The organism is Levilactobacillus lanxiensis, from assembly GCF_016861655.1.
In the GTDB taxonomy this organism is placed as follows: domain Bacteria; phylum Bacillota; class Bacilli; order Lactobacillales; family Lactobacillaceae; genus Levilactobacillus; species Levilactobacillus lanxiensis.
This window is the reverse complement of sequence record NZ_BOLN01000001.1, coordinates 1-115,343: the sequence shown is the minus strand read 5'-3', so window position 1 is coordinate 115,343 and position 115,343 is coordinate 1. Positions and strand designations below refer to the sequence as shown.

Sequence of the window (115,343 nt, the reverse complement as noted above, 5' to 3'; positions counted from 1 at the left end):
TATCAGCGAGGTTACTTCACCAGGCCGACGGTATTAAGAATCAGGTAAATGTTTAAGATAATGAGGATGACCGCGATGATCCAACCGAGGATTCGGCTCCAGGTCCGGTTGGCGAATTCACCCATCAGCTTCTTGCTACTAGTGAACATGACTAGTGGAATCATGGCAAATGGTAACGCGATACTCAGGAAGACTTGCGACAGCGTCAGGAGATTTTCAATCTTCGCTTCGTTACCATGGTAGATAATGGCGAAGATGATTACTGGCGTTACGGAAAGTAACCGGGTGATCAACCGTTGTGCCCAAAGTGGCATCTTTAAGTTGATGAACCCCTCCATGATGATCTGCCCGGCCAGCGTCCCGGTAATGGTTGAGCTTTGCCCGGAAGATAACAGGGCTAAAGCGAACAGCATACTCAGGATTGGACTGGCGATGGCCCCAACAATTTGACTGTCGGACAAGGCGTTGAACAAGTCAACGAATCGACCGAGGTCACTGTTGGTACCAAAGAAGAGGGCGGCACCCAAAATCAGCAACAAACTGTTGACCACGAAGGCCAGCGTCAATTGGATGTTGGAATCAATCGTGGTGAACTTGATGGCTTGGGCCACACTCTTACGGTCCTTACGATCAAAGCTCCGGGTTTGTGAAATTGAGGAACCCAGGTACAAATCATGGGGCATCACCGTCGCACCGACAATCCCTAAGGACAGGTACAACATCCCATGGTTGGTGATGATGCTGCTAGAAGGCAGGTAACCCTCTAACACTTGGCTCATATGGGGTTGGGCGAGGATAACTTCGTACAGGAAGACGAAGAGAATCACGGCAACCAAGGTCGCCACAATGGCTTCAATCTTCCGGAACCCTAACTTCATCAGGACCAACAGGACCAGAACGTCCATGGCGGTGATGATGATCCCGACAATCAGCGGGAAGCCGAATAACAGCTTCAACGCAATCGCGGACCCAATAATTTCGGCGATATCAGTCGCCATAATAGCTAATTCAGTGACAATCCACAGGAAGAATCCAGTTCGCTTACCGGTATGTTCCCGGGTCAGCTGGGCCAAATCCTTTCCCGTGACAATCCCCAGTCGGGCCGACATGGCTTGTAACAGCATGGCGACTAAACTGGAAAGTAAAACCACGGCAAGTAACGTGTACTTGTACTGGGCACCACCGGCGATCGACGTGATCCAGTTCCCGGGGTCCATATACCCCACGGCAATTAAGGCCCCAGGGCCGGTGTAGGCCATCAGGGTTCGCCAGAAGCCCGCATTTTGCGGGACTTCAACGGTCCCATTAACTTCATCCAGGCTCTTTTGGTTGCCCCCGGTTGACTGAATCATATGGTGCTTCTTCTCGTCGGTTTCATGATTATTCATAAAATCCCTCTTTTCTATTGGCTTAGAAATTCAGGTAGTCGATTGACTTCTGCCTTTCCTGGTGAACGCGAGTCAGCGTCAGCGTGGCGTAAATGGTGCGAATAATGGCAAAATTAACGAAGCTAACTCTTGTGACGCGCTTCAATTCCATTCGTAAGTATAGGCCATTTAGCCGTAATGTCAACCGTGTTGGGATTAATTTTTGGTGGGCCAAAAAAGTTTTTATATGTTTGTAACTATAGTTTTTATATTAACTACGGGTGGGGGACTCCGGGCAAAAAGGAACGTGGTGACGGTTTCATGGTTGGCCCGCCTTGCCGTGTGAAAAAACCGATAAGTCGGTGGCCTGGTGGCTGTTCAGTGATAACTAGAGGAAGCGACTAATTACAGGATTAGAATGGGCTAAAATTTTAAGCCGAAAAATATTTTTTGATTGCATGGTTGGGTCCCATCATTAATGAGAACACTGGTGACTCAAAGGGCAACTGAAACGGTTCGTTACGTTAGATTTAAAACAAAGTATAGATAACCTAGTTTCCAAAACCAGATGATTGCGTTATAATCTTAGTTATTATCGAAGAGCGAAACTAGGAGAAACGAGGTAACCGTCATGCAACCAGAAAAAATTGCCATTTTAGTCGATTCCTGTTCGGATGTGCCGGCTGAAGTGTTAGCCGCCGCTGACATGGCATTGATGCCAATGAACGTGGTCTTCCGTGACCGGGTCTACGAAGACCGGTTAACCATTACCCCAACTGAATTTTATCGACGCCAGGCGACCGAGAAAGCGACCACGGCGAGTCCGACTGGTAAACGAATCTTGGACGCACTGGAGCGCATTCAGGCGTCCGGCTACACGCACGTGATTGCCGTCTGCATTTCTGCTGCCCTCTCCGGGACTTTTCAGGAGACCCAGCTGTTAGCGGAAGATTCGCCGTTGACGGTTCACGTGATCAACACCCGCAGTGTCGGCATCGGCAGTGGTTTTTCGGCCATCTACGCGGCTCAGTTACGGGACCAGGGATTAGCGTTTGCCGACATCATTAAGGAAGTTGAACGCGTAACGGCGCAGACGAAGGTCTTCTTTTATGTGCCCAGTCTGAAATACCTGCAAGCCGGGGGCCGTATTGGTAAGGTGGCCGGCATGGCCGGAACCCTCTTAAACGTGAAACCAATTATTTCCTGTGATCCAGAGGGCATCTACTACCCGATTGCCAAGGTACGGGGCGCCAAACGGACGATTGGCAAACTATTAGACTTGGTCGATGGTGCCATTGGTGATGCCACCAAGGTCAACGTGGCTGTATGTGATGGGGCCGACCCGGACCTGCGACAACAGGTCTTGGACCAGTTGAAGGCGGCTCATCCGAACGTCACCGATTGGTATGCCGGGGATGTCTCACCGGCGTTGGGCGTGCATACGGGACCGGGCCTCATCGGCGTCGGCGTCCAGGTCTTGGACTAACGTGGGTACTCCCATTCGCCTCCGGGTCGGTGAAAACTGAGCCGGGACGCTGTGGGCGCACGCCCGGAGCCAAAAGACGGTCTCCTGGCTTACTTTGAGCCGAAGACCACGTCTCAAAGATAGCAGTTGTCTAAGCGGTAAACCGCTAAGGCAACTCCCACGGCTGAGCTCATTTTCACCGACCCTGCGGCTGACACTGGTTAAACCCGCGTGTAGTCCAGGTGGGTTTTAACTAATGGTGATCGATATGGTCAAACAGTGGAGAGAACCTCAGCTAAGACCATCGACACAGCTGGGCGCCTTGATCCGCCTCTGGTCACTGATACTGTCCACGCTGGCTCATTTTCACCGACCCTGCGGCTGACACAGGTTAAGCCCGCGTGTAGTCCAAGTGGATTTTAACTGTGGTGGGTGATACCGAGCTAGGCTTCGCGCTAATTGAGCTGGTCTTGTATCGTGTCATTGCTGGATTTAATCGGCGTAAAGGTTAGCCGTAATATTTGAACTAGACACGCTATCAAACAATTTTTAAGAACCAAGAAGTATTCGGAAATTACCAACAAATTCGGCTAGAAACTTAGTCATCCTTACAATCTAAACGCGCAAAATTTTCCCACTAAAAAAGCCACGATTCGCGTCGTGGCTTGAGGGGGGATACGAGCAGGGTTAGATACTTTGGGGGAGTGCTAAGTGCTGCTCGTAAAAGAGTATTAAGAATTTGGTACGACTCCGTTAGCAACAGTCTTTGTTACTAACTTGATTGTAGTGTAACCCCTAATCAAATTAGGTGCAATTGATTGGTTTCATAAATTTACTAATAATGGCGTTGGCTGTCAATCGTTGGTAAACTTAATGGCTGTTTCCAGCTGATAAGACTAGTGCTCATAAATAAATCAATGCGGCAACATCCCGGTATGACAGCGATGCGGCCGCGTTTTTAGGCTGCCCGGCGATTAACATTTAAGGCAGTACTGACAACTGACAGTTTAGACGTATAATAGGAAACAAGCGTTGGATTGATCGATTGTTGACGACACATTTGCTTGGTTGGGCCAGGTCACTTGGTAAACCGGTGCTGGTCACCGATTAGCAAACACCGACGTAGACCAATTATGGATTCAGTTATCAGTAGATTAAGGAAAAATGGGAAAATAAAGACTTATCACCCGTTAATCATTTATAATGGTTTTATTAATGAAAACAATAGCTAATAAGGACTTTAATGGGTTCGATGGTGAAGCGTCCCGTCACCTAATTAGAAAACCGCAACAACTTTATGGGAGATTGGCCATCTAGGCCAAAGCGTGGCGACAATTCAAAGTAAATTCACTTATCGTTTAAATAAGGTGAATGACGGCAGCTTGTCGGCCACGACGGAGGGAGACGTAGGATGAGTTTAGTAGCGTTGATTTGGGAGATCATTTGGCACCCGTTGACCGTGTTGGTGCCCCTGACGAACCAATTAGGGACGGGCATCTATCCGGTCTTATTCTTTTTAATCTTTTTGGAATCAGGCATGTTGATTTTTTCCTTCATCCCGGGACAATCCTTATTGTTCATGGTGGGGTCGATTGCGGCTAATCCGCATTCGCAGTTAAATATTTGGCTGCTGGTCCTCATGTTCACGATGGCAGCGACGGCCGGCTCGGCGGTCAAGTACGTGACAACCTTGAAGTGGGGCGAGCATCAGGAAAAACTGATTAAGCGCCTGCCAGAAGACAAAGTCAAACAGGCCACGGCAGTCTTCACCCGTAACGAGGATCAAACGCTGCTGATTGGCCGGTTCATCCCCTTCGTTGGGTTATTTGTACCGATCATTGCGGGTACCACGGACATGAAATGGCGCCAGTTCCGTCTCTATAACTTGGCGGGCAGTTTCATCTGGGTCTTCAGCTGTTCGGCGGTCGGCTACTTCTTCGGCAACACACCGTTCATCCGCCAGAACTTCACGTGGCTATTCATCGGTCTCCTGGCGATTCCGTTCTTAGTACGCCAAGGCTGGCAGTATTACCGCGAAGTACGGACGGCGAAGACCAGCCGCTAGGTTTAATAGTAAAACAAATATTAATAGGATGTAAAAGAGGCCCCTTACGTAAAAAATACGTGAGGGGTCTTGTTGTTTAGGTAGTAGGAATAGTTGAGAATGCCCAAATGAAACGGGCTAAGCTAGTCTAAGCCGTAGGGTTGATGAAAATGGGCGGGCTAGGTAGATGTTAGTGACCAGAGGCGGATCAAGGTGACCAGCTGTGTCGATGGTCTTAGCTGAGGTTTTTCACTCAGCTTAGAGCATGGGACGATCTTTGAGACCGCTCTTTGGCTCAAAGTCGAGGTGGAAGCCTGTTCTTCAGGCTGGAACCGACCCCACAGCAGGGCACCTTGAATCCGCCGCCGGGAACGGCCAACTACCACGTCACGGCTCAATTTTCACCGGCCCGGAGGCGCAAGACAAAGCACAGCCCAGAGAAATTTGGGCATAGAAAGGGCCCTGAGCAACATGCGGATTACTCAGGGCCTCTATTTAGGAATCTGTTAATAAATCACTTGTTTTGGGGGGAGTGCATCTATAGACAGTGATTCCTATCATCTATCACAGTGCTTAAGGTCAGAACGTATCACGAACCAACTACGGGTATAATACCGAGTCTCGTCATTATTCGCAAGCGAATTGTAACTGTTCGAAAAAAATGGTTAGAAAGTCTATGGGCTAAGCGACTTAACGATAACTGACGGGAAATGCCGAGACAAAACCAGGCCAGGCCCCATAAGGATTGCGTTGCTAACGGTTGCGGACAATGGATTGCCAATCGTCAAAATAAATGAAAATCGCTTGCGGAGTAGACGGGTTACGGTATCGACGGTAGGTCTAAAAATCCACAAATGAGGCAAACCGCGGACTACCGGCATTTGTAAGCCTGTTCGTTATTTTGACGCTATTCTTTTTACGCTTTTTACTTATTGAATAATAAATTAACCGCGAATTTTTTTCGTGCAAAACGCACATGCTTTCACCATTTTAATGAAAGTGTGAGGAAAATGCCTGATTTACCGGGTTTTCCGAGACGAAGTCATTTATCTTTCGCTAACTTTCAAGTAGACTAGCTTTAGAATCGTTTTTCATGTAGGAGGGTAAACATGAAAGTCATCATTGTTGGTAGTACACACGCTGGAACTAATGCAGCGCTACAAATTTTGCGTGATCATCCGGACACAGATGTGACCATTTACGAACGGCATACGAACGTCTCTTTCCTTTCATGTGGGATCTCATTATTCCTTGATGGGCAAGTCAAGCATCTTGAGGACATGTTCTATTCTTCACCTGAACAACTTGCGGAAGCCGGGGCAAAGGTTTTGACCCGACACAACGTGATTAAGATCGACGCAGCAACGAAGTCGGTCGAAGTTGTTGATATGGAGTCTGGGGATGTGACCACAGACACTTACGACAAGCTAATCATGGCAACGGGGTCAACCGTAACGGTACCACCTATTTTTGGTATCGATGAAGATAAGGTCATGCTTTGCAAGAATTATGAACAAGCAGTTGCGATTAACGAAGCTGCTAAGGGTGTTAAACGGATTGCAATCGTTGGTGCCGGTTATATCGGAACCGAATTAGCTGAAAGTTATGCGCGGACTGGCCACGAAGTTCAGCTGTTACAATCACGAGACATCATCTTGAACCACTACGTCGACAAGGGTTTGTCTGACCATATCGTCAGCATCCTTGAAGACAAAGGGGTTAACGTGTTATTGAATCGGCGGGTGACCTCATTTACAGGGAACGATGACGGCGAATTAGTTATCGAAACCACGAACGGGGACTTCACCGCTGACTTAGCCGTTGTCTGCACGGGCTTTGTGCCCAATACAGAATTGTTGCGGGGCCAAGTCGACATGGATCGGCACGGCGCCATCATCATCAACGACTACGTGCAATCATCTGATCCTGACATCTTTGCTTGTGGGGACGCCAGTGTGGTTAACTTTAACCCAACTGGTAAGCCAGCTTACACGTCACTGGCAACGAACGCGGTCCGGCAAGGGATGTTAGCCGGGATCAACATCTTCGGCAACATTCAAAAGTACACGGGTACGCAAGCCACTTCCGCGATGCAAATCTTTGGCCGGACGTTGGCTTCAACCGGATTGACCATTGACCACGCGTTGAACGCGGGATTTGATGCTGATATGGTGACGTTCGAAGGCACTTGGCGGCCAACGTACATGCCATCAACGGATGACCTGACCATCAACTTGGTCTACAACCGGCAAAACCGGCGGATCTTAGGGGCACAATTCTTCAGCAAACATGAAGTGGCCCAATCCGCTAACGCCATTTCGATTGCGATTCAAAACCGTAACACGATTGACGATTTGGCCTTTGTAGACATGCTGTTCAATCCCAACTTTGACGACCCATTCAACTACTTGAACTTGGTCGCCCAACAGGCTGTGGAAAAGGAAACCAAGCGTGGGAACAACCATCCCCGTTTGACGGCCGGCATGGACGAGGATCCAGAACTGACGAAAGATTAACGAATTGGTAAATGAGACGTGGTGCCTACGGGTGTCACGCCTTTTTGTCTGCGCTAAAAACAAAAAGCTGGCGTCATCATACCCCTTGGGGTATACTGATGACACTGATTAAGAAACCGAGGAGGATGAATGAACATGCAAGCAATTACAAGCAAGGATTTTGAACACATTGGTGATGACACCGCGGTCACGGTCGTGGACTTTTGGGCTGACTGGTGTGGGCCATGTAAAATGCAGACGCCCGTTCTGGAAAGCTTAGACGAAGCGTACGGTGATCAAGTGAAGTTTGCGTCCCTCGATGTCGACCAGAACCAAGAATTGGCGCAGTCTCTGGGCATCATGAGTATTCCATCTTTGGTCATCTTCAAGAACGGCATGCCAACGGAAAAGGTTGTGGGCTTTCATCCCAAGGCCGCACTCAAGAAGTACATCGACGAAAAATTAACTGAGGTGAGCGCTTAATGGTCCAAACAACGTCCAGTCAATTAAAGAATCGGCTTCGGCGGGCGGATGGCCAGTTGCAAGGCATCCTGAAGATGGTTGACGACGGTCGGGAATGTCAGGATATTCTGACCCAACTTGCCGCCGTTCGTTCCGGCGTGGAACGCATGATCGGGGTCGTCGTCGCTGAAAACGTCAAGCAGTGCATCGCGGATGACCAGCTCAGCGAAGACCAGCAGCGCGACTTACAAACGGCGCTCGACCTGGTTGTTAAAACACACTAAATAAATCGTTGTCAGCGCCTCCGGACTGGTGAAAATGGGCCGTGACGCTGTGGGCGCCGTTCCCGGCGGCAGCTTCAAGGTGCCCTGCTGTGGGGCACGCTTCCAGCCTGAGGGGCGGTCTTCCAGCTCGGCTTGAAACCTCGCTGAAAATCGCGAGTTTCCAAGGCCGTCCCGTGCTCTAGGCCGGCAAAAAACGCCGGCCAAGACCACCGACACAGCTGGTCACCTTGATCTGCCTCTGGTCACTCACACTGGCCTAGTCAGCCCATTTTCACCAGCCCTGCGGCTGACGTGGGTTTACCCAATGACAATGTCGTCGTTATTTGACAGTGATTGTCGCTGAATTGACAATTGGTTTGTAATTTGTAATTTGTAATTTGTAATTTGTAATTTGTAATGCGGATAGATCTGGCTGATTGATATAATGCTTCAAATTTTCTCGGTCAATTCGTACCAACCAAACTAGTTTCACTAGAAGTCGCCTTGATGGCGGCTTTTTTGGTACAATGGAAAGATACTTTTGGAGGAGGCCAGCAAATGGCTAACGTGTTTGCAATTATTGTTTTTGCCTTTCTTGGGGGCAGTGGGCGTTACCTGGTGGGGCAAGCGTTGCCCGCGGCAGCCGGATTTCCCTGGGCGACGATTTTGATCAACTTGATTGGGAGTGGGCTGTTGGCTTGGCTGTCACATGCCAAACGCCTGACGGCTCGGTGGCCGGAAGCCGTGACCGTGGGCTTAGGTGTCGGTGGCGTCGGGGCGTTTACGACCTTCTCAACGTTTAGTGTCGACGCCGTGCGTTTGGTGAGTGAACAACGGTGGCTAGCGGCCATCAGTTACGTGCTGATCACCGTTATTGGTGGGATGATTTGCAGCGCTCTGGGTGTTTGGATTGCCCGGCACTGGTGGTCGTTTCACTTGGAGGAAAAGTGATGGCCGCGGTGGCTGGCCTGGGCGCGACCGTGGGGGCTCTGGGCCGCTACGGAATGACGCGATTGGTGCAGTCCTATCATGGCAATCGGTGGCCGCTCGCCACGTTGTTGATCAACTGGTTGGGGTGCCTACTGCTAGGCTTTTTAACCGGTTGGCAGGCAACTAATTTGACCGCAATTTTATTGGGAACCGGCGTCCTGGGTGGCTTTACGACCTATTCAACGTTTAGCCACGAGGTCGTTATGCTGGCGGACCAACGCCGGTATGGCGCCATGACGCTGTATCTCCTACTCAGTGTCGTCGGTGGCCTGATATTGGCTGCCGGTGGTAGTTGGCTTGGCTGGCTCTTTCGCTAGGCCGCGATAAATCAGTGGTATTCCGGGGAAAACTTCCCTATCATGGGGGATATTGAGTGAAACGAGAGGAGTGGCAATCTTGGCAGAACGCTTATCGATTGCGGAACAAAATCAAGCATTACGCGAGCAACTTTCGCCAGAAAATCAGGCTTACTGGGATGACCTAGTGGCGGCCTTGCGGCAACAGCCCAAGTTCGCTAACGAGGATACCCTCCAGCGAAAATTACGGGAAGTCTTGCCCAATTTATTAGTGGCGCAGTCAAAAGAGCAATCCGCCCAAGACTTTTTTGGAGCGGACCCGCAGATCGTCGCGGCGCAAGTGGGAGCGGCTTCGACGAAACCCGCGTGGTTGACCTGGGACTTGCTGGTGCCCGTTTTAATCTTTATCTTAGGGGTAGTTTTACCCGCAGCGATTCTACCAGCCGTGCCGTTACAGGGGTTACTGATCACGGTACAATTTGGCATCTTCGTGATTGCCATGATACTCGGTGTATGGTTGGCCGGGCGGGTGACCTCGCAAATGCAGCTAGTCGGCTGGTTGGTCATCGTTGTGGCGCTGTTTCTCGCGACGTGGCTGGCCGCACGAGTCGTCCCAGCGCGAGGGCTCATCTACCTGACCCGGGTTGGTGGTAGTGTGTTCCTGCTGGTCTTCGCCCTGGCCGTCACCGGACTGACCTGGTGGCATCACCGGCGGCACGCGGATTCCTGGTTCCCCGCAATTCTGGGGAGCTTGTGGATCACGACGCTGCTGGGCTTACTGGCGCGGTTCCCGTTGACCTCCGGGTTGATGGTGACGTCCGCGGGTAACCTGTTGATTGCGCTGGGGACGGTGCTGGCGGATGCTAGTATCCTAATCATCGGCTGGCACATCTGGCAACTCCGCCAAAATAAATCAGAGTAGTTGGCTAAAAATAACCGCCTCCGGCTTCCAGGGATTCCACCTGCTGTGGGGCCCGCCTCCAGCCAAAAGGCGGTCTTCCGGCTCGCTTTGAAGCCTGGCAGGACCAGCCAGGCTCCAAAGTCGTCCCATGGTGTAAGTTACCTCAAAAACGGTAACTAACGCCATCGACACAGCTGGCTCCATCCCTGGCTTCCTGCGGCTACGATTGATTTTTACCAAACTTCTGGTTTAAACCCGAGTAGGCTGTGTGGTGTCCAACTGAACTTAGTTGTGAATGGCTAATCAATTATGTAGCTAGCGCCATCGACACAGCGGGGAACCTTGACCCGCTTCTGGTCGCTCTTGGTTGTCTCTGATTTAGTTAGTCGGTTGTTTACCATTAGATATATCTCTTTAAAAATTAAATGTAAATAAAGTAAATGCAGACCGACAATTCCGTGAGAATTGCCAGTCTGCATTTTTTATTTGCCTTTAAGGACCTTTAAAACCCCATCGGGTCCAACGCGTCCGTTTGAAACGTGCTGGTGGTGGCTAAGCCTAATGCTTGGCGAAGACCCGTTGAGACCTTGGTGATTTCACTTTGTGGTGCGATTTGGTAATCGATGCCGTTGATAGTGGCTGGTTGGCCCTGGAGCGTTTGGGATTCGATATGGCGGCTGGCGTGGCCGTCCTTGGTACGTAGCCACATCAGGTCGTCGAAGGTCAGATTCGTTTGCAGATTGCTGTTGAGCGACTTCAAAACTGTTTGGTAGCGCAGAACCGAGCTCAAGCTGGCTTCCTTTAACACCAGTGCCTTGATGATTTGACGTTGGCGGGCTTGGCGACCGTAATCGCCGAGTGGGTCCTGGTCGCGCATCCTTGAGTAGGCCAGGGCGCTGGCGCCGTTTAGATGAATCTTAACGCCCTTGGTGACGTTGGCCTGTTGATAGTGGAAGGTCAGCAGCGGATCAATCGTAACGCCGCCAACCGCGTTGATCATTTTCTCCAGGCCACCCATGTTCAGGAGCACATAGTAGTGGATGGGGATGTTGACCAGGTGCTCCACGGTCTGAATCGTGGTTTTGGCGCCGTAGAGTGGGTAGGCCGCGTTGATCTTTTCCTCGTCGTTTTGACTACCATAAATATTGACCAGTGTGTCCCGGGGAATGCTGGTCAGCTTGGCCGTCTGTTTCTGCGGATTAATCGTCGCGACAATCATGGTGTCAGTCCGGCCAACCTGCGTCCGCCCAAGTGCGCCGGTATCGGTACCCAACAGGAGAATGGCAAACGGCTTGCCACTGGTAATGGTGGTATCGCTGGGCTTGCCCACGGCGTGATAGGTTGCTGAAAAGGTTTGTTGAGCCGTGTGCCAAGCGTGCCACCCGTAAAGTCCACCGCCCACCAGGAAGAGCGCGAGCAGGGTCAAAATGATGTGGCGTCCGCGGTGACGCCGACTGGTAAAATGCCGTCCCCGTGACGGCAATGGTGCGTTTTGCATGATGACTCCTCCCCCTTATACGCTGACAAGTATAGTCATTTACGTGGCAAATGGCGGCGACCTTTACCTAATTAGGTAGTCTCTTAACCAAATCTTACCTGGCGGGTTAGTCTTTTTTGCAGCGCCGCAGGGTGGGTGAAAATGGGAGCGGAACGCTGTGGGCGCACGGCTGGAGCCAAAGGACGGTCTCCAGCCTTACTTTGGGCCGCTGAGAAACGCGTCTCAAAGATAGCAATTTCCTAAGCGGTAAAACCGCTAAGGAAATTCCCACGGCTGGCCCCATTTTCACCCACCCTGCGGCTCACATAGACTTAGCCCGCTGGAAAAATTGAGTGGTGGCTGTCAGATTGTGCAGGTATTACAGAACTAGATGACTGTCGTTTAACTCGCAAGTAGGACAATTATGTTCTAATGAATCCTATCTAAATGTAGCCAAGTTACTGGCAGACCAGCGTTTACAAAAATGGTTATAATTCCCTAAAATAAATTAGTGGCCGGTAGCGGTTACTTTGGTGTACAGTAAAGGAAGTATCGTTAACAAGTTTCGTGTGGGTTAAGCCACTGTTAGCCGCAGGTATGGTGAAAATGGCCAACTAGGTTGCGGTTAGTGACCAGGGCACCTTGAATCTGCCGTCGGGAACGGACTTCACCGTGTTCCGGCCCATTTTCACCATGCCGGAGGCAAGTATCAACGCAGTCTACCCCACACCAAACTGGTTATTAACATATATAATGAAAAGGGAGTTGGCAAATAATGGCAAAAGTTGAAAGTTTTACTTTGGATCACACAGCTGTTAAAGCACCTTACGTTCGGTTGATTACTCGGGAAACAGGGACCAAGGGCGACGTCATTTCTAACTTTGATTTACGATTAGTTCAACCTAACGAAAACGCAATTCCAACGGCCGGGTTACATACGATTGAACATTTACTGGCGGGTTACCTGCGTGATGAAATGTCTGGCGTCATTGATTGCTCACCATTTGGTTGCCGGACCGGGTTCCATTTGATCACCTGGGGCGAACAATCCACTGAAGAAGTTGCCAAGGCTTTAAAGGCTGCGCTGCACCGGATTGCCTTTGATACGGAATGGAAAGACGTCCAAGGCACTGACAAATACAGCTGTGGGAACTACCGCGACCACAGTTTGTTCTCCGCTAAGGAATGGAGCAAGGATATCCTGGACAAAGGGATTTCTAAGGATCCTTTCAAGCGCGAAGTCATCTAGATTAAGTTAAACGCAAACCCCAAAGGAATCTGGCAGGCTGCCGGGTTCCTTTTAGTTTGTCCTAGCCAGTTAGTAATGTTGAATGCATCACATTAGCAGAATCTTTGTTTGCCAGGAATGCTTGCGATATAATTAATATAATGAACGCTTTGGGGATTGGTTACACTGGCGTTGTCAGTGTCTCCGGGCTGGTGAAAATGAGTCGGAACGCTGTGGGCGAACGGTTGGCGCCAAAGAGCGGTCGCCAACCTTACTTTGAGCCGCAAAAAGATGCGTCTCAAAGATATCAGTTGCCTAAGTGGTTAGCACCACTAAGGCAACTCCCACGGCTAAACTCATTTTCACCAGCCCTGCGACAAGACTTGAATGATAACCAAACAGATTATGAGATATTAATTATTTGGCAGTTGTTCGCAATCATGTCGCGGTGTTTTGCATGAACTGATTTGGTAGGCAATTATTCAGTGGACAAAGTTTGGATTCAAACAGTGTGAAGGTTTGTAAAACGAAAAAATGTTGAGGGGATTTGATCATGAAGAAGCTACATTGGGGTTTAACGGTATTGGTGGCCGTCAGCTTGGGGCTGGGCGGCAGTACGACCGCACAGGCCTACGGGACGTATCACCAGAAGTCATCCGCTTTAAGCGTGGGGCGGATGCGGCACGTGAACAATTCTCGCGTGCACTACGTTAAAGCACCCAAAAATTATCAGCACGCCAAGAATACGCATGGCATCAACACTATCAAACGGAGTCGGGGGACGGCAATCACTTTTAAAACGAAATATTTGTTGCCGCTACCCGGTTACCACAATCAGGCCTGGGGCAATCCGCAGGGTCTGACCACCAACGGCCGTTATCTCTACGTTTTGTACTGTCCCACGGCTTGGCACAATCGTGGGCGCATCGTGCGTTACGATATGAAGAAGCTGAATAAATTAGGCCTGACGCCGCAACAATTACAGACGGCCTACACCAGCAATGCCAAGGCGCAACTTGCCAGTCATGCGGCTGTCAAGGTTGGGAAGCCCTTTGAAACGGGACATGGTCAGTCGTTAGCGTATAACTGGAAAAATCATCATCTTTATATGTGGTGTGACAAGGAGAAGTCGGCGGCCACACCCGTCAATCAGTACGGGTACATCAAACAGATCAAGGCCAACACCTTGACGCCGCGGTATCAAATTCGGTTCCGCCTGAAGCACAAGCGGTTTGCGGTGCCGGGTGGCCACGTGTTAACGTTTGATAAGAAGGGCCGGGCCTACTTCTGGAGTCGACCAACGACGCATCAGGCCTACATTTATCAGGGGAGTATCTCGAAGCATCACGTGAAATTCCGACTGACGCGGCAGATTTTGAAACATGGTCCGGGGACCCACGTGCAGAGTATGGGGTACAATCCACACACCAACCGGGTCTACCTGGTGGCCGACGATTCAATCGCTAGCGTGCCCGTCAGCAAGCTCTCCGGCAAGGGTCATCTGACCAAGAATAACGTGCGCTGGACCAAGTTCTCATCCAAACGGGAATTTGAAGGCCTGACGTTTACCAAGGGCGGTCACGCCTACCTGTTGACCAATCACAATCCGGAAATTCTGCGGGGCAACCGGGTCAGTTGGTAAGTTTAGCAAGTTGAAAAAATCCTTATCTCCGCTAGTTGGCGGTCGGTGCAGTATACTGGCTGAAAACATTGAGGGGTGAGGGATTATGCGAAGAATTCATTTACTCGGGGCGTTAATCCTCAGTTTGGGATTGATGGGGATGGCGGTTCCCGCACAAGCAGACACGTTGGTGAAGCAGTCGGTCGCGGCCCTGGCCACACCGAAAAATTTGACGTCGTTAGATGATGCGCAGGTGCATTTCGTCACGGTACCCACGGCCTACGCCAATGCCACCAATCCACATGGGGTGAACACGATTGCCAGCAATCAGGGCAGCGCGGTCACCTTTACCACGAAATACCTGTTGCCGATTCCGGGGTACCAACACCAGGCGTGGGGCGACCCGCAGAGTTCCGCCGTGGTCGGGCAATACCTCTACGTCGTTTACTGTCCTACGGCTTGGCAGAATCGTGGCCGCATCGTGCGGTTTGATATGTCCGCTTTGGCCCAACTGAATGCGACACCGCGGCAGATCCAAATGGTCTACACGACTGCTGCCAATCATTCCGCCCAGGAACAGCAGATTCGGGCGGCCATTAAGGTGGGCCCGGCATTTGCGACCGGGCACGGCCAATCCCTGGCCTACGACTGGGCCACGCAGAAGTTTTACATGTGGTGCGACAAGGAGTCGGCACCGCGGGTCAATCTCAGTAAGTACGGCGTACTCCAACAGATCAGTGCCAGCACGTTGGCACCGGTCCACAAGATTCAGTTTCGGCTAAAGTCAAAGACACTCAACGTTCCTGGTGGTCACGTCTTGGCCTTTGACCAGGCCGGCCACGCCTACTTCTGGACGCGCCCCGACCCCGTGAACGTTTATCTTTATCAGGGAACGATTCAAAATAATCGCGTACATTTCCAATTGACCAAGCAGATTCTGGAACATGGTCCGGGCACCTGCGTGCAAAGCATGGCGTACAACCCGCACAACGACCGGTTATATCTGGTGGCTGACGATTCAATCGCCAGTTTGCCGGTTTCCAAGCTGGGCCAGTTGACCAGCGATGACGTGACCTGGACGGGCTTTGACTCGACCCGGGAGTTCGAGGGGCTGACCTTTGGGGATGACGGCCAGGCCTACCTGATGAGTAACCACAACCCAGAAATATTAACCAGTAATTCTTTAAATTGGTAATGATTAGCCAAAATGGCGCCGGTCCGATGGGACTGAGCGCCATTTTTAGTGGGGAAATTGAGACTACGTTTTTTGCGGTTCCAGGTGTATCCTTATGGGGTGGTGGTTGAACCAATTGTTGGTGAAATTACCAACGTACATAATAAATGGGAGATGTTGGGCATGAAGAAATTGTTGATCAGCTTGATGATCGTTTTGGCCGCAGTTGTTGGCGGCAGTGCGGTGATGTCGGGGACGACGGCGCAGGCAGCTAAAACCAAATTTACGCACTTGAAAGCTACTCCTAAAAAGATGCGTGGAACTTGGTACCATAAGGATGCTAAGCGCGGTATGTTTAAGATTGTCATTAAGAAGCATTCGTTCAGATACAAATATGACGATCAGAATTCTTTAATCAAAAAGTTAGATGTGACGAAGGATTATCAAAAAGGGAAACTTGCTTTGTATGGATTTGATAGTAAGACGACCCCAAGTGGTGGAACAGTTCTTTTTAATTATACAAAGAAGATTAACGGGAAGAAGCGGCACGTCTTAGTTGAACTTCCTCAAGGCTCTGGTATAAATCCAGACGTTTTTACGAAGACTAAGCCTAAGCGAACTTATACTGTTTCTCAGAAAGTATTGAACAAGCGCCCTGATCCAATTACTCAGTAGGAAGGTCGTTAATGATGAAGAAATTTGTAATTAGTTTTGTTATTGTATTGGCAACGCTGGTTGGTGGCAGTGCCCTTAATGCAGGCACCACCACTGTGCAAGCAGCCACTAAGTATCGGACGGTAAAGGTGACGCCCAAAAAGATGCGGGGAACCTGGTACCACTACATGGGCAAGAAGGATGGCATGTACAAAATGGTTATCAAGAAGCATCAGGTCAGCTGGGGCTTTGGTAAGCTATACAAATTGCCGAGCTTGACGATTACTAAGACGATGCAAAAGGGTAAGCGTAGCATGTACAATTTCAATAGTAAAACGCATCCCGGCGACACAGGTAGTTACTTTACCATGACTATGAAGATTCGTGGCAAGAAGCGGACTGTGATTGCCTCACCCCAACAGGATCCCAGCTTGAAGCCGATGGTCTTTACGCACTTCAAAACGAAACACCAGTATTTTGCCCCACTGTCGATTCAAAAGCATTTAGCGTTCTAAGTTATTTCATAAAGAGAATTCGCCAATAAGTGACGGATTCTTTTTATTTCACAAAAAGTACGCGCCTTGCGAAAATAAGTGGACACCCAAGCCCCAGAATAGTTTAGACTGTAGGTAAGCAAAAATTTTAGGAGAAGGGAGGCTGGACGACATGGCAAAAGATGATTGGCAGGCGATTTACCAAGACTTGGCAGAATTAATTGGTGAGGAGAATACGCTTAAAGTCTTTAAGGATTTTCGGGGAAGCACGGTCAACTTCCCAATGCGGTTGATGCGGCGCGAGGCCTTGCAGGAGCGCATTCAGGGGGACTATTCAGCTGGCGCTTCGGTGCATGAGTTGAGTGCCCAGTACCAGTTAGCTGAGCGCACCGTGCGCAAATACCTCCAACACGAAAATAAAAACGACGGTATTTGACGTGCAACTATACAATCAATCCAGCAAATAACTGTGTATGCTATTATAGGTGTCGAAGCTATTACTATCTGCCACAAAAATTTGCTAACCTTTGTTTAAGAATCTTTAAACAACTGGGAAGGCTTGAAAAAACTATGGATATTGATACAGATGCGCTGCAAGGCGTTTATAAAAAGCTCGATGAACTGCTGGGAACCGACGAAATGCTCAAATTTTACCAGGAATTTCGTGGGACTCAGTTGAACCTGCCAATGAAGCTGTACGACCGGAATGGGACAGTTGCGGCTATCCAAGAAAAGTATCCGCAGATGTCGGAGAAACAACTCGCCGATAAGTATGGTTATTCACAGCGGTGGGTCAAGCGGGTCATCAGCGAGAGCAAGAACTAGTACATACAGAAGTGATAGGGAACAACGATAGTGCTGAGACTTGGACGACGAGTGTCGGCACTGTTTGGCAAACGGACGAAAAGATAGGGGAGCTAATCATGCAAACGAAAGCGAAGTTACTCGGCCTCGCCTTAGTGGCGGTTGTACTTGTAAGCGGTTGCCGTGCGAAATCTACCACGCAACAGAAACTAGCCGATCAGCCACAACCATCAAAACTGACGACGTTGCTGCAGCCAGTGCGAAAGAGTTCGGCGGAGGATACGGGAACCCGAACTAATCAGCAGGTGACTTACTCACGATTCACGTATCACCAGAACCATTGGCAGTGGGCGCTGACGACTAACAAACGCACCGTGATCAAAGGTATCATCACCGGCGTCAAGTCACAGGACGGCCTTAAAAAGTTAACGGTTAAGCTGCCAAAGAAGCAGACGGCCACGGTCACCTTTAGTTGGGGGGATGACGCCAAGCAGGCCTATAATCTGAAGAGTACATCACCAAAGTTCAACCGTAATTTTATCGTGGGTGATAACGGTAAGGGATGGACGGCGGGAGTCCCCGCAGAATTAAAGGGCACCTGGCAAACGGATCTGTATGCCGCCAAACGCTATCACCCGGGTGGCCTCGTTGACCCAGCGGGGGCCTATGAATCGTCGAGTGACGCGTTTATGCGGACGACCTTCTACGTGAATGCGGACAGTTTAGATGGCCACAATGATACCTATAATCAGCATAAGGAATTAGTTTCTGGCGGTTCCGGTTGGGGCGTTAATCAAGATGTGTCCTATAAGAAGCTGGCGCATAACAATTATTGGGTGAAATCGTATGGTATTGGCAACAAAACGGCCTTAAACATTTATCGCGTGCAGCTGACAAACGACCGGCTGAAGTTAATCGGGGTGTTTGGTAATATCCCAGCGATGACCCAGCTGACGGCCACGCAGGCCAAGGCCGACCGGCCATATGGCGCTGCGGCTGCCCAAAAGGGAGATGTCAGGACGGCAAGTTCTAGTGAGAGTTCCGCCACGACCAGCACTAGCAGTAGTTCGGCCGCGACCAGTGCGGTGGACACGCATAACTTAACGACGGATCAGGTCAACCAGTGGGTCTGGTTACACTTGAAGCAGGACTATGCGGGCAAGCACATCACCATTCAGGACATGTTCTTCACGCAAACAACGAATGATGATGGCACGTTGACGATTCGGGTCAAGGAAAATCACAGCACGGAGAACATGAAGAAACAAGGAGTCACGGATATTGTGGACCCAACCGTGGGGTGGTACGGCATCAATTCGAAAGGTGAATTGACCGACAACACGACGGGTGACAATAAAGTTATCGCCACGGAATATGGCAAATAAATCGCGCGGACTCACACGAAATTTGGCGGGCCGGCCTTGGAGGAATGAATAAGGATGACAGGAAAAAGATGGCTTAGATTCAGCATTGTGGGTGCCCTAGCGTTAGGGTTGTTGGGGTCCACGGTAACAGCCCAGGCAACGACGGTCTCACACGAAAAGGCGGCCATTAAGAAGGTCATCAAACGAGACATGGCACCGGTTCATGGCCGATGGTCGGTCCAGGTCACGCGCTTGGGTCAGCGGCCGCTAAGCGTGACCACGGGCAATCACCAGGTCCAGGCGCAGCGGTCGGCCAGTACCATTAAGGTCTACGTGATGCTGACGATTTTCAAACGGGCCCAGGATCACCATTTGAAATTGACCAAGACGGTGAAGACTAATTTGAAACGGATGATTTATAATTCCGATAACACGGCCACCAATGCCTTGATTCATCGGCTAGGTGGGTTCAAATTGGTAAACAAGACCGCCAAGCAGTATGGCTTTAAGCACACGCATCTAAAGCGGTATATGATGGATACGCGGGCCATCAGTCGTGGACATGATAATTACACATCGGTGCATGATTTGACCAGGTTCTTAACGTTAGTCTCGCAACATAAGTTGTTAGGGAAAACCCGGGACAAGCAAATGATGAACCTGTTACATCATTGCAAGAATCATAGCAAGCTCCCCAAGTTGGTGACGCACGCCGCCGTGTACAACAAGACGGGCGAGTTCCCAGCCAAGGGCGTCCAGAACGATGCGAGCCTCTTTAAGACGTCTCACGGCACCTACACGGTCGTGGTGATGGCGCAACAGGGCAATCAGTATCAGCAGTATCACGCCATGAATCGGTTGGGCAGAGACACGGTTACCTATTTGAATCAACATCATTAATGAATTAGGTCGGGAGTGAAAACTCTCGGCTTTTTTGGTGGTCGTATAAATGCTGTTATACAAGGATTGCTGTGCTTTCATTATTGTAAAATTTGTATGTAAATGTTGTGTAAATAGGCTATACGCCGGGGACTTTATCCGTTAACATTGGGGTAATCATTGGTGAGGGGGTGCAATCATTCCCCTGGGAAAAGCAACCCGGCAGGTCCTTCGGCCGGAACCGGGTTTGCTGAGCGCTCAGGGGATGACCAGCAACTGATGACGTGTGAGGGCCTGACAATGATTGTCAGACGAACGTGGTGCCAGAACTGAGTGACTTAGACCAGCAGCAATGAACCTGGGGAGGGACATTATGGACGCAACGAGTTACGCGTTTTTCCGGAAGAAGTTAAAGCACTACATGAAGCGAGTGACCAATAATCAAGAACCTTTGATGATTACCCGTAAGAACAAGCATAACGTCGTACTGATTTCCGTGGAAGAGTACAGTAATCTGCTGGAAAATCAGTTTATTTTGAGTCACCTAGAAAGCCGCGCTTGGTTACAGGCGACCGCTGAGCAAAAGGAAGCTGCCGCCGTCGTGAGCCAGGAAATGGTGACGGAACCGGCTGAAGTCGAACCGTCATAGGACAAGAACGCCCTCTTCACCAAGTTAGCTGTGAAGAGGGCGTTCTTGTCTTAACGGAGGAAAGTGGAAATGGGGGATGAATATGACCGCCAAAATCGTGTATTTGGAACAGACTGTTCCGGATAATACTACCACGCAAGAACACAATCTATTTATGTTAGACTATCCCGTTTATCAGGTCGAAGCCAATGGCCAATTAACGCCGGTGTTGAGCACATGGGGCAAGGTGCTCTCCATCATGATTGACAAGAAAGACCGGTTTAAAATTTTCTTCACATCGGGACGGACCTTTGTCCTAGGGAGCAAAAAAATTATGGCTTACGATACGGATGCGGATGGCTTGGATTCGGTGTCGCGGATTCACAGCCACGGCTACCAGTTTGCCTCGGAACACCCCACGCTAGTTGCCCAGTCCAGCGCGCAATTGCGCTCGGTCTTTCCCAACATTCGGGTGTTGCAGGAGATTCCACGCGAATACGTCGTCATTGACTGCGAGTTTGGAATTCTCTTTCGGACGCAACGAACGGGCGACCACATCGCCATGGATCGAACGACCATTGATGGCGAGAAGGCCGGGATCTTTCAGCTGGCCGCGTTGGGGTACCGGGGAAATCAGCCCCTGGATATTTATTTCAATCGCTATTTTGACCAGCCTGCCTTTGCTGCGGAAATGAAACTGCGCGGCCTCAAGGAGACAGGGACCTCTTTGGCGGACTATGAGCAGCAGGCCCGGCCGCTGACTGTATTGAAGGACTTTATCCAACAGGTCTTACGGCGGCAGTTACCGCTTGTTTTCTGGGACCAGGGCAATGATCTGCGCTTGCTTCGCCACACGCTGGCGGTGAATCTGCCGTACTTGGCAGAAGAGGACCGGGCGGCATTAATGGCGCCACTCTGCGTGTTTGACGGGAGCCTGTACACCAATCAGGTCATTAACCGTAGCAATCATCAAAAGGATACCCACCATTTCTTACCGTTAAATGGGATTGCGGGCCTGCTGAATATCTTCAACCCCAAGCAACACAATGCCCTATGGGACGCGCAGACCACTCATTTTGTGATCGATGAGTTGGCCCGTATCAAACAGGCTGATCCGGTGGTTATCCAGGAACCGCGGCCGTTAGCACCACCCATTTTGCAATTGCCAACGGTGGTTTCCGTGCCCATCGCTACCCAGCCAGCCGCCCAACCAGCAGCGACGACCTTACAACAGTTGCGAGCAGCGGGGCAGACCTATCGCGAAATTGCCGACCGCTTCGGCCTCAGCACCAGTACGGTATGGCGGGCGGTGAAACGGCGCGACGGGGTTCATTAACTAAAAAGCCGGCTGGAAATGACTTCCAACCGGCTGCGGGCTAACGCCCAATTCTATTCATGTATTGCTTACCCTTGTATTGATACGAGTAATCGTGGGCAATCTTTTTCTTGGTATAGACCTTGAAGTCAAACATGTTTTTGTAGGATTTCATAACTCGCTGGCCCTTAACCCGTTGCTTTGAAAGCCAAAAGTTACCTAGGCGTTGATAGTCAAACTTAAGCTTTCCGTTAAAGACGTAGTTGGTGCCACCGTAGCCCTTAATTCCGTCACCAGCGTCTTGGCCCTTCTTATACTTCTTAATGTACAGCTGGTGCCAACTCTTTTTCTGCGGGGTATATCGTAACTGGTTGTTCCAGTTGAAGGCATGCTTGGTGATTTTGATTTTTAGCCATTTGTGCTTGCCTTGGTATTGATACCAGGTTCCCCGTAGTTCAGTGGGGGTCGACGAATGGCCTTGGTACTTGGCGTTGGCGGTTACAGTGCCCGTTGCGCCCAGTAGTAGACCGCCCGTAAGTAGAGCCAAGGTCGTTAATTGTTTATGTAAATGCAAATTGCTCATCTCCGTTAATTATTTTGTGCATCTCGAGTATAACCCTGCTAAGAACTGATTAGTAGAGTTAGTTAGATGATGGCAGGTAGTCAGTATTCCTTTAACATTAATTAATTTATAAGGTCTGGAACGTTAATTTTTACGAAAAGGCCGTATAATGAAAACAGTTCAAGGGATAAGGGGATCGATGAATGATGGGAAGATGGCAACCGTTACGGGGATTGTGGCGGATTAATCAGCGAATGGAACAGTGGCGAGCCATGCGGGCAATTAAAGAGGCGTTGCGAGTAGCGTACCCCTTTATTTTAGTGATGACTTTAGTGGACGTTGTCTGTCAAAGCTTTTTAGCCTCCAGTGGTTTTTTTTACCAAATTTATCATATTGGGAGTTGGCTGCCTGGAATTGACCTGTGGCAGCAGTTCTTTCAGGCGTTAAGTCTGGTTGTTAACGGCGTGGTGGCGGTCATTGTGGCCTTTACAACCGGCCATTATTTGGCACGCACCTATCGTGGGGATGCCCTAGCAGTTGGTGTGATGAGTGCGCTAGCCTTTCTGGCGCTCAACGTGAATTACGATATGCTGGGGATGCCTAATTCCGAGAGTGATGGCATGTCGCTATTTGTTGAGAATAATTTAGGACCGCAAGGCATTTTCTTGGCCATTGTGGTTGGCCTGGCAGTGGGGTGGCTAGGAAGTCATTTAATGGCAAGCCTAACAAATTGGCAGCAACGGCATCCCCGTTTCGGACAGATGTCGTGGGCCAGTCGCGTGGCGTGGCCCACCGTTTTCGTTCTGATTTTAATGGTGGCGTTGGGCTATGGCTTCAGCTGGTTCACGGATGGCGGCATGAATGATCTGGTCTACCAGGCCCTCAGTGCGGCCGTGGTGAACCCTGGCCACCGGGGATTTGTGATTTTAGGTGTCACGACGTTGAGTAATGTTTTATGGTGGTTGGGACTCATTGGACCGATTTCATTGGCTGGAAACAGCTCGGTGACCTCCCTGCAAAATCTGGCCTACGCCGTTCAGCATGGGTCTGGTTGGGGCGCCCCGAATGCCGTGACGCTACATACCTTGGGGGATGCCTACGCCAACTTTGGGGGTGCCGGTATGACGTTGGCCCTATTGATTGCGATTGGTTTGGTCTCCAAGCAGGCCAGTTACCGGCGAGTGGCGAGCCAGACATTTTTACCGAATCTGGTTAACCTGAACGAACCCACGCTGTTGGGATTACCCGTCTTGTACAATCCAATCCTGTTGATTCCATTTCTAGTAGCGCCCGCAGTGAACATTGTGTTGGCCTGGTTTGCCATTACCTGGAAACTAGTCCCACCGATTGTTTACCCGGTGCCACGGACGACGCCGGGACCACTGATTGCCTTTCTGGGTACCGGGGGCGACTGGCGCGCCTTACTACTTAGCCTGGTGTGTTTAACTATTTCGGTCTTGATCTATGTCCCATTTGTTCGGCTACTGAATCATGAAGGGGGCGAGGACCATGCGGCATAGTTGGTGGCGATGGCTTCTCGGGGTGATTGTCGTCCTAGGAATCTTTCTCCCTAGTGTCGGTTGGATGCAGCAGCGCATCACCCAATATAAAACAAACTATAAAACGCCCTTGAACCCGACGATCATGGTGCCAGGGTCGAGTGCCAGTCAAAATCGCTTTGATACGTTGATTACGCAGTTGCGTAAAGAAACCAAGGCTAGTCATAGCGTGTTAAAGGTCAAAGTGGCCGAAAACGGCCAAATTTCCTATACCGGGTCGATTCGGCAGGGGGATAATCAACCGTTTATTGTAATAGCCTTTGAAAATAATCGTGACGGCTATGAAAATATCAATAAGCAGGCCAAGTGGTTATCACTGGCGATTAAAGACTTGGTGAAAACTTACCACTTCAATCATTTTTCGGCGCTGGGTCATTCTAATGGTGGGTTGATCCTCAGCCTATTTCTAGAGAAGGATTTCCCGCAGATCAAGCACGTGGCCATTGATAAACTGATGACCATCGCGACACCGTATAACATGGAGTCCGATAGTACAACGACCCGAACGGCCATTCTCAAAGAGTTGGTCGCGGGCCGGAGTAAACTACCCAAGAAACTGACCGTGTACTCCGTAGCCGGAACGGAGAATTACTCCAGCGATGGCACGGTGCCAGCGAACAGCGTCAACCAGGGGAAGTACGTCTTCCAAAATCAGGTGGCGCACTACACCCAAATTACCGTTACCGGGGACGATACGACCCATTCGGACCTGCCGCAAAACAAGCAGATTGTCTTATTGATTCGGCAATATCTCTTGAAAGAAAACTTGCCGGCAAAAGATCGCTATCAACGGCCCAACAAGAACCAGCAGCGTTCCATTACCGGAGAGACCGGTCTGCCTTGAAGGTTTGGTATAATGGAAAAAAACGGTGGGGGTCTTCTCGGTGAATTTTCGACAACTAGAATATTTTTTGGCGGTGGCCAATGCCGGCCAGATTACGGCAGCGGCCCAACAGCTTCATATGGCTCAGCCACCATTGAGTTATCAGTTAAAACAGTTAGAGACGGAGATGGGCGTGACCCTCTTGAACCGCTCCGCTAGTGGGACAACGTTAACGCCCGCGGGGCAACTCTTGCGAGATTATGCGCAACAACTGGTCGATCTCAGGGACCGGGCAGACAGCCAGGTGCGGTCACTAGGACAAGGGTTAGCGGGCGTGTTGTCGGTCGGCGTGATTTCGTCGTCGATTGGGGCAACGCCGAACGCCAAGCTTCGTACCCTCACGCGTCATTACCCTAAGGTTCAGATTCGCTTGTTTGAGGACAACACGTATGGCCTGATTGATCGGTTAGAAAAACATCTAATTGATGTGGCCATCGTGCGGACGCCCTTTACGGCACCGGGATTAGCCAGCAAGGACCTAGCTACGGAGTCGATGGTGGCCGTGGTGCCCAAGAAGTATGACCACTTTCCGGCGGCTACGTTAAAGGTCGAGGACCTAGCGACCGTTCCCTTGATTATTTATCGTCGGTTCGAGCATCTGTTCCAAGCCACTTTCGCTGAAAAGCAAATGGCGCCATTCATTGCCTGTACCTGCGATGATGCGCGGACGGCGGTTCAATGGGCCGAGTCCCGGATGGGCGTGGCGGTCGTGCCACAGTCGGTGGCGGAACAGACGAGTGGTCTGCAAACCAGTGTCCGGCAGATTCGGTATCAACCGTGGCGCACCACCCTGAAGTTGGTTTGGCCGGAACAAATCACGCCTAGCCCGCTCCTTCAGCGGTTTATCGACAGCTACTGAGGCTAAAGTTGCGGTTGCAAGCGGCGTTCTAACATATGTTAAATACAAAATAAAAGAAGTTGCCATATGATTTTTGTATGGCAATTTCTTTTGCTTATGAAAGCGATTGTAAGCCTGAACGTTTCCCATTAGTTAAGGGTGGAAATTGGCTGAAAAACATTGGGGTTAAGAAAAACATTATATTTGATGATGCACAATTTCGAATAGACTATTTTATAAACGCTGGTACCAAGCTGATTTTTAATGTGAAATATTTAACAAATATGCGACGAATTATTCCCTGGCAAACTTGCCGCCATCCCCGCAAAGGTTGATAATCGGTTAAGTAAATTGATGAAGGAGGCATTAGTCACTTATGATTCATACAGCCATTATTATGTTGGCCGTGGGTATCTTCGCCGGAATCGCCGGGGCCATTTTAGGTATCGGTGGTGGGATGATTATCACGCCAATCTTAACCCTTGGGATGGGGTTAAACATTAAATACGCGATTGGGGCTAGTATCATTGCCGTTATCGCCACTAGTTCAGGATCAACCATCGCTTACCTGCGCGATAACGTATTAAACCTGCGGGTCGCTATGTTTTTGGAAATTGCGACGACCATTGGGGCCATCGTGGGGGCCTTGTTAACCGGGGTCTTAGATCCCAAATACTTGTACCTGTTATTTGGATGCCTGCTCGTTTTCTCTGGGTGGAACATGTACCGCAAGTTGCGGCGCGGGTCCGAAGTCTTACAACGGGTCGAACCGGATAAAATTGCGGCGAAGTTGAAATTAAACGGGACTTACTTTGATAAGGCCGAAATGAAAGATATTGATTACCAGGTTGAAAACGTGCCAGCCGGTTTTTCCGTGATGTTTGGGGCCGGGGTCGCTAGTGGGTTGCTGGGCATTGGGTCCGGCGCCTTCAAGGTGATGGCATTGGATACCTTTATGAAGATGCCACTGAAACCTTCCAGTTCAACGTCCAACTTGATGATGGGGGTTACGGCAGCAGCGAGTGCCACGGTGTACTTCTTTAACGGCGCGATTTTACCAGGGATTGCCGTTCCCATGGCCTTAGGTATCTTGGGTGGTGCTGTGATTGGCTCACGGATCATGCAAGTTCTGCCAGCGCGGTGGATTCGTATTGTCTTTATTCCAATTATCTTGTACATTGGATTCCAAATGTTATTTAAAGGATTGGGGGTTCACTTCTAATGGCACAAAAACCAGCAACGACCGCCAGAGAAATGGCACAGGTCGAAACCATTATTGGGCGAATTCTTCAGGTTGGGGTTATTTTCTCCGCCATTGTCATGTTGATTGGCTTAGCTTTATTCCTGATTACCGGTTACTCCGGCTACGAAGGGGATTTCGTGCCCCGGCAAATGGGGATGATTCTGGCCGGAACGTGGCAATTAAAGCCCTACGCCATCATGATGCTTGGGGTATACTGCCTGATTTTAACGCCCGTCTTGCGGGTCGTCGTTTCCATCTACGCTTTTTATAAAGAAAAGGATCACCTGTACGTGGCCATCACCACGTTAGTGTTAATTATTTTACTCATCGCATTAGCGATTGGGGTTAAAGGATAAGCCACAGAATAGAAGAATGTGTGAAGCTCGAGGGGCGACTCTCGGGCTTTTTTTGCGGGAAAATGGGTTAGCAAAATCAAGTGACAGTTGGCTCGGTTATGCTAAACTAAAAGGTAAGTAGATTTTCAGAAACGAGAGGCGACTCACCGTGGGAACACGCAAGACCGAGCAATGGCGGCAAAATTTAGCTGTCTTATGGTTAGGGACATTTATTGCTGGCATGGGATTCAGTGAAATCATGCCATTTATTTCGTTATACGTCGATGATTTGGGGACGTTTACGAAGGGCCAGCTGACCATGTATAGTGGGCTGACCTACGCGGCAACCTTCTTTGTGATTGCCGTGGTGTCACCATTATGGGGCAAACTGGCGGATCGGAAAGGCCGGAAACTCATGCTGCTACGGTCCTCGTTGGGGATGGCCGCTGTCATTGGCTTGATGGGGTTTGTGACCAACGTTTGGCAGTTGATTGGCCTGCGCTTTTTACAAGGTTTCTTTGCGGGGTACATTCCCAATGCCAGTGCGCTGATTGCGTCGGAAACGCCGAAGGAGAAGAGCGGCAACGCCCTGGGCATCCTGACGACCGGTTATGTGAGCGGTAATTTGATTGGCCCAGTGTTGGGTGGTATCCTGGCCCAAGTGTTTTCGATTCGCTGGACGTTTATCCTAACCGGGATTTTCCTGATTATCGTGTTCTTCCTGAGCGCAACGCTGGTCCACGAACACTTTACGCCCATCAGTAAGGCACGTCAGGCCCAGGCCGGTTTTTTCCTGAAACAGGTGAAGAATCCGACCCTCATCGTGGTGTTATTGATTTCGACCATGTTTATTCAAATGGGCAATAATTCGATTACCCCAATCATTAGTCTGTATGTCCGGCAGTTGATGCATCACACCGGCCCCATCACGCTGGTTGCCGGAATCATCGCGGCCTTGCCAGGGATTTCAACGCTATTGGCGGCTCCAAAACTGGGTGAATATGGCGACCGGCACGGCACACAGCGCGTGTTGGTGTTCGGCTACGTCTTCGCCGTCCTGATGTATTTCCCCCAAGGCTTTGTGACCAGCGTTTGGCTACTCGGCATTTTCCGGTTCATGATTGGCATCTCGGACGGCGCTCTGTTCCCGGCTGTGCAGACGATGTTGACGAAGAATGCGCCACAATCCTTGACCGGGACGGTCTTTAGCTGGAACCAATCCTTCCAGGCCCTCGGCAGTATGCTGGGCGCCATGTTGGGTGGGGTGGTCGCCAACTGGTTCAATTACAACGGCGTCTTTATGTTTACCGCCTTGACGCTGCTATTAAATTTCTTATTACTAGCGTGGCTGGTGCCCGAAATGCGGCAATGGCACAAGCGGCCCGCTAAAAGGAGCATAAATTAATGGCTAACGAGAACTTACCCGCGCAGTTTCCCAACGACCCGACTTCACTAAAGGCCATCGATCAGTTTCGCGCGTTGATGTTAAATTATCGGAGTGCGGTCCAGGTGGTTGAAACCAAGATTCACTACCTCGACCAGGAATATCAAATTCAAAATGGCCACACACTGGTCGACAGCCTGCAGTCACGCATCAAGTCGCCGGAGAGTATTATCGAAAAGGTGCAGCGCAAACACTTGGCACTGAACCTGCAGACGCTACCGGACCAGATGCATGACATTGCTGGCATCCGCGTCATTGTGCGCTTCGAGGATGATATTTTGTCCATGGAACGGCGCCTGGAGAAACAACCGGATATTAAAATTTTAAAGCGCAAGGATTACGTTTCAAAGCCGAAACCCAACGGCTACCGGAGCCTGCACCTGATTTTAGCGGTGCCCGTCTTTTTGGCGGCTGGCGTTCAGGAGGTCACGGTCGAGGTCCAGATTCGCACGATTGCCATGAATTTCTGGGCCTCGCTCGAGCATGAATTAAGTTATAAAAAGAACGTGCACCACCAAGATGAGCTGCGGCGTGAGTTGATTGCCAAGGCCGAGCTGGTGCATCAATTGGACCAGGACATGAATGGCATTAAGAATCAGATCCGTGCAGAAGAAAATATTTAGTATGGTTTTTAAGCGTGGTCGACAGCCAGTCGGACGCGCTTTTTTACGTCAGAGAGCGTTGCATTTACCTGCTAAAGTAACCGCTTTCGTGATAAACTAAACCTATGAAGGGAGCGGATCATATGTTACGAAATAAAGTGATGACTGTTTTAGCTGTTAGCGCCTTGGGACTGGGGTTTGAAGGCCTCATCCAGGCACCACAACCGGCAGCCGCTAAGCAGAGCGTTTACCAGAAGATTCCCAAGCGTTACCGGGGAACTTGGAAGCTCAAACATTCGACCGGTCGCGTGAAAAAGGGCAGTCAGCTGAAGATTAAGGCACGGGTCTTTAAGAGTGATTTCGGTACATACAAGGACAAACAACTGGGTGTTCACATTGGTAAGAAGGTTGGCAAGAAGTATGTGTCCGTCTTCCAAATCGCTAATGGGAAGCAGGTTGGCGAGTACAACGTTTTGCGCCGGACGCACTATAAGAACCAGGTCGCACTGAAGTGGACGTTCAACACCTCAACCGCCTACTACGTCAAAGCCAAGTAACGGGTTAAAACCGAGCCTAGTCGTGGTGGTTTTCGTTCCCGGTGGCAGATTCAAAGTGCCCGGCTATGGGGTCGGTTACAGCCGAAGGGCGGGCTTCCACCTCAACTTTGAGCCAGAGTGCGGTCTCAAAGGTTGCCCCGTGGGCTAGGCTGGAACAAAACTCCAGCCAAGACCACCGACACAGCCGGTCACTTTGATCTGCCTCTGGTCACTAACAACGACCTAGTTGGGTCCAGTTTTCCCAGCTCCGTGGCTGACACGGGTTTGACCCGTTGCTCGGTTAGGTCTTGAGGTGGTTGGTGCTGGCCGGGACGTTCACGCCGTTTGTGTCCTAATAGTGGAACGCGTACCTGCTCCAACGTGCCATTGTTCTCAGCACGTCACGCCAAGTTTCTTTGTTAAGTTACCTTGCCAATCGGTTTCCTAGTGCCCAAGCTCTGCTCATCTAGTGATACGCTAAATGGTGAGGGGAGTGGATAGCTATGCTGAAACAATTATTCATGACGACAATTGCTGCGACCACTTTGGGCTTGGGGGCCACCATGTTGACGGCGCCTCAGCCGGCCGCTGCGCAGAGCATTTATCAGTCGGTGCCACAGGCTTATCGGGGAACTTGGAAATTAAAGCATGCCACTTGGTCAGCGAAAAAGAATCTCAAATTAAAAATTACCGCGCGCTCGTTTAAGAGCCAGTTCGGGTCTTACGCGGGCAAGGAACTGGGTGTCTATCAAGGCAAGCACAGCATCTCGGTCTTTAAGATCGCCGGGGGCATGCAGGTGGGGGCGTACAACAACTTGCAACGCACGCACTACCAGCAACAGCCCGCCCTGAAGTGGTCGTTTAACGGCCAATCGATGACCTATGTTCGGGCACGGTAAATCAGTTGATACTTAGAACGACAAAGCGCCTGGGATAAATTCCCAGGCGCTTTTACGGCGTACTTATATATGGCTGAAACGTGCGCCAAGAGGCAGCCAGTTCCGCTTAAAACTGATAACCAAATAATCCCAAACCAGGATTATCCGGGTATCAGCCTTAATGCTCGCCGGCTAAGCGCCTCTTGTCCCACTCTTTTCGTAACAAAAAAGCCTCAGCATCAGCCAAGGCTCCGTTTATCGATCAAGCTTAACGTGACTTTTTATCACTGGAAGCTTGGTTATCACGGCTAAGTAGCGTGATTCCGTTGACCGCAATCACAGCGACTACTGCCATCCAGATCCCAATTTTCATGGGTTCCCAAGTCATTTGTTCCAACGTACCACCGATGTAACCCATAACTTCGCCGAAGATAACGGACCAAAAGATCACGACTAAATTAGATTCAAGCCACTTCACACGTGTCACCTCACAATCGTTATTAGTTTACCACGATTAGTCCTTCAACGGGTAATTAAGTTTGCGCTCGCAGGTAATTTTATTCCCAATTGACTGTGTGGCCTAACAGAGCGTGGTCGTCTGTGTTGCGATTGGTGGCGTTTTCTAGTATACTGTATGAAATATGAATTAGAGATGGTTGAAGCGATTGCTTTCAAGAACAGCGTCCTCCTTGGGTTGGGGGGACCGTTTTGAGGCGGTCGCTTTTTTCGTGCGAGGGAGGAAACTTGTGGAACTATTAAAAGACTTAACGTTAATCTTATTGGCAACAACCGTGGTGGGACACTACTGTACCCGTATCGGGATTCCGGCCGTCATCGGCCAACTGTTAGTGGGGGTCCTAGTGGGACCGGCCATGTTGGGCTGGATCTCACTCAGCCACTCACTGGAAGGCTTTGCGGAAATCGGGGTCATCATCCTGATGTTCATCGCCGGACTCGAAAGTGATTTACAACTGTTGAAACGCTACCTGAAACCCAGCGTGTTGGTCGCCCTCATGGGGGTCCTGATTCCCGTGTTGGGGACGTACGCCGTGGGGATGTTTTACAACCTGGGCGTCACGGAAAGTTTATTCATCAGTGTGATTTTCGCCGCGACCTCCGTTTCAATTTCCGTGGAAGTCTTAAAGGAAATGAACGCGTTAAATAGCCGCGAGGGGACCACGATTCTGGGGGCCGCCGTGGTTGATGACGTGCTGGCCGTTGTGATTTTAAGTGTGTTGGTCAGCACGACCGGAACCGCCGTTGGTGAGAGCGCCGCGCAGTCTAGCAGCCTCTTACTAACCACGATTGAACAGGTGATTTACTTTGCGGCCATTTACTTTGTGGTCCGCTGGTTAGCGCCTTACATGGCTAAAATTGGTGAACGCCTGTTGATTCCAATGGGCCCAACACTGATGGCCATCATCCTGTGTTTCGGGATGGCTTACGTAGCCGAACTCGTTGGCTTAAGCGACGTGGTCGGGGCCTTCTTTGCCGGTATCGCTATTTCCCAAACGACGGCGCGCTCCACGGTCGACCGGCACATTGAGCCAGTTGGCTACGCATTGTTCATCCCCGTATTCTTTGTCAGCATTGGGCTGAACATGGACTTTAATGGGTTGGGCAAACAGATTGGGTTCATCCTAGTCCTGACGGCCGTGGCCGTTCTGTCCAAGTTGATTGGTGCCGGGAGTGGGGCCAAAATGGCCGGCTTCTCCTGGGGCAGTTCCGCCGCAGTGGGCGCCGGGATGGTCTCTCGGGGTGAAATGGCTTTAATCATCGCACAAATCGGGTACGCGGCTAAGCTGATGTCACCCGTTCGGTACTCAGCAATCGTGGCGGCCATCATTATCGCGACGCTGTTGGCACCGTTCCTGTTGCGGTGGACGATGGACCGCGTGCACCATGGGGAAGTCGACCGCTCCAAAGTCCGCCCGTCCGAATAAAACGAGCTTTTGTTGGCGCCTCCGGGCTGGTGAAAATGGGCCGTGACGCTGTGGGCGCACGTCTGGAGCCGAAGGGCGGTCTCCAGACTTACTTTGAGCCGAAAACCACGTCTCAAAGATAGCAGTTGTCTAAGCGGGGAACCCGCTAAGGCAACTCCCACGGCTGAGCCCATTTTCACCAGCCCTGCGGCTGACACTGGTTTGATTCGTGATCGGCTGTAGTCGGCTTTCGTGTGTCTAACAAACATTGTTTGGCGACGCGACACTTAATCAATAAAATACAATGCAATCGAATGAGTCAACCCTCAAACAAATTTGGTGGTTGGCTCATTTTTTGTTTCCATTTTTCACCATTTCCCGTCGTTAGGGAATTGCCTACTTGTCGGGGACGGAAAATGTGATACACTGCAATTGTAAGAGCTTTCACTACAGATTGGAGTGCCCGTCATGTTTCAGACCATTCTGACGGCCGTGATGTTATATACCGCCACCGCCGTTGACCTGCTTGTCATCCTCTTGATTTATTTTGCCCATGTCAAAGATAAACGCCAGTACCTGGATATTTACCTGGGCCAGTACCTGGGATCCGTGGCGTTGATTTTGATGAGCCTCTTTTTTGCTTTCGTACTGCACTATGTGCCCGAAAAATGGTTGTTGGGCTTATTGGGATTGATTCCCATCTACTTTGGGATTCGAGTCTGGTTTGTTGAAGACTCCGGGGAGGCCAAAGCGAAGGAACGCCTGCACAGCAAGGGCCTCAGTAAGTTGACCGAGACCGTGGCCATTGTGACCATCGGAAGTTGTGGGGCGGACAACCTCGGACTGTTCGTGCCGTACTTTGTGACGCTGACCCGCCAACAGCTCATCGTGACGCTGATTGTTTTCCTGATCATGATCTACTTGCTGGTGTTCACGGCGCAGAAAATCTCCTGCCTGCCAGGGGTCGGCGAGTTCATCGAGCGCTACAATCGTTGGGTCATTTCGGCCATCTATATTGGCCTAGGACTTTTTATCATTTTAGAAAATGGCACGATTCCGCAGTTACTTAAATTTTTGTAAACGAAAAGCTGGCACTAACCTGTGAAGGGTTAACGTCAGCTTATTTTGGTTAGAAATGATGTTGATTTGCTAAATCTTCTTCGCGCTTCTTCAGGGGCCGTTGCCATTCCACCGTGAACCACAGGAGGATGAAGACGACGAAGCTGGCCAAACTAATGGTCATGCCCAACTTCAGTCCTGGCGTGGTGTAGTGTAGGACAACGTGATTCTTGCCCGGCTTGAGCGGCACGCCAATCATCCCCGGATAGTTGTGGCGCACGGGAAGCAGCGATTGCGCATGCATGGCCGATTGGATGGCGACCGGCTTGCCGTTAACCGTGGCTGACCAGCCCGGTGTTTTTGGAATTGCGACGTAGAGCAGATTTCGGTCCGTGGTGCCCGTGACGTCCCCGGATAACCAGGAAACGCCACTGTTGGCGCGTAGCTTGAACCGTTGTTGCTTTAAGCTATCGACCAGTTTGACGAATTTGCGCTCGTTCATGGAAGCAAACTGGTTGGTGTAGCCGGCCAGTGGTTCCTGGGTGATGTAACTGATTTTCAGTACGTCACCCTTGGTGAACCAGCCCAATTTTGCCAAATAGCGGTAGCCATCGGCCTTGATCATGGGTCTGACGGAACGGCCATTGACCGCCAGACTCGAGTAGATAATCGCATTGGCCGGTGAGTAGCCGTGCAACAGGCCGGTCGCGTTGACTCGCACCTTAAACGTTTGGACGAAACGTTGGCTCGGCATATCCGTTGAACCAGCAACCCGTTTCAGGTCGTCCTCGTGGGCGCGGTGAGTCGTGACGCTCAAGACCTTCACGGGCGCCAACGTATTCTTAGGGGCGTCTAAGGCCGCCAGGATACGTTGCTGGTTGATCAGCGCCGCTTGGTCGTCCAACTGGAGTTTACCAAATTTCTGGGGCACCGCGAAGCCGAAACCGGCGTACGTGTCCAGCAATGAGACGGGGTCTTGGTACTTGGCATTCAGCCGGTACTTAACGCCCATCAGCGTGTCGGTCAGGCTGGTATAGCCCTGCGAACTAATCCGCCGCACGTTGGGACTGAAGTAGCCAAGGTCGTGTTGGAAGACCCGGGACTGCTCATCCAGCGTGGAGCTGTAGTAACTGACGCCAGGATAATTGAACATGATGGCATCGTTGTAGTGGTTGTAAACGCCGCTGTAGGCCCGGCCAATTTGGGAATGGCTGAAGTCGATGCGGTGCAGGTTGGGTTTCGATTTGGCAGCCGTCACTCGGTTGAGGTTGGCGGCGTCCTTTTGATAGTATTTTTCAAACTTAGGCTGAGATCCCCATTCCATGCCCTGAGTGGCCATTAGGAAGGTGCCGCCCAGTTCAAACAAAATCAAGACGCCCATTAAGCCTAGGCGAATCGGGCGCCACTCGGTGATGAAGAGCAGCATCGTGTTGAGCAACAACAGGCCCAGTGCCGGCCACAGTAGGTGAAAGGCCGGTTGACTCATGACGTACAGGTCGTGATTGTAGCTGGGCAGCAAGTGGTCCCAAACGGTCGGAATCACCTGGGCACTCAGAAAGCCGATGACCAGTAGACCCGCGGCCCAGACCAGAGCGAGGACCTTCTGTGGGTCGTTCATCGACTGGGACGGGTGCGTTTGCCAAGCTCGGTAGGCCGTTGTCAATGCCAGGAATGTAAAGAAGTAAACGTTCCGGTATGGAAAGCCAGCGGGTTGTTGGAACATGTGCCAGGTGGTGTTTAATACCGTGACGAATAGGCCCAGTCCCATGACAATTAAGAGCCACATCGTTCGCTTCTTTTCCACCGCGTGAATCTGGGGGGAGACGAAGTAGACGATGAGCAGGAGAAACATCAGTGTGCCCATGAATAACGACGGTGCGTGGTATAAATGGGACGCGTAGGTGCTGGTTCCCGGCGCAAACTGGGCGAGCACTTCCGGTCCAAACATCGGCGTGGGCAGGTAATTATTGATGAAGAAATTACTCTTCCCGGTCAGCAGCATCCCCATCGCTGTTGGAATCAGGACAATCATCGACATCCCACCGGCAACCAAGGAACCAATCGTAAATTGGCGAATGGCGGGCCAGTGCATGTGCCAAACGTCCTTGAATGGCGTGGCGTTGGGTTGATGTTCAATGATTAAGTAGATAAAGTACATAACTGAAAACAGGCAAGTCATATAACCCATATAGTAATTACTAATAATGGTGGCGGTCAGGCTAACCGTGTACAGGCCATAGCGGTGCAGACTGACGATACGGTGCAGGCCCAGGGCCACCAGTGGCAACCAAATCAGGGCGTCCAGCCACATCATGTCATAGAAGTACATGCTAACGAACCCGCACAGGCTAAAGGCCGTGGTGAACAGTAACATGGACCAGCCGCTCTTCAAAAAGGCGTGCCGGATGAAAACAGCCATGGTCAGGCCAATCGTACTAATTTTTAAAATAATGATCCAGGTCATCGCCACCGGCAATTTGGTCGCCGAGAAGAGAAAGACCAGGAGATTGAACGGACTGATGACGTAGTAGGTCAGGAGGGGAATAATGCCGCTCCCAGACCCAAGTGAAAAGGAAAAGAGGTGAAACTGCCCGTGCAGGACGGTCGACCGTAGATTTTCTAGAATGGGGATGTACTGGGTCCCGATATCGCTAAATAATAAGTTTCGTGGGCCAAACGGTGTAATCTGTAAACGCCAAAAGATTAAACACAGAATGGCGAATGGAATTAGAAATGCTCCCCCATACACCCAGCGGCTAACTCTTAGGGCCGCTAGGGTGTGCCGTTGTTGCTTCATGAATACCCCTCCGTTATTGATTCTGGTTAAAATTCGTGTTGCCCGCGCCTCCGGGCTGGTGAAAACTGGGCTGCGTTGTGTCCGTTCCCGGCGGCGGATTCAAAGTGCCCTGCTGTGGGGCCGGTTCCAGCCTGAGAAGCGGGCTTCCACCTCAACTTTGAGCCTGAGGTGCGGTCTCAAAGGTTGTCCCATGCTCTAAGCTGAGTGAGAAACCTCAGCTAAGACCATCGACACAGCTGGTCACTTTGATCCGCCTCTGGTCACTCCCACACCTGGCCCATTTTCCCCAGCCCTGCGGCTGACACGGAATTTAACCCGCATCAACTGTCGTGGACGGTCTGCTGTTATTATTTCATGGTGCGTTTTTTGTTTGCCTGTACTGGTGATTGACTAACCCTCTTAGCCAGTAATTGTGACCCCACTCAAAAGTCAGCGGGGGCCAAACCAACCAGTACCAAATATGTCTGACTATAATAGAATACCATGCAGACTCTTTGGTTAAAAGTCTACCGCAAAAATGGGGAAGCTCTGCCGGTGACGTACCAAACTTCGTAAAAACTTAGCGTTTAGTTAGGGGAACGACTTAAGCTCGTGGTCAGCACCGGGATTTGTTGGCGATTTGGGGTGGCTAGAATGGGCGAATGCGTAAGGGGATTTCGCCAAGTCAAATAGGCATAGCCCGATAACTTAAGGTTACGTTATTGTTAATGGTGTAGGGTATAAGCTTAACTGCCCTGATCGGAAGCGATAGGGTCGGGTAACCACTCCGGATACGCAACCAGTTGTGGTAAAATTTAGCTGATTGACTACTTGAATTTAGTAGCCAATATAATTGGATTATTGCTGAGTAAAGTGAACTGTAAATTAAATGGTTGTCGGTACGAGACGAATATTTCAGGTGCTTATTAAGCGCTAATATATTTTGAAAGCACGCCGTTAGTGATCAGCTGTGTCAACCGGCACACTGGCATGTACACTGAAATAACAGTTGTGGTTGGTCCGTGTCAAATCCGTGTGAGCCGCAGGGCTGGTGGAAATGAGCCAGTCGTGGCAGTGACCAGAGGTGAGCCAAGGTGACCGGCTGTGTCGATGGCCTTAGCTGAGCGATTTTTCTCAGCTTAGCCCATGGGACGACCTTTGAGACCGCTTTGTGGCTCAAAGTCGAGGTGGAAGCCCGCCCTTCGGCTGGAACCGGCCCCACAGCAGGGCGCCTTGAGCTCACCGCCGGGAACGGACGCGACGAGGCTCATTTTCACCAGCCCGGAGGCGCGGACAACGACCAATTTAAAATGAATCAAACCAAATTACTAGGAGGAATGCCCGTTGAGTACTACTGCGAAGGTATTAGTTGTCGAAGATGAAAAGGAATTATCCGCGGACATTGTCGAATTAATTTCGCCAATTTGTGAAACCGAAACCGCCTTTGATGGCGAACAGGGAGAGTTTTTAGCCAGCCAGGATGTCTTTGATGCCATCATTTTGGACCTGATGCTCCCTGGTGAAAGTGGGCTGGACCTGCTTTTACACATCCGAAATAAGGGTATCAAGACCCCCGTACTGATTTTGACCGCTAAGGATACGATTGCCGATAAGTTGCGGGGCTTCAATGATGGGGCCGATGACTATGTCACCAAGCCATTCCACCGAGAGGAATTACTTGCCCGCATGAAGGCCCTATTGAAGCGGACAGGCCATCTGAATAGCTCGGATGTGATTACGCTCGGCCAGTTGGCAATCAACACCAGCAAGCATCTAGCCACCTTTAACGGGGACCCCTTGACGTTGAAGGGTCGCGAATTTGATTTGCTGGCCTATTTGGTGGCCAATCCGGGGACAATTATCACCAAGGAACAAATTTTCAACCGGCTGTGGGGCTTTGACTCCGAGACCAGTCTGTCCGTGGTCGAAGTTTATATGAGTAACCTGCGTAAAGAGCTGAAGAATGCCGGCAGTGACCTGTCGTTGCGGACCATCCGGAATGCGGGGTACATCGTGGAGGCCCCAGATGAGCAATAAAGTTAATCGCGCCCAGCAGTGGCGGCTCTTTTGGAGCAGTTTCATCGGTTTTACCCTGATTTTCGTGTTGCTGGGCGTCATTGTGTTCGTGCTGTTTCGGCGAACGATTCTGACCACGACGGATCAGACACTGCGCGTCGAACGCAGTGCCCGGCTGGCGGGACCGCCACAACAGAAGACGGCACAACCCTTTCAAAAGGATAAACAGGACGCCCAACAGGCCCTGCACCGAACCGCCATTCATCCGTTCATGACCACGACGGTGGTTTTTAACACGAATGGCAAGATCTTAAACAAAACGCAGTTGGGCTCGCGCTACGAGACGCTGAAAAATGTGGTCCTGGACACCTCACAACAGGGCCAACTCCATTCGATTGTCATCAACGGCAAGTATAATTTTCGAACGTTACTGGTGAAGGTGCCGCAGAGTAATACGGACAAGACGGTGGCGGGCAGATACCTACTCATCATGGAAAATATTGACCCGCAAAAGGCCGCCATGCATACGTTTACCAAGGTCATGTTGATCACCATGGGGGTCTTCTGGCTGTTGTCGATCTTGATGAGCATGTGGATGTCACGCTTGACCATGCGGCCGATTCTCCGGTCGTGGGGCCGGCAGACCGAGTTCGTGGGTAATGCCGCGCACGAGTTGCGGACGCCACTGACCATCATCCAAAATAAGCTGGAACTCCTCCTGACGAAACCGAACGATAAAATTATTGATCAGGCGGAAAATATTGCGATTGCCAGTAGTGAAAGTCAGCGACTTCAGAAGCTGACCCAGGATCTGTTGGCGCTAGCGCGGTCGGATTCCAATACGTTACAAACGAACTTTGAAGCGACCCACGTTGCCCAGTTTTTGGACCGGACCGTGGAACCGTACACGGAAATCGCTGCCAGTCAAGGGAAAAAGTTGGTCATGGAACCCGTGGCCGATTTCAAGGCCACGCTGGATCAGAACTTAATCCATCAATTGATGAATATCCTGATTGATAACGCCATGAAGTATTCGCCTAAGGGCAGTACCATCACGGTGACAGCCAAGTTGGTCAACCGTAAATGGCAACTGATTGTCGCCGACCAAGGTATCGGCATTCAGTTGGCAGACCGCAAACGAATCTTTGACCGGTTTTACCGCGTTGACACGTCCCGGAGTCGCCAAACCGGTGGCAATGGCCTAGGCTTGTCGATTGCCCAGTGGATTGTTAGCCTGCATCACGGCACCATTGCGGTCAGGGATAACCAGCCGCACGGGAGTCAATTTGTGGCCACGTTGCCGCTCAATCCAGAAAACGGCCTGACCAGTCGGCACGAAAAGAAACCCAAGAAAAAGTAAGGCGACTTAACCAAGTGGTCGTCAATCAGGTTCCAGCTAGTTGTCTGCGGCTGGAACCTTTTGTTTGCCCTGGGCAATGCGTAACCATTTCAACCCGGAAAAAGTTTCAATGGCGCCGGTTCTATGGTAAGGTTGTTTCATCAAGACCGCTGGCTTGGTGGTGTTTGGTCGTTGTCATTGCCTCCGGGCCGGTGAAAATGGGCCGTGACGCTGTGGGCATGTAATGGCGTTCCCGACGGTGGGTTCAAAACGCCCTGCTATGGGGTCGGTTCCAGCCTGAGAAACGGGCTTCCACCTCAACTTTGCGCCTGAAAAGCGGTCGCAAAGGTTGTCCCGTGGGCTAGGCTGGAACAAAACTCCAGCCAAGGCCACCGACACAGCCGGGCATTTTGCCCCACCTCTGGTCACTCATACTGTCCTCGCTGGCGCATTTTCACCGGCCGGTGGACAGTGTAATCTGCAAGCAAGCGTTTTTTCACCCAAATCATTGGCGTCATGGACATGATGGACCAATACGGTTGATGGACTAGTCAATCAATATACTTAAAATTATTAAAAATAAACATAACGTCAAAGCAGTTTGATTCGGTATCGTGATTATTGTTCGCTAGTGTCAAATGAGTACACTAATGTCAGTGACCAGAGGCGAATCAAGATGGTCAGCTGTGTCGGTGGTCTTAGCTGAGTGATTTCCTCAGCTTAGAGCACGGGACGACCTTGGAAACTCGCGGGTTTTAGCGAGGTTTCAAGGCGAGGCCCCAGACCGCTTCTCAGGCTGGGGGCGGGCCCCACAGCAGGGCATCTTGAATTCGCCGTCGGGAACGAAATTGGTGTTCTCATTTAGACGGTTCGAATCAAACGATGAATAAGGAGTATGTCAAAAAGATGTTAACTATCCGCGATATTGCCGCGAAGGCCGGGGTCTCAGTGTCGACCGCCTCACGGGCTTTAAATAATAATCCGCGTATTAGTCAGGCGACCCGGGAACGCATCCAGGCGCTGGCCGAGGCGGAGGGGTATTTACCAAATTATAATGCGAAAAATTTAACGGCGGGGGAAGCCAATGCCGTGGGGGTGGTCTTTCCGACCGCGGATCACAGCCATCCCGAGAACCCGTTCTACATTGACCTGTTACGGGGGATCAACGGGCAGCTCACGCAACGACATTACGTGTTGTCCGTGGCCATCAGTAAGACGTCCGCAGACTTGTTGGAGAACGTCAAATCGATGGTCGTTCAAGGGAAAATCAAGCGGTTTGTCCTGATGTATGCGCACCACGATGATCCGATTGCGGCCTTCCTGCGTCAGCACCATTTGCGGTTCGTGACGATCGGTCAGCCGGATGACAACGCCAACGACTACTTCGTGGACAACGATAATCTACAGGCCGGGATTGGCGGGGCCACCTACCTGTTGAACCAGCTAGAGGTTAAGCATCCCGTCTTCGTGGAGTCGGCGCACGACTGGGCCTATGAACAACAACGGCGTCAGGGATACGAACGTGTCGCCGCCAGTTTCAACGTGGAGCCGTTGACCTGCAAGTTAGGCGAGGTCAATCGGGCCCGCTTGTTCATTAAGCAACATCCAGAAATTGATGGGATCATGGCGACCGATGACTTTAACGCGATTGAATTTTATCGTTTGGTTCGCGAACAGTCCAGCATCCGTAATTTTCCGGTGGTCAGCTTCAACCACTCGCTACCAACGGGTTTGACGGATGCAGATTTGCATTCGGTGAACTTGTTCCCGGAAAAAATGGGTTCGGCAACCGTGGCTTTGCTGTTTAGTGACCGGGAACCGTTAGACACACCGACCCCTGGACAGATCAGAATTCCGTACGAAATTAAATAGATTGTGAGGGCCTGCACGACTGGCGATAAATCCAGTCGGCAGGCCTTTTTTAATTGTCAGCGGTATAAAAGCGCTTTAAAAAAGTTCCAAAAAAAGTTGCGCAAACGGTTGCATTAATTTCAATCCGGTGCAATAATGATTCATGTAATCGTTTTCAGCAATTATTTAAAAATGAGATTTTAGGAGGTTTTCACATGTCAGATGTTGCTTCTGAAAAGGCACCAACAGCTGAAGCCAAGCCCAAAAGTGGCCTGCCTAAACTGCCTGCCAGCACAATTTGGATGATCAACTTTGGTTTCTTGGGGGTTCAAACGGCCTTCACGTTACAAAGTTCCCAAATGAGTCGGATTTTCCAAACCATTGGGGCCGATCCTAACAGTTTAGGGTGGTTCTTCATCTTGCCACCATTGGCCGGCTTGATTGTGCAACCGATTGTCGGGTACTATTCCGACAGAACTTGGGCACCAAAGTGGGGCGGCCGCCGGTTACCTTACCTGTTACTTGGGACGATTGTCGCGGTCATTGTCATGTGCCTGTTGCCTAACTCAGGGAGTATGGGCTTCGGGTACGCGTCACTAGCTGCCTTACTGTTCGGTGCCATTACCGTGGCCTTCCTGGACTTGTCTTCTAACGTTGCCATGCAACCGTTCAAGATGATGGTCGGGGACATGGTCAACGATGACCAGAAGAGTTACGCTTACGGGATTCAAAGTTTCTTATCCAACACGGGTGCCGTTTTAGCCGCCATCCTGCCATTCCTGTTCGCCGCAATTGGGATTGCCAACACCGCTTCTAAAGGGGTTGTGCCCGCAACGGTTAAGGTTGCCTTCTATGTTGGGGCTGTCCTGTTGGTTATCACGAGTTTATTCACAATTTTCCGGGTTCACGAATATGATCCAGATACTTATGCAAAATACCATGGCATTACCAAGGAAGATAACGCTGAAGGTGGGAACTGGTGGACGTTACTGAAGTCTGCGCCTAAGGTCTTCTGGACCGTTACCTTAGTTCAATTCTTCTGCTGGGTTGCCTTCCAATACCTGTGGACTTACTCCGCCGGTGCTATCGCTGCCAACGTTTGGCACACGACGAACGCCGCATCCGCTGGCTACCAGGCTGCTGGTAACTGGTACGGGGTCTTAGCCGCCGTTCAATCTATCGCCGCTGTGGTTTGGTCATACGTTTTGGCTAAGTTACCAAACAACGTGCACAAATTGGGTTACGCCGGGAGCTTAGGTTTAGGGGCCCTTGGGTTTATCTCCGTCTTCTTCCTGCACAACCAATACGCTTTGATCGTGTCATTTATCTTAGTTGGGATTGCTTGGGCTGCGATGAACACTTACCCATTGACTATGGTTACCAACGCCTTGTCCGGTGCCCACATGGGGACTTACCTGGGGTTGTTCAACGGATCAATTTGCTTGCCACAAATCGTTGCTTCCTTAGCTAGTTTCGCCTTGTTCCCACTGCTCGGTGGTGCCCAAGCCAACATGTTCTTGTTAGCTGGTATCATCATGGCTATCGGTGCTATCTCCGTCGGCGCCATCAAGGAAACTTACAAGGCTTAAACGGATGTTTAATTCGCCTTACCGGGTGAGAAAAATGAGACTGGAACGCTGTGGGCAGGACGCCCGAAGCCGAAGGGCGGTCTTCGGGCTCGCTTTGAGCCTCTTAGACCGAGTCTCAAAGTCGCCATTTACTGAGCAGTGCGCTCAGTAAATCCCCCGGCTGAGCTCATTTTTCTCACCCTCACGGCTAACATCGGTTTAAACCGGTCAATTCTTTTCTTTGACTGATTGCTTCAAGTTGATTGACGTTAGCTTGTATGATGTCATTGTGATACTGGTTTGTCTTATCGATTACCTGTTGATCAATAGTAGGTTACCGCAATGTTTAAACCAGTATTAGCCGCAGGGGGCCTGTAAATGGGTCCAGCCGTGGGAATCTTCTTAGTGGCTTTGCCGCTTAGAAGATTGATATCTTTGAGACGCTGTGGCGGCTCAAAGTAAGCACGGAGACCGCTCCTTGGCTCCGGGCGTTCGCCCACAGCGTTCCGATCCCATTTACAGGGTCCCGGAGGCGGAACTATTTATAACATTGTAAATAAACTGGTCAAAGGAACTTTGGCTGGGGCGGCCTGAGGGTTTAACCATTTTGGCTGAGCGCTTGGGTCGTTTTTCATTAAACAAAAATAACACACTTAAAAAAGGAGACATGTTTACCATGAAACGTATTTTTGAGGTACAACCTTGGAACGTCATTACCCATACTTTTGACCCCCAAGACAAGCGTCTTCAAGAATCCATGACTAGCTTAGGTAACGGCTACATGGGGATGCGGGGCGACTTTGAAGAAGGTTACTCTGGCGACTCTTTGCAAGGCATTTACTTAGGTGGTGTCTGGTATCCAGACAAGACCCGGGTCGGTTGGTGGAAGAACGGTTATCCCAAGTACTTTGGTAAAGTGGTCAATGCCGTTAACTTTATCAAATTACCCATCGAAATCAATGGTCAAGCCGTTGATTTAGCCAAGGATAAGTTTAGCGACTTCACCTTGGACCTCAACCTGCAACAGGGTGTCTTGAACCGGTCATTCACGGTTGAACGCGGGGACGTCAAGGTTGCCTTGACCTTCCAACGCTTCCTGAGTGTGTCCCAACAAGAACTCTCCGTTCAAAAGGTCACGGTCAAGAACTTGAGCGACGCCAGCGTTGACGTCACCATCAAGCCAAGCATCGATGCCGATGTTAAGAACGAAGAAGCCAACTACGACGAACGCTTCTGGGACGTCTTAGCCGCAGAACAAGGCCAAGACAGCGGTAGCGTGGTTGCCAAGACGACGCCTAACCCATTTGGCACCCCACAATTCACTTCTGGGATGGAAATGCGGACCGTGACGGATCTTAAGAACGTCGCCGTTACCCAACCGAACGACAAAGAAGTGGTCAACGCCTACACCGGGAGTTTAGCACCACAAGCAACGACTGAATTGGAAAAGCGGGTTATCGTGGTGACTTCCCGTGACTACGACAGCCAAGAAAAATTAACGGCCGCGATGCATGAACTTAGCGACAAGGTTGCCAAGTCTTCCTATGAAGAGTTGTTCGACGCCCACACCAGCATCTGGGGCAAGCGTTGGGAAAAGTCCGACGTTGTCATCAACGGCGACGATGAATCGCAACAGGGGATCCGTTTCAACCTGTTCCAGCTGTTCTCCACTTACTATGGTGAAGATTCTCGCTTGAACATTGGGCCTAAAGGGTTCACGGGTGAGAAATATGGTGGTGCCACTTACTGGGATACTGAAGCCTTCGCCGTTCCCGTTTACCTGGGAATCACGAACCCCGAAGTGACCCGCAACCTGTTGATGTACCGTTACAAGCAATTGGACGGTGCCTACATCAACGCCAAGGAACAAGGCTTAGACGGTGCCCTCTTCCCAATGGTGACGTTCGACGGGATCGAATGCCATAACGAATGGGAAATCACCTTCGAAGAAATTCACCGGAACGGTGACATTGCCTTCGCCATTTACAACTACACGCGTTACACCGGCGATACCAGCTACGTCCTGCATGAAGGGGCCAAGGTCTTGACCGAAATTTCTAAGTTCTGGGCCGACCGGGTACACTTTAGCAAGCGTAACAACAAGTACATGATTCATGGGGTCACGGGTCCTGACGAATACGAAAATAACGTTGACAACAACTGGTACACCAACATTTTGGCCCAGTGGACGTTGAAGTACACGTTGGAAATCTTGGGCAAGGTTGACAAGGAAACGGCTAAGAAGCTGAACATTTCTGCCGACCAAAAGGCCAAGTGGCAAGATATTGTTGACCGGATGTACCTGCCTTACGACAAGGACTTGAACATCTTCGTCCAACACGATGGCTTCCTGGACAAGGACATCGAACCCGTCAGTGCTATTCCAGACGGGCAACGCCCAATCAACCAAAACTGGTCGTGGGACAAGATCTTGCGTTCACCTTACATCAAGCAAGGGGACGTGCTCCAAGGTATCTGGGACTTCATCGACGACTTTACGCCGGAACAAAAGAAGTCAAACTTTGATTTCTACGAACCACTGACGGTTCACGAATCAAGTCTGTCTCCCGCAATTCACTCCGTCTTAGCCGCTGACTTGCACTACGAAGACAAGGCCGTTGAATTGTACAACCGGACGGCACGTTTGGACCTGGACAACTACAACAACGATACGGTCGATGGCTTACACATCACGGCCATGACCGGTGGTTGGATTGCCGTGGTTCAAGGATTCGCTGGCATGCGGGTTCGCGATGGCCAATTACACTTTGCGCCATTCCTGCCTAAGCAATGGAAGAGCTACAGCTTCCGTCAAGTCTTCCGTGGTCGTCTGATCGAAGTCAGCGTTCACGCTGATGGTCCACACTTCAAGCTGATCAGTGGGGAACCATTGACGATTGACGTGGCTGGCGAAAAGGTCAACTTAAGCGCCGCAGTCACTGAGTAAAAATGTGTGTGTACGATTTTCGTTCCCGACGGCGGGCTCAAGCGGCCCTGCTGTGGGGTCGGTTCCAGCCTGAGAAGCGGGCTTCCACCTCAACTTTGAGCCGAAGTGCGGTCTCAAAGGTTGTCCCATGGGCTAAGCTGAGTGAGAAACCTCAGCTAAGTCCATCGACACAGCTGGGCGGCTTGGCCCGCCTCTGGTCACTGACGTGGTTCGCACCCATTTTTATCAAGCTGATGGCTGAACAGTTCTAGCCAGCGCCTCCGGCATGGTGCAAATGAGACCGGTTCGCTGTGGGCGCCCGTCTGGAGCCAAAAGGCGGTCTCCAGACTTACTTTGAGCCTCCTAACCCGAGTCTCAAAGGTAGCAGTTTTCTAAGCGGTAAACCGCTAAGAAAACTCCCACGGCTGAGCTCATTTTCACCATACCTGCGGCTGACACTGGTTTAGCCCACAGACAGTCGTTTTTATCAGATTTGATTGAACGTTAATTACACAAATGTAGTCAAAAGGCAGCGCTCACGTTAATGGTGGGCGCTGCTTTTGCTGTCGATTGAGGTTAGGGAGTTCATCGTGCATCCCCATGTGTTGGGCTAACGCCTCGAAGATATCGCTAGGTATAATTTACGCAAATTTCAATCCGATTCAAGGGGATGATGGCGGTGAAAAAGCAAGACTTCATCATCGACGATAACTTTAAACGACTACGAAACTATTGGCTGGCTTACGCACTGGGGTTGGTTACTTACCTGCTGGGACTTTTGGTTGATTGTCGCTTGGTATTCGGCCAATTTGTGCCGGTGTGGGATGGTGTTTCCTGGTACCTGACGTTTAACCTGGTGGGGCTCTTTCCGGTGATCTGCATTGTCGGTGAAAAAGTGATTGTGCGCCATTACCGACGCAGGGTGCCACAGGTTGGTGATGCCTCGGCCGCACTTCAGAATCAACATATCTATGTGCACATGGGTGGGCCGTTCTTGATGGGTGGGTCCGTGCGTGTTAAACGGCCGACCAGTCACACTGGTGATTTTGACGTTTTGGTTCGCCGGTTGATTGATTTCTTGGGCGTTGTGTTGGCGCCACTAGTTTTAGTCGGGTTGCTGGGGATGCTTGGCTGGCAAAAGTTGATGAGTCGTTAAAAATAGCTCCTCACCGTAAGTGGTGGGAGCTATTTTAGTGACGGCTTTAACGAATTGCCCGTACCAGTTCATCAGTCAAAAAATGGGCTAACTGTTGAATCGTTTGATCCGCTGTGGTCAGGGTCATGATGGAGGTGTCGGTGCGAATAAAGTTGGTTGGCAGGGGCATTAGGTTGTAGCGGCCCGCGGGCAGGTGGCGTTCGGCCAGCTTGCGGGTCGTGATGGTTGTGGCATTGGTCATGTTGAAGACGGTTTTCAGGGCGCTGGCCGGCGTCGGCAAGAAGAGTTGGTTGCGGGGGTGAATGCCGACGCGCTTGAAGAGGTTATCCACGTAGGCTTGAAATTCGGAATGGCCAGAAAGCCCAACGTAGCGGCACTCCGCCATTCTGGTCAGCGTGTCGTCCTCCAAGGGCAGATAAAGCGTGCTGGGATCGAATGGCTGACAGGAGTCGGCAATCGGCAGATAGAAAACGGGCGAGGGGAGGTCGGTGATCTCAATGTCCGCGGCGTTCCAGCGTTGACCAATGGTAATATCGATAGCGCCCTCGGCCAAGTCGCTGGCCACATGGCGGGTCTGCGATTGGGCGAGTTCAATGTTGGCTTGAGGATGGGCATCCAGGTAACGCGTGATGGCGTCGATAATGTCCTCAGTCAGAAAGGGATTCCCGTTGCTGATGCGGATGGGGCGAGATTGCTGGGCCTTGAGGTTTTCAATGCCTGTGTTTAGACTGTCCTCAGCACTGGCGATTTTTTTCAAACTAGCGAGAATAAAAACGCCAAACTTGGTGAGTTCGATGGGCTTGTCACGGCGGTTGATCAGGACAACGCCGAACTTGGTTTCTTCGTCCTTTAAAATGCGGCTCACGTAGGGTTGACTCAGGTAAAGTCGGTCGGCAATTTCTGAGATAGTGGCGGAAAATTCGACGGATTGTAGAATGCTTAACAAGGTTCGTTGACGATTCATGGGATAAGGCTCCTTTGGTCATAGGTTATTACACTTTGGTTATATTTTAAAAATGAATCCGTATTGGTCAAACACGTTCTTTGCTAATATAATAGCACTTGTGAATAGACTTACAAATTAAAAATAATCAAAAATCACCCAGGAGGTAATAGTCATGACCAATCGAATTTGCGATATTTTAGGAATTGAGAAACCCATTATTCAGGGACCACTACTGTGGTTGACGGATGCTAAATTGGTGGCCGCCGTTAGTAATGCCGGTGGCTTAGGAATGCTGGGGTTCAACGCGGGCCAAACCACGGGCACCAAGTCCTTAGATGAGACGATTGAGCGGATGCGTACAGAAATCCACAAGACCAAGGCATTGACGGACAAGCCTTTTGGGTTGAACTTTGGACCCACCGGCGATCCTAAGACCGATACCTTTACGCGGCCAACGCTAGAGCTGATCTATGCCGAAAAGATTCCGGTCGTGGCCTACGTGGGGCCAATCGTCCCAACGCTGTTCAAGGAATTACACGAACACGGGGTCAAAATCGTCTACCGGTACATCACACCGTCCGTTGAGAACGCTCAAGAAGCCGAAGCCAATGGTGCCGACGTCATTGTAGCCACTGGGTTTGACGAAGGGGGGACCGTCCCCGAAAGAACGGTGGGGACCCTGTCCATCGTGCCGTTATTAGCCGATGCGGTTGATCATACCCCAATCATGGCCGCTGGGGGCATTACGGATGCCCGGACGGCGAAGGCTGCCTTTGCTCTCGGTGCGGAAGGTGTGTACTGTGGCACGGCCTTTCTGATGAGTCAAGAATCGCGGATGGCCGAGAACATCAAACAACAAGGTGTTACGACTAATGCCGATGACATGTTAATGTACCGGTCAGAGCCAGCTTACTACCGGTCCTTGCCGGGCGAACTGCCCAATCATTTGATGGAGATGAACCAAGCTGGCGCAACCGGTCAGGAAATCTTCAAGGCCTCTAATGCGTATGATGGTATGCGCCAGGGGATGCTGGTCGGTGACCTGAGTAAGGGGTACGCCTCATTTGGTTTAGGGATTTCTAACATCCATGCGATTGATGCCGTGCAAACGATCGTTGACCGAATCAGCGCAGGAATTCCTGCATAGAAAGTAAAAAGGAGCCGTGACGATTGGGTCACAGCTCCTTTGTCATATAGTGTGTTAAAAGTCATTCGGCATATTTTCCTGTTGCTGTTCCTTGGCCTTGACCATGGGCGCATCTTCTTGCCAGTAGGCCAGCCATTCACCGTGCGTGGTCAGGCTTTCCAAGTCGAGTTGGTCCTTAACCAAAAAGTCTTGTTCGAGCCGCTCTTTGAAAGTCGTGAGGAGGTGTTGCATGGTCGCGAGGTTTGCGTTCAGGTCGTCGCTACCCAGGTTAGCGATGTCCGCTTCAAATTCCGTGCGGATAGCGGTTTCAATTTTACGAAGTTGGCGTTCTTTGTCGCGGGCTAGTTTCGGTTGGTTGTGGACGTCAAACGCCATGGCGGGACTCACGCCAACGAATTGTGCGCTGATTTTAGGTAAGTCGAGGCCGTAGGGAACCTGATCCTCATCCCGGTTGCCATAAACGGTAAAGTCGCGAATGACCGTTAAGATTTCTGTCATGTGATTTTCTCCTTTTTAGGAACAATGTTATCTCAAGTTTACGGCATGGAAAAACCCACGTCAAACGGAGCCGCGGGCAGCGTTTGACGTGGGTTGGATTTTGAAATTTTGTTCAGTCTTAGTAATGGACTGTGCCGTTGACCGGGAAACGGCTTTAGGTCTTTTGACCGGTTCTACACGGTTCTGTCCTGGTCCTGGCGGCCTCTGAAACGTGCTACGCGGGGCAGGCCCCTGCGCTTAACTTTGGTTCGGCAATGGGCTGTATCGTTGACCGGGAAACGGTGTTAGATCGTTTGACTGGTTCTACGCCTGTCTATCCCGAGTCTGGCGGCCTCTGAAACGTGCTCCGCAAGGCAACTCCCTCCGCTTAACCCCATTAAGCACCGGACCGGGTCCCCCGGTCGGGCACTTAATGACGTTAATGCTCAGGAGTTAACCGCCTTGCTCCGCACTCTGTCTACCAGCTAGCCTTCCGGACCCCGGGAATCTGTCCCTGATGGGCTAATTGGCGGAAGTTTAACCGGGATAACCCGAACTTGCGCATGTAGGCGTGTGGCCGGCCGTCGAGGTGGTCTCGGTGATGCATCCGGGTTGGGGAGGCATCCCGCGGTAACAGGGCGAGTGCTTCGTAATCGCCCGCTGCCTTTAATTCAGCGCGGCGTTCCGCGTACTTTTCAACGGTTTTTGCAATCCGTTTTGCTTTTGCAATCTTTGACTTCTTTGCCATGAATAGATGTCGCTCCTTTATAAATAGTAATGATTACGTTTTACTAACTTATCATAGCGGCCATTTAATTGTCAAACGAAGCGACTCGAAAATTCCTAGTAGGCGCAATCACTTAACGTTGCTAAAAAAATCTGACCACCCACATAAAGTGGAAAGTCAGATTTTTTTTCAACTATTTTTAGAAAAACACACGCAGAAAAACTTTCTGCTAATACTCACGATAGGCTAAGCCAATCACTACAAGTAAGCACGTGATGGTGAGTTAAACCTGTGTCAGCACAGGCTTGGTGAAAATGCGCCAGCACGGTAAGTGTCAGTGACCAGAGGTGGGCCAAGGCGACCAGCTGTGTCGATGGTCTTAGCTGAGGTTTTTTCTCAGCTTAGAGCATGGGACGACCTTTGAGACCGCACTTCGGCTCAAAGTCGAGGTGGAAGCCCGTTTCTCAGGCTGGAACCGACCCCATAGCAGGGCGTTTTGAACCCACCGCCGGGAACGGAAAGTTACCGCATGCGTCAGCGTACTTTTCACCAGGTCTGTGGCGAGGGCAACGACCGTTTAGCCCACCAAAATCAAAGGCTTAGTAAGTGATGTCGTAGATGATTTCGTCGCGCTTGGTCTCGCCTGGCGCCAGCTTAACGTCCCCAAATTCAGGGAAGTTCTGGGAGTCGGGAAGTCCTTGTGCTTCCAACGCAACGCCCATGTAAGGCTGGCCAGCACCAGTCGTCAACTTCATGTCGGACGTGAAGGAGTTCGCGGTGAAGACCACGAGACCGTTACGCTTGGACTTGATGGTGACGGCCCGGTTGGATTGCGGATCGGATAATTTAGCGACCATGTCATCGGCGCCCGGAACCACGTGGTACACGTCATCGAAGCCCTTTTCGGGGATGTCTTGGAGTCCACGGATGGCCTTGCCTAAGTTTTGACCGTCGGCGAAGTCGTAAGGGGTGCCAGCGTTAGCGACCATCTTCCCGGTTGGTAATTTTTCGCCGTCAAGATCGAGGTGTTCTTGGCTGTTGATCTGCAACGTTTGCCCAGAAATCAACTGGTCATCGCCGACGTTAAAGTAGACGTGCAGCGTTGGATTGAAGAGGGTGAGTGCCGTGCTAGTGGCTTCGAAGGCCAGGGTCACCCGGTCGTGGTTGTCCAGACTGTAGATCATTTTAGCGGTCAGGTCACCAGGGAAGGAGTCGTCGGTGCTCTTGAAGGTGTGGGTCAAAATGATTCGTGCCTTGTCGGGGTCCGTGGTGTCCAGGTTACCGGCCCAGTTGACCGTGTTGAAGCCGTGGGGACCACCATGCAGGGTATTCTTTCCTTCATTAGGATCAACGTGAACGGTTTGACCGTCTAAGTCGAAAGTTCCCCGGGTAATCCGGCCAGCAGTTCGGCCAATGCCCATGCAAACGTAGAACGGATTGTCTAGGTAATCGGCCATCTTGTGGTAAGATAGCACCAGATTCTTATCACCCTTGGCAGTCGGCACCATTAACTGGTGCAACGTGGCTCCCCAGCTCAGGATGGCAAGCTTCACACCATTGTCATTTTCAATGGTGTATTCAGTGACGGCTTCATTTTGGTAAGTATCCCAGTGGTTCGTAGCAGTTTGCATAGCAAGTCCTCGATTTCTATTTGTCTAAAGCGGTTTCATTTAAGTCTATCATATATTTTTGTCCGGACAATTGTCAAATGAATTTCTAACAAAAACCAATAATTGGTGCGGTTAATCACAAGGCTGTCGTGAAGCAACGTTTGTTTGACCAAGATAGGCCATAACTTATGCGGATGAATTTCCACGTAAAAATGTTAACGGTGACAAATGTTTTATGAACGAAATTTCACTTGTGTACAATTGAGAGAACTGGCATAATGGATTAGTTTAAGGAGGGTTGCGGTATGTGGCGTAAATTACGTTGGTTGCCAATGGTTTTGGGTGCAAGTTGGTTGGGGTTTCACTGGGCAAGTCGGCAGACGACCCCGGCAGAGCCCCTGCGACGACGGCGACCACGGTTCACTTACACGACAACGCCGACACTCTTTATTCCTGGTTGGGGTGGCAACGCGTGGACCTATAATGGGTTATTGCGGTGGCTGGCTCGAGCCGGATTTGGTCACAAAGTGTTAACGGTGCGCGTCGACCGTCACGGGGAGTTACATGTCACTGGAAAGTGGACCGGCCAAGCCGATAATCCACTGATTCAAGTGATATTTGACCATACGTTTACGGCCGACTATCAACAGCAGATTAGCTGGATCACCGCGATTTTGCGGTATTTAAAAAGCCACGACCACGTGCAAGCCTATAATCTCGTGGCTCACTCGTGGGGTGGCAGTGCTGCAGTTAATAGTTTGTTATTGTACGGTGCGGCGGGGGATGTTCCCCGGCTGAACCGGTTAGTCCTCTTGGGATCTCCTGTTGACGAACATGATGCGGATCACCCCGTTGATGCCACTTTTCAGCGGCTACGGGCCACGCCAGTCGACTGGTCGGCTCTGGGGACGGGAATGATTCACAATGTCTACGGCACGCTTTCTGGCCGACTCACGGATGGGTCCGTACCGGTGTCTCAGATTACCCCACTGCGCCCGCTACTAGCGGACAGTGCGCTTGGGTATCAAGAACACCACGTTCCCGGCGTTGGGCACGGCCGGCTACACAGCTCACCACGGATGTGGCGGCTGATTGCCCGGCTACTGTGGGCAGACGAATGAGACAGGCTACCAGCAACTAACCGTTTGAATGGTTTAGTTACTTTTAAACTTCGTCGGCTAAAATGGCCTCAATGACGTCTAGTACGCCATCGTGATCATTGTCGGCTGGGGTAATTAAGTTGGCGACCTGTTTCACGGAATCGGTTCCGTTTTGCATCGCGACGCCAAGACCCACGTGAGCCAGCATCTCCCGGTCGTTATCGTTGTCCCCAAAAGCAGCGATTTCACTGGGGTCGATGTGCCACGTCTTGGCGAGTTCGGTCAGGCCAATGGCCTTGTTCATGTGGGCGGCGACGATGTCGATACTGCCGAAGCCACTGGCCATGGCGTTGATCTGTCCCGGGAACCGGGCGTTGAGCTTAGCGGCCAGTTGCTGGATGGATTCGTTGGGCCACTCACCGTTGATTTTGTAAATGGTGTCGTGGACCTGCGTCAGGTCGGGCACGCGAACCACGTTATTGAAGAAGTATGCCTGAGATTTTGCATCCGTGGGCTGGTCCGTCTGGTTAATGTAGGTGCCATGGGCACCGGACAGGCGGAGTACCTGTGGCCGCAGCGTTACGTCGGCGAGAATGGCAGTTACGACTTGTTTGACGACCGTGGCATCGACCGGTGTTTCTAACAAGGTCTGGCCCTGGTTAACAATCAGGCTACCATTCTCCGCAACGAATGTTTGGACGCGGGGCGTGGGGGCAAACACTTTCTCTAAATGGCCTAAGTGGTTCCCACTGGCCACGACAAAGTGGATGCCAGCGGCCGTCAGGCGCGTGAGTTGTTGGTCAAAGCGGGTGTGATTGTATTGCCGTTGTGAATTCAGGAAAGTCCCGTCAACGTCGGTGGCAATCAGTTTAATACGTGTCATGTTGGTCTCCTTCATGTGTTTAAGAATTTCTAATGTTAATGATAAAGACTTCCGGTTAGGAATTCAATGGTGTATGTTAACGAGAGAATGAAAATAACGGTTCTAATTACTAGTGTTTTTAATCAATATGTTATAAACTATTAATAAATCGGTAACATAAAGACTGAAAATAAGGGTTATAATAAATGGTTAGCGGGTCAGATAGTAGAAGCCACGCTAACGCAATGCAGAAAGGAAGAAAGATTAATGACGCAAACGAACGATTTAAACCAATCCTTGGAATGGTTCTCACAACTCCAAAAGATCATGCGGCCAGTAACCACGATTAAAACGGAGGATATCACGATTTCGTTGGAACAATTTAACTTGTTGCACGCCATCACTGACCAAAAGGAAGAATTCACGCCAACCAAATTTGCTGGGCAAATTGGCGTTTCCAAGTCAATGATCTCCGGTCAAATCTCTCGGTTACTGCGCGCTGGTTTAATCGAAAGCATCGCCTCACAAGTTGACCGTCGTCAACACAACTTAAAGTTGACGCCAGATGGTGTAAAAGTTTATACCCAAGTTCGCGGTCAAGTTGTCGAACGCCTCAACGGCTTGCACGATGACATTTCACAATTAATGTAGTCAGCCGCGAAAACGAGACCGTTTCTGGATTGACCAGGCGGGGTTCGTTGGCGAAATGTAAACAAAGTACGTTAATTTTCATGTAAAAAATAAGTCCCCTTTACGACTGGAATCTTTCAATCGTGTGACATTTTGGTTAAGATGGCCCAACGCTTTCTTGTCTTAGCTATAATGGAACATGTAGAAAGAATTTGGAACTGGAGGGGATTTTTTGAATTTGAGGAAAAAGCTCGGCCTATTGGTTACGGTTGCCGCGGGAGCAACATTAGTAGGTCTAAGCTCGGTCAATGTCTTACCGAGTCTGAGCGCGAACGAGTCAGTTGCCTACGCAGCGACAACGATTAATGCAAAGCACCAGGGGATGGTTGCGGACGCCAAGACGGCGAACAATGACGCTTTGCAGAACATGATCGACAAGTGGAGTGGGAGTGTCACCATCCATGTGCCAAAGGGGACTTACCTCTTTGACGCCGGGAACATTAAGTTACATTCGAACATCACGTTTAAGTTTGATAAGGGTGCCGTTTTCCGGATTACTGAAGGCAACCGGGTGAACTTTGTTTATCCTAGTCCGGAAGCCGGTTACGATGGCGGTATCAGCAACGTGACTTGGCAAGGCGCTACGTTCCAAGGCGATAACACGTCTGCCGGACAAAGTGTCTTCACCCAAAGTATCCATCACGCTACGAACGTTAACTTTGACAAGTGTGTTTTTGACAACGCCGAATCACCGACTGGCCACTACATCGATATCGATGGGAGCCACAACGTCAATATTACGAATTCCGTTTTCACCGGATTCAACGGCTCACAAGATTTCAAGGAAGCCATTCAAGTGGACTACTCCAACAAGAAGGCGATGTCTTACAAGAACAAGGGCGACCAATACGATAACTTACCTAGTTATGACGTGACGGTCGACAACAACCAGTTCTTGCCAGTTTCCAAGAAGTCCGGGCAAGTGTCTTCATACGCGCCTAACCCAATCGGTGAACACGCCATCTATGGCCATGGGAAGGCGGGCATCATTCATGACGTCCACTTCACCAATAACACGGTCGTTGATCCTAAGCCACTGATGGACGATGGCGTTGCCACGATTCACTTTAAGGGCATTTCTAACCTGTGGATCACCGGTAACAAATTTATCAACCAACACGTGTTAGGTTCTGGGAACTACATTTACCTGTTGAACTCCGAACCCGATTACACGATGACCAACCTGAACATCACGGACAACACGTTTACCAACGTTAACCCTACCAAGCAGTACGTTTACTTGGATAGCACGTCCGATGATAACCCGATGACGGACGTCACCATCACCGGGAACAATGCCATCACCCAGAAATTGGGTGCCACGTTTGTGAAGGGAAACTTCCCATTGACTAGCGCTGGTATTGACATCCATGACAACAAGATTACCAAGGGTAGTGTGGTCGACACCAATGTGACCTCGCAACAGACCATCACCGACACGACGGTCAACAAGCCATCTGGTTCCAACTCAACTAGCAAGCCCAACAAAGACAAGCAAAAGCTGAAGAAGCGTAAGCAAACTAACAAGAGTGAAAAGTATGTGGGCGGGTTAGACACCCAACACGCTGAGCTCAAAGCCAACTTCGCGACTTACTCCCTGTACAACCATATTCGCGGTCACAAGAACTGGAATATCATGAAGTACAACTGGAAGAAGCAAAAGAAGATGCGCGTTTACGTGGATATGCGGGCCACGGCCGATACCGGCGACTGGTACCGCATCCGCTTCAGCAAGAAGTCCACGACCAAGTACTGGATTCGCAAGGGTGCCTTGCAATTCGATACCTTCTCAAACGAAGAATACAGTCGAGACTTAACGCTGATGAAGATTTACCCGGTTTACACGCTGCCATTTAACGATCCGATGTTAGCCAAGCAAAAGGGAACCACGGCAGACATCTCCGAGCGGCGGGTGACGATTACCCACCGAGTTAAGCGGACCGATTCTGACGGCAAGGTCACGACTTATTACCAAATGAGTAATGGGTTGTGGACGCGTGCCCTAGCCTTCGATCTCGATTCATAAACCATTTTCCTCGCCTTACCGGACGGCAAAAATGGGGCGGAACGCTGTGGGCAGGACGCCCAGAGCCAAAGAGCGGTCTCTGTGCTCGCTTTGAACCGCTGAGTAACGCGTTTCAAAGACGCCATTAAAGAAGCGACGGCAGGTGCCGTCGCTTTTTTAATCCCACGGCTGACCCCATTTTTGCCGTCCTCTCGGCTGAGACTGGTTTAACCATGTCTTTGTTCGTGTGATGATTTTGTAAATAGTTTTACGAGGTCCAACCTGTGTATTTGCGGGTTGGGCCTTTTTTGTGCAATAACAGCATGCAGAGATGCAAGCAACTCTACTGGTCGGAAATAGTGTTATCGGCCGTGGGGTTTTGCTACGATTGTTGCGGTGCTTGTGAATTGTCCGAATCTTTGGGAAATTTCTCTTGCGCCTAATAAAATGTGTTCAGTGATTCGGCTGGCACATCGTGGAGGATATCATAGATGACAAGATTACATAAGCAATTACTGCATGCTGGTCTGGCCTTGATGACGGTAGCAACGGTTGGGGCCGCAATCCCTGGAGCGACGGCTAATGCCGCAACACGGACAGTGCCTCAGTCCTTGAGAAATACCTGGTTTGCTTGGGGAAAAGGCGATGGCGGTGCGAATAGAGTTAAGATTACAGCCAAGACTTATACCAACACTCTTGGGGTGTATCAACATGGTAAATGGCGTGTGAATAGCGAGAAGCATACGCTGAAACTAGGCAAGAAGTTAAAAAAGAATAAGACCTTTACGTTGAGCAAAAAGGCGGACAGGAATGGTTACCGGACGCTGACGACCTTGGATCAGTATAATAAATATGTAATGAAGGTTAAACGCGTTAAAGTTCACAACAAAACCAAGTTAAAAATGATCACCAAATTTTCTGACAACTCTAAGCGAACGGACATGTTCTTCCCGGTGACTAAGAAAATCGTCAACACGTATATGGATTAGGACAAGTTAACTTGAGATAGTTGCGGGCGTTTTTTTGTTTGAGGTACGAAATGTAGAGTTACATGCATTATTCCAGGTCAGGAATAGTATTATCGACCGTTTTAGTTTGCTAGGCTTTACACGGTGTTTGTGAAGCGCTTCAATGACAGAATGTGACGTAAACACCGAATAAAGATGTGTCCGCTGAGTGTAGATGCATCATGGAGGATTGAAAATGACAAGATTACATAAGCAGTTGTTGCGCGCTGGTCTGGCGTTGGTGACACTGGCTAGCGTGGGATTAGCTGGGACAACGGCTAACGCAGCGACCAAGCTGGGCAATTCTGTGCCGAAGTCCTTGTGGGGAACCTGGTACGAGTTGAACAGCCAGTCGGGAATCATGCGGGTCAAGCTGACAGCCAAGACCTACAGTATTTCCAAGGGGTTCTTTATTAAAGGAAAATGGACGCCTAACTGGAACGGTGGCAAGACTTATCGACTAGGGAAAAAGGTCAGGGACCAAAAGACATTCACGATTTCGGCCAAGAATAATAAAAAGGGTTACCGCACGATTACGGCACGCCACAACAGTTATTCCTACGTGAAGTCCCAGTACAAGCGGATGACCTCTAGGTATTCAAAACAGATTGTTTTGGATCATAGAGAGATGACCTATACCAATAAACGACGGCCGACAGTGGGGGATGCATATCCGTCAGAATTGGCGCAATATGCCAATCCGGCCAAGCATTTTTACGATGAGTTTGGCATTGGTAGTCTGAAGTAGGAGAGGTGAAAGAAATGAAACGTGGCGTATTGATTAGCGTTAGTTTGTTGTTGGGGGCTCTCGGGTTAGGGATGAGTCTGCCAACATCTGCGAATGCTGCAACGACAATTCCGAAAAGTATGCAGGGAACCTGGTTCTATTTTAGTGGTGATGAAGATCCAGGACTCACGCGGGTTGTTCTGAAGGACAAGACTTACGATATAGCTTTTGGGACGTTTAGTCATGGAAAATTTGTTAAAAAGTGGAATAACAAGCAACCTTTGAAGCTGGCTAACCAATTGACGGTTAATAAGACGTTTACAACCAGTAAGCAAGGTAAGAAACTGATACTGAAGACTAAGATGGCAGATTGGGGACTGATTACATACACCTATTCGATGAAGAAGGGGCATCTTTATCAGCATTGGGAGAAGTATGACGGTGGCTTCAAGAACGCTTACTCAAGCGCTACATTTAAGTATAGTAAGTTGGCTCATCCAGATAAGTATTTAAGTGACGTGTACAAAAAAGGATTAGATCCTCGGGTGTAACACGTAGGGCTTAATAAATTGACTAAAGGAGTAATAATATGAAAAAATCAGTATCAAGAATGGCACTTGCCCTGTCATTATTAGGACTGGGGATTGTTGGTGCAACCGGCGTTTCGACAACGACGGCCCATGCTGCTAAGTTGTCAGCTGTCCCTAAAAATTTACGGGGAAGCTGGGGCACGTTAGGTGAAGATTTTTATATGGTGACTTTCACTAAGAATAGTTTTTCGTTCTCCGACGTCACACAAACCAAGAGTAAAAATTGGGTGATGCAGAAATCAACTGATTTTTACCAACACTTGAAGCTGGGTAAGAAGGTTAAGGTGAATAAGACATTTACAATCAGTAAGAAGAATAAACATGGTTATGTATATGTTCACTCAAAAAGTAAGGGTGATAGTTTTACCAATAAGTATTACTTTAAAGTCAAAGGTAAGACGTTGAAGTGGAGCAATTATCCGAATGGCAAAAGGGCTGAAGAGTATACGAAATTGCCGACGATGGCTAGTCGGAAGGCATTCTTCGGGAGCATCTAGACAACAACTGTGCAGTTTTTGTGTGGATGATATATTTTTTGATAATACGAGGAGAATGTTGAAATGAAAAAATTAGTGAAATTAGGCGTTACAGCGTTAGTTGCTGTGAGCTTTGGCGGATTGACAGTTACGACGGCGGATGCAGCGACCTGGCATAAGGGGTTGCCCAAGATTGTTCGGAACAAGATGTACCGGACTAAGTTTGATATGACTTATCCAAATGATCCGCAATACACTTGGTACAAAGGGACTAAATCGACGTTAATGGAGCATGCTACGCAAAGTGGTGCACCATATAAACCTTCTAAAACAAAGTATAAAAAGGTTGGTAAGACTTACATCATTCATGGTTATGACAAGCTCAGTACTGCTAGAAACAAAATGTCTGGCAAATCCGGAAAGGTCTACGGTTACATTCGAGTCCGCAAATTAAGCAATAAGAAAATCAAGATTGCTGACGGTAAGAAAACTACTAAGTATGAGGGAAAGTATGTCACAATGCAGCGCTTTTACCACTTTCCCCGGGTAAATGGTCGGGTCCAAAAGTAGGGTATAAATGTAAGTCAATTTGTGCCGTTTTAGCGCAAGTGATATATTTAACGGGGTGAATGGTTGTGATCTGACGCCGACTAACCAGAAGTGTTATGGCACAGGTGACAAGTCAATTTGCCTCGTTTTCGTACATAGGTAATTTTTGAAAATAAGCCGCGCGTACGCGTACAGAAGAGGAGAAATAACAAGATGAACAAGTTTATTAAGGCGGGAGTATCTGCCCTGGTTGTCGCTGTCAGTGTTGGTGGGTCAGCGATAACCGGAGAGGCTGCGACTTGGCATAAAGGCTTACCGACATTTATTCAGAACAAAAAGTTCAAGAGTAAGATCAAGGGTCATACAGGCGTGTGGTCTAAGGCTACTAAAACTACAGTGTTCATGAAACATACCCAGGGTGATCCAACGCCAGCCATCAGTCATACTAAGTATAAGAAAATGGGAAAGGTCTATTTGATCAAAGGTAAGTATCACGATTCCCGCATGGGAAAAGGCATGAACACTTACTATTACCGGGTTCAAAAGCTCACTAGTAAAAAAATAAAAATGGCCAATGGTAAGACTGGCAAGCTGACTACGATGACAAGATTTAAGCATGCACCTAAGAATAGTCAGACTTGGTGGTAGTGGAATGCATGAAATGGGTCATTATCTTTTAGCATACTCAGTTGAAGCGGACATAGGGAGCTAATGAATAAGATGAAAAGAAGAATTTTATGGCTAAGTTTGCTGGTGGCACTTGCCGTCGTAGGTGCTGGGTGTGGCAGACAAGCTAACTCTAAGACGGGTCACAAGGACAGTCAGTCAACCAAGGTTGCCGACAGGACTGGCAATAAGCAAGCCACCGCGACTAAAGCGGAAACGCCTAAACCCTCAGCGTTGACGACGTTGTTGTCTCCACTGATGGGGAAGAATGCTGAAGATCCGAGTACCCAATCGCACAATGAATTGACGTATTCTCAGTTCTATTATCAACATAACAATTGGTACTGGCGGTTATCTTCTAAGGCACAGAAAACAATTGTTGGCGGAAAGATTACAACCCTAAGTGGGGATTCTAGTGAGTATAAGTTGACCGGCAAGCAGACCAACGGGGATAAGTTTACCGTGAAGTTAACGTGGTATTCTTCAAATCAATCTTATTGGCTCAAATCCAGCACGCCCAAGTTTAATCGGGCGTACGTGGTTGGCGACACCAATGGGTCCTGGACGACCGGGGCACCGACAGCGCTAATTGGGACCTGGTCGACACATATTTATAAGCCGGCGCCAAGCAAGTACGATGATGCCGAAACACTAAAGAAGGCGCCTTACAGTCGAACCCGTTTCTTTATCAGTGATCAAGGAATCGATGGCCAAAAGGATAGCTTCACGCCGAAGTATACCGTTTATGATACGGGAAATGGTTGGGGGGCCAACGATGCGACCACCTACAAACAACTTAGCGACAATACTTATTTGTTGCGTACAACTTCAAGCGGACGACTTTTCAATGTCTACAAGGTCACACTTAAAAATAAACAACTGACCGTGGCGGGGGGCGAGAGCGACCTAGCCAATCTGAACAAGGTTTCTAGCAAACCGGGGCAGGCCTTTGGTTTCGACAACAGCTCGGCACTACATTTAACCTCGAAGCAACTGGATAACTGGATTAATCGGCACTTGTCGGACTTCAATCGGGACTCGCATCAAGTCAAGCAGGCTTCATTTATGGCAGATACGGACAAGAAGGGGCGGGTGACCGTCGATGTCTACGATTATGGCCGTAACATCCCGGTTGCTCCGCGGGTTGGTCGGTTCCGGGTCACCGCAATGGGGGTCTTAGAAGGCCAAGAAGCTGGTGATACGATTTGGTGGCCAGTTTCTGATGATCCAACCAATTAACATTTCTGAAGTGGTGTCACCAGGCAAAGGGGTTAAGGGCTGAGGCATAGACAAAATCACCGACACTAGCGAGTCGGAAGACGTTCTGCGGTAACTATTAACACCCCAGTTTGCGCCGTTTTAGCGTAAGTGATATATTTAACGAGGTGAACGGTTGTGAATTGACAGTAATTTCAATTCGACCGATTACCTCGTTTTGTACATAGGATTTTAAAATGAATTTTCAGGAGGAAAACAAGATGAAAAAGTTTTATTTAGCTTTAACCATTCTGGCCGTTGCGACGGTCGGTCTAAGTGCCACAACCACGCCGGCTGCGGCCAAGACTGGCGTCAAGGTAATCAGTACCAAGAAGGTCAAGAAGACCGCCTACCATGCCACGAAGGGGACCATTTACAAGACCAATAAGCTGACCAAGGTTGCCCACCACGCCAAGAACTACAAATACACGACGTTGTACGTGACCAAGCAGAGCACGGTTCGCAAGGCTAATCACAAGAAGGCCGTCTACAGTTACATCACCACGAAGAAGGCCCGCGGCTGGATTTTGCGGAGCTATTTAAAGAAGGGGGTTGCGCCTAAGAAGTCGACTAAGACGATCCAGACGACGACCACCACGACTACGACGAAGAAGAACGACGACTCGACCACGACGCAGACCACGGCGTCTACGTTTAACGCCCAAGCGGCCAACGCTGATTTCTTAGCCATGGTCAACAAGGAACGGGCTAAGACTGGCGCCGCACCACTGACGATTGCGACTAAGCTGACGAATTTGGCTAACCAACGGGCCGCTGACTGTGCGAAATTAGGCGATATTACCCACTACGATAGTGCGGGTAACACGGTCTACCTTGAAGAAGGGCCTAAATTTGGTATCGACTTCAACGAGGGCCTGAGCTCTGAATGCCTGTACATGGCCGATGAGGGCTTTGTGGGCGACTACCAGAAGGCTGGTACCAATGCCGCCGACCAGTACCTCTACCACGATGCTGAGTCCAACTGGGGTCACCGGGACAACCTGATCAACCCTGAAGCCAAGACGATTGGGATTGGCTGGAAGATTTCTAACGGCACGATTTACAACGCTGTCGACCAACAAGGATAGTAAATATAAATGCAGCCCACCGGAGAATACAAATTTTTCGGTGGGTTGTTAAGTTTTCCTTCAAACTTGATTCACATCAATGACACCGTTTTCCTGAAAATGGTACACTGTTTCCAAGTTCTAGCGAGCATCTTCAAACAATCTTCACCTTTCCACCGTAAAACGGTTGCATTCCCCTGATAGAGTGTATTGTAAGCCCATGAAAAGTGGACGAACAGGCTAGCCAATCGTGAGAATCTGAAGAAATTGTTAAAAGGTGGCCTAGACCGAGTAAAATGGGTTTCATCATTCCAGATTGTGGTGTACAATGAGAAGCATAATTAGCACTCAAACAAAAGAGTGCTAATCCAAGTACCTCATCGAAGATAATCAATTGGAGGGCGATTCTATGATCAAAATGTACTTTCACGCTAAAACGACTGCGGTAACTAAAGCCATGAAATGGTTGGCGAACCACGATGCCATCTTTACCGCTCGTGACATTAAAAAACAACCTTTAACCAAGGATGAAATTCTTTACATGCTTTCTTTAACTGAAGAAGGCACCGACGACCTGATCTCAACGCGTTCTAAGGCTTACAAGGCCTTGCCTGCGTCCGTACAAGACATGGGGATGAACGAACTCGTTGATCTCTTGCAAAAGAATCCGGGGATTTTAAAGAACCCGATTGTCGTCGATCAGAACAAGTTAGCCACTGGCTTCGACCTGGAAACCATCCGGGAATTCGTGCCAGCCGCTTACCGTAAGAAGGAACTGGCCAGTTTCTTCAAGATTTTAAACGGCGGGAACAACAATACCGCTCTGGCTTAACACCAGCATAATAGAAGAGTAGATGACCGAGCACCGACACAATTTTGTGGCGGTGCTTTTTCTGTTGGTCACTGATTTTCGCTCCCGGCGGCAATCTTCGCTCCCACTGCTGTGGGAAACGCCTGCGGCCTGGGGAGCGGTCCTCCGGCTCGCCTTGAAACCTCGCCAGAACCGCGAGTTTCCAAGGTCGTCCCATGGTGTCGGCTGGGAAAGACCCCAGCCAACGCCATCGACACAGCTGCGTCCGCGAAGTTGCCTCTGGTCGCTGACAACGGCTAGACCAGAAAAGCACTGCCACAGCTTGTGTGGTGGTCGAACTTTACTCATCGATAGTCCGATTGCGCAAAAAAAGACCGCGACTTCTCACGGTCATCATCGATTGTGTTTAATCTTAGCTCAAACTAGCCGGCCGGGAATATCCCACCGTATGCCACCACGAAACGTTGGTAGCTTCGTTGACCACGCCGCGGAGTTGGGCGTCGATCATCTTGTTGCCACCCTTGTAGATACCGACGTGGCTGATGTTGTTCTTGCTAGTGCCGAAGAAAATCAGGTCGCCGGCCTTGGCGTTGGCGGCGCTCACGTGGGTGTAGGTGTCGTACTGGGATTGGGCCGTCCGGGGCAGCGTCTGGCCAATGGCCTTATTGTAGACATACTTGGTAAAGCCGGAACAGTCAAATGAGCTGGGGCCATTAGCGCCGTACACGTAAGGCTTACCCAGCAGGGACTTAGCCTCACTGTAAATGGCGCTGTACGTGCCGTTACCGGTCGTGGCGGTGCTGGTGTGGGCGTAGCTCTTCTTCTGCAGGTAACCGTGCCAGATCCAGCCGGAAGCGGTCTTCTTGCCGTTGGTGACGTAGTAGTACAGGTACTTCACGCCGTCCTTCTTGACGATATAGCGCTTCTTAGTGGCGTGCCACGTGGTGTTGGGGTAGTTCTTTAAGTAGTGCGTTTTCTGCCCAAATTTCATATCGCTGGCACTGCCACTTAGGTTGTAGGTCCAACCGGTCGCGCTCTTGCGCGTGTAGGCGGTGTCGGTCATATTGCTGGTGCTGACGATGGTGTTGGTGCTATTGGCCTGCGCGGTGGTTTGGTGCAGTGCGGGCACTAAGGCAGCGGCGAAGGCCACGGCCAAACTAACTTTTTTAAGTGTTTTCATCATTTTAATCCCTCATATGTAAGATATTTGTGGTGCTTGCTACTCCTTCTAAGATAACGTATGGCTGTAACAAATTGATTACGGGGTGACATCATTGCGGTTACCATTGTGTGTATGTCAGTAATGTAACAAGGGTTGGATGACTTGGGTAAAATGACGAGACTAGTTGTCATCAGGCTCTAATTGTTCAAAAAGTTCATGGAAACTAGTCACCAAAAAGTCGACCTAAGCTGTGCCGGGACGGCGGTTAGTTGCGGTAACAAACTTTGACAGAATTCACATCAAATTCTCATATTAAGCAGTTAATCTGTAACCGTTAACATTTCAGTATCTACAATCCTTACAGATTGTGTTAGACTATCCGTAGCGCTTATTAATTCCATTACATATTAAGAGGAGGGTGTTATTTTATGAATGGCTTTATTGGTGAGTTTTTTGGAACCCTGGTTTTGATTCTTTTGGGTGTTGGGACCATGGCTAGTGTTAACTTGAACAAGTCCTACGCTAAAGGGTCAAACTGGACCTACGTGTGTGTGGCCTGGGGTATGGCCGTGACAATGGGGGTCTATGTTGCCGGGTTACTCGGTTCACAAGGCCACTTGAACCCAGCCGTTACCATTGGGTTCGCGCTGTTTGGTTACTTCCCATGGGCGGACGTTGTGCCTTACCTGTTGGGTCAATTCTTGGGGGCCTTCGTCGGGGCCGCGTTAGTTGCAATTCAATATTATCCTCATTTTAAAGATTCTCCTGACGAAGCCAGCGGTAACCACGTGGGAATCTTCTCCACGAAGCCCGCTATCAAGAACCCACTGTACAACTTTCTCTCTGAAACAATCGCCACTTGGGCCTTCGTCTTCGTTCTCTTGAACTTAGGGAACTTCACGGCCGGCTTGAAGCCGTTCGTCGTTGGTCTGGTTATCATGGTTGTCGGGATGGGCTTAGGTTCCACGACTGGGTTCGCTTTGAACCCTGCCCGTGACTGGGGTCCTCGTCTGGCTTACACCATCTTACCAATCCCTCACAAGGGAACGGCTGAATGGAGCTACGCTTGGGTACCAATGTGTGGCCCACTGGTTGGTGGGATCTTAGCTGCCGGCCTGCAATACTGGATTACTTATTAACCATTTTTCGGTCGAAATCGACTGGTTAGTCGTTGGTTTGGTCACTTGCTTTTCAAAGGCGTGACCAAGTCCGTCCGAAATAAGATTCATTGCTTAAATGCAACGCTTAACAACTAATGGATTAAGGCTTTAAAGCGCTAAAAAGAGGCGACCGGGAATTCCCTGGTCGTCTCTTTTTGTGCTGTCATGACAGAAATTGCTGGAGGTTTTGATAAACGTTGGCTTCCAACTCGGCCGGCGCCATGCCCCGTAGATTGGCAATGATGCGCAGACTCTGCTTGAGAATCATGGGGTAGTCCGTCACCGTGACCGGGCGGTGCTGGGCCCATGTCACGGCGGCCAGACCGTCCGTTTCAACCAGGAGACGGTTGAGGGGAATGGTCTTGGCCAACTGGGTGACGGCCGGATCGGTCAGAACATCGGGGCCAATCGTGAAGTAACAATCGAGTCGGATATAATCTGCTTGATACTCGGGTGAGGCGTACCAGTGAACCAGGTAGCGGTTGGGGTATTTCTGAATATTGGTCAAGACGGCGCGCTCACAGCCCTTGGTGTGGAGCACGACCGGTTTGCGGTGGTCGTGGGCGAACCGGAGCTGGGCCTCGAAAATACGCGCCTGCTCCAGCAGATTCACGTCCGTCCAAACGCTGTCCATGCCAATTTCGCCAATGATGTTGGTGGCTTCCAGGTAGGGCGTGACCTCGGACCAGCGCAGTTCGGTGGCCTGCCAGGGATGAATGCCAAAGCTCAATGGCTGATGGCCGTCGATGAGCTGACGATTGGTTTCCCATTCGGTGGGTGACTAACAATTGATCAAGGCTAAAATGTGTTCGTCGCGTTGGAGTGCGGCGAGTTCAGAACTGCCATCCAGATGACAATGCGCATCACATAACATGGTGGAGGCCCCCCTCGAGATTTGTTGCATTGAGTGTAGCACGTTCTGGTGGCACCACCTACTGGGAGGGGTTGGTTGGCACGGTATTTTGTAAAAGGGGCCAGTTAGGGCCCTCTCGGTAGGATTGGTCAATAGCCTTTCTTTCTACACAATTTAAAATTTGTAACATAACAATTTTCACGAAAAAACGGCCAGACTTTGTGAAAAGGTTAAACCGTATTACTTGCTATGGTGACCGTGACGTAGGCAATTAAATCACAATTTTATCTTGTGTGTAAATTAGTCGAATTGACGAATACCACTGTTAAACGTTTTGCCCATTTAGTAGATTTTAAGGGGCGAAGTGGCTATAATTATATTTGTAAAGAGCATAGACCGTTTTGCATCAAAAACGGGTGGATCAACAACTACTCATGCGGCGAGTGAACTACGATAACATGTTTTTAGAGGGGACTGTTATTTATGTTTAATACCAAAGAACACTATAAGATGTATAAAAAAGGGAAAACCTGGATTTTTGCCAGCATCGTCACAGCCACGTTAGCCTTGGGGGCTTTCGGCGGTCAGACGGCCCATGCGGATACTAGCGAAGCCGCCACGATCGATGAAGAGACAGCGACCCAGGAATCGGTGAAACCAGCGAAACAGGTGACACTCGGTCAGCAGCAACACTCACAGACGCCGGCCGATACGACGGTTAAGGAAGCCACTGGAACTACCAATGAGACAACAACGTCGAGTGATGGAACGAAAGATCCAGTGACGGTGCCAGCTAAGGAGACAGAAACAACGCCGGCTACGGATAAAACCAACGATTCAGATGGCGACACGGCGGACAAAAACGGGGACGCTGATTTACCAGCAGCGCCAACGCCAGGCACAGACAAAGCGGGCGCGACGGACGACAGTAAGGTGACCGAAAAACCTGCCGCAGACGCACCAATCGACCAGACCAATAATGAGGTCGCGTCGACAACTGACGAGCAATCAGTGCCGCCAGTTAATACGGTTAAAAAGGTCAATCCACGGTTGCGGTCAATGGCTGCGCCAACACCAACGCCAGCTGTGACGGCAGCACAACCCGTCGCTGAGGCTGAGGAGTCGATTGATCAGTGGATGCCGAATAAGACATTACAAAACTTCATTCTGAAGCAGTTGAATGCAGGTGGGTATGGGAAAACTTGGAATAGCGTTGATGATATCACCAAGGCAGATATGCTGAACTTTACACGTTTAGATTTCCAAAGTGTTTCGACCTATATTGATGGAAAAACGGAGTTCTCTTTGGAAGGACTTCAGTATGCAACTAATTTAACGAATTTAGATTTATTAAATAGTCTGGATTTGTCACCTGCATCAATGCGTGGAGACATTGTAGATATCACACCGCTGGCAAGCCTTGTTAATTTGCAACGGTTACAACTTAGCAGTCAACGAGTGTCTGACATTACACCTTTAGCAGGGCTGAAGAAGATAACAGATTTGAACCTTAGCAATGATTGTATTGCAGACTTTTCGTCTTTAAACAGTGCCCAGTACACTAAGTATTTAGGGGTTTCGGGACAGTTTGTTCTGCGGCCAGTTGTTTATATTCCAGTAACCGGTCTGTACTCAATGGAAAATCTGGTTAAGGCCCCTCAAGGTCAAAGCTTTACGTATGCTGGTTCTGCCAGTAAAGGCATACCAATTACCCCTGCGACTTCGCCTAATGGAAAAGTTGGACTCTTTTATAGTGGCGGATCTAGTACGCTTACGGGAAACCAGATTGATTTTCGAGTAGTTCAAAATCAAATTATGCCTGGTCCAACGGTCAGCCCCTATGAAGGGTATACAGTTCTTCAAAATCCCTATACTTTCTATCTGATTTCGGTCTATCTTGATGATAGTGGTAATGAGGTTGCTGATGTATTTACCCCATATGTTGTCGCCAACTATGCCGAAGACGTAACGGTCAATTACGTTGATGAGTCTGGCCAGAAATTGGCTGACCCGGAAACCTTAACCGGGCTAATTGGTGAAGGCTACACGGCACCAACGAAGGAATTTGCCGGCTATGAACTGACTGAAACGCCAGCCAACGCGACCGGGACCTTCTCCGACACGGCCCAGACGGTGACCTTCGTTTACAAGGAAGCTACATCATCCGTGACCGTACATTACCAAGATGAAGCCGGGACGACGATTCAAGCCGACACGGTGGCTTCTGGTCAGGTGGGGACGACTTATGACATTGCCCATCCTGACATCACCGGGTACACCTACAAGGAAACGCAGGGGGATGCCCAAGGGACCTACACGGATACGCCGACTGAGGTGACCTTCGTGTACACCAAGAACGCTGGGACCGTCACACCACCAGTTGTCACACCAGACCAAACGATCACGGTCACCGTTCACTATCAAACGGCGGACGGCACCACGGTCGCACCGGATGAGCTGGTAACTGGGAAGGCCGGCGACACCTACACGACCAGTCCAGCGGCTAACGTGCCGGATGGGTACAAGCTAGTGACTACGCCAGCCAATGCCAGCGGGACATTAGGCGACAGCGACTTCTCCGTGACTTACGTTTACGAAGAGACTGGCGGAGATGGCGACAAGGTCACGCCGGATACGGACAAGCCAACGACCAAGCCGACGAAACCAGGAACCAAGCCTGCCACTAAGCCAGCTGCGACGCAGAAGACGCCGGCTAAGAAGACTCAGGCCGGTGGTCAAGCAGATGCCTTGACTAGCAAACGTGGTGGCAAGACCATCGCGACTGTGGCCAAGGGTGGCGCCGCCGCTAAGGTAGACTTAACTGCCAAGGCGGGCACGCAAGCAGATCACCCGGCGATTTCAAAATCAGCTGCGGCCGACCTGCCACAAACCAACAGTAGTGAACAGACCTCACCATTCTGGGGTGTCGCACTGTTAGTGGCGGTCTTAGGCGTATTTGGATTTAAGCTCAAGCGCAAAGAACAATAAGCAGAATGACGGAACGGACTGAGCGGAAATGCTTGGTTCGTTTTTTGTTACAGCTTTCTGATGATGTACCCATGAAAAACAAACTAATTTATTGATGGCTAGCTAGTAGATTGTTTATTTAGAAGTCAAGCTTGATGGTAGTTTCAGTCGCTTACATTTTAATAATAACTTTGTAGCATGTCATAAACGGTTTTTGGGGTGTGGACATTCTATGAGTTAATCAATATAATGACCAATAGGGAGAGAATTAATTGAGATGCTAAATTAATAGGTGAGTGTGAAGCGTGCGGACAAGTACTTAGGGAGTGAGTATGATGTTGAAACAGTGCGGTGGATCAGAACATTATAAGATGTACAAGAAGGGGAAAACTTGGATTTTTGCGGGGATCCTAACTAGCTTCTTCTTGGTCACGACGGTGGGAACCGAGACGGCTCATGCGGATACGGCTGATAACGATGCGGTACAAAATGATACTCAGCAGGTCGTGCAACAGCCGGCCACCCAAGAACAACAGGTTACACTGAAGACGGCGGTGGTTCAGAAAGACGAGACGGTTCCGCCCGTTGCGGATGAACCCGAAGAGAACGTGACGCCGGACGCTGAAAAGTCTGCGACTGATGCGGCAGAAAAGCAGACGCCAGCGGAACCGGAAACCACGCCGCCCGTTGTCGAAGAGTCACAAGACAACCAGCATACAGGCGAACCAGCCGCAGAGCCAGCACCGGTGGGGGATCCTGAGGTGTCTTCGGCCAACAAGGTCACCGCAGTCCAAGACGAGACAAACGACGTTAAACCGGTAACCGAAGTGATGCCGCCAAAGGCCAAAGTTAATCCACGCTTGCGGTCGATGCCAGTGCCACAAGCCGTGACGGCGGCTCCCGTTACTGCAGCCGTGCAGGCGGACCAGTCGATTGATGAGTGGATGCCGAATAAACGCCTTCAGGGTATGGTTTTATGGACGTTAAATAATAGTAAGCTTGGGAAGACATGGGCTGATGCGAGTGAGATTACAAAAGATGACATGTTATTGCTGACAACATTGTCTACGGATAATGGACAATTCTCTGAAAATTGGACGTCAACTTATATTGATGGAAAAACTTCATTTTCTTTGGAGGGTCTGCAGTATGCCACGAACTTGACCTCACTCGATTTAATTAATAATTTAAATCTTGGAGAAGGTTGGTATAACGGGGATATTACGGATATCACTCCGCTCAGTGCCTTATTTAAGCTGACGTATTTACAATTAACTAGTAACCGGATTACTGATATATCGCCGATTGCGGGGCTGAAGAACATTATTGAATTGGAGATTCCGTACAACTATATCTCTGATTTATCTTCGTTGAATGCGGCTCAATATACTAAGCGGTTCACTTTCAACAACCAACTGATTATAAATGATCCAGTTGTAGTTGACGGGGAATCACGAACATATACGACCCCGATTGTGGTTAAATTGCCACAAAACTATCAGTCGACGTTGACACCTAAAATCGGTTATGGGTGGGCTTACCACACCACGACAGAAGTTTATAACTTTTTGCCAGCTGGTATAGATACTGTTGTTGGCGGGAATATCGTTTACTCAGAAATTCCTGATCAGGTTATGCCGGGTTCAACCGCTGTTCGATTTGACGGGTTCACAACGTATCAACTCCCTTACTCTTACTATTTGAGTCAGTCTTACTTTGAGGGAAATAACGGAAATGGGGCATTGGACTTTTCTGTTTATACGCCATATACCATTGCTGCTAAAGCACAAGCAATTACCATTCACTATCAGGATACGGAGGGAAAAGAGATTGCGCCGGTTAAGGTATTGCCGGATGGCATGGTTGGTGATCCTTATACAACGGAGCCTTGGGCCATTAAGGACTACACTTTGAAGACAACGCCAGAGAATGCAACGGGAACCTATGGTGATACGGCGATTGACGTCACTTACGTTTATACCAAAAACGCTGGCACGGTCACGCCTCCAGATGTTACACCGCCAGTTGTCACGCCAGACCAAACAATCATGGTCACCGTTCACTATCAAACGGCGGATGGGACCACGGTCGCACCGGATGTACTGGTAACCGGGAAGGCCGGCGACACCTACACGACTAGTCCAGCGGCGAACGTTTTGGATGGGTACGAGTTGGTCACAACACCAGCCAATGCTAGTGGGACACTGGGGGACAGTGACTTCACTGTGACCTACGTTTATGCTAAGTCGGGTGGGGATGCCGATAAAGTCACGCCGGATACGGATAAGCCAACGACCAAGCCGACTAAACCAACCGCTAAGCCAGCTGGTAAAAAAGCGGCGGCTGCTAAGAAAGCGACAAATGGTGGTCAGGCCGCTCAGCTTGTTAGTGGTAAAAAGGTTGCGACTGTGGCCAAGGGTGGCGCGGCCGCTAAGGTGGACTTAACCGCCAAGACGGGCACACAGGCAGATCAGCCAGTAGTGACGAAATCAGCCGCTGCTGACTTGCCACAGACCAACAGTCGTGAACAAACCTCACCATTCTGGGGTGTTGCACTGTTAGTGGCGGTCTTAGGTGTATTCGGATTCAAATTCAAACGTAAAGAACAATAGGCACGTAATCAAACAGACAGTCATGGCTCGGCAAAGATACTTGTCGAGCCATGACTGTCTGTTTTGGCGTTTATTTAGTCTGATCAAACTTTTTAGCCTGTTCACTCCAGGCTTCTAACTGCGTATAGACCAGTTCAACATCGTTGGCAGGGACGTCGCCCAGAACCTGGTCCCAAAGCGACTGTTTGAGCTGACGAATCGTCTTACAAGCGGCCTTTCCCTTAGGCGTGATGCGAATCCAAGTGATTCGGCGGTCGCTGTCATCGGGGGTTCTGGTGATGTAGCTGGCGTGTTCAAGTCGGGTCAATTCGCGGCTCACTAGGCCCTTATTGATGGCAAGCTCGGTCGTAATTTGTTTAGCCGTGACGCCATCGTGCTCATTGATGAAGAGCAGAAAATTGGCGTTGCTGGCATTGATCTCGGGTAGCGTCAGTTCGTGATTCATGGCAATCTGAAAGCGACGGTGGAGTGCGCCGATAAACTTGCCAATCTTGGTGATATCCAAAACAACGGCCTCCTTTTTGTTTAGTATAGCATAACATATAGTTGACAAATAAACTAAATTCGGTTATTCTTTAATAGTTGATTTATCAACTATGGGAGGATTTTAAATGACTTTGAAACAGCGCTTGATTTTTTCTTTCTTGATGTGCACGGGGATGGCTAGCAGCATGAGTTGGCTAGGCATGGCAAAAAATATGGGGATCAATGCCAACATGTGGCGGGTGTTTGGACTGTCTGTCGGACCGACGATTCTATTTGCGTTTGTCCTCAATGTGTTGGTCGTCAGTAATCTGAGTACGTTGCTAGTCAAAATAGGGACGCGGCCGCTGGTCAATGCGTCTGCCATTCAGCTAAGGGCCGGCACGATTCGTAGCTGGACGATGCTGCTGGTGATGTGTTTTACCATGAGTACCCGCGCGCTCTTGATGAACGGAACACTGGCCCACATGACGGTGACGCAGTTTGTCCTGAGCTTCTTTAGTACCTTGACGATGGCCTATTTTGTCCGTGATCTCTTGATTATGCCGGCGATTCAACGACTGATGACACGGAAGCAGCGGGTTTAGGGTAGGGATTGTTGAATTTAAAATGAAATTTTTGACGCAAAAATGTCCTATCTTCCGGAATAATACCGTGAGAGGGGCATTTTTCAATCTGCTAAGGGTCGAGAGTGCGCAAACAGACTTGAACCATTGTCCTGTCTGGTTTCAGGATAAAAATTTTAATAAAGTATTGTTGTCATGACCTTCTTAAAGAACGATGAATTTTGGCTTGGTAACCAGGGCTACATCTGCTAAAGTTAAGGACATAACGGGAGGTAGAAGATGAAAATTTCAGTGAAACAATTATGGGTGTTGGGAATTGTGGTTGGGTCGATGATGTCGGGGACGACCGCTACAGCTGCTACTTTGCTCATGGGGGCACATTATTCTCAGCAACGCGCGAATTCAGTTAAATTAGTGTGGCGGCGGAGTATGGCCCGCAAGGCTTATCATCCAACGGGGGCTGCGGGCGCGCGTTACTCCAAACACCTGGGGATTCGCTACCAGGCGACATTAGATACGTTGACCCACCATACGTTTTTCACCGATGCGCATGAGAAGGTTCGGGTGAAAGCAACTGGGAAATCGCGCATCTATTATCACGTTAAGACTTCTGACGGCTTGTTTGGCGGCTGGGTCTGGCGCGGTTATTTGAAAGCCGGTGTCACACCTGGATTGGGCAATGCTGGGCAGACACCGATTCTGAAGGGGAAGCTTGATTTGACCAGTGCTAAAAGCACCGCGAAGTTTGATCGGGACGTTGTTGCTTACGAGCAGAAGTTGCGACCGAATTTTAAATTTAAAGCCAAGGCAAACCAGCTTTCTCAGTTAGAAGCTCAAAATTACTTGAATCGGGATGCAAATAGCTTGGCGGCTATTCAGAAGATTGATGTAGGAACGTCACATATGAATGGGAGCATGGCCTACATAACCATTAGTGATTTTAATCAACGATTAAGTCGTGGGACGAGTTACACCAGTCAGGTTAAAAACATGGCAGAATTTTTTGATGATTTACTGTCCAGTTGGCAAGCATCACCTCAGGTAGGCATTGGTTTTTACACGCTACCAGACAATCAATTGACCGGGAAAACACCGACAGATTACCGAGCGTTTTACGCGGTGAGCTATGAGGATGATAACGAGTAGGCAGTGGCCCTAGCCGGGATGGCTGTATTAAATTGGTTTCAATTTATAAATAAAGTACGCAATCACGTTAAGACGAGCTGAATGATATTTGGCTCGTTTTTTATTTGGAATTGAATTAAACCGGTAATGATTATTGCTAAAGTAAGACTAGAATATAAAATTAGTTATTAAGAAGAAAGGTTTCACATATTTACTTGATTGCTATGTGGATATTTCATATAATGATTTTGTGAGATGGCCGTTATAGCCTGCTTACAAGTTGGATAAGAGAGTAGGGACTGAATAGGGGGAGTTTATATGGACAAAGTTATTAGAAAATATAAAATAATGTATAATGCGGATAAAAGATGGCTAGTGATGACCACGGTCGCGGTCTCGTTGGTGTGGGGAATCTTGGATAGTCAGCCGGTATCTGCGGATGTTGTGCCCGATGCTGGTGCTAATCAGGAAAATGTTATGGCGGACTCTAACCAGGAGACAATTTTAAATCAGCAGAAGACGCAAACGTTGACTGTCACTGAAAAAGATCCGGCAACGGATGAAGCTGATAAACAAGCTACCAAAGACGGTGAAGGTTTTGTGCAGACACCTGTTGCAGATCCGCAAACACCATCAAACTCAGAAACGATTAAAGATTCAAATCGCGTAGATTCGGATGGGATAAGGAGTACTGACACTTCATCGCAGGAAAAGACTGACTCAGTGGATGAAAATAAAGTGACTGAGAAGCCCACAGCAGTAGCATCGGTGAATCAATCTGACAGACAAGCCACGCTACCAGATGATTCAAACCCTGTGGTAGTAAACAAGGGACCTGAGATCCAGAAATTAAATCCAAAGTTGCGGTCAATCCCGTCAACACAAACATCTGCTGTAACGGTGGTCCAACCGGTTGCTGAGACTGAGGAGTCGATTGACGAGTGGATGCCAAATACTAAATTGCAGGCAGAAATATTAAAGACACTGAATAATATTTCACCCAATGGCAAAAGATGGAAAAATGTTAGAGATATTACGCAATCGGACATGTTGTATCTAACCAGTTTGAATGGCAGTGGAACAACATGGATTGATGGGCACACACCCTATTCTTTGGAAGGCCTTCAATACGCAACTAATCTTACAAGCATTGTATTTAATGGGTTAGCCCAAGCACAAGATGCATTGTCACCCATCTACTCTGGAATTGAAGATATTTCACCATTGAAAAATTTAACAAAATTACAGACGGTTTGGCTTGAATGTAATTCAATCTCTGATGTGACGCCACTTGCAAATTTAAAGAATGTTACTAGCCTGCAATTGGAGTTCAACAAAATTTCGGATTTTTCATCACTAAATCCAAATCAGTATACATATTTCAACTACGAATCACAGTTTATCACGTTGCCTAAAATCTACGTTTCAAGCGCAACGAGAACTGCTGAAATGCCATTTAGGGCTTATCTTCCTGGCGGACAGTTGGCGCCGCTGATTCAAGGAGGAGGAGCAACGCTTGTTCCTGCCGAGTATATAACGCCCTCGACTGAAAAGTTTTGGTTGTGTGGACGTGGTGGTGTTGCAACAGAGAAAGATGGCGGGCTAGTTTATACCAATTTGAAGAACAATGGACTCTATCCCTTTTCCAAGTATAGTGGTGCACAGGTGGTGCCCAATCAGCTGCTATTTTACATGGTTGGAACGTATGCTTACCCTGCTAGCACTAGTGAGCCGTTTATTGTGGTGGTACAGCCGTACGAAATTAGTGATAGCTTAGTGTCAGTCACGGTTAGATATTTGGATGAGCAGCGCAAGCCACTTAGGCCGAATAATATAGTTAATGGAGTGATTGGGAAAAAATTTAGCTTTGACGCACCAAATATTGCTGGTTATGAGACACCGTCGACAATCACAGGAATCTTTTCTCCTACGCCCAAACCAATCGATTTCATTTATAAAAAGGCTACGATGACAACCGTGGCCGTGTACTACAAGGATGAGTCTGGAAATCCAATTCACGACAACATAGAAATTTCTGGTCAAATTGGAAAAGCTTACAATATAGATTACCTTGATATTGACGGATATACTTACAAAGAAACGCAAGGGGATGCTCAAGGGATTTTCACGGACAAGCCAACTAAGGTTACCTTCGTGTATAACAAGAACACTGGGACTGTTACCCCACCAGTCGTTACGCCTGAGCAAAAAATTACAGTCACTGTTCATTATCAAACAGCGGATGGTACCATGGTTGCACCGGACGTAACTGTCACGGGTAAGGTGGGGGATACCTATACGACTAGTCCCGCCGTAAAGGTAGCAGATGGGTATCAATTATCTGTGACGCCAGCTAATGCCAGTGGTACATTGGGTAACAAGGACTTTGCGGTCACCTATATTTACGAGAAGACTGGTGGAACTGGAGATAAAATTACACCAGATACAGACAGGCCAACGACGCAACTGAATAAACCAGCGATTACGCCATCCGTTGACAAACAGATACCGGCGAAGAAACCTCAAACGGGTGACCAGACAGATACTTTAACTGGCAGTCATGGTAATCAGGCAGTTACCACAGCGGTGTTCAAGGCTGGTAAGCAGACAGACCAGCCAAATATTTCGAAGACAGTGACGGGTAGTTTGCCGCAGACCAATGATGACGAGCAAAGTTCACAGTCTTGGGGTATTGCGCTGTTAGTTATGGTCTTGGGACTATTTGGATTAAAGTTGAAGCATAAAGAGCAATAATCAAAGCATTACAACCCAAAAGGGCGCCAACGAAACCATTGGCGCCCTTTAACATACTCGAAAAATAGATGTGGGTCGAACTAATTCAAGTGACGAACTACACTATTAATGTTTTATCCTATGCTGGCTTTTCAAGCGATAACCGGTTATACTAGGGGTGGTTAAGGATGACCAACTACCACACTAATTATCGATTTCGTTACACCACTGTTGCTACCGGCAATGATGCCGACAAATTGAGGAGGATTAATGTGCTTAAACGGGATGAATCAACACACCGGGTGAAGATGTATAAGAAGGGGCGCACGTGGGTGTTTGCCGGCGTTTTAACGGCAGCGCTTGCGTTTGCGGCGCCAGAGAGTGTCCAAGCGGATACCACTGGTGAAACACCTTCCCCAGCCAAAGCAGAGACGACGACCACGACGAACGCCCATCAGGATCAAGAAGTGACGCTCACGACACCAGACGTTGACGGTCATCCAACCATGACAGAAACAGAGACGGTTACTAATGTTGAAAATGAAAGCGGTACCATAAACGATTCGGTAACAGCAGGCGACCTCGAAACTGAAGCCGAAGACAAGACGACCACCACGCCAGAGAAACCAGCGACGGATGTCACGACAGAAGATCCACAGACTGCCGAGCCTATCGCGGCCGACACCGTACCGGAAACGGCCGTGCCTATTTCAGAAACGGCCAAGCCCAAGACCCACAAGCAGACCGGCGCAACGACCGAGTTGAAGGCCGTGAAATTGGTCAAGGCCGAGGTTGCCAAGCCGGCCACGGTGAAGCTGGCGCATCAGCAGCGGGCAACCGCTATCAGCGAGTGGATGCCCAACACCACACTCCAACAGGCCGTTTTGAAAAATCTGAAATCTCAGAACCCAGGTCAGAGTTGGAACAGCGTCGATGACATTACTCAGGCAGACATGGCGCTGTTGAAGACCCTGTCAATCCAGAGTGGGGCCGGCACCTATATCGATGGCAAGACTGAGTTCTCACTGGTTGGCTTGGAATATGCGACAAACCTCACGTCGTTAAGCATGGGGGCTGGAAATTTCAACACGGCCCCGGGGGCCTACTATGGTGACATCGCTGATGTGACGCCGTTAGCGGGGTTGACTAAGCTCGAAAAGCTGGACCTGCAACACAACCGAATCACCGATGTGACACCACTAGCCAATTTGACAAACCTTAAAGAACTCCTGCTGTCGTACAACCGTATCCATGATTTCTCACCGTTAAAGGGCATCAACTATAATAGTTTTCATGCGGGCTCACAAATGGTGATTTTGGACCCCGTTAAGGTGAGTGCCACGGACCTGAGTGCCCACCTGAAGATTCAATTTATCACGATTGATGGCGACCTGATTCAGCTGGAGCAGGTGGCGGTCCGAATCGCCGACCCCGTCTTCTACTACAACGGCGCCTTTACCTACCGTTTCTACTTCACCGGTGGGGTTGGGGTCAGTGACGGTCAGGGCGGACTGAACTATACGGAGCTGAAGCCACAGATTCCGGGCATCACGGAGTATCCGACCGTGACAGTCGATCCACAGGAAAATAACTACTTTCTGACGGGCCGGGCGGATGGCTCGGACTCGTATGGCAGTTACCTGTTCGTGGTTGCCCAGGGCTACGATATCGCGGAGGACGCGGCGCCCGTGGTCGTTCAGCATCATGACGAGCAGGGCAACGCCATCGCCAAGGATGTGACGCTGCCAACGGGGATGGTCGGGGAAGACTACACGACCACGCCACTAGACATTCCGGGCTACAAGTTGAAAACGACGCCGGAAAACGCCACCGGTCAGTACGGTAGCGAGGCCATTAAGGTCACCTACGTGTATGAAAAGGATGGCGGCGGTACCGTGACTCCACCGGTCGTGACGCCGGCTGCGGATGTCACGATGACCATTTACTATCAGCTGGCGGATGGCACCAACATCGCCGCTAGCCAGACGATTAGCGGGAAGCCAGGCACCACGTATTCGACGAGTGCCTTAGATGTGACCGGCTATCGGCTGGTGACCACGCCAGGAAATGCCAGCGGGACCTTTGGCGACGCAGATGGCACTATCACCTACGTTTATGAAAAGCTAGAAACTGGCGGTGGTGGGGACCTTATCACCGATGGGAATGATGGTGACGACGGGGACTTGGCGACTGGCGATGGGGATGATGATCAGAAACCAAGCGTTTCCGTGACGACGGCCCAGGATGAAGGCGGCGCGGGGGCAACGGTCAGCGGTCAGCCAGTTCAGTTGGCTAATAGCGCGACTGCCACGCCACAGAAGTCCGCAGCCCCAGCGACAACCCTGCCACAGACCAACGACCAAGCAACCTCAGCCTGGTGGGGCGTGGCGTTACTAGCCGCGACGACTATTGGTGGCTGGCTAGGTTTTCGTCGGAAAAGTGAATAAGTGAGTGGATGAAAGCCTTGATGTCTAGGACGTTGAGGCTTTTTACTGTCAAAATGTAAACGCGGGTAAAGACAATCGTTATATTATAAATAATTAATATTATAGTAGATTTTCACCGACCACTCCACTATAATAATTGTTAACGAAATGGTGGGCAGGTCCCACTATTAACATAATTATTTTCGGTGACACGGCACTAGTTGACGAACTTTAGGGGGAAGACAATTGGGGAAACGACGAAGAAAAAATTGGCAGAAGTATGGGTTATGGACGGCAGCAACGTTGGCCGGACTCGGCTGGCAGCTGACCACGGGGACGGTCGCTGAGGCAGATGAGGTGGCCGATACCGCGCCGGTGGCAGAGTCGGTGGTGACGGCGGAGACGAAGGAAGAATCGAAGCCGACGAGTCTAGAATTAGAACCGGGAGCGTCCAACGCTGAATCTAGACCAGAGGATGAGACTGCAGTGGAGCCAGGAACTGTTGCAGATCCGGGGACAGTAGCGCCGTTGGCTTTAAGCGGTGACGGCGTCGTTTTATCTCAGCCCGGCAAGCATAAGTTAAGGCGGGTTAAGGCCAATAAACCAGTTGATGACCAACAGTCCACGACCGCAGTGGTTGCGGCGACACCGGTGTCAGAAGTCGTGAGTGAGAAAACTGATGCGTTACCCAAACAACCTAAGCGCACGGAAGCAGCGATTGATCAGTGGATGCCAAATAAGACGCTACAGACGGCCGTTTTGACGGAGCTACGGCGTGAGCCACAGGCAGACCATAAAACCTGGACGGCCGAGAATGAGATTACGCAACAGGATATGTTGCGTCTAGATGCCCTAAGCATTACAGGTAATGCGGAATCAAGCGGAATTAGTACATATATTGATGGGCACACAGAATTCTCTCTCAAGGGCATCGAATATGCCAAGAATTTGGAACACATTGCCTTAGGCGGAGGATTGGCGAATAATAGCCCCTATCAAGTGTTTGGGGATGTCGTGGACCTCTCACCACTAGCTGGCTTGACACACTTGCGGTCAGCCATTCTCGATAACAATCGAATCAAAGATATTTCACCGTTGAAAAATCTGAATAACCTGGAACAACTCTATTTAACCTTTAATCAAATCTCGGATTTCCGGCCGCTCAATGGCAAAGACTTTTGGCAATTAACGATTACGGAACAGTATATTACGTTGCCTACGATTAAAGTCGACCCAGAAAAACGGACGGCCCATATGTTGGCCCCCTACTATCTGCCCAGCGGAGATTTCCCCGGCTTGTATAGTCCTGGGGAATGGGTTGAACAAATTATGGATTTTCATATTGATGAGAATAACCATAATGATTATTATTTCAATCGCTATATCTATCACAATATTCCCAATGATGATGTTTTGCTGGGGGGAGATATTGACGAGAACGATTGGGGAAATCTGACCTACGTTAATATTCCGGACCAGAAGCCAGGGGATGCGGAGCCTTTAGAGGAGCACCAAATACAGCTTCCCAATTATTACTACTTGGTGGCGATGGCAGATGTGGAGCCGGGGGATGTGGTTTCCGATGACTCAGACGTCGAATGGTACGTGATTCAGCCCTACACCACAGCTAAACAGGCGGGAAAAATTACCGTTCATTACCAAGATGAAGGAGGAAACTCTCTGGAGAAGGATCATGAACTTCCAATGGGGTATGTCGATGACGCCTACCGCACAACCCCGCTAAAAATAAAGGACTATACGCTTAGTAAAACGCCGGAGAATGCCCAAGGTGTCTATATAGAAACGCCCATCGAAATTACTTATGTTTATCGGAAGAATGCAACGGAAAAACCTAGTGTCACGCCTCCAGTTGTCACACCTCCTGTCGTGACACCCCCGACTGTGACGCCGCCAACTGATGGGGGAACGACTCCAACCACGAAGCCCACGCCCGGTCAGCAACCAGATCAGGTGGATACTGGGAGTAAGCCGGATCAGGTAAAGCCGGTACCAGTTAGTGTTGCCGGCAGTGCGGCTGACCAAGTGGATGGAGAAACGACCAATCAGGCGATGACACCGGCTAAGCCACATCCCAGCAAATTGCCACCCGTCATGCCAACGACAGCGCAGTCCAAGGGCAACACACTGTTACCGCAGACGGATGGGCAAAGTGCCTACCAGCTTCTGGGTGTGATTGGCCTGCTGATTGCCTTTTGGGGATTGGCGTATCGTGGAAAAGATTAAAGAATTAGGGAACTTATATGACCAAAGCCAAAGAACACTGCCGAGTAGGGGTGTTCTTTTTGCGTAAAGTAAAGAAAAATAACGAATATAGGGTGCACTAAAATTATTTAAAATGACGATTCTGGACTTAAACGACAGACAGCTGATTTTGTCCCTAAAAGCCGTGTATAACCGGGCATGAAAGTGTTAGATAATTTTTAATGCAAGATAGGTAAAACCATTGACGAAACGGGGATTCATCATTATCAAAATTAATTGTTTTGATGAAAACACGGTTCAAGTGTGATTAGTTTTATCGCCTGACAATTAAGCTTGATTTTGTTGTGAATCGGACTACAATGTAGATATAGAAAAGGCTATCCACTTTTACTGAAATGTTACAATTAAATCAATGACTAGGGCGAACGCAACAACACAAATCAATGAGGAGGAAGTTATCATGCGGAACTTAAAGAGTGAATCAAAGGAACACTACAAGAGCTACAAGGCAGGCAAACACTGGGTCTTCGCTTGCATCACGGTTATGAGTCTCGGCTTGGGTCTGGTGGGGGCCAACGAAACGGCACAAGCTGATACCAATAACGCGAGTGAACCAGAAACAAGCGTGGTCAAACCAGCAGCTGATGAGCAAAATCCAGCAGTCGGCGACACAGTTGACACTCCGGTAGCTAACAGCGATTCAGGTTCTTTAGACAAAGGCGATGGTTCTGCAAACGGTGCGGGTGCGGTCGATACCGATAAGGATATTAACAAAGACATCAACAATGACGATAGCAAAAATGCCAATGTCGAAGATGCTAACAAACCTGTTGACCAAGATAAGGATGTTCCAAATAATGTAGCTGGTGACAAGCAAGATGATTCTAGTAAGGATATCCAAAACCAAGGGCAACCAGAAAACCAGCAGCAACTCCAAAACTCAGTAGAACCTGAAAATAAAGTTAAACAAGAACCTCTAGAAGCACCAGTAGATGAGAATCTTAATGGGGACAAGCAAGAAGACGTCAGCAATCTTGGCGCTGCTAAGTCAGTGGTTGAAAGTGACTCCCTGTTACGGGATGAAGCACCAAGCATTGATGCGTCTGTTTGGATGCCGGATGCAAACTTGCGGGCCTGGGTTGAAGCGTCCTTGAGCAAAACGAACAAGACGACTGTAGATGATAGCAATCTGGCCACTTATGTCCAAGGAGCGACCGTGCTTTCACCTGACTCATCAAAGACTTTCGCTGACGCCCAAAGTCTAGAAGGTCTGCAATATTTCACGAATCTGACTAGCTTTACTTACTACGGCTACGTCCCGGCTTCTGGCATGATTGATTTCTCATTTGCGCCTAACTTAACCTATTTGAAACTTTACAATAAAGGCACTGCAACCGGCACTATGGATGCGACAGCGCTCGTTAACTTGCTGGCTAACAATAAAAAATTAACATCGCTGACTGTCAGTAACTATGGCTTAACTGGACAGGTTCCTGACCTTTCGGCATTTACTGACTTGAAGTCTCTTCAAATGGATAACAATCAACTGACTGGCGCGATTCCCAGTCTGACGACGATTCCCAAGGTGACATACTTATATCTGGGATACAACCATTTAACGGATATTCCAGACATGAGCGGGTATACTGGGATGTACGATTTCAGCCATAATAATCTGGTCACGGGGATTCAGAAAAACATGGGGATCTTGGGCAACTCTATGTATCAAACCGTTACCGGTAAAGACTACATCATCACCCCAACAGTCCGTTCATTTGACCCAATTACTGATGTGATCAAAGGTGTTCAGGATGAGAATGGTCAACTGGACCTCACCGATCCGATGGTTGCGTACAATTTAGGTACTCCAGGAGATTTGTACTTTACGGTCGAGGCCGATCCGGACAACCCGATTGGCTTTAACATTGTGGCTGCTGAAAGGACACCCGATGGTACCTACACCATTGAGGTCTTCAATCAGAAGACCAATCATTACAACTTTGATTTGACCTTCACCGTAACTAACGCCAAAGATCCTGTCGTTGACCCAGGGACTGGCACCACTGACCCTGGCACCGGCACGACAGACCCAGGGACTGGTACCACAAATCCAGATACCAACACCAATCCGGGTACGGGTACCAGCACCGTCACCCCAGGTACCGACACCACAACGCCTGATCTCACAGTCGATAATGGCGGCGATGCAGCTCAAGCTGTAACGGACACCAATCCGGACACTACCACCACCCCACAAACCGGTGGGGACGCGGCGACAATTGACACTACGACGCCTGTTAAAACTAAGCAAGTTGCCAAGGCTGGTCAGGCTGACCAATTAGTCGCAAAGCCAAGTCGTCAATCTGCTAAACCAGTCACCGAGTCCAAGGGTCAGGCAGCTAAAGTTGTTGCCCCAAAGGCACTGGCTTCTAGCGGTCAACAACAAGCTACCACAACGCCCAACCAGGCCAAGACGACGTTGCCACAAACCAACGAACGGAGCGGCGCTAGTCTGCTTGCTGTGGGGATTGCCTTGATCATCGCCACCTTCGGCATGGGCTTTACTGCTAAGCACCACGAATAACCATAAATGTTAATTATCTGAGGGTTCGCTAAATATTAGCGGGTCCTTTTCTTGTGAACTTTTTAGCCAAAATGGTCATTGTGGTAAACTAACGGACGATTAAGTAGTTTTTGTTCAAAATATTTTCACCATTTATATTGATTGTTTCCTTAAGAAGGCCCAAAATGGGGGTGGAGTTTATTTGGGAAAGGTAGGGATTTAATCGATATGGAAACGAAACGGACACACTTCAAAATGTATAAGAGTGGCCGTCGCTGGGTCTTCGCTTGCGCTGTGATGTTAGTCACGTTAGGCGCGGGGGCCACGGTAACTGCCAATGCCGACACGAACACATCGAGCGCCAGCGATACGACTGAAGTTAAGGCCGCTGCAGGTTCTGAGAGTCAGGCAGAATCAACTGGGGCAACCTCACAAAATGAAAGCAAATCTAGTAGCCAATCAACGTCAACGAGCGCATCTTCAATGTCCTCAGAACAAAGCAGTTCTGACGCACAAGATAGTTCAGTTAACAGTCAATCGACCAGTTCATCTTCAGCCAAGACGGTGAAGACGACCAGCGTTCGGCCAGGGACGACCTTGAAAAAGGGCACGTTGAAGCCAGGCCTCAAGGCAAACAAGTTAGTTAAGAAGTCAATCAGGAAGACGGTTAAAAAGGCCACAACGACTGAGACGGTCACTTACGCCCACACCAGTCCGGCTAGTGCCAAGGCCGTGGTTGCCAGTTTAGCTAGTTCTGAAAAGCCGCAAGCCGCTAAGCAAACGATTACCAACATGCTCCAAAAGCTTGCCGGAACCGCCACGAAGACCAGTGCGTTTGAACCTTACGCGGATTCTGGGATTCAAGCCGGTGGCAGTGTTTACGATGACTTCCCTGATCTGAACAACATTCTTGGGGTCTCCTCCGTCTTTCACATTTTCGCCCGTGAAGCCGAATTGAACGCCCACACTAACGGGAACGTGGCCGTCCAAAACTTGACTGGGAACGTGAACTTCGGGACTAACATCATTGAAGAACTGCTCGACAAGGATATTTCTTACATACAGAACATTACCAACATTGCCAACAGCTCCTTCGTTTCCGGGGGCTCAACTCGGGAAAACAAGGTCATCTTCGGTAAAGGCATTGAAATTGATATCAGCAACCCGAACCGGCCGATGGTCAACGGCCAATACATTGACCACTTATTGGCGCAGGAAGTTTACCAAGACCAAAACGGTCAAACGTACATCGACTTTGACGCCGAATTTGCCAAGCTGAAGGCCTTGAACGAAGCCCTGGCCAATCAAAAGAGTGAAGCCAGCTATTCCAACAGCGACTTTGACGACCAGAACAACCGGGTCATTGATATCAGTGACATGACGCCAAACGCTAACGGCCAAATCGTCATCAATTTGACACCGGACGTGCTCAACAGCAATACGCCACTGACCATCTCCGGCTTATCACCAGACGCTGATGGGACCACTGTCATCATCAACGTGGATACCGGTGGTGCGGCGGATTATGACGTCAACTCTCAAATTAAGATCAAGTACAGTGACGGGTCCGACCGGGACAATCACGAAACGGAAGACTTTGGGGACAACCATCTGCTGTGGAACTTCTACAACAGCGGCGCCAGCGATAAGCAATACACCGGGACGTTGGACTTTAAGAAGGCCTTCCAAGGCAGTATCTTAGCGCCATCCGCTACGGTCGTTGCCAGCTCCAACATTGATGGGAACATCATCGCGGACAAGGTCATCGTTAACGCCGAAACCCACCGTTGGGACTTGCAAGATAACAAGGACAACGAAGGCGACGGGGACGGCGATGGTGAAGAAGACCTCGAAATCCCTGTACACCCTGGTATCGATGTTGAAATGCCAGAAATTCCTGGTACGGAAGGTCCTGACACAGAAGGTCCAGACACCGAAACGCCTGGGACTGAAGGTCCTAACACTGAGAACCCGAATACTGAGGAACCGAACACAGAAAATCCTGACACCGAGGAGCCTGAAGGCGAACCTAACGGTGGGGACGAGAACTTAACCTACGAGCATGAACACCCAGAATACACGGAAGACATGGCGCAAGACTTTGAAGACGACTTGATTGATTTTGAGGCTGAGCGTAACACGGCCGCTGAAGAAACCTTGTTGAACAAGGTGGATGCTGCCATCGCCGCTGCTCGGGCCAAGGGTGACACCACATTAGTTGCCCAATTGGAATCCGTTCGGGGCAATATCTTACAGGCCTTGGGCTTGTCTGATGGCTTACCACAAACTGGCGAAGCTAACGATAGCTGGTTGAGTGCTGTTGGGTTTGCACTGGCGGGCACGTTATTAGCCACCGGCATCGCCGTCGACCGCAAGCGCCGGTACTAAAGCGGGTGCTTGCGCCTTACCGGGCGTCCCAAATGGCTCGGAACGCGGTGGGCGGACGCCTGAAGCCCAAAAGCGGTCTTCAGACTCGCTTTGAGCCGAAAGTCACGTCTCAAAGACGCCAGTTCTCTAAGTGGCCTAAACCGTCACTAAGAGAACTCCCACGGCTGAAGCCATTTGGGACGCCCTCACGGCTTACACTGGTTTAGTACCGTCGTTGGCAGTCTTGTTTCTTGAGATTTCTAACAGGTGGTTTTGAATCGGTGGTTGCTGAGTCACATGAATCGTTGCATTTCAGTAGAATAGACAGAAACAGGCTTTGGCCTCACGCTAGTTTGCGTGGGTCAAAGCCTGTTTTTAGTTTGGAAGTCTTTTAGAGAATCATACGTAAGCCCATGACGAGTAGGAGCACGCCCATGAAGGGTTTGACGTAGTAGTTGAGTTTTTCTGGATTCACGTGCATCAGGAGACGGGGCGCACAGATGGCGCCGAGCACTGCACCAATCATCAGGCCGATGCCGACGTGCCAGTCGATGTTGTTGGCCGACAAATGGAAGAGGAGACCGACCAACGAGGTGCCGACTAGAACATACGAGGAGGTGGCCGCGGCCGGTAACATATCTAGACCGAGGACCAGGAGTCCCGCAATAATGGGCCCGCCACCACTCAGTCCGGCCACACCGACCATAATACCGCTCAACATACCATAAATAGCGGCCTGCAAACCCTGATGGCGCGCGGGTTTACTGGCGTGCGTCAGGAACCGTTTGACCAGAACCTGCACACCTAAGCCGGTCAAGATAATGGCGACAATCCACGTGTAGACGTCGTTGGGAATGTAGGGGGCCAGTAGCGCGCCGATTACCGTTGCGGGGATGGCCGTCATCAGCATTTGGTTACCGACCTTAAAGTGAATTTGACCGGTGCGATAGTGGCCATAAGCGCCGACCACTAACGAGGGGAATGCCGTAAATAGGGACGTGGATGCCGCCACGGCTGGGGCGAGCCCGAAGACGCTGGTCAACAGACCTAAGTAGATGGCCGCGCCGCCACCCCCGGTTGAAATAACCAATAGGCCAACTAAGAACCCAATTATTAGAAAGACTAACCACATCATTTACCCAATCGTCTCCTTACCGACTAATCATGTTGATTAGTTTACCGGTTACGGTGGGATACGTCAATTTGGTGGGTGAGTGGGGTGGAAGGACTTTTTCTTGGAGGTGCGGTTGTTGATATTGGTTTGGGGCGTTAGATTTTCTCTCGCCTTGATATCCGGAAATATGCTTCCTCTGAAACGTGCTACACGAGCCAGACTCCTGCGCTTAGCAAAAGAAAGGACTTCCGGCCGACGTTGTCGACCAGAAGCCCTTTCTTCGCTAATGCTCAGAGTCTAAACGGCTCGTTCCGCACTCTAGTAACTAGTCCACCCACCATCAACCGGCACAACCGTCCCGTTGACGTAGCTTGCGGCGTCTGAACATAAGAACAGCGCCGTTTGGGCGATTTCGTCGCCGGTTCCGGGTTCTGGTGAAAGTGGCATGCCGACACTTTGCCGTTGCATGCCTTCCTTGTCAATCCCCTTCATGGATTCGGCAATGTTGGTCTTGATGCCACCTGGGGCGATGGCGTTGGTTCTGATCCCAACGTTTTCGTACATGTAGGCGGTGTTCTTGGTCAAGCCGACCACAGCGTGTTTCGAAGCCGTGTAAGCCGCACCGGCCCGGCCGCCACCAATGCCACCGACGGAAGCGATGTTTAAAATGACCCCGGATTTTTGCTTCGTAAATAGCTTCAGCGCTTCCCGAGTTGCCAACATAACGCTGGTCGTGTTGACCGTCATAACGCGGTCCCACAACTCGTTGGTCAGTGTGCCAACAGGGGCCATGTTGTCCATGATCCCGGCGTTGTTGACCAGAATGTCTAAATGCCCATAATTATCGACAGCCGTCTTGACCATGGCGACGACATCGGCTTCCTTCGTCACGTTGGTGACAGCGGCGACGGCGTCATTACCCGCGTCGGTGATGGCCTTAACAACCTCGTTTAACCGGTCTTCATTGATGTCGGCGGCGACAATTTTGGCGCCTTCCTTGGCAAATAATTCGGCCATGGACTTCCCCATGCCGGACCCGGCACCCGTGATGATTGCAACTTTACCTGCTAATTGTTGAACCACGTTACTCACTCCTTGTTTATATTGATTTTAGGGTTAATACCTAACCCTTATTATAGTCTCTTTCGTGTTGGAAAGCGCTTAATATGCTGGGAGCTGAGACTAAATGTTTGACGTCAAAACAAAATGGTGTAACATTTAAAGTAACATCAAAAGGAAATGAGGAATGAACCATGACAAAGTATGTGATTACCGGGGCCACCGGCCATTTAGGCAGCCAAATCGTGACCGAATTAGGGAAGCGAGTTGCCGCTGAAACAATCACCTTGGGTGTGCACACACCAGCGAAAGCCGCTGCGTTTGCCCAACAGGGGATGACGGTTTTACCGTTGGATTATCGTGACCAAGCCAGTATCGCCGACAGTCTTCAAGACGCCGATGTCGCTATTTACGTGCCCAGCAAGACCCACACGAGTTTTAGCCGGGTGACCGAGTTTGAAAATGTGATTGCCGCAGCTGAGACGGCCCAGGTCAAGCACTTACTGGTCATGGGCTTCATTGCGGACCAGGCAGATAATCCATTTGACCTGTCCGCGTTCTACGGGTACGTGCCGCGGCGGTTAGCCTCATCCAGCCTTTCCTACACCATTTTGCGGAATGCGCTGTACGCCGATCCGCTGGTGCCTTATTTACCAGAATTAATTGAACGCCATAACGTCATCTATCCCATGGGCGATGCATCGCTGAGCTTCATCAGTTTAGCGGACAGTGCCGCAGCCTTCGCAGAGGTCGCCGTCACACCAAGTCTGTGGACGCAACCGATGTACACGCTGACGCAGGAACGGTCCTACACCATGCCCGCCTTGGCCCAAGTCTTAAGCCAAGTGTCAAATGAAACCATTGGTTATGCACCAGTAACGCTCAAACAATTTGAAGAGATGTACAATGAGGGCAACGAAGGGCACATGCTAGCCTCCATGTACGCCGGTGGGGCCAAGGGGTTGCTGGCGACGGTCACGGATGATTACCGCAAAATCATGGGTCACCCAGCCCAAAGCCTGCCAGATTTCTTAACAGCGAACCTTGCGAACAAAGATTAAATCGGTATAATTGTCGTTATGATAACGCTGGTAAAAGGTAAGTGCTTTTTGTTCTAAGAATGACTAAAAATGGTGAAGTAAAATTGCCAAATCGGGTTTAAACCAACATGAGCCGTGAGATCGGAAACATTGGCGTCCGCCCCAGCGTTCCGAATCATTTTTGCCGACCGGTAAGGCGTTGTTAGGCTAAGCCAATAAGTGGCGAAATGGTTGCATGAAACTTAAAATGGACGTTAGACATATGTGGGTGATTAATTAATATTCAAGCTTATTGTCTAGGTAAAATAACTGATGGGCGAGCCAATCCATTTACGCACCCCATCAATAAGTGCCGAGAAAATCCAGAAGGGGGCTTGTTCGTGCGTTATTCGCATAAATTGAGTGATGCTGTTCATATTTTGGCATACATTGATATTTGTCATGATGGCGATTTATCCAGTGCGGCCATCGCATCCAGCGTGGAGTCCAATCCCGCTCTGGTACGGCGGTTGATGGGCGCACTAAGGCGGGGCGGCCTGTTAGCCACCCAACAGGGGTCCGCGACGCCTAAGTTAGCCCGCGACCCGGCTGAAATTAATTTGCTAGACGTCTATCGCGCCGTGGAAGACGACGGCAATCTATTACACGTGGACGATAAAACCAATCCGCACTGCATCGTGGGTGGCAACATCCAGGATACGCTGCGAGTGGCCTACGCGGAGGTCCAAGCGGCCGCGGAAGCGCAGATGAAAGAAGTCACGCTGGCCCGGCTGATTGGCGACATCCTGACCCGGGAACGACAAAAAAATCAATAAACACCAACAAACCCGACTGGCGCAATCTACCAGTCGGGTTTGTTGTCTATTCTGTTGGGGGGGAACCACGGTTAAGGTCGCGGTTCAATTGGGGAAACTCACCTGAGGGATGGTGAGTCGTTTTTGAGGGATCGGTTAGTGTTTGGAGGAGGCTAACCGGTTAAGGGGGGAATTGGGGTAGTCGTGCGCGTCAGTGTTTGGGGGAAACTGGCCGTAGCGGACTAGTTCAGTGGACTTATTTCAGTTGGCTGTCGTGGTGTTGTTGATCCAGGTTTAACGCGCTGGCATCAACGGCCGTTTGGACTTGGCTAGAAATTTGGCTGGACGTCACGTGCTTGTGAAGCTTGATGGTCATGGGTTGAATCGCGGGTTGTGCCTGTTGTTTCAAACTGATGGATGTTTCCGCAACGGCGGGCGCGGGGGTTGACACCTGGGTGGTCGCCGCGGAAGCCCCGGCGGACGTTGCCATCAGGGTCGTCACGGTCATGGCACCTAACATTACTTTAGTCATCATTGATTTAATTTTATTCATGTTACTCACTCCTCGGTTTGTTGGTTTGGCGTATCGCTTTCGATGTATTAGTTATACCATCCGGGACGCCCAATCATCTTGAGGGCGGAATAAGCTTAAACTGTGAATTTCTTAGAATCGGTTTAGGAAGTGTTGAGAAATGAGTGGAAATGCTGGTGTATAAAGATTCTGCTGATTGAAAAAGCACACAAAATTCGTCTGAAATTGGTCGAATTTTGTGTGCTTTTATTTTTTGTTGCGGTTGATTTGAATCCTATGAGCTGAATGTTGAAACGATTATATTGAAAAAGTAATCGGCCATACAGCCGTGGGACGTTCAGGGCTAAGTGGATGTAAGCCGTGAGGGCGGCACAAATGGACTCAGCCGTGGGAGTTCTCTTAGCGGTTCACCGCTTAGAGAACTAGTATCTTTGAGACGTGATCTACGGCTCAAAGTAAGCCTGAAGACCGCTCTAAGGCTTCGGGCGTCCGCCCACAGCGTCCCGGTCCATTTGTGCCGCCCGGTAAGGCGGAAAAATCCGGTTAGCCCTAAACGTCGTCGCGGCTGAGCAGGGTGATCTCTTCGCCCGCAGCCTCGCGCCGGTCGATATTGTCCTCGCCCCACACGCACAGCTCGTGAAGAATTCCCGACAGCGATTCGCCGTAGTCGGTCAATGAATACTCAACCTTGGGCGGCACCTGCTTGTAAACGTGGCGGGCAACGATGTCCGCATTTTCCAATTCGCGCAGTTGTTGCGTCAACATCTTTTGCGAAATCTGTGGAATGGCGCGAGCAAGTTCGCTGGTGCGCATGGTTTGATGGCGGAGGTGGCACAGAATAATGGATTTCCATTTGCCACCGATGATCTCCATCGTAGCTTCGACACCAATATGATAAGTTTTTGTGGGCATGTCAAACGGCCTCCTGTCTAATAGTTACCTTTTGGTGGGTAGGGCACTTTAAAGTCGGTTCTTGTTCTCCGGTTACTAACCAGTATAATCATTATTTATTACGTTAGCAAACGAAAAACGAGGAGGTCATTATGACTAAGAAAATTTCACCAGCCATGACGTTATTGGCGCTGGCTATCAGCGCATTCGCCATTGGCTCAACCGAATTTATCAGCGTAGGGTTAATGCCCCTGCTGATTCAAAGTTTCCACATTAGTATCGCCCAAGCCGGGTTAACGGTGTCCGTTTACGCGTTGGGCATCATGATTGGGGCCCCGCTGATGACGCTCCTGACTGGCCAAATCAACCGACACACGTTGATGATCATTATTATGTTGTTATTTATCCTAGGTAATTTAGTCGCCGCCTTTGCGCCCGCCTTCATCGTTCTCCTGGCGGGACGGGTAATCGCGGCCTTGGCGCACGGCATCTTCATGACCGTCGCTTCCGTGATTGCGGCGGACGTGGTGGCCCCTTCTAAACGGGCGTCGGCAATCGCCGTGATGTTTACCGGTTTGACGGTGGCCACGGTGACCGGTGTGCCGCTGGGAACCATGATCGGCCAATTAGGTGGCTGGCGCTGGTCCTTCATCTTCATCAGTGCCATTGGGTTGATTGGCTTGGTGGCCGACTACGTGTTGGTGCCGCGCAACCTGCCATTGCCAAGTAAGGCGACGGCCCGGGGAATTCTCCGCGTGCTCGGCAACCCCCAAATCTTGGTGGCCCTGTTAGTGACGGCCTTAGGTTATGGCGGCACGTTCGTGGCTTATACCTACCTGTCCCCACTTTTGGAACAAAAAATGGGGTGGTCGGCTGGTGCCGTCGTGATCATTCTGGTCGTGTACGGCTTGATGGTGGCCATTGGCAATACCTTAGGCGGCCGCTGGGCCAACGCGAAGCCACTGGCAGCGCTGTTGAAAATGTTCACGGGGCTATTCGTGACGTTATTAGTCTTGACGTTTACCGCTAATAACCAATGGTTGGGCTTACTGACCGTGTTAGTGATGGGCTTCTTTGCCTTCATGAACGTGCCCGGCCTGCAGCTATACATTGTTCAGCTGGCAGAAAAGCAAACGCCGAACGACATCACCATGGCCTCGGCCCTCAATATTTCTGCGTTCAACGTGGGAATCGCGTTGGGCTCCGGTATCGGTGGTCAGGTCACAAGTCAATTTGGGTTGGGCTGGACGCCGCTGTTCGGTGCCGGCATGGTGGCCTTGAGTATTGGGTTAACGCTGTTACTGATTCGGTTAGCCCGACCAGTGAAACGATTGATTCACAAGTTTAACGAATACTAAAAAATAAGCAAAACAATTAAAACCAGCGCCAATCTTGTGGGATAAGATTGACGCTGGTTTTTTGCGCGTGCTGCTGGCGCAATGGCCCGGAGAAAATTGGGGCCGTTATTAGCTGTGGTGTTAAAGAATTAAACCGCCAAATTTGTAATGGCAGTCGCGAAGAAACTGGCGTGAAACTGTTTTTATAAGTGACGTTATATTTAAATAATTATAAAAGTTAACATTGATTGTCATGAACTATCTCATCCTGTATAATCCAAATTATGTTGGTTAATAGGCTTATACTTATTTGGAATCGGACTAGGGGGAGGATGACATGAAACGGTGGTTGATGGGGATGGTAGTGGGGTTAAGCCTACTATTTCCGATGATAAGTGGTCAGGCCAATGCGGACTTAGACCACGCGTTGGCAACGGCGCCACAGGGAGTTCCGTTGGATAATTTATTTTCGATGGCGGGAGAAGACAATTTTACGAAGTTGATTGATTCACCTTTAGTGCCATCTTCAGTTGCCCAGATTACCCGTGACAATCCTGATTCGAAGTTTGTCCAGGCAGGAGCTATTTGGTCTAAGACGGGGCTAGCCCGGACGAATAATCAGTTTAATATGAATGTGAATGAGCATATCGCGTTGTGGCTGTATTTCGGCAATAAGGGTGATGAAGTTGCTAAGCTGAATATGCCTGGGTCAGGCATGGCCTTTGTGTTGCAAAACTCGGAGAGAGAAGGCCGGGCGGTTGCGGGGGCCGGTGAGTCTTTAGGCGTGTGGGGGAATGACCGCAACGGGCTGGGTGTTGATTTGGTTACGAAAACTGCGATTAAACAAAGCTGGGCGTTGGAATTTGATACCCACGTTAATCGTACTACTACGGTTGGAAAGAGTGATTCATTTGATCTCGATGCGTCCGTCAATTCTGGCATGCACATCGCCAGTGGCTATCCGGGGGAAGTAGCCACTTATCGCAAATTAGGAAGTGACAGGCAATCCTACTTTAGTATGAATCACAAACAGCCTAAGATGGTGACGAACTTTGCGGATGGTCAGTGGCATCATTTGACCTTAGACTGGCAAGCGGATAAAAAACAAATGACCTACCACTACAATGATCGTGATCCGGTGACCGGAATGGCACGGGGTGGACTAGATGTCGTTCAGGATACGGTGAGCGTAGAGCCTAGTAAACTAGGTGCGACGGCAGATAACGGCAATGTTTATTGGGGCATCACCGGGTCGACTAATCCTGATAATAGTGAAAATGCCCTGGCAATGGTTGATAGTTCCGACAGTCTAGGAAAAATCACCCCGCACGCCACGCTCTACAATTTGACGACCAAACAGCCGGTCCCGGCTGGCGGACGGGTGGCCGTGGGTGATCAGGTGCGCTATCAGTATCAATTTGATTATGATGCCGCGACCAGCAATCAGGATATTCAGCCGTTGACGATGAATCTACCATTGCCGCAACCATTGACCTGGACGGTAGGTGGGGTCAGTTATGATCAGAATCCCATTAGCGAACCGTTTAGTCTGGCTGAATTAAATCAACCTGAGGTTAGAAAGTCCTGGAAGGAAACACTGGATAAAAGCCGCAACCGGGTGACCGTTTCAGCGACTGGAACAGTCCCGGCGGTGAGTCATGAAACGACTGTTCCGGCTGTGACAGCGCGCTTTTACGGCCCCAATTACCAAACGCAGTTGCCGTTACCCAGCTATCGGATTCAGGCGGGCGTGCAACTGAAGTTGGCCAATTTAGGCGATGCCACGCAACAGCTCGGCCATCATGAGGATGCGAAGGTACGGGTTCAGCTGACCAACAACGGCGAGCCCTTTGCGGTGGACGAGTTGGCGGGGTATCGATTACGAGCTAAGCTGAATGGCCAGACCGTTTCCATGACTGATTTAGCCGGTCAATTAGTCGCGGGACAACCAGTCGGTACGACGCAACTAACTGTGAAATCGGCGCTCCTCAAGTCAGGAGACAATCAGCTGACTCTGCAGGCAGAAGACAAGGCGGATGCGCAGGTCCATTCCAATGAAATTCAGGTCACTTTGACGCGGGGCCCCGGAACATTAGGCTTTACGGAGGTATCCCCTGAAGCAGACTTCGCAACCACGACCTTGACTGGAACAGCACAACACATTCAACGCAAGTCGGGCTGGCGGCTAACCGTGTTGGATGAGCGGGGACCGCAGCGGCGGTGGAAATTATTCGTGCAACAGCAGACACCGTTCCGGACTGCTTCTGGCCAGCTATTACGGGGCCATGTGATTTTCATGCGAGGTCATGAAGAACAGCCGGTGGGTGATCAGAGCCAGGCCGCGGTGCTGGTTGCGGAAAAGACGACAGCGAGTGACTCGGAACAGACCAGCGTGAGTGGGAGTTGGCAGGCGGATCAAGGGCCACATATGCTCGTGAATAGTGATACGCTCGCGGGCAAATACCAAGGGGTGCTGGAGTGGCGGCTCCAAGACGCGCCTTAAATTTATCGATTTGCGTTTCCGTTCCCGACGGTGGGCTCAAGGTTCCCCGCTATGGGGGCGGTTCCGGCCTGAGAGGCGGTCCTCCACCTCGACTTTGAGCCGAGAATCGGTCTCAAAGGTCGACCCATGGTCTAAGCTGAGAACAAACCACTCAGCTAAGACCATCGACACAGCGGGGAACCTTGGCCCACTTCTGGTCACTGACACTGACTGACAAATTTATGGCCGTTTGGGCTATTATATATTTAATAATATGTAAACGAAAAAAGGTTCCTGCCCGCAGCAGAAACCCATAAAAAACTGGAAGACCCAACGACTAGGGCTGTAAAACTTTTTCCAGTTCGGCGACTAAATAGCCGGCTTCAACGTCATCGTCCCACGCCCGATTGGGGAAGAGGACGTACCGATCCAGGACGTAGCCGACAACGACGGCAATCATGTAACGAAAGATTTCGTTAAACGGCCAGTCGATGATGATTTTGTTTTTTTGTAACAACAGAATGGTATCTTTGAACGCGGCAATCAATTCTTGGCGAGCGGTCTCAATGAATTCGGTCCGCAACGTTTCGTTGTAAAGGAGCTCACTGAAGAAAACTTTGATGGCATCCTGGTTATTCGCCGCGAACGCCATGCGGTTACGGACGAAGAAGTCCAGAAACTCATGGAGATTGGCGGCGGGGTGCGTCAGCGTTTCCCGTTTGAACTCGGCCTCGACGTCGGGGATGATTTCGTGAATGATGGGCTCCAGGGCCGCCCGCAAGATATTGGCCTTGGATTTAAAATGTTTAAACATGGTCCCTTCGGACTGGTGCGCGGCTTCAGCAATCTGGCGCGTACTCGTATTGGCGTAACCCTGTTCGGCAAAAAGACGGATGCTGGCAATCAGCACGTCTTTTTGTTTTTGCGTCAGGTCTTCGTTGGCCTGAATGACGTCAGGGAATTCGTCCAAAATTTTCTTATTTGACATGAAAATACCACCTTTGGTTGAGTCAAATTTGTTTACGATTAAAACTGTCTTTGTATTTGCCTCCGGGCTGGTGAAAATGGGCCGTGACGCTGTGGGCGCACGTCTGAAGCCAAAGGGCGGTCTTCAGGCTTACTTTGAGCCGAAAACCACGTCTCAAAGATAGCAGTTGCCTAAGCGGGAACCCGCCAAGGCAACTCCCACGGCTGAGCCCATTTTCACCAGTCCTGCGGCTAACGGTAGCAGTAGATTTAATCGGTAATGTGCTGTCGTTATGAGTATCTGCAGCCTAGTTTACGCCTGACACCCCGAGTTTAGAATGGCTGTGTGATGACACTCTGCGTACATGTCAAACCGAAAGATGAAGAAATCATCCTCGGGTGAAACTGGGGTGCACAGTATTAGTGACCAGAGGCAGGGCAAGGTTGGCAGCTGTGTCGATGGTCTTGCCTGAGGTTTTTTCTCAGGTTAGAGCATGGGTCGACCTTGGAGACGATGATTTTGTCGGCTTCAAGTCGAGTCGGGAGACCGCTTTTCAGGCTGGAGCCGGGCCCCATAGCCGCTAACCTTGAACCCGCCGTCAGAAACGGTACTAACACAACCAGTGTAACCCGTAGAAAGCAGGAATACTAGAGCAAAAGAGCCGGTCTGTCTGTGTCCAGGACAGTCCGGCTCTTTGTGTCGTCAGGGGTGAAACGGAAAATCTAAGCGTTGTGGGTTGACCCGACTTTGCGGTAAGCCAGGACTAACTGGATGATGGCTAGGACCACGTTGACCCAGTTAACTGCGGTGAACCAGCCGACCAGAACGGCCACGCTAGCAGCACCGTAGAATACCCAGAATCCTAGGATGATCGCAATCACGTTGATCCAACCGAACCATTTCATCAACTCCTGGTTATCCGTTGCAAAGCAAGTCCAAACACCGTTAACAACTAACCAAATAGCAAGAATCCAAAAAATAGTGGTAAACATGATTATAATCCCCTTTCCAAATCTTCGAGCGAGTACTTACTCGCCCTCAAGAACAACTTCAGTTTACCACCATTTTTTAAAATGACAACCCTTTTTGCCAAAAATTTTGGGCAATGAAAAAGGCGACGCTGAATCCCTTAGAGTCCCAGGGATAGCGTCGTCTTTCTCAGTCGAAATTAAATTTACGGGTTTAAAAATAAGTTTATGGCAGGTAGTTACCGGCAGCAAAGTAGATGTCGTACCATTCCTGCTTGGTCAAGTTAACGTCGGCACCGGCCGCGCTATCCTTGATGTGGTCAGGGTTCATGGTTCCCAGCAAGACTTGAATGTTGGCTGGGTGCCGGAGAATCCAGGCCGTGGCGATACCGTTCTTGGAAACGCCATACTTGTCAGCGAGTTCTTGGAGCTTGGCGTTCAGTTCAGGATACTTAGGATCGTTGATGAACATGCCTTCGAACAGACCGTATTGGAAAGGTGACCAAGCTTGAATCGTGACGTGCTTACGCCGTGAAAATTCAAGTAACCCACCGTCGGTCACGGCTGGGGCATCGTCCATGTTGACGCGCAGACCTTCCGTCACCATTTGGGCATGTGCGGCACCAAATTGTAGTTGGTTGAACATCAGCTTCTGGTCAACGGCTTCCTGAACCATCAGGTATTGTTGCACGTTGAAGTTGGAAACCCCAAAGTGACGAACCTTGCCAGCCCGTTGCAGGGTGTTGAAGGCGTCCGCAATTTCTGCGGGGTCCATCAGTGGGTCTGGCCGGTGAAGTAAGAAGGCGTCCAGGTAATCCAGCCCCATCCGTTCCAAAATGCCATCGACAGAATCCAACAAGTGTTGCTTGGAGAAGTCGTAACGTTGGCCAAAGACTAAGCCATCATGGCTGCGACTTTGATCCAACACGATACCACCCTTGGATTGGATGTAGAAATCATCGCGGGAGAGACCGGACTTAGCCAGCGCTTCCTTGAAAATCTTTTCGGATTGACCATCGCCATAAATGTCGGCGGAGTCAATGTAGGTAATGCCAGCTTCGTGCGCAGCTTGTAAAGCTTTAACGGCATCGTCAACGGAGAGCGTCGACATGCGCATGATTCCCAGGGCAACGGCTGACGCTTGCCAGTCGGTCCCGCCTAATTGCAGTTGTTTCATCGGAAAAACTCCTTTAATTATAGAATAAAAGCTTACAGGTACTAGTGTACACGACTTTTACCAAAAATTCGCGTGAGAGCCTTCCAGCACTTGGTTGCGGGTGGACACTTGTCTTTGTATTCGCCTCCGGGCTGGTGAAAACTGGGCCTAGTCGCGTCCGTTCCCGGCGGCGAGCTCAAGGCGCCCTGCTGTGGGGCCGGTTCCAGCCTGTGAAGCGGGCTTCCACCTCAACTTTGAGCCGAAAAGCGGTCTCAAAGGTTGTCCCATGCTCTAAGCTGAGGAAATCGCTCAGCTAAGATCATCGACACAGCCGGGCACCTTGGCGCGCCTCTGGTCACTCCCACGACCGGCCCAGTTTTCCCAACCCTGCGACTAAGTCTGGTTTTGCCCGCGCGAGTGTGGTGGCTCTTGGGCTAATTTTTTTTGCAGATTAGTTGGTGGTGGCTTCTTTAACATTAACCAAGCGGTTGCAAGAAGTTTGTCTCTGCATTAAATTTCGTCGCAATTGTGGACCAACGTAGCCGGAGGAGGCCAGGACGGAGCCAGCTGTGGCGACGGGGTTGGCTGGAGGGTCTTGTACGGGCAGTTGAAGTAGGCGGTTTACTGCTTAGTTGGCAGTGGGGATAGTGTAAACCAGAATGGTTGCTCTTGGAATTTGGTATTTTTATTGGATTGTGCAACATCAGCCGATAGGGCGGACAAAATGAGCCTAGCTGTGGGATTCTCTGTGATTTTCAGAGAATGGTGACTTTGAAACGTGGGCTTCGGTTCAAAGCAAGCTGGAAGACCGTATCTCAGGCTTCCGGCGTCCTTCCCTCAGCGGACCGGTCTCATTTTGGCCGCCCGGCAAGGCGCTGATTTTGCCAATCTGTTTTTAAAAAATGTTGACAATTTTCCAAGAACCGTTATAGTTAATTACACAAGTAACTAACCAACAAACTAATGAGTGGGGGAACTTAACATGACAACAAACACAGTGGTCAGCGTCAGTGGCCTAGAAAAAACGTATGGCAAAGCAAACGAACGGCAGTACACCGCCTTGAAAGGATTGAACTTCACCGTCGATTCCGGGGAATTCGTCGGCATCATGGGGGCGTCCGGTTCCGGGAAGACAACGCTGCTGAACATGCTGTCCACACTAGACACGCCAACCAAGGGGGACGTGGTGGTCAACGGCCATGACGTCACTAAGATGCGCGGTAACCAGCTCGCAGATTTTCGGGCACAAGAAGTCGGCTTTATTTTCCAAGACTTCAATCTGTTGGAAAGCTTAACGGCTGAAGAAAATATCGGCCTGCCACTGGCCTTGAAGGGGACGCCATCCAAAGTAATGGATCAGGCGATTCATGAGGTGGCTGAGACGCTGTCGATTGCGGATCTGTTGCAGAAATACCCCGCTGAACTCTCCGGGGGCCAGAAACAACGGGTCGCCGCTGCCCGGGCCATCGTTCACCATCCCGCCATTTTAATGGGGGATGAACCGACCGGGGCGTTGGATTCGACCAGCGCACGGGAATTGTTGGATCTATTGACGACCATCAATGAACAACAAAAGATGTCCGTCCTCTTGGTGACCCACGATCCGTTCTCAGCTAGCTTCTGCCAACGTATCCTGTTCATCAAGGACGGGCAGATTGGCTCTGAGTTACGCCGCGGCGACCAGGACCGGAGTACCTTTTATCAGGGGATTTTGAACGAATTAGGCACGTTTAACGAGTAGGGGGACGCACGATGTTAGGAAAATTAGCTTTAGCCGGGATTAAGAACCGGCGGCGAGACTATCTGGTCTTGCTGGCAGGACTGACCATGTCGGCCGCCATCTTTTACATGTTCGCCAACCTGGCGACGAACCAGGCCTTTCTGAAGGCCAACGCCGCCATCTCCTCCGCCAACGTGATTTTTGGCTTCGGGGCGGTCCTGTTGATTCTGATCACCGTGGTCTACATCATGTATGCCAACAGTTTCCTGCTGAGCATGCGGCAACACGACTACGGGCTGTTCATGATGCTCGGGGCCACGCGCAAACGAGTTGGGGAACTCGTCTTCTTGGAAACGTTGATTCTGGGAACCCTTGCGACGGCGATTGGTTTGGTCTTAGGACTATTGATGAGCAAATTCTTAGTGGGCTTCCTGCTAAATATGTTGGGGCTACACCTGAGCCATTTGACGGCGGTCTACGTGCCAGCCATCGTGGCCACGGGCGTGCTCTACGTGGGGTTGTTCATTCTGGCGTCCCTGTTTAACCTGATCAAGCTGACGCGGACCACTGTTTTGAAATTGTTACACAGTGATGAATTGGCCAACCAGCCGAAGGTCAAGCCGTTGCGGCAAATGGTCCAAGGCGTGCTGGGCATCGGCTTACTGGCTGCCGGCTACTGGGCACTGGCTGACATCAAGGCACTTCAGTTATTAGCGATTCCAATTGGCCTGGTGACGATTACGTTGGGGACCTACCTGTTGTTCCGGGCAACCATTTTAATGGTAATTCGGGCGTTACGTCACACGGGTTGGGCTAAGAAACACTTGAACGGCTTCCTATTAGGTCAGTTAAACTTCCGGGTCCACAATTATACGCGGATGTTGACGATTGTGTCGTTGCTCTTTGCCATGGCTTTGGGCGCAATCACCGTCGGCTCCGGGTATCACCGCCAATTGCCGATGATGGCCGAGAAGATTGGCACGTACACGGTTGCCGTGCATGATAAAACGGCGCGTGAGCAGAAATTGATCGACCAGTTGCACATTGCCCATCAGGCGACCTATACGCAAAAGCGCCAGGGCAAGACGGTGTACTACAACGCCAGTGAATTGACGGCAACGCCCGTTGAACTGCGGGCGCACAGCAATTCTGGCAACATGAATGACCAGAAGCTGTACACGGAATCCTTGACGAAATTCAAAAAGTCCGGTATCAGTGATCTAGACTTTCTCAGTTTAGCCCTGGGCAAGGTGGGCGCCTACGCACCGAAGATCTTGACGGCCAAGCAGTTTGCGAAACAATCCGGCACCGTGGTCATGGTCACCACAGTGCGGGTCAAGAACCTGCAACAGGACCTCCCAGCATTGAAAAAATTGAACAAGCTGGAAACGGCGCGCTTCAGCCAACCGGGTACCATGACGGTCGGCAATTACCAGAACTATGAAATGATGTTGGCCTTCTTCGGGGGACTGGAATTCATTGGGTACTTCTTGGGAATCGCGTTCCTGGCCATGCTGGCGTCCTGCTTGATGTTTAAGATCCTCTCTGGGGCTCCCGGCGACCAACGGCGTTACCGGATGCTGTACAAGGTCGGCGTGCGTCAAAGCTTGATGCGCCACGGTATTGCAAAAGAAATTGGGATTTTATTCCTGATTCCTGGTATCATGGGAGTAATCGATGTTTTGTTCGGGCTACAAATGTTTAAGCCACTGATGGCCGCGCCGATGAGTCCCTATCTGGGAATTGGCAGTACCTTCCTGATTTTCATCGGGCTGTACGCCATTTATTACCTCATCACGCTGGCCCTGTACTGGCGCATCGTGTTGCCACAAGCACCGAACGACTAGTGACGAAATGCACGTCAAAAGAATGTGGGAAATTGTATGAATTTTAACTTTGATAGTCCGGAACCGATTTACCTGCAGGTGGCCGAGCAGATGGAAGATGCCATCTTTACCGGTATTTACCAGGCAGGTGAACAGGTCCCGTCGACGACTGAAATGTCCAAAGAATTTCATATTAATCCGGCGACTGCCTTGAAGGGCATGAACCGCCTAGTCACGGCGGGGATGATTGAAAAACGCCGGGGGCTGGGGATGTTTGTCACGCCGGCAGCTGAGAGCATGATCCGCGAGAAGCGTCGGTCAGAGTTCTCGGAACGCTACGTGGCGGGTTTCACCAGCGAGGCCAAGAAGCTCAACCTGTCGGAAGACGAGTTGATTGCCATGGTCAAACGGAGTTTTGAAAGTTAATGTCCTAACCGTAAAAGTCGTCAACTGCCGAGTTCATCGGTGGTTGGCGACTTTTTGGGCTTGTGTAAGAATCAGGGGTCTTCCATTTTGACACTGCCTATTTGTAAGCAAAATCGTTTACTTTCAGGCGAACTGGGTGTATAAATGATTGTGCACAATGAAATTGTTTTAACAAAACAAAAGCCGACTGCTGAGAACGGATAATCCCAGAAACACGGTCATTTTAACCAGGACCTGGAAAGAAGGATTTAATGATGAAAATTTCAATTAAAGATGCGGCCAAAACGTATTTAGCCGACAATGTTCAGCCGGAGACGGTGCTCTTATTAACGCTGGATGACGGATCCAACCAGTACTCCACCTTAGGCGGGAGCTGTGCCATTGGCGACAAGTTCCAGTTCGTGGCCTTGACCCAACCGGACCCCAAGTACAGCATTCCCGTTGAAAATGACGCCGGTCTAAATCTGTGGACCAACGCTGACACGGAACTGTACCTGAACAACGGCTTGATTCTGGACCGCGTCTTCAACCAACTTTCCTTACGCGATGACACGGGAATCCTCGACAGTGCCGTTGGGATGATCACCTACACGGCCGAAGAAAAATCCGACTTAGATTTGAAGAAAGAAATGCAAACGTTAGGCACCCGAATCTGCTAGGGGTCGGAGCGCGCTCGAGAGTTACTTTCGGGGGCGCTTTTTGAATGCAACCTATCATTTAAGGCAACCTGGCTAGGGACTATTGCCAAGTGTCCGGTGAGACGCGTATACTCAAACTACGTAAAAGTTATGGGAGGGGATTTTTTTGAGTAAAAACAGTAAAGTTTGGCGACTACTAATTGGACTACTTAGTTTAGTCTTTGTGTTAGTTGTCAGCCAAACTGCGACACCAGCTAAGGCGGCCACACACAACGGGGCTGATTTTACCACCGCGGCTAGTGTCACGAACGGACCAGACTTCAAGCATGCTGATACGATTGACATTCAGTACAAGCTGAACTTTGGCAACACACCAATACATAGTGGGGACACCATCACCCTGGACTTTCCCGAGAATTTAAAGGGGAAGACACCAGGAGATACCTTTGACGTGACGGATGAAACCGGCCAGGTCATCGGTAAGGCCGTCGTGTCCGACACGGGCGTAGTCATCACCATGAACGATGCGCTTGAGGGCAAGACGAATGCAAAATTAACGTTGAATCTGGCCACCAAGTACCGTTACGATGATTCTGGTGAGAAGGACGTTGTTTTCCCATTGGAGAATAACGGCAGCAGTACCTCGCAAATCAACATCGTCGAAAACGACGCCAACATGTCCAAGAAGGGGGTCCTGCAAGACGATGGGACCATCAAGTGGACGATTTTAGTTGACCGGCGTGAAATTGAAATGCAGAACCTGGACATCAAAGACACGATTGGTGATAACCAAGAACTGATCAAGGGTGTTACCGTCAGCAACGCTCACTGGAACACCAACACGAGCTATACTCGTGAAAAACCAGCCATGACGGAGGGCACGGATTACGATGTGACCTACACGGACAAGGGTTTTGATTTGAAATTTAACAATACCGTGAATAATTTGGTCACGATTGACTACTACACCAAGGTGACCGATCCTTCACTGATCCATTCCGGCTACAAGTTCCGTAATAATGCCGTGATGACCTGGGGCGGCGGCAATTCCGGTGGGAAGAACTCGGAAGAAGCCAACGGTAAAGTCTCCTCTTCTACGGGGAATAGTGGTTCCGGGAGCGGTGACGTGAACGAAACTGACGAAGAGGACGAGGACGAAGACACCGGGACCATTGATGTCGATGGCGGTACCGAAACGGACGAGGAAGAAGAAGCCCGCGAGCAAGAAGAAAAGGAAGCAGAAGAGAAGGAAGAAGCAGCCAAAGAAGCTGCTAAGGCCAAGAAGAAAGCTGCTGCCAAAAAAGCCGCTGCTAAGAAGGCTGCCGCAGCCAAAGCCGCAGCTGCCAAACCAGCAGTGTCCAAGGCGACCGCAACGCAGACGCCAGGCACGACAACGACCATGCACCATGCTAGTGCCAACACCAAGTTACCTCAAACCAAGGATGCTAATGGCAATATTGCCAGTCTCCTCGGTGCAACGGTCTTCTTGGCAACGCTTGGCGGTGCTGTGATTCGTCGGCATTTCTAAGTTAACTGAGTCATTGATGTGAGACTTGCCGTTGGGCGGGTCTCACTTTTTTGTTGCGGTCAACGGTTGACCGTTCAGTTAGTTCAGCGGCTAAAATACTGACTCATCAAGTGTGGCAAAAGTCACAAGCTCTGCTATACTCAAGTTACAAACAAATCAATGGGGAGGGGATTTTATGCAACAACTACGTCAGTACAAACAATTCTGGTTCGTTATCATTCTAGGGGTCATTGCGTTATGGCTCCAATTTGTGAATCACCAGGCGGGTTATGCACAAATTCTGATTACCGGATTGGGTATTTTGCTGGCTTTAATGATGTTCGTTGAAATGGTTAAGACGTTGCGGTCAGGAAAATTTGGGGTGGACCTGCTCGCGATTACGGCGGTTGTTGCCACGTTGGCGGTTGGCGAATACTGGGCGGCCTTGATCGTCCTCCTGATGCTGACCGGGGGTGACGCGCTGGAAGACTTTGCCGCGCGGCGAGCCAACAGTGAGTTGCAGGAACTCCTTAACAATTCGCCCCAGTCGGCGCACAAGGCGGATGGCGACACGATTACGGACGTTGCCATCCAGACGGTCGTCGTGGGTGACCGGTTGTTGGTCAAGCCCGGCGAAGTCATGCCCGTCGATGGGACGCTAGAGACGGGTCCAACCACGGTCAACGAATCCTCACTGACTGGTGAAGCCCGCCCCATTGATAAACAGGCCGGTGACACCGTCATGTCCGGGAGTGTTAACGGGGAGGCCTCGGTCTATCTGATTGCCGACCAGACCGCCGATAACAGTCAGTACCAAAACATTGTGCGGTTGGTTAAGCAAGCCGAGTCACAACCAGCCAAGTTCGTACGGATGGCCGACCGTTATGCCGTGCCGTTTACCTTGCTGGCTTACGTGATTGCGGGGATTGCCTGGTACCTGTCCGGCGACCCAGTTCGGTTGGCGGAAGTGTTAGTTGTGGCTTCACCGTGTCCCCTGATTCTGGCGGCGCCGATTGCCCTGATTTCAGGGATGAGCCGGGCCAGCCGAAACGGAATCATCGTCAAGACGGGGACCACGCTAGAAAAATTGGCGCAGGTCAAAACGTTTGCGTTTGATAAGACCGGGACCATCACCCAAGGAAAATTGGTGGTCGATAAGGTCGTGCCGGTGACGGCCGTTCCAACTGAAACACTCCTGCAACTGGCAGCGAGTGCGGAACAACATTCGGGTCACGTGCTGGCGCAATCCTTAGTGGCCGCGAATACCGAACCGCTCTTGGTCGCGACAGATGTGAAGGAAACCACGGCACAGGGAGTTGTCGCCACCATCAACGGCCAAGTTGTCCGGGCCGGGAAGGCGTCCTTTGTGAGCGATGAGCCTATCAAGAAGCCAGATCAGACGGCGGTTTATGTGTCCGCTGCCGGAGTCTATCAAGGGTACGTGAGCTTCAGTGACCAGGTCCGGCCGGAAGCGGCCCAGACCATGAACGACCTGCATCACCTGGGCGTCGGCAACCTTCTCATGATTTCCGGGGACCGCGAACCGATTGCCAAACAGATTGCGGGTGAGGTCGGTATCGACCAAATTCACGCCGAGTGTTTGCCAGCGGATAAGATTCAGGTGCTGGCGGACCTACCTGCGGAACACCGGCCGGTTGCCATGGTCGGTGACGGTATCAACGACGCGCCATCCCTGGCGACCGCCGATGTTGGCATTGCCATGGGGGCGCACGGAGCCACTGCGGCCAGTGAATCTGCCGATGCCGTTGTCCTGAAGGATGACTTGACGCGGGTCAGCATGGCCCGGGCAATTGCCCACGATACCATGCGAGTCGCGAAACAAGCCGTGATGATTGGGATTATCATCTGTACGGTCCTGATGCTGATTGCTAGTTTCGGGGTCATTCCAGCCATCATTGGGGCGGTGTTCCAGGAAGTGGTGGATACGGTCACCATCCTCTACGCCCTCCGCGCCCGGACTGACCGGTAAGTGGTTGCCGCCTGCGGTGAGTAGCTATTCCAGCCCGTGGGGCACGACTGAAGCCGAAAAGCGGTCTTCAGCCTCGCCCGCAAGCCTCACCAAAAACGTGAGTCTTGCGGACGTCCCATGCTGTAAGGTCGAAGAAACCGACCTAACACCATCGACACGGGATTCCATAGCTACTCACCTCCGGCTACCATTACCGTTCAGCTGCTTGTTCCAGTTGTTTGATTCGACGTAGCAATGTCTATGGTGTAAGCAGACTTAACCACCTCCGGCTAACGTTCCGGGTCAGTCGCTTGTTCCAGTTATTTCAGTTGTGAAAAACTGGATAGCTTAGAGAACTGAACTGATGGCATGTTCCTTTGAAATTACCTTTTATAATAAATTTAATGACACGAATGAAGCACCTAGACGGAACTGGTCTGGGTGCTTTTTCATTTGTCGACGGTTTCTCGGGGGGGAAAGGTCGTGAGTGGAGACTTTTTCTTCTTTCGTGAATGCGGTATCATTGAAGCAGATACATCTGCTTAAATAATCGAAGAGGAGTCCGAAAAATGACAAAATCAATCCATACTGATTATTTCTTTGATGAAACAGCTTATAACACGCATGATGGGGGCTATGTGCCACTAGAGGAACCCGATGTGCCACAACAACCATTGCGGGTGCCACCTCTGTTGAAGCCGGATAAGGAAACGCCGACGGATACTTATTACACGGTCGTTGCGCAGACCGGTGAAACCCAGTTGTTGCCTGGTAAGAAGACCAAGACCTGGGGCTACAATGGCTCCTTACTGGGTCAAACGGTTGTCTTTGCCAAGGGCAAGACCATGCATATTGATTTGAAAAATGAATTGCCTGAACTGACCACGTTCCACTGGCATGGGTTGAACGTTCCCGGCCCTTATACCGATGGCGGTTGCCACGCCCCCGTTTATCCCGGGAAGACCCGCCACATTGATTTCAAGGTTGACCAACCAGCCGCCACGCTGTGGTTACACGCTCATCCGTGCCCATCAACGGCGGAACAAGTTTGGCACGGCCTGGCTGGCTTAGCGCTGGTCACGGATGAAACGGAAGCTAAGTTGCCGTTCCCACACAATTATGGGGTCGATGACATTCCGTTGGTTTTGCAAGACCGCCGTTTCCACGAGGATAATCAGTGGGATTACGAAGCCGACTACGATCCAGATGGCGTTCAAGGGCCAACAGCCATGATCAACGGGACCATCAATCCTTACTTTGATGTCACCACGCAACGGCTACGCTTACGGATTTTAGACGGTGCCAACCGGCGTGAATGGCGGTTACACTTTAGCGATGACCTGCCATTTACGCAAATTGCTTCCGATGGTGGCGTGATGCCAGAACCCGTTGAATTCACCCACTTGATGTTGACCTGTGCGGAACGGGCCGAAATCATTGTCGACTTTGGCAAGGTGACCCCGGGCCACACCGTCACGTTGTACAGCGATGATGTGCCGTTGGTTCGTTTCCGGGTCCACGATTTTGAAACGGACGACACCCAGTTGCCAGACCACCTGGTCGATATTCCAAATCCAGACGTGACACCTGATACGCCAGTCCGCAAGGTCGTGATGTCCGGGATGGATGAAGCCGTTATGATGGATGGCAAGAAATTTGAAATGCAACGGATCGACGCCCGGCAAAAGGTCGGCAACGTTGAGCTGTGGGACGTCACCAACACCAACGACATGGACGCCGGCATGGTTCACCCGTTCCACATGCACGGGACCCAGTTCCTAGTGCTGTCACGGAACGGCCACGAACCATACGCCAACGAACATGGGCTGAAGGATACGGTCGGCGTCAACCCAGGCGAAACGGTTCGAATCAAGGTTTGGTTCGAACACACCGGGGTCTACATGTATCATTGTCACATCATCGAACACGAAGATGGTGGGATGATGGCGCAGATTGAGGCTTACGACCCAGACCATCCACAGACGTACAAGCTGATGGATATGGACACGTTAATGAATGCGGTCGCAGAAGAACGCGGGATTGACGTGAAGGACTTGAAGCTGCCTGGGATGAGTTCTTATGAGAAGATGGGTATGAAGATGTAGAGAGTGCGGAGCGAGCCGCTTAGACTCTGAGCATTAGCGAAGAAAGGGCTTCTGGTCGACAACGTCGATCAGGAGCTCTTTCTTTTGCTAAGCGCAGGAGTCTGGCTCGTGTAGCACGTTTCAAGGAACCACAATCTTGGAACAGCTGATGTTCCGCATAAACTAGCGCAAACAAAAACCGTTTGGAACGTCCATTCCAAACGGTTTTAATGGCCATGTGTTTTCCCACGCAATACGTGATCCACGTGCGCTAAGGTTTCATTGACGATATCTAAAATATGCGGGTCATCGAGTTGATAAAAACTCTGTTTGCCCACCCGACGCGAGGACACTAACTGTTCCTTTTTGAGCATGGCTAACTGGTGGGAGACCACGGATTGTTCCGCTGCCAGCAAGGTACTGAGCTCGCTGACGTTGAGTTCCCGTTGTTCCAGTAAGTAGAGGATTTGTAGGCGCGTCGTATTGCTTAATAATTTAAAAATATCCTGAGATGCACCCAGCGCGGGCTCTGTAATTAAATGCACGTTTTCAGTAATATCCGACATGAAAAAGCTTGCTCCTTTCATATGAACGTGATAACATATGTCATAGATAACATATGTAAGGGGAGGGGTTCATGATGAAGACGATTTTAACCGGGGTGACGGCGTACATCTCCACCGGGTTAGACTACTTAATTATTCTAATGGTAATCTTCGGCCGCGTAAAGCACCAAGACCGCTGGCTGGTCCTAATCGGGGATTTTTTAGGGACCATTGTCCTGGTGGGAAGCTCGTTAGCCATCGCGTTTTTCCTGGGTTTCGTGCCCGCACCGTGGCTACTGGGCTTTCTGGGATTGATTCCAATTTTCTTGGGAATCAAGCTCTGGGTGGCCGGGGATGACGATGACACCGACGCCATCGCGGCCAAGGTAGCTGATCCGAAACGCCTGATTGGCAGTGTCGCGTTGATTACCATGGCAACCTGTGGGGCGGATAACGTGGGCATTTATGTGCCGCTCTTCACCACGGTTGCGCCAGCCACGATACCGCTGATTTTGCTGACGTTTGCGGTGATGGTCGTGATTTTCTGGGAAATTGGATACCGGCTGGCCTGCTTGCCCAAGGTAGCGGCCGTTTTGGAAAAGGAAGGGCGCTACATTACGATTGCCGTGTACATTCTGATTGGGCTGTACATCCTATGGGACAGTGGGACGTTCCAGCATTTGTTAGCCCTGTGATAGCGGAACAGCCTTCATGAAAAAAGCGACACCCGCAATTTAGTGGGCGTCGCTTTAATTGTGTTGTCGGTTGAAAGAGTGACTAGAAGAATAATTTGCTGGCAATCGTCACACCGGTTAAGAGGACGACGGACGACAGCGTGGCTGCGAGAAAGGCGTTACCCCCGCGCTGGAAAATAACGCGGAAGTTGACGCTCATGCCGAGGGCAGCCATCGCCATGCCCAAGAAGATGTAGGCCAATTTGACCAAGGCAGCTAATGTAGCGGCACCCAATGGAATCCAGGTACCGATGACGCTGGTCAACAGGAAGCCAGCCATGAACCAAGGAATCGGCAGCTTGGTTGGGCCGTCATTGGTCGTGGTGCCGGCCGTTTGCTTCTGGTACCACCAGCCAATGATGAGGGCAGCCGGTGCCAGCAACAGAACTCGCGATAATTTGGTAATGATGGCCGTATCCAGACTGACCGGACCGCCCGCGCTCCCAGCCGCAACGGCGTGGGCGATTTCGTGCAGAGAGCCTCCCGTCATGACGCCAAATTGAACGGCAGTCAGGTGGAGCAGGGGCTTCAACCCGATTTCAATCAGCGTAAAGACCGTTCCTAAAATGGCAACGATGGCCACGGCCAGAACTTCGTTTTCACGTTGCCGTTCGGCCTTGTCCGGGCTCACCTTGATCTGCGGTGACACGCCCATCACTGCGGCGGCCCCACAGATGCTGGTCCCGGTAGCGGTGAGAATCGCCAACTCCCGGTCGACGCCGAGCTTACGGCTGAGGTTGTAGGTCAGAAGCACCATCCCGGTAACCACGACGGCGGCCAGGGTAATCGTCTTGACGCCAGCTTGGGCGAGTTGAATCAGGTTCAATTTGAACCCTAAGAGAATAATCCCTAAACGCAGAAATTTATTACTGATGAACCCAATGCCGGCGCGATTGGCATTCACCGCGCGTGGTGCCAGTTGGAGCGCCATGCCCAGCAGTAGGGCGATGACTAGGGCACCGACTAAGTTCAGGTAATGCAGTTGGGCCAGCTCACTGCCGGCGACGGCGCAGATTAGTGTTAGGCCAGCGGCACCCCAGAAGCTGCGCGTTGCCATAGTTGCTCGAATATCCAAATGAAACTCCTCCTCAAATATGTTTTGCAAGTGTGCGTTCCCGACGGCGGATTCAAGGTGCCCTGCTGTGGGGGACGCTTACGGCCTAAGAGGCGGTCCTCCAGCTCGCCTTGGAGCCTGGAAAGCCACCAGTCTCCAAGGTCGCCCCATGGTCTAAGCTGAGAAAAATCACTCAGCTAAGGCCATCGACACAGCTGGTCACCTTGATCCGCCTCTGGTCACTCACGGTTGCCAATTATTTAGCTATCGTTCATGCAATCCTATTGCTGGTTTCAGCTGGATTGTCGTTCTTATTAAGCAAGTAATAGTTTACTGGAAACTCGTTATAAGATAAAATTGGGATATTTAATAACGCTATAAATTCAGCTTATAATAAAGACAACTTGGAGGTGTCCCAATGTTAGATAATCGCTATCAAACATTGCTGGTCCTGGTGCAGACCAAATCGTATACGCAAACGGCGCGGCAGTTGTTTATTACGCAGCCGGCCGTGTCACAACAGATCAAGAGTTTGGAGACAGAACTAAACGTTGAGTTGGTGCACTACGAGCGGCCGCATTTGACCATCACACCGGCGGGGCAGGAGCTGGCCGCCTTTGTGCAGCGGGTGCAGGTACAGGCGGGAAAGGTCGTTGCCAGCCTCCAGCATCCGCAGGCCCAACGGCAACTCACCTTTAGCACGACCCTTTCGCTGAGTGAATTTCTCGCGCCGCAATTGATTCGGTTGCTACAAGACCAGGCAGATTACCGGCAAGTGACCTGTCAGGTGACTAATACCCAGGCGGCGTTGACGGCCATTGACGAGGGGACCAGCGATTTTGCCTTAATTGAAGGAAACTTTGACAAGACCCGTTACGACTATCAAATTGTTCGGGAGGAACCCTTCGTTGGCGTCATCGCCGCAGATCAACCGGTCGCCCACCAGTCGGCCGTGAGCTGGCACGACCTCACGGCATATCCCTTGTTGGTCCGGGAAGAGGGGTCCGGCAGCCGGGAAATCCTGGTCAGTCTGGCTCAGGCGGCCAATGTCACGTTAGCTGAGTTCAGCCAGTTGATCACCGTCAATAATCCAGCGGCCATCCGGCAATTGTTGTTACGGGGTGCGGGCATCAGCTTCGTCTACCGCTCGGTCGTAGCCGATGAGTTGGCCAGTGGTCAGCTGAAGGTTCTGCCTTTACCGGCCGGCCACCTGTTACACGACTTGGACGTGGTCTACGCCCGCGACAGCGTCTTCGCAGCAAATTACCAACGCTGGGCTAGGGCACTGGGGAATGGAACGGCTAGATAACTTAGAAAAAGCTAATTTTTTTCTGAATGATAAGTGAATGGACACGACTTTGTCTCGTACGCCGACTACCAATAGAATTGGTGACAACTGCACTTTGAAATACGTCATAAGAATGGCTAGAGAAACGGTGGCAATCGGATACTTGGGCTAAATCAATGTTAGCCGGGAGGGTGGTGAAAATGAGTTCAGCCGTGGGATTTGCTGGGCAGAGCCTAGCAAATGGCGACTTTGAGATTCGAATTTTGAGGCTCAAATCGAGTTCAGAGACCGTACTTTGGCTCTGGACGTCCTGCCCGCCGCGTTCCAATCTCATTTTCACCACCCGGTAGGCGCTGTAAACATTCATAAAATAAAGGTTGCGCCCGTTATTCTTTGAGCGTAAGATTAGACAACTGTCATTAAATATTGTTATTATTATAATATTGTTGTCAAAATCTCAGAGAAGGGGTGAGCTACCGTGACGAAAAAAACGAAACGGGCCATTTTTATCTTAATCTTTAGTGAATTTTTAGTGTGTTTAGGGATCAGTTTGATCATACCGGTCATGCCATTCTTGAAGACCGAGCTGCATTTAACCGCAACCGACATGGGGATTATGAATGCCCTGTTTGCCTTCGCCCAGTTCGTGGCGTCACCCCTGATTGGGCGACTGTCCGACAAAATTGGTCGGAAGCCAGTCCTGACGGCGGGCCTGATTTTATTCATGGTCTCCGAAGTCCTGTTTGCCCTGACCAACTACCTGTGGGTCTTCGACATCTCCCGACTGATTGGGGGGCTGTCCGCCGCGATGGTTGTGCCAACCGCCATGGCGTTAGCGTCCGACATTACCACGAAACGGCAACGGGCCAAGGTTATCGGCTGGCTGTCGGCGGCCTTTAGTGGGGGTCTGATCTTGGGCCCTGGTATCGGGGGGATTCTAGCCGGTATCAGCTACAAAACGCCGTTCTGGGTGGCTGGTGCGTTAGGCCTGATCAGTGCCATCGTCTTGATTAGCCTCTTACCAAATGACGTCGAAACTAACCGCGTCGTTGAAGAACCAGCGGTGGATGCGCAGCCTTCCGCTCATCCGATGACCCGGGCGTTTTGGACGGTGCCCATCATCATCTTATTTACGATGATTCTGGTCTCTTCCTTTGGCCTGCAAGGGTTTGAAAGTATCTACAGTATCTACGTAAACGAAGTATTTAACTTTAGTTTGAGCAACATTGCGTTGGTTTTGACGTTAAACGGACTGATTTCCCTGTTCCTGCAGGTGGCTATGTTTGACACGCTCGTTAGCAAATTTGGTGAGCGCCGGGTCATCCGGATGTGCTTCTTCTTGGCAGCCATCTGTACGATTTGGATTACGCAGGCGCATACTAAGATTGAAGTCATGATTGCCACGCTGGTCATCTTCTCAGCGTTCGACCTCTTGCGGCCAGCGATTACCACGCTGCTGACGAAGGCTAGTGAATCCGACCAAGGTCTGATCAATGGGCTGAACATGTCTCTGACTAGTATCGGGAACATTGTTGGGCCAATCATGTCGGGGATGCTCCTCGACTGGAACACGCACGTGCCATACCTGGTTGTGTCTGGTTTCCTGATTGTCTCCTACCTGATGGCGTTCTTACTGAAGCGGCCGGAGAGTTTGCGACCGAACCAATCAACAGAATAAATAAAGTAAAGAGGCTGTGACATAACTAGCCTCTGTAGAACAAAAATGAGGCACGAAACCGAACTTTGGTTTCGTGCCTTATTTCCATACTCTTGATTCTCAAGCCGTCTTCTCCTGGTGGAGACTAACTTGAGGATATTCAATGCTAGAACGAGGATTCCAGTTT

Annotated in this window: 97 protein-coding genes; 74 read left to right on the top strand and 23 right to left on the bottom strand. The window is 50.2% G+C overall.

Going from position 1 to position 115,343, the window contains the following annotated elements; genetic code table 11:
• Window positions 1–11: 11 nt before the first annotated feature.
• Both JUF22_RS00480 and JUF22_RS13805 read right to left on the bottom strand, forming a co-directional pair.
• Window positions 12–1,388 carry an Nramp family divalent metal transporter gene (locus JUF22_RS00480; RefSeq protein ID WP_203642349.1) on the bottom strand — a complete coding sequence of 459 codons (1,377 nt, stop codon included), beginning with the start codon at window positions 1,386–1,388 and terminating at the stop codon, window positions 12–14.
• A gap of 22 nt (window positions 1,389–1,410) precedes the next feature.
• Window positions 1,411–1,539 (bottom strand): hypothetical protein, encoded by a 129-nt coding sequence (locus JUF22_RS13805; RefSeq protein WP_263972785.1) that lies wholly within the window; start codon window positions 1,537–1,539, stop codon window positions 1,411–1,413.
• A 459-nt stretch (window positions 1,540–1,998) separates the two neighbouring features.
• On the opposite strand from JUF22_RS13805, the gene JUF22_RS00475 reads away from it, so the two are divergent.
• The 8 genes from JUF22_RS00475 to JUF22_RS00440 all read left to right on the top strand — a co-directional run bounded on the left by JUF22_RS00475 (window position 1,999) and on the right by JUF22_RS00440 (window position 10,304).
• Window positions 1,999–2,853 (top strand): DegV family protein, encoded by an 855-nt coding sequence (locus JUF22_RS00475; protein ID WP_203642347.1) that lies wholly within the window; start codon window positions 1,999–2,001, stop codon window positions 2,851–2,853.
• Between the two features lie 1,390 nt (window positions 2,854–4,243).
• Window positions 4,244–4,897 (top strand): VTT domain-containing protein, encoded by a 654-nt coding sequence (locus tag JUF22_RS00470; RefSeq protein WP_203642345.1) that lies wholly within the window; start codon window positions 4,244–4,246, stop codon window positions 4,895–4,897.
• Between the two features lie 1,088 nt (window positions 4,898–5,985).
• The gene (locus tag JUF22_RS00465; RefSeq protein WP_203642343.1) at window positions 5,986–7,392 is read left to right on the top strand and encodes an FAD-dependent oxidoreductase; all 1,407 of its coding nucleotides are present in this window, start codon (window positions 5,986–5,988) and stop codon (window positions 7,390–7,392) included.
• Window positions 7,393–7,527: 135 nt separating this feature from the next.
• Window positions 7,528–7,854, top strand: a complete 327-nt coding sequence (gene trxA / locus JUF22_RS00460; protein ID WP_203642341.1) for a thioredoxin — start codon at window positions 7,528–7,530, stop codon at window positions 7,852–7,854.
• Window positions 7,854–8,117: a metal-sensitive transcriptional regulator gene (locus JUF22_RS00455; protein WP_203642339.1), complete on the top strand. Its 264-nt coding sequence runs from the start codon at window positions 7,854–7,856 to the stop codon at window positions 8,115–8,117. Before trxA ends, JUF22_RS00455 begins: the two co-directional genes overlap by 1 nt.
• 537 nt (window positions 8,118–8,654) lie before the next feature.
• A complete protein-coding gene (locus tag JUF22_RS00450) occupies window positions 8,655–9,047 on the top strand; it encodes a fluoride efflux transporter FluC (protein ID WP_203642337.1) in 393 nt (130 codons plus the stop codon).
• The gene (gene crcB / locus JUF22_RS00445; protein ID WP_203642335.1) at window positions 9,047–9,403 is read left to right on the top strand and encodes a fluoride efflux transporter CrcB; all 357 of its coding nucleotides are present in this window, start codon (window positions 9,047–9,049) and stop codon (window positions 9,401–9,403) included. The genes JUF22_RS00450 and crcB overlap by 1 nt, the downstream gene beginning before the upstream one ends.
• Window positions 9,404–9,473: 70 nt before the next feature.
• Window positions 9,474–10,304, top strand: coding sequence for a DUF1129 domain-containing protein (locus JUF22_RS00440; RefSeq protein ID WP_236000683.1), 831 nt, complete (start codon window positions 9,474–9,476; stop codon window positions 10,302–10,304).
• 481 nt (window positions 10,305–10,785) lie between these two features.
• Here the strand turns inward: JUF22_RS00440 and JUF22_RS00435 are convergent, their stop codons facing one another.
• Window positions 10,786–11,781, bottom strand: coding sequence for an LCP family glycopolymer transferase (locus JUF22_RS00435; protein ID WP_203642331.1), 996 nt, complete (start codon window positions 11,779–11,781; stop codon window positions 10,786–10,788).
• Window positions 11,782–12,535: 754 nt separating this feature from the next.
• Between JUF22_RS00435 and JUF22_RS00430 the strand changes: the two genes are divergently transcribed.
• The 11 genes from JUF22_RS00430 to JUF22_RS00380 all read left to right on the top strand — a co-directional run bounded on the left by JUF22_RS00430 (window position 12,536) and on the right by JUF22_RS00380 (window position 21,942).
• Entirely contained in the window at window positions 12,536–13,009 is a 474-nt protein-coding gene (locus JUF22_RS00430) for an S-ribosylhomocysteine lyase (RefSeq protein WP_203642330.1), read from the top strand.
• Between the two features lie 532 nt (window positions 13,010–13,541).
• Window positions 13,542–14,630, top strand: coding sequence for a hypothetical protein (locus JUF22_RS00425; protein ID WP_203642329.1), 1,089 nt, complete (start codon window positions 13,542–13,544; stop codon window positions 14,628–14,630).
• Between the two features lie 85 nt (window positions 14,631–14,715).
• Window positions 14,716–15,804 (top strand): SdiA-regulated domain-containing protein, encoded by a 1,089-nt coding sequence (locus tag JUF22_RS00420; protein ID WP_203642328.1) that lies wholly within the window; start codon window positions 14,716–14,718, stop codon window positions 15,802–15,804.
• Between the two features lie 162 nt (window positions 15,805–15,966).
• A complete protein-coding gene (locus JUF22_RS00415) occupies window positions 15,967–16,458 on the top strand; it encodes a hypothetical protein (RefSeq protein ID WP_203642327.1) in 492 nt (163 codons plus the stop codon).
• Window positions 16,459–16,472: 14 nt separating this feature from the next.
• Window positions 16,473–16,952 carry a hypothetical protein gene (locus JUF22_RS00410; protein WP_203642326.1) on the top strand — a complete coding sequence of 160 codons (480 nt, stop codon included), beginning with the start codon at window positions 16,473–16,475 and terminating at the stop codon, window positions 16,950–16,952.
• Window positions 16,953–17,103: 151 nt separating this feature from the next.
• Window positions 17,104–17,367 carry a Mor transcription activator family protein gene (locus JUF22_RS00405; RefSeq protein ID WP_203642325.1) on the top strand — a complete coding sequence of 88 codons (264 nt, stop codon included), beginning with the start codon at window positions 17,104–17,106 and terminating at the stop codon, window positions 17,365–17,367.
• 134 nt (window positions 17,368–17,501) lie between these two features.
• On the top strand, window positions 17,502–17,756 hold the full coding sequence (locus JUF22_RS00400) for a hypothetical protein (RefSeq protein ID WP_203642323.1): 255 nt from the start codon (window positions 17,502–17,504) through the stop codon (window positions 17,754–17,756).
• Window positions 17,757–17,854: 98 nt separating this feature from the next.
• Entirely contained in the window at window positions 17,855–19,120 is a 1,266-nt protein-coding gene (locus JUF22_RS00395) for a hypothetical protein (RefSeq protein ID WP_203642321.1), read from the top strand.
• A 54-nt stretch (window positions 19,121–19,174) separates the two neighbouring features.
• Window positions 19,175–19,999, top strand: coding sequence for a serine hydrolase (locus JUF22_RS00390; protein WP_203642320.1), 825 nt, complete (start codon window positions 19,175–19,177; stop codon window positions 19,997–19,999).
• Window positions 20,000–20,351: 352 nt separating this feature from the next.
• Window positions 20,352–20,627, top strand: coding sequence for a type II toxin-antitoxin system Phd/YefM family antitoxin (locus JUF22_RS00385; protein WP_164511328.1), 276 nt, complete (start codon window positions 20,352–20,354; stop codon window positions 20,625–20,627).
• Between the two features lie 82 nt (window positions 20,628–20,709).
• Window positions 20,710–21,942, top strand: a complete 1,233-nt coding sequence (locus JUF22_RS00380; RefSeq protein WP_203642319.1) for a helix-turn-helix domain-containing protein — start codon at window positions 20,710–20,712, stop codon at window positions 21,940–21,942.
• A 40-nt stretch (window positions 21,943–21,982) separates the two neighbouring features.
• Here the strand turns inward: JUF22_RS00380 and JUF22_RS00375 are convergent, their stop codons facing one another.
• The gene (locus tag JUF22_RS00375; RefSeq protein WP_203642318.1) at window positions 21,983–22,495 is read right to left on the bottom strand and encodes a hypothetical protein; all 513 of its coding nucleotides are present in this window, start codon (window positions 22,493–22,495) and stop codon (window positions 21,983–21,985) included.
• Window positions 22,496–22,686: 191 nt separating this feature from the next.
• On the opposite strand from JUF22_RS00375, the gene JUF22_RS00370 reads away from it, so the two are divergent.
• The 10 genes from JUF22_RS00370 to JUF22_RS00325 all read left to right on the top strand — a co-directional run bounded on the left by JUF22_RS00370 (window position 22,687) and on the right by JUF22_RS00325 (window position 30,822).
• Window positions 22,687–24,003 carry a PTS transporter subunit EIIC gene (locus JUF22_RS00370; protein WP_203642317.1) on the top strand — a complete coding sequence of 439 codons (1,317 nt, stop codon included), beginning with the start codon at window positions 22,687–22,689 and terminating at the stop codon, window positions 24,001–24,003.
• On the top strand, window positions 23,993–24,886 hold the full coding sequence (locus JUF22_RS00365; RefSeq protein WP_203642316.1) for an alpha/beta hydrolase: 894 nt from the start codon (window positions 23,993–23,995) through the stop codon (window positions 24,884–24,886). Before JUF22_RS00370 ends, JUF22_RS00365 begins: the two co-directional genes overlap by 11 nt.
• A gap of 40 nt (window positions 24,887–24,926) precedes the next feature.
• Entirely contained in the window at window positions 24,927–25,784 is an 858-nt protein-coding gene (locus tag JUF22_RS00360) for a LysR family transcriptional regulator (protein ID WP_203639195.1), read from the top strand.
• Between the two features lie 77 nt (window positions 25,785–25,861).
• A complete protein-coding gene (locus JUF22_RS00355) occupies window positions 25,862–26,098 on the top strand; it encodes a hypothetical protein (protein ID WP_203642315.1) in 237 nt (78 codons plus the stop codon).
• Between the two features lie 41 nt (window positions 26,099–26,139).
• Window positions 26,140–26,985 carry a sulfite exporter TauE/SafE family protein gene (locus tag JUF22_RS00350; protein WP_203642313.1) on the top strand — a complete coding sequence of 282 codons (846 nt, stop codon included), beginning with the start codon at window positions 26,140–26,142 and terminating at the stop codon, window positions 26,983–26,985.
• Window positions 26,985–27,362, top strand: a complete 378-nt coding sequence (locus JUF22_RS00345) for a DUF1634 domain-containing protein (protein ID WP_203642312.1) — start codon at window positions 26,985–26,987, stop codon at window positions 27,360–27,362. The genes JUF22_RS00350 and JUF22_RS00345 overlap by 1 nt, the downstream gene beginning before the upstream one ends.
• Window positions 27,363–27,510: 148 nt before the next feature.
• Window positions 27,511–28,746: a multidrug efflux MFS transporter gene (locus tag JUF22_RS00340; RefSeq protein WP_203642310.1), complete on the top strand. Its 1,236-nt coding sequence runs from the start codon at window positions 27,511–27,513 to the stop codon at window positions 28,744–28,746.
• Window positions 28,746–29,408, top strand: coding sequence for a GTP pyrophosphokinase (locus tag JUF22_RS00335; protein WP_203642309.1), 663 nt, complete (start codon window positions 28,746–28,748; stop codon window positions 29,406–29,408). The genes JUF22_RS00340 and JUF22_RS00335 overlap by 1 nt, the downstream gene beginning before the upstream one ends.
• A gap of 122 nt (window positions 29,409–29,530) precedes the next feature.
• Window positions 29,531–29,944, top strand: a complete 414-nt coding sequence (locus JUF22_RS00330) for a hypothetical protein (protein WP_125764610.1) — start codon at window positions 29,531–29,533, stop codon at window positions 29,942–29,944.
• A gap of 482 nt (window positions 29,945–30,426) precedes the next feature.
• The gene (locus JUF22_RS00325; protein ID WP_203642308.1) at window positions 30,427–30,822 is read left to right on the top strand and encodes a hypothetical protein; all 396 of its coding nucleotides are present in this window, start codon (window positions 30,427–30,429) and stop codon (window positions 30,820–30,822) included.
• Window positions 30,823–31,069: 247 nt separating this feature from the next.
• Here the strand turns inward: JUF22_RS00325 and JUF22_RS00320 are convergent, their stop codons facing one another.
• On the bottom strand, window positions 31,070–31,279 hold the full coding sequence (locus JUF22_RS00320; protein WP_125764614.1) for a YjzD family protein: 210 nt from the start codon (window positions 31,277–31,279) through the stop codon (window positions 31,070–31,072).
• 268 nt (window positions 31,280–31,547) lie between these two features.
• On the opposite strand from JUF22_RS00320, the gene JUF22_RS00315 reads away from it, so the two are divergent.
• The gene (locus JUF22_RS00315) at window positions 31,548–32,744 is read left to right on the top strand and encodes a cation:proton antiporter (protein WP_203642307.1); all 1,197 of its coding nucleotides are present in this window, start codon (window positions 31,548–31,550) and stop codon (window positions 32,742–32,744) included.
• A gap of 447 nt (window positions 32,745–33,191) precedes the next feature.
• Window positions 33,192–33,803: a CadD family cadmium resistance transporter gene (locus JUF22_RS00310; RefSeq protein WP_203642306.1), complete on the top strand. Its 612-nt coding sequence runs from the start codon at window positions 33,192–33,194 to the stop codon at window positions 33,801–33,803.
• Between the two features lie 49 nt (window positions 33,804–33,852).
• Here JUF22_RS00310 and JUF22_RS00305 read toward each other — a convergent pair whose 3' ends face one another.
• Complete coding sequence (locus JUF22_RS00305; RefSeq protein WP_203642305.1) at window positions 33,853–36,579, bottom strand: YfhO family protein; 2,727 nt, start codon at window positions 36,577–36,579, stop codon at window positions 33,853–33,855.
• Between the two features lie 1,323 nt (window positions 36,580–37,902).
• On the opposite strand from JUF22_RS00305, the gene JUF22_RS00300 reads away from it, so the two are divergent.
• The 6 genes from JUF22_RS00300 to JUF22_RS00275 all read left to right on the top strand — a co-directional run bounded on the left by JUF22_RS00300 (window position 37,903) and on the right by JUF22_RS00275 (window position 47,414).
• Complete coding sequence (locus tag JUF22_RS00300; protein ID WP_203642304.1) at window positions 37,903–38,595, top strand: response regulator transcription factor; 693 nt, start codon at window positions 37,903–37,905, stop codon at window positions 38,593–38,595.
• Window positions 38,585–39,934 (top strand): sensor histidine kinase, encoded by a 1,350-nt coding sequence (locus tag JUF22_RS00295; protein WP_203642302.1) that lies wholly within the window; start codon window positions 38,585–38,587, stop codon window positions 39,932–39,934. Before JUF22_RS00300 ends, JUF22_RS00295 begins: the two co-directional genes overlap by 11 nt.
• An 885-nt stretch (window positions 39,935–40,819) precedes the next feature.
• On the top strand, window positions 40,820–41,785 hold the full coding sequence (locus JUF22_RS00290; protein WP_203642301.1) for a LacI family DNA-binding transcriptional regulator: 966 nt from the start codon (window positions 40,820–40,822) through the stop codon (window positions 41,783–41,785).
• Window positions 41,786–41,979: 194 nt separating this feature from the next.
• Window positions 41,980–43,353, top strand: a complete 1,374-nt coding sequence (locus JUF22_RS00285) for an SLC45 family MFS transporter (protein WP_203642300.1) — start codon at window positions 41,980–41,982, stop codon at window positions 43,351–43,353.
• Between the two features lie 655 nt (window positions 43,354–44,008).
• The gene (locus JUF22_RS00280; protein ID WP_203642299.1) at window positions 44,009–46,279 is read left to right on the top strand and encodes a glycoside hydrolase family 65 protein; all 2,271 of its coding nucleotides are present in this window, start codon (window positions 44,009–44,011) and stop codon (window positions 46,277–46,279) included.
• Window positions 46,280–46,937: 658 nt separating this feature from the next.
• Window positions 46,938–47,414, top strand: a complete 477-nt coding sequence (locus JUF22_RS00275; protein WP_203642298.1) for a hypothetical protein — start codon at window positions 46,938–46,940, stop codon at window positions 47,412–47,414.
• 46 nt (window positions 47,415–47,460) lie between these two features.
• On the opposite strand, the gene JUF22_RS00270 is transcribed toward JUF22_RS00275, so the two are convergent.
• Window positions 47,461–48,378 carry a LysR substrate-binding domain-containing protein gene (locus JUF22_RS00270; protein ID WP_203642297.1) on the bottom strand — a complete coding sequence of 306 codons (918 nt, stop codon included), beginning with the start codon at window positions 48,376–48,378 and terminating at the stop codon, window positions 47,461–47,463.
• Window positions 48,379–48,532: 154 nt separating this feature from the next.
• Between JUF22_RS00270 and JUF22_RS00265 the strand changes: the two genes are divergently transcribed.
• A complete protein-coding gene (locus JUF22_RS00265) occupies window positions 48,533–49,507 on the top strand; it encodes an NAD(P)H-dependent flavin oxidoreductase (RefSeq protein WP_203642296.1) in 975 nt (324 codons plus the stop codon).
• Between the two features lie 54 nt (window positions 49,508–49,561).
• Here the strand turns inward: JUF22_RS00265 and JUF22_RS00260 are convergent, their stop codons facing one another.
• The 3 genes from JUF22_RS00260 to JUF22_RS00250 all read right to left on the bottom strand — a co-directional run bounded on the left by JUF22_RS00260 (window position 49,562) and on the right by JUF22_RS00250 (window position 52,342).
• Complete coding sequence (locus JUF22_RS00260; RefSeq protein ID WP_203642295.1) at window positions 49,562–50,005, bottom strand: hypothetical protein; 444 nt, start codon at window positions 50,003–50,005, stop codon at window positions 49,562–49,564.
• A gap of 457 nt (window positions 50,006–50,462) precedes the next feature.
• Window positions 50,463–50,732: a 30S ribosomal protein S14 gene (rpsN, locus tag JUF22_RS00255; RefSeq protein ID WP_203642293.1), complete on the bottom strand. Its 270-nt coding sequence runs from the start codon at window positions 50,730–50,732 to the stop codon at window positions 50,463–50,465.
• Window positions 50,733–51,310: 578 nt separating this feature from the next.
• Complete coding sequence (locus JUF22_RS00250; protein WP_125764640.1) at window positions 51,311–52,342, bottom strand: aldose epimerase family protein; 1,032 nt, start codon at window positions 52,340–52,342, stop codon at window positions 51,311–51,313.
• Window positions 52,343–52,626: 284 nt separating this feature from the next.
• Between JUF22_RS00250 and JUF22_RS00245 the strand changes: the two genes are divergently transcribed.
• Window positions 52,627–53,442, top strand: coding sequence for an alpha/beta hydrolase (locus tag JUF22_RS00245; protein WP_203642291.1), 816 nt, complete (start codon window positions 52,627–52,629; stop codon window positions 53,440–53,442).
• A gap of 43 nt (window positions 53,443–53,485) precedes the next feature.
• Here the strand turns inward: JUF22_RS00245 and JUF22_RS00240 are convergent, their stop codons facing one another.
• Window positions 53,486–54,304, bottom strand: coding sequence for a Cof-type HAD-IIB family hydrolase (locus tag JUF22_RS00240; protein ID WP_203642289.1), 819 nt, complete (start codon window positions 54,302–54,304; stop codon window positions 53,486–53,488).
• 246 nt (window positions 54,305–54,550) lie between these two features.
• Here JUF22_RS00240 and JUF22_RS00235 point away from each other — a divergent pair, with 246 nt between their 5' ends.
• The 11 genes from JUF22_RS00235 (at window position 54,551) to JUF22_RS00185 (ending at window position 64,149) form a co-directional block, all read left to right on the top strand.
• Window positions 54,551–54,934 carry a MarR family winged helix-turn-helix transcriptional regulator gene (locus JUF22_RS00235; RefSeq protein ID WP_125764646.1) on the top strand — a complete coding sequence of 128 codons (384 nt, stop codon included), beginning with the start codon at window positions 54,551–54,553 and terminating at the stop codon, window positions 54,932–54,934.
• A gap of 211 nt (window positions 54,935–55,145) precedes the next feature.
• Window positions 55,146–56,999: a glycoside hydrolase family protein gene (locus tag JUF22_RS00230; protein WP_203642287.1), complete on the top strand. Its 1,854-nt coding sequence runs from the start codon at window positions 55,146–55,148 to the stop codon at window positions 56,997–56,999.
• Window positions 57,000–57,469: 470 nt separating this feature from the next.
• Window positions 57,470–57,967: a hypothetical protein gene (locus JUF22_RS00225; protein WP_203642285.1), complete on the top strand. Its 498-nt coding sequence runs from the start codon at window positions 57,470–57,472 to the stop codon at window positions 57,965–57,967.
• 214 nt (window positions 57,968–58,181) lie between these two features.
• Window positions 58,182–58,733 (top strand): hypothetical protein, encoded by a 552-nt coding sequence (locus JUF22_RS00220; RefSeq protein ID WP_203642283.1) that lies wholly within the window; start codon window positions 58,182–58,184, stop codon window positions 58,731–58,733.
• A 14-nt stretch (window positions 58,734–58,747) separates the two neighbouring features.
• Entirely contained in the window at window positions 58,748–59,263 is a 516-nt protein-coding gene (locus JUF22_RS00215; RefSeq protein WP_203642281.1) for a hypothetical protein, read from the top strand.
• A 38-nt stretch (window positions 59,264–59,301) separates the two neighbouring features.
• Entirely contained in the window at window positions 59,302–59,799 is a 498-nt protein-coding gene (locus JUF22_RS00210) for a hypothetical protein (protein WP_203642279.1), read from the top strand.
• Between the two features lie 63 nt (window positions 59,800–59,862).
• Window positions 59,863–60,348, top strand: a complete 486-nt coding sequence (locus JUF22_RS00205) for a hypothetical protein (protein ID WP_203642277.1) — start codon at window positions 59,863–59,865, stop codon at window positions 60,346–60,348.
• Between the two features lie 192 nt (window positions 60,349–60,540).
• Entirely contained in the window at window positions 60,541–60,975 is a 435-nt protein-coding gene (locus tag JUF22_RS00200) for a hypothetical protein (protein WP_203642275.1), read from the top strand.
• A 72-nt stretch (window positions 60,976–61,047) separates the two neighbouring features.
• Entirely contained in the window at window positions 61,048–62,232 is a 1,185-nt protein-coding gene (locus JUF22_RS00195) for a hypothetical protein (protein ID WP_203642273.1), read from the top strand.
• A gap of 239 nt (window positions 62,233–62,471) precedes the next feature.
• Window positions 62,472–63,338, top strand: a complete 867-nt coding sequence (locus JUF22_RS00190) for a CAP domain-containing protein (protein WP_203642271.1) — start codon at window positions 62,472–62,474, stop codon at window positions 63,336–63,338.
• 388 nt (window positions 63,339–63,726) lie between these two features.
• Window positions 63,727–64,149, top strand: coding sequence for a Spx/MgsR family RNA polymerase-binding regulatory protein (locus JUF22_RS00185; protein ID WP_203642269.1), 423 nt, complete (start codon window positions 63,727–63,729; stop codon window positions 64,147–64,149).
• Between the two features lie 391 nt (window positions 64,150–64,540).
• Here JUF22_RS00185 and JUF22_RS00180 read toward each other — a convergent pair whose 3' ends face one another.
• A complete protein-coding gene (locus JUF22_RS00180; RefSeq protein WP_236000670.1) occupies window positions 64,541–65,311 on the bottom strand; it encodes a C40 family peptidase in 771 nt (256 codons plus the stop codon).
• A 407-nt stretch (window positions 65,312–65,718) separates the two neighbouring features.
• On the opposite strand from JUF22_RS00180, the gene JUF22_RS00175 reads away from it, so the two are divergent.
• Window positions 65,719–66,429 carry an MIP/aquaporin family protein gene (locus tag JUF22_RS00175; RefSeq protein ID WP_203642267.1) on the top strand — a complete coding sequence of 237 codons (711 nt, stop codon included), beginning with the start codon at window positions 65,719–65,721 and terminating at the stop codon, window positions 66,427–66,429.
• A gap of 184 nt (window positions 66,430–66,613) precedes the next feature.
• On the opposite strand, the gene JUF22_RS00170 is transcribed toward JUF22_RS00175, so the two are convergent.
• Entirely contained in the window at window positions 66,614–67,198 is a 585-nt protein-coding gene (locus tag JUF22_RS00170) for a TatD family hydrolase (protein ID WP_373306099.1), read from the bottom strand.
• Between the two features lie 588 nt (window positions 67,199–67,786).
• Here JUF22_RS00170 and JUF22_RS00165 point away from each other — a divergent pair.
• Together JUF22_RS00165 and JUF22_RS00160 are read left to right on the top strand one after the other, a co-directional pair.
• The gene (locus JUF22_RS00165) at window positions 67,787–70,291 is read left to right on the top strand and encodes a MucBP domain-containing protein (protein ID WP_203642266.1); all 2,505 of its coding nucleotides are present in this window, start codon (window positions 67,787–67,789) and stop codon (window positions 70,289–70,291) included.
• A 314-nt stretch (window positions 70,292–70,605) separates the two neighbouring features.
• The gene (locus tag JUF22_RS00160; protein WP_203642265.1) at window positions 70,606–72,882 is read left to right on the top strand and encodes a MucBP domain-containing protein; all 2,277 of its coding nucleotides are present in this window, start codon (window positions 70,606–70,608) and stop codon (window positions 72,880–72,882) included.
• 70 nt (window positions 72,883–72,952) lie between these two features.
• On the opposite strand, the gene JUF22_RS00155 is transcribed toward JUF22_RS00160, so the two are convergent.
• Window positions 72,953–73,387 carry a MarR family winged helix-turn-helix transcriptional regulator gene (locus JUF22_RS00155; protein ID WP_203639134.1) on the bottom strand — a complete coding sequence of 145 codons (435 nt, stop codon included), beginning with the start codon at window positions 73,385–73,387 and terminating at the stop codon, window positions 72,953–72,955.
• Window positions 73,388–73,493: 106 nt separating this feature from the next.
• On the opposite strand from JUF22_RS00155, the gene JUF22_RS00150 reads away from it, so the two are divergent.
• The 7 genes from JUF22_RS00150 (at window position 73,494) to JUF22_RS00120 (ending at window position 87,389) form a co-directional block, all read left to right on the top strand.
• Window positions 73,494–73,952, top strand: a complete 459-nt coding sequence (locus JUF22_RS00150; RefSeq protein WP_203642264.1) for a DUF2798 domain-containing protein — start codon at window positions 73,494–73,496, stop codon at window positions 73,950–73,952.
• A 258-nt stretch (window positions 73,953–74,210) separates the two neighbouring features.
• Entirely contained in the window at window positions 74,211–75,077 is an 867-nt protein-coding gene (locus tag JUF22_RS00145) for a hypothetical protein (RefSeq protein WP_203642263.1), read from the top strand.
• 297 nt (window positions 75,078–75,374) lie between these two features.
• Window positions 75,375–77,810 (top strand): MucBP domain-containing protein, encoded by a 2,436-nt coding sequence (locus tag JUF22_RS00140; RefSeq protein ID WP_203642262.1) that lies wholly within the window; start codon window positions 75,375–75,377, stop codon window positions 77,808–77,810.
• Between the two features lie 251 nt (window positions 77,811–78,061).
• On the top strand, window positions 78,062–80,236 hold the full coding sequence (locus JUF22_RS00135; RefSeq protein ID WP_203642261.1) for a MucBP domain-containing protein: 2,175 nt from the start codon (window positions 78,062–78,064) through the stop codon (window positions 80,234–80,236).
• 225 nt (window positions 80,237–80,461) lie between these two features.
• Window positions 80,462–82,459 (top strand): MucBP domain-containing protein, encoded by a 1,998-nt coding sequence (locus tag JUF22_RS00130; RefSeq protein WP_203642259.1) that lies wholly within the window; start codon window positions 80,462–80,464, stop codon window positions 82,457–82,459.
• A 439-nt stretch (window positions 82,460–82,898) separates the two neighbouring features.
• Complete coding sequence (locus JUF22_RS00125; RefSeq protein ID WP_203642257.1) at window positions 82,899–85,022, top strand: KxYKxGKxW signal peptide domain-containing protein; 2,124 nt, start codon at window positions 82,899–82,901, stop codon at window positions 85,020–85,022.
• 207 nt (window positions 85,023–85,229) lie between these two features.
• A complete protein-coding gene (locus JUF22_RS00120; protein ID WP_203642255.1) occupies window positions 85,230–87,389 on the top strand; it encodes a collagen-binding domain-containing protein in 2,160 nt (719 codons plus the stop codon).
• A 370-nt stretch (window positions 87,390–87,759) separates the two neighbouring features.
• Here JUF22_RS00120 and JUF22_RS00115 read toward each other — a convergent pair whose 3' ends face one another.
• On the bottom strand, window positions 87,760–88,503 hold the full coding sequence (locus JUF22_RS00115; protein WP_203642254.1) for a sulfite exporter TauE/SafE family protein: 744 nt from the start codon (window positions 88,501–88,503) through the stop codon (window positions 87,760–87,762).
• A gap of 297 nt (window positions 88,504–88,800) precedes the next feature.
• Window positions 88,801–89,565, bottom strand: a complete 765-nt coding sequence (locus tag JUF22_RS00110) for a glucose 1-dehydrogenase (RefSeq protein WP_125764699.1) — start codon at window positions 89,563–89,565, stop codon at window positions 88,801–88,803.
• Between the two features lie 170 nt (window positions 89,566–89,735).
• Here JUF22_RS00110 and JUF22_RS00105 point away from each other — a divergent pair, with 170 nt between their 5' ends.
• Together JUF22_RS00105 and JUF22_RS00100 are read left to right on the top strand one after the other, a co-directional pair.
• Entirely contained in the window at window positions 89,736–90,602 is an 867-nt protein-coding gene (locus JUF22_RS00105) for an SDR family oxidoreductase (RefSeq protein WP_203642252.1), read from the top strand.
• 359 nt (window positions 90,603–90,961) lie between these two features.
• Entirely contained in the window at window positions 90,962–91,396 is a 435-nt protein-coding gene (locus JUF22_RS00100; RefSeq protein ID WP_203642250.1) for an Rrf2 family transcriptional regulator, read from the top strand.
• Between the two features lie 235 nt (window positions 91,397–91,631).
• On the opposite strand, the gene JUF22_RS00095 is transcribed toward JUF22_RS00100, so the two are convergent.
• Window positions 91,632–91,928: a hypothetical protein gene (locus JUF22_RS00095; RefSeq protein WP_203642248.1), complete on the bottom strand. Its 297-nt coding sequence runs from the start codon at window positions 91,926–91,928 to the stop codon at window positions 91,632–91,634.
• Between the two features lie 528 nt (window positions 91,929–92,456).
• Window positions 92,457–92,819, bottom strand: a complete 363-nt coding sequence (locus JUF22_RS00090) for a winged helix-turn-helix transcriptional regulator (protein WP_125764707.1) — start codon at window positions 92,817–92,819, stop codon at window positions 92,457–92,459.
• Window positions 92,820–92,950: 131 nt separating this feature from the next.
• Here JUF22_RS00090 and JUF22_RS00085 point away from each other — a divergent pair, with 131 nt between their 5' ends.
• Together JUF22_RS00085 and JUF22_RS00080 are read left to right on the top strand one after the other, a co-directional pair.
• On the top strand, window positions 92,951–94,156 hold the full coding sequence (locus JUF22_RS00085; RefSeq protein WP_203642246.1) for an MFS transporter: 1,206 nt from the start codon (window positions 92,951–92,953) through the stop codon (window positions 94,154–94,156).
• A 316-nt stretch (window positions 94,157–94,472) separates the two neighbouring features.
• The gene (locus tag JUF22_RS00080; protein WP_203642245.1) at window positions 94,473–96,638 is read left to right on the top strand and encodes a lectin-like domain-containing protein; all 2,166 of its coding nucleotides are present in this window, start codon (window positions 94,473–94,475) and stop codon (window positions 96,636–96,638) included.
• Window positions 96,639–96,954: 316 nt separating this feature from the next.
• Here the strand turns inward: JUF22_RS00080 and JUF22_RS00075 are convergent, their stop codons facing one another.
• The 3 genes from JUF22_RS00075 to JUF22_RS00065 all read right to left on the bottom strand — a co-directional run bounded on the left by JUF22_RS00075 (window position 96,955) and on the right by JUF22_RS00065 (window position 99,729).
• The gene (locus JUF22_RS00075; RefSeq protein WP_125764713.1) at window positions 96,955–97,605 is read right to left on the bottom strand and encodes a TetR/AcrR family transcriptional regulator; all 651 of its coding nucleotides are present in this window, start codon (window positions 97,603–97,605) and stop codon (window positions 96,955–96,957) included.
• A gap of 701 nt (window positions 97,606–98,306) precedes the next feature.
• Window positions 98,307–98,576 (bottom strand): hypothetical protein, encoded by a 270-nt coding sequence (locus JUF22_RS00070; RefSeq protein ID WP_125764715.1) that lies wholly within the window; start codon window positions 98,574–98,576, stop codon window positions 98,307–98,309.
• 202 nt (window positions 98,577–98,778) lie between these two features.
• The gene (locus tag JUF22_RS00065) at window positions 98,779–99,729 is read right to left on the bottom strand and encodes an aldo/keto reductase (protein ID WP_203642244.1); all 951 of its coding nucleotides are present in this window, start codon (window positions 99,727–99,729) and stop codon (window positions 98,779–98,781) included.
• A gap of 961 nt (window positions 99,730–100,690) precedes the next feature.
• Here JUF22_RS00065 and JUF22_RS00060 point away from each other — a divergent pair.
• The 7 genes from JUF22_RS00060 to JUF22_RS00030 all read left to right on the top strand — a co-directional run bounded on the left by JUF22_RS00060 (window position 100,691) and on the right by JUF22_RS00030 (window position 109,899).
• A complete protein-coding gene (locus JUF22_RS00060) occupies window positions 100,691–101,449 on the top strand; it encodes an ABC transporter ATP-binding protein (RefSeq protein ID WP_203642243.1) in 759 nt (252 codons plus the stop codon).
• A gap of 11 nt (window positions 101,450–101,460) precedes the next feature.
• The gene (locus JUF22_RS00055; protein ID WP_203642242.1) at window positions 101,461–103,275 is read left to right on the top strand and encodes an FtsX-like permease family protein; all 1,815 of its coding nucleotides are present in this window, start codon (window positions 101,461–101,463) and stop codon (window positions 103,273–103,275) included.
• A gap of 36 nt (window positions 103,276–103,311) precedes the next feature.
• A complete protein-coding gene (locus JUF22_RS00050) occupies window positions 103,312–103,680 on the top strand; it encodes a GntR family transcriptional regulator (RefSeq protein ID WP_203642241.1) in 369 nt (122 codons plus the stop codon).
• A 254-nt stretch (window positions 103,681–103,934) separates the two neighbouring features.
• Window positions 103,935–104,339 carry an iron-sulfur cluster biosynthesis family protein gene (locus JUF22_RS00045; RefSeq protein WP_203642240.1) on the top strand — a complete coding sequence of 135 codons (405 nt, stop codon included), beginning with the start codon at window positions 103,935–103,937 and terminating at the stop codon, window positions 104,337–104,339.
• 145 nt (window positions 104,340–104,484) lie between these two features.
• A complete protein-coding gene (locus JUF22_RS00040) occupies window positions 104,485–105,846 on the top strand; it encodes a collagen binding domain-containing protein (RefSeq protein ID WP_203642239.1) in 1,362 nt (453 codons plus the stop codon).
• Between the two features lie 175 nt (window positions 105,847–106,021).
• The gene (locus JUF22_RS00035; protein ID WP_203642238.1) at window positions 106,022–107,815 is read left to right on the top strand and encodes a heavy metal translocating P-type ATPase; all 1,794 of its coding nucleotides are present in this window, start codon (window positions 106,022–106,024) and stop codon (window positions 107,813–107,815) included.
• Window positions 107,816–108,363: 548 nt separating this feature from the next.
• The gene (locus tag JUF22_RS00030) at window positions 108,364–109,899 is read left to right on the top strand and encodes a multicopper oxidase family protein (RefSeq protein WP_203642237.1); all 1,536 of its coding nucleotides are present in this window, start codon (window positions 108,364–108,366) and stop codon (window positions 109,897–109,899) included.
• A 206-nt stretch (window positions 109,900–110,105) separates the two neighbouring features.
• On the opposite strand, the gene JUF22_RS00025 is transcribed toward JUF22_RS00030, so the two are convergent.
• Window positions 110,106–110,444, bottom strand: a complete 339-nt coding sequence (locus JUF22_RS00025; protein ID WP_203642230.1) for an ArsR/SmtB family transcription factor — start codon at window positions 110,442–110,444, stop codon at window positions 110,106–110,108.
• Window positions 110,445–110,515: 71 nt separating this feature from the next.
• Here JUF22_RS00025 and JUF22_RS00020 point away from each other — a divergent pair, with 71 nt between their 5' ends.
• A complete protein-coding gene (locus JUF22_RS00020) occupies window positions 110,516–111,118 on the top strand; it encodes a cadmium resistance transporter (RefSeq protein ID WP_203642228.1) in 603 nt (200 codons plus the stop codon).
• 82 nt (window positions 111,119–111,200) lie between these two features.
• Here JUF22_RS00020 and JUF22_RS00015 read toward each other — a convergent pair whose 3' ends face one another.
• Window positions 111,201–112,214 carry a YeiH family protein gene (locus JUF22_RS00015; protein WP_203642800.1) on the bottom strand — a complete coding sequence of 338 codons (1,014 nt, stop codon included), beginning with the start codon at window positions 112,212–112,214 and terminating at the stop codon, window positions 111,201–111,203.
• A 415-nt stretch (window positions 112,215–112,629) separates the two neighbouring features.
• On the opposite strand from JUF22_RS00015, the gene JUF22_RS00010 reads away from it, so the two are divergent.
• Entirely contained in the window at window positions 112,630–113,520 is an 891-nt protein-coding gene (locus JUF22_RS00010) for a LysR family transcriptional regulator (RefSeq protein WP_203642226.1), read from the top strand.
• 457 nt (window positions 113,521–113,977) lie between these two features.
• Window positions 113,978–115,177: an MFS transporter gene (locus JUF22_RS00005; RefSeq protein ID WP_203642224.1), complete on the top strand. Its 1,200-nt coding sequence runs from the start codon at window positions 113,978–113,980 to the stop codon at window positions 115,175–115,177.
• Window positions 115,178–115,343: the final 166 nt, after the last annotated feature.

Bases quoted from the DNA above. Each gene is read 5' to 3' on its own strand.
- JUF22_RS00480 (WP_203642349.1), bottom strand. From the start codon at position 1,388: ATGAATAATCATGAAACCGACGAGAAGAAGCACCATATGATTCAGTCA.
- JUF22_RS13805 (WP_263972785.1), bottom strand. From the start codon at position 1,539: ATGGAATTGAAGCGCGTCACAAGAGTTAGCTTCGTTAATTTTGCCATT.
- JUF22_RS00475 (WP_203642347.1), top strand. From the start codon at position 1,999: ATGCAACCAGAAAAAATTGCCATTTTAGTCGATTCCTGTTCGGATGTG.
- JUF22_RS00470 (WP_203642345.1), top strand. From the start codon at position 4,244: ATGAGTTTAGTAGCGTTGATTTGGGAGATCATTTGGCACCCGTTGACC.
- JUF22_RS00465 (WP_203642343.1), top strand. From the start codon at position 5,986: ATGAAAGTCATCATTGTTGGTAGTACACACGCTGGAACTAATGCAGCG.
- trxA (WP_203642341.1), top strand. From the start codon at position 7,528: ATGCAAGCAATTACAAGCAAGGATTTTGAACACATTGGTGATGACACC.
- JUF22_RS00455 (WP_203642339.1), top strand. From the start codon at position 7,854: ATGGTCCAAACAACGTCCAGTCAATTAAAGAATCGGCTTCGGCGGGCG.
- JUF22_RS00450 (WP_203642337.1), top strand. From the start codon at position 8,655: ATGGCTAACGTGTTTGCAATTATTGTTTTTGCCTTTCTTGGGGGCAGT.
- crcB (WP_203642335.1), top strand. From the start codon at position 9,047: ATGGCCGCGGTGGCTGGCCTGGGCGCGACCGTGGGGGCTCTGGGCCGC.
- JUF22_RS00435 (WP_203642331.1), bottom strand. From the start codon at position 11,781: ATGCAAAACGCACCATTGCCGTCACGGGGACGGCATTTTACCAGTCGG.
- JUF22_RS00430 (WP_203642330.1), top strand. From the start codon at position 12,536: ATGGCAAAAGTTGAAAGTTTTACTTTGGATCACACAGCTGTTAAAGCA.
- JUF22_RS00425 (WP_203642329.1), top strand. From the start codon at position 13,542: ATGAAGAAGCTACATTGGGGTTTAACGGTATTGGTGGCCGTCAGCTTG.
- JUF22_RS00420 (WP_203642328.1), top strand. From the start codon at position 14,716: ATGCGAAGAATTCATTTACTCGGGGCGTTAATCCTCAGTTTGGGATTG.
- JUF22_RS00415 (WP_203642327.1), top strand. From the start codon at position 15,967: ATGAAGAAATTGTTGATCAGCTTGATGATCGTTTTGGCCGCAGTTGTT.
- JUF22_RS00410 (WP_203642326.1), top strand. From the start codon at position 16,473: ATGAAGAAATTTGTAATTAGTTTTGTTATTGTATTGGCAACGCTGGTT.
- JUF22_RS00405 (WP_203642325.1), top strand. From the start codon at position 17,104: ATGGCAAAAGATGATTGGCAGGCGATTTACCAAGACTTGGCAGAATTA.
- JUF22_RS00400 (WP_203642323.1), top strand. From the start codon at position 17,502: ATGGATATTGATACAGATGCGCTGCAAGGCGTTTATAAAAAGCTCGAT.
- JUF22_RS00395 (WP_203642321.1), top strand. From the start codon at position 17,855: ATGCAAACGAAAGCGAAGTTACTCGGCCTCGCCTTAGTGGCGGTTGTA.
- JUF22_RS00390 (WP_203642320.1), top strand. From the start codon at position 19,175: ATGACAGGAAAAAGATGGCTTAGATTCAGCATTGTGGGTGCCCTAGCG.
- JUF22_RS00385 (WP_164511328.1), top strand. From the start codon at position 20,352: ATGGACGCAACGAGTTACGCGTTTTTCCGGAAGAAGTTAAAGCACTAC.
- JUF22_RS00380 (WP_203642319.1), top strand. From the start codon at position 20,710: ATGACCGCCAAAATCGTGTATTTGGAACAGACTGTTCCGGATAATACT.
- JUF22_RS00370 (WP_203642317.1), top strand. From the start codon at position 22,687: ATGATGGGAAGATGGCAACCGTTACGGGGATTGTGGCGGATTAATCAG.
- JUF22_RS00365 (WP_203642316.1), top strand. From the start codon at position 23,993: ATGCGGCATAGTTGGTGGCGATGGCTTCTCGGGGTGATTGTCGTCCTA.
- JUF22_RS00355 (WP_203642315.1), top strand. From the start codon at position 25,862: ATGGCAATTTCTTTTGCTTATGAAAGCGATTGTAAGCCTGAACGTTTC.
- JUF22_RS00350 (WP_203642313.1), top strand. From the start codon at position 26,140: ATGATTCATACAGCCATTATTATGTTGGCCGTGGGTATCTTCGCCGGA.
- JUF22_RS00345 (WP_203642312.1), top strand. From the start codon at position 26,985: ATGGCACAAAAACCAGCAACGACCGCCAGAGAAATGGCACAGGTCGAA.
- JUF22_RS00335 (WP_203642309.1), top strand. From the start codon at position 28,746: ATGGCTAACGAGAACTTACCCGCGCAGTTTCCCAACGACCCGACTTCA.
- JUF22_RS00330 (WP_125764610.1), top strand. From the start codon at position 29,531: ATGTTACGAAATAAAGTGATGACTGTTTTAGCTGTTAGCGCCTTGGGA.
- JUF22_RS00325 (WP_203642308.1), top strand. From the start codon at position 30,427: ATGCTGAAACAATTATTCATGACGACAATTGCTGCGACCACTTTGGGC.
- JUF22_RS00310 (WP_203642306.1), top strand. From the start codon at position 33,192: ATGTTTCAGACCATTCTGACGGCCGTGATGTTATATACCGCCACCGCC.
- JUF22_RS00305 (WP_203642305.1), bottom strand. From the start codon at position 36,579: ATGAAGCAACAACGGCACACCCTAGCGGCCCTAAGAGTTAGCCGCTGG.
- JUF22_RS00295 (WP_203642302.1), top strand. From the start codon at position 38,585: ATGAGCAATAAAGTTAATCGCGCCCAGCAGTGGCGGCTCTTTTGGAGC.
- JUF22_RS00290 (WP_203642301.1), top strand. From the start codon at position 40,820: ATGTTAACTATCCGCGATATTGCCGCGAAGGCCGGGGTCTCAGTGTCG.
- JUF22_RS00285 (WP_203642300.1), top strand. From the start codon at position 41,980: ATGTCAGATGTTGCTTCTGAAAAGGCACCAACAGCTGAAGCCAAGCCC.
- JUF22_RS00280 (WP_203642299.1), top strand. From the start codon at position 44,009: ATGAAACGTATTTTTGAGGTACAACCTTGGAACGTCATTACCCATACT.
- JUF22_RS00270 (WP_203642297.1), bottom strand. From the start codon at position 48,378: ATGAATCGTCAACGAACCTTGTTAAGCATTCTACAATCCGTCGAATTT.
- JUF22_RS00265 (WP_203642296.1), top strand. From the start codon at position 48,533: ATGACCAATCGAATTTGCGATATTTTAGGAATTGAGAAACCCATTATT.
- JUF22_RS00260 (WP_203642295.1), bottom strand. From the start codon at position 50,005: ATGACAGAAATCTTAACGGTCATTCGCGACTTTACCGTTTATGGCAAC.
- rpsN (WP_203642293.1), bottom strand. From the start codon at position 50,732: ATGGCAAAGAAGTCAAAGATTGCAAAAGCAAAACGGATTGCAAAAACC.
- JUF22_RS00250 (WP_125764640.1), bottom strand. From the start codon at position 52,342: ATGCAAACTGCTACGAACCACTGGGATACTTACCAAAATGAAGCCGTC.
- JUF22_RS00245 (WP_203642291.1), top strand. From the start codon at position 52,627: ATGTGGCGTAAATTACGTTGGTTGCCAATGGTTTTGGGTGCAAGTTGG.
- JUF22_RS00240 (WP_203642289.1), bottom strand. From the start codon at position 54,304: ATGACACGTATTAAACTGATTGCCACCGACGTTGACGGGACTTTCCTG.
- JUF22_RS00235 (WP_125764646.1), top strand. From the start codon at position 54,551: ATGACGCAAACGAACGATTTAAACCAATCCTTGGAATGGTTCTCACAA.
- JUF22_RS00225 (WP_203642285.1), top strand. From the start codon at position 57,470: ATGACAAGATTACATAAGCAATTACTGCATGCTGGTCTGGCCTTGATG.
- JUF22_RS00220 (WP_203642283.1), top strand. From the start codon at position 58,182: ATGACAAGATTACATAAGCAGTTGTTGCGCGCTGGTCTGGCGTTGGTG.
- JUF22_RS00215 (WP_203642281.1), top strand. From the start codon at position 58,748: ATGAAACGTGGCGTATTGATTAGCGTTAGTTTGTTGTTGGGGGCTCTC.
- JUF22_RS00210 (WP_203642279.1), top strand. From the start codon at position 59,302: ATGAAAAAATCAGTATCAAGAATGGCACTTGCCCTGTCATTATTAGGA.
- JUF22_RS00205 (WP_203642277.1), top strand. From the start codon at position 59,863: ATGAAAAAATTAGTGAAATTAGGCGTTACAGCGTTAGTTGCTGTGAGC.
- JUF22_RS00200 (WP_203642275.1), top strand. From the start codon at position 60,541: ATGAACAAGTTTATTAAGGCGGGAGTATCTGCCCTGGTTGTCGCTGTC.
- JUF22_RS00195 (WP_203642273.1), top strand. From the start codon at position 61,048: ATGAAAAGAAGAATTTTATGGCTAAGTTTGCTGGTGGCACTTGCCGTC.
- JUF22_RS00190 (WP_203642271.1), top strand. From the start codon at position 62,472: ATGAAAAAGTTTTATTTAGCTTTAACCATTCTGGCCGTTGCGACGGTC.
- JUF22_RS00185 (WP_203642269.1), top strand. From the start codon at position 63,727: ATGATCAAAATGTACTTTCACGCTAAAACGACTGCGGTAACTAAAGCC.
- JUF22_RS00180 (WP_236000670.1), bottom strand. From the start codon at position 65,311: ATGATGAAAACACTTAAAAAAGTTAGTTTGGCCGTGGCCTTCGCCGCT.
- JUF22_RS00175 (WP_203642267.1), top strand. From the start codon at position 65,719: ATGAATGGCTTTATTGGTGAGTTTTTTGGAACCCTGGTTTTGATTCTT.
- JUF22_RS00165 (WP_203642266.1), top strand. From the start codon at position 67,787: ATGTTTAATACCAAAGAACACTATAAGATGTATAAAAAAGGGAAAACC.
- JUF22_RS00160 (WP_203642265.1), top strand. From the start codon at position 70,606: ATGTTGAAACAGTGCGGTGGATCAGAACATTATAAGATGTACAAGAAG.
- JUF22_RS00150 (WP_203642264.1), top strand. From the start codon at position 73,494: ATGACTTTGAAACAGCGCTTGATTTTTTCTTTCTTGATGTGCACGGGG.
- JUF22_RS00145 (WP_203642263.1), top strand. From the start codon at position 74,211: ATGAAAATTTCAGTGAAACAATTATGGGTGTTGGGAATTGTGGTTGGG.
- JUF22_RS00140 (WP_203642262.1), top strand. From the start codon at position 75,375: ATGGACAAAGTTATTAGAAAATATAAAATAATGTATAATGCGGATAAA.
- JUF22_RS00125 (WP_203642257.1), top strand. From the start codon at position 82,899: ATGCGGAACTTAAAGAGTGAATCAAAGGAACACTACAAGAGCTACAAG.
- JUF22_RS00120 (WP_203642255.1), top strand. From the start codon at position 85,230: ATGGAAACGAAACGGACACACTTCAAAATGTATAAGAGTGGCCGTCGC.
- JUF22_RS00115 (WP_203642254.1), bottom strand. From the start codon at position 88,503: ATGATGTGGTTAGTCTTTCTAATAATTGGGTTCTTAGTTGGCCTATTG.
- JUF22_RS00105 (WP_203642252.1), top strand. From the start codon at position 89,736: ATGACAAAGTATGTGATTACCGGGGCCACCGGCCATTTAGGCAGCCAA.
- JUF22_RS00095 (WP_203642248.1), bottom strand. From the start codon at position 91,928: ATGAATAAAATTAAATCAATGATGACTAAAGTAATGTTAGGTGCCATG.
- JUF22_RS00090 (WP_125764707.1), bottom strand. From the start codon at position 92,819: ATGCCCACAAAAACTTATCATATTGGTGTCGAAGCTACGATGGAGATC.
- JUF22_RS00085 (WP_203642246.1), top strand. From the start codon at position 92,951: ATGACTAAGAAAATTTCACCAGCCATGACGTTATTGGCGCTGGCTATC.
- JUF22_RS00080 (WP_203642245.1), top strand. From the start codon at position 94,473: ATGAAACGGTGGTTGATGGGGATGGTAGTGGGGTTAAGCCTACTATTT.
- JUF22_RS00075 (WP_125764713.1), bottom strand. From the start codon at position 97,605: ATGTCAAATAAGAAAATTTTGGACGAATTCCCTGACGTCATTCAGGCC.
- JUF22_RS00070 (WP_125764715.1), bottom strand. From the start codon at position 98,576: ATGTTTACCACTATTTTTTGGATTCTTGCTATTTGGTTAGTTGTTAAC.
- JUF22_RS00065 (WP_203642244.1), bottom strand. From the start codon at position 99,729: ATGAAACAACTGCAATTAGGCGGGACCGACTGGCAAGCGTCAGCCGTT.
- JUF22_RS00060 (WP_203642243.1), top strand. From the start codon at position 100,691: ATGACAACAAACACAGTGGTCAGCGTCAGTGGCCTAGAAAAAACGTAT.
- JUF22_RS00055 (WP_203642242.1), top strand. From the start codon at position 101,461: ATGTTAGGAAAATTAGCTTTAGCCGGGATTAAGAACCGGCGGCGAGAC.
- JUF22_RS00050 (WP_203642241.1), top strand. From the start codon at position 103,312: ATGAATTTTAACTTTGATAGTCCGGAACCGATTTACCTGCAGGTGGCC.
- JUF22_RS00045 (WP_203642240.1), top strand. From the start codon at position 103,935: ATGAAAATTTCAATTAAAGATGCGGCCAAAACGTATTTAGCCGACAAT.
- JUF22_RS00035 (WP_203642238.1), top strand. From the start codon at position 106,022: ATGCAACAACTACGTCAGTACAAACAATTCTGGTTCGTTATCATTCTA.
- JUF22_RS00030 (WP_203642237.1), top strand. From the start codon at position 108,364: ATGACAAAATCAATCCATACTGATTATTTCTTTGATGAAACAGCTTAT.
- JUF22_RS00025 (WP_203642230.1), bottom strand. From the start codon at position 110,444: ATGTCGGATATTACTGAAAACGTGCATTTAATTACAGAGCCCGCGCTG.
- JUF22_RS00020 (WP_203642228.1), top strand. From the start codon at position 110,516: ATGATGAAGACGATTTTAACCGGGGTGACGGCGTACATCTCCACCGGG.
- JUF22_RS00015 (WP_203642800.1), bottom strand. From the start codon at position 112,214: ATGGCAACGCGCAGCTTCTGGGGTGCCGCTGGCCTAACACTAATCTGC.
- JUF22_RS00010 (WP_203642226.1), top strand. From the start codon at position 112,630: ATGTTAGATAATCGCTATCAAACATTGCTGGTCCTGGTGCAGACCAAA.